The 111,974-nt window shown below is 57.4% G+C and carries 118 protein-coding genes, 2 tRNA genes and 2 pseudogenes (2 of these 122 only partly in view); 49 read left to right on the top strand and 73 right to left on the bottom strand.

The window, feature by feature from the left end; all coding sequences use genetic code 11:
* Positions 1-328, bottom strand: partial view of a tetratricopeptide repeat protein gene (locus tag AVO44_RS17020; protein ID WP_169794868.1) — the 5' end (the start) only. The gene continues 986 nt to the left of window position 1, outside the view; the window shows 328 of its 1,314 coding nt (coding positions 1-328); its start codon is at positions 326-328; its stop codon lies beyond the left edge, outside the window.
* Positions 329-448: 120 nt separating this feature from the next.
* Here AVO44_RS17020 and AVO44_RS17015 point away from each other — a divergent pair, with 120 nt between their 5' ends.
* From AVO44_RS17015 to AVO44_RS16995, 5 genes are all read left to right on the top strand, one after another.
* The gene (locus AVO44_RS17015; RefSeq protein ID WP_157770016.1) at positions 449-682 is read left to right on the top strand and encodes a hypothetical protein; all 234 of its coding nucleotides are present in this window, start codon (positions 449-451) and stop codon (positions 680-682) included.
* Positions 683-692: 10 nt separating this feature from the next.
* A complete protein-coding gene (gene gntH / locus AVO44_RS17010) occupies positions 693-2,165 on the top strand; it encodes a guanitoxin biosynthesis MBL fold metallo-hydrolase GntH (RefSeq protein WP_068339487.1) in 1,473 nt (490 codons plus the stop codon).
* Between the two features lie 4 nt (positions 2,166-2,169).
* Positions 2,170-3,150, top strand: coding sequence for a CobW family GTP-binding protein (locus tag AVO44_RS17005; protein WP_068339483.1), 981 nt, complete (start codon positions 2,170-2,172; stop codon positions 3,148-3,150).
* A gap of 128 nt (positions 3,151-3,278) precedes the next feature.
* On the top strand, positions 3,279-4,952 hold the full coding sequence (locus tag AVO44_RS17000) for a sulfatase-like hydrolase/transferase (protein ID WP_082677531.1): 1,674 nt from the start codon (positions 3,279-3,281) through the stop codon (positions 4,950-4,952).
* A gap of 47 nt (positions 4,953-4,999) precedes the next feature.
* On the top strand, positions 5,000-6,238 hold the full coding sequence (locus tag AVO44_RS16995) for a DUF3179 domain-containing (seleno)protein (RefSeq protein WP_068339481.1): 1,239 nt from the start codon (positions 5,000-5,002) through the stop codon (positions 6,236-6,238).
* A 381-nt stretch (positions 6,239-6,619) separates the two neighbouring features.
* Here AVO44_RS16995 and AVO44_RS16990 read toward each other — a convergent pair.
* From AVO44_RS16990 to AVO44_RS16955, 8 genes and pseudogenes are all read right to left on the bottom strand, one after another.
* Positions 6,620-6,784 (bottom strand): annotated as a pseudogene (locus AVO44_RS16990) (IS5/IS1182 family transposase); the annotation flags it as partial.
* Between the two features lie 192 nt (positions 6,785-6,976).
* A complete protein-coding gene (locus AVO44_RS16985; RefSeq protein WP_068339475.1) occupies positions 6,977-7,846 on the bottom strand; it encodes an NAD(P)-dependent oxidoreductase in 870 nt (289 codons plus the stop codon).
* Positions 7,847-7,865: 19 nt separating this feature from the next.
* Positions 7,866-8,825, bottom strand: coding sequence for a 2-hydroxyacid dehydrogenase (locus tag AVO44_RS16980; RefSeq protein WP_068339473.1), 960 nt, complete (start codon positions 8,823-8,825; stop codon positions 7,866-7,868).
* 2 nt (positions 8,826-8,827) lie between these two features.
* A complete protein-coding gene (locus tag AVO44_RS16975; protein ID WP_068339470.1) occupies positions 8,828-9,025 on the bottom strand; it encodes an amino acid permease in 198 nt (65 codons plus the stop codon).
* A 15-nt stretch (positions 9,026-9,040) separates the two neighbouring features.
* Positions 9,041-10,381 (bottom strand): amidase, encoded by a 1,341-nt coding sequence (locus AVO44_RS16970; protein ID WP_068339467.1) that lies wholly within the window; start codon positions 10,379-10,381, stop codon positions 9,041-9,043.
* Positions 10,378-11,742 (bottom strand): TRAP transporter large permease, encoded by a 1,365-nt coding sequence (locus AVO44_RS16965; protein WP_068339464.1) that lies wholly within the window; start codon positions 11,740-11,742, stop codon positions 10,378-10,380. The genes AVO44_RS16970 and AVO44_RS16965 overlap by 4 nt, the downstream gene beginning before the upstream one ends.
* A gap of 21 nt (positions 11,743-11,763) precedes the next feature.
* Entirely contained in the window at positions 11,764-12,363 is a 600-nt protein-coding gene (locus AVO44_RS16960) for a TRAP transporter small permease subunit (protein ID WP_068339460.1), read from the bottom strand.
* A 109-nt stretch (positions 12,364-12,472) separates the two neighbouring features.
* Entirely contained in the window at positions 12,473-13,567 is a 1,095-nt protein-coding gene (locus AVO44_RS16955) for a TRAP transporter substrate-binding protein (protein ID WP_068339457.1), read from the bottom strand.
* A 767-nt stretch (positions 13,568-14,334) separates the two neighbouring features.
* Between AVO44_RS16955 and AVO44_RS20770 the strand changes: the two genes are divergently transcribed.
* Positions 14,335-14,823: an urea carboxylase-associated family protein gene (locus AVO44_RS20770; protein ID WP_233422013.1), complete on the top strand. Its 489-nt coding sequence runs from the start codon at positions 14,335-14,337 to the stop codon at positions 14,821-14,823.
* Here the strand turns inward: AVO44_RS20770 and AVO44_RS16945 are convergent.
* Both AVO44_RS16945 and AVO44_RS16940 read right to left on the bottom strand, forming a co-directional pair.
* On the bottom strand, positions 14,739-15,407 hold the full coding sequence (locus tag AVO44_RS16945; RefSeq protein WP_068339452.1) for an FMN-dependent NADH-azoreductase: 669 nt from the start codon (positions 15,405-15,407) through the stop codon (positions 14,739-14,741). The genes AVO44_RS20770 and AVO44_RS16945 overlap by 85 nt on opposite strands.
* Before the next feature lie 272 nt (positions 15,408-15,679).
* Positions 15,680-16,807 (bottom strand): pyridoxal phosphate-dependent aminotransferase, encoded by a 1,128-nt coding sequence (locus tag AVO44_RS16940; protein ID WP_068339561.1) that lies wholly within the window; start codon positions 16,805-16,807, stop codon positions 15,680-15,682.
* A 41-nt stretch (positions 16,808-16,848) separates the two neighbouring features.
* On the opposite strand from AVO44_RS16940, the gene AVO44_RS16935 reads away from it, so the two are divergent.
* Positions 16,849-17,604, top strand: a complete 756-nt coding sequence (locus tag AVO44_RS16935) for an N-acyl homoserine lactonase family protein (RefSeq protein WP_068339449.1) — start codon at positions 16,849-16,851, stop codon at positions 17,602-17,604.
* 52 nt (positions 17,605-17,656) lie between these two features.
* On the opposite strand, the gene AVO44_RS16930 is transcribed toward AVO44_RS16935, so the two are convergent.
* Positions 17,657-18,385: an SDR family NAD(P)-dependent oxidoreductase gene (locus AVO44_RS16930; RefSeq protein WP_068339435.1), complete on the bottom strand. Its 729-nt coding sequence runs from the start codon at positions 18,383-18,385 to the stop codon at positions 17,657-17,659.
* 186 nt (positions 18,386-18,571) lie between these two features.
* Between AVO44_RS16930 and AVO44_RS16925 the strand changes: the two genes are divergently transcribed.
* Entirely contained in the window at positions 18,572-18,850 is a 279-nt protein-coding gene (locus AVO44_RS16925) for a hypothetical protein (RefSeq protein WP_068339431.1), read from the top strand.
* Between the two features lie 302 nt (positions 18,851-19,152).
* Here the strand turns inward: AVO44_RS16925 and AVO44_RS16920 are convergent, their stop codons facing one another.
* The gene (locus AVO44_RS16920) at positions 19,153-19,566 is read right to left on the bottom strand and encodes a c-type cytochrome (RefSeq protein WP_068339429.1); all 414 of its coding nucleotides are present in this window, start codon (positions 19,564-19,566) and stop codon (positions 19,153-19,155) included.
* Between the two features lie 283 nt (positions 19,567-19,849).
* The gene (locus AVO44_RS16915; protein WP_233422012.1) at positions 19,850-21,565 is read right to left on the bottom strand and encodes an adenylate/guanylate cyclase domain-containing protein; all 1,716 of its coding nucleotides are present in this window, start codon (positions 21,563-21,565) and stop codon (positions 19,850-19,852) included.
* Between the two features lie 212 nt (positions 21,566-21,777).
* Here AVO44_RS16915 and AVO44_RS16910 point away from each other — a divergent pair, with 212 nt between their 5' ends.
* Together AVO44_RS16910 and AVO44_RS16905 are read left to right on the top strand one after the other, a co-directional pair.
* Complete coding sequence (locus AVO44_RS16910) at positions 21,778-22,944, top strand: cation:proton antiporter (RefSeq protein WP_068339423.1); 1,167 nt, start codon at positions 21,778-21,780, stop codon at positions 22,942-22,944.
* Positions 22,945-23,123: 179 nt separating this feature from the next.
* A complete protein-coding gene (locus AVO44_RS16905; RefSeq protein WP_068339420.1) occupies positions 23,124-24,749 on the top strand; it encodes a Na/Pi cotransporter family protein in 1,626 nt (541 codons plus the stop codon).
* Between the two features lie 441 nt (positions 24,750-25,190).
* Here AVO44_RS16905 and AVO44_RS16900 read toward each other — a convergent pair whose 3' ends face one another.
* From AVO44_RS16900 to gph, 12 genes are all read right to left on the bottom strand, one after another.
* Entirely contained in the window at positions 25,191-25,742 is a 552-nt protein-coding gene (locus AVO44_RS16900; protein ID WP_068339417.1) for a thioredoxin family protein, read from the bottom strand.
* A gap of 74 nt (positions 25,743-25,816) precedes the next feature.
* Positions 25,817-26,383, bottom strand: a complete 567-nt coding sequence (locus AVO44_RS16895) for a carboxymuconolactone decarboxylase family protein (protein ID WP_068339414.1) — start codon at positions 26,381-26,383, stop codon at positions 25,817-25,819.
* Positions 26,384-26,516: 133 nt separating this feature from the next.
* Positions 26,517-27,101, bottom strand: coding sequence for a TetR/AcrR family transcriptional regulator (locus tag AVO44_RS16890; protein WP_068339412.1), 585 nt, complete (start codon positions 27,099-27,101; stop codon positions 26,517-26,519).
* 169 nt (positions 27,102-27,270) lie between these two features.
* Complete coding sequence (gene ureG, locus AVO44_RS16885) at positions 27,271-27,915, bottom strand: urease accessory protein UreG (RefSeq protein WP_068339409.1); 645 nt, start codon at positions 27,913-27,915, stop codon at positions 27,271-27,273.
* Positions 27,912-28,565: an urease accessory protein UreF gene (locus AVO44_RS16880; RefSeq protein ID WP_205626553.1), complete on the bottom strand. Its 654-nt coding sequence runs from the start codon at positions 28,563-28,565 to the stop codon at positions 27,912-27,914. Before AVO44_RS16880 ends, ureG begins: the two co-directional genes overlap by 4 nt.
* Positions 28,549-29,001, bottom strand: coding sequence for an urease accessory protein UreE (ureE, locus tag AVO44_RS16875; RefSeq protein WP_068339405.1), 453 nt, complete (start codon positions 28,999-29,001; stop codon positions 28,549-28,551). The genes AVO44_RS16880 and ureE overlap by 17 nt, the downstream gene beginning before the upstream one ends.
* A 17-nt stretch (positions 29,002-29,018) precedes the next feature.
* Positions 29,019-30,728 (bottom strand): urease subunit alpha, encoded by a 1,710-nt coding sequence (ureC, locus tag AVO44_RS16870; protein WP_068339402.1) that lies wholly within the window; start codon positions 30,726-30,728, stop codon positions 29,019-29,021.
* Positions 30,728-31,033, bottom strand: a complete 306-nt coding sequence (locus AVO44_RS16865) for an urease subunit beta (protein WP_068339399.1) — start codon at positions 31,031-31,033, stop codon at positions 30,728-30,730. Before AVO44_RS16865 ends, ureC begins: the two co-directional genes overlap by 1 nt.
* Entirely contained in the window at positions 31,030-31,191 is a 162-nt protein-coding gene (locus tag AVO44_RS21130; RefSeq protein ID WP_157770015.1) for a peptidase M23, read from the bottom strand. The genes AVO44_RS16865 and AVO44_RS21130 overlap by 4 nt, the downstream gene beginning before the upstream one ends.
* A 14-nt stretch (positions 31,192-31,205) precedes the next feature.
* Entirely contained in the window at positions 31,206-31,508 is a 303-nt protein-coding gene (locus AVO44_RS16860) for an urease subunit gamma (protein ID WP_068339396.1), read from the bottom strand.
* A gap of 1 nt (position 31,509) precedes the next feature.
* Positions 31,510-32,181 (bottom strand): urease accessory protein UreD, encoded by a 672-nt coding sequence (locus tag AVO44_RS16855; RefSeq protein WP_233422010.1) that lies wholly within the window; start codon positions 32,179-32,181, stop codon positions 31,510-31,512.
* A 680-nt stretch (positions 32,182-32,861) separates the two neighbouring features.
* Entirely contained in the window at positions 32,862-33,527 is a 666-nt protein-coding gene (gph, locus tag AVO44_RS16850; protein WP_068339392.1) for a phosphoglycolate phosphatase, read from the bottom strand.
* Positions 33,528-33,746: 219 nt separating this feature from the next.
* Here gph and hemP point away from each other — a divergent pair, with 219 nt between their 5' ends.
* On the top strand, positions 33,747-33,914 hold the full coding sequence (gene hemP, locus AVO44_RS20765; RefSeq protein WP_082677529.1) for a hemin uptake protein HemP: 168 nt from the start codon (positions 33,747-33,749) through the stop codon (positions 33,912-33,914).
* Positions 33,915-33,945: 31 nt separating this feature from the next.
* On the opposite strand, the gene AVO44_RS16845 is transcribed toward hemP, so the two are convergent.
* From AVO44_RS16845 to AVO44_RS16820, 7 genes and pseudogenes are all read right to left on the bottom strand, one after another.
* Positions 33,946-37,011 carry an aminotransferase class III-fold pyridoxal phosphate-dependent enzyme gene (locus AVO44_RS16845; protein WP_068339389.1) on the bottom strand — a complete coding sequence of 1,022 codons (3,066 nt, stop codon included), beginning with the start codon at positions 37,009-37,011 and terminating at the stop codon, positions 33,946-33,948.
* 72 nt (positions 37,012-37,083) lie between these two features.
* Positions 37,084-37,968: pseudogene (locus AVO44_RS16840) on the bottom strand (NAD(P)-dependent oxidoreductase); the annotation flags it as partial.
* 85 nt (positions 37,969-38,053) lie between these two features.
* Complete coding sequence (gene cueR, locus AVO44_RS16835; protein WP_068339383.1) at positions 38,054-38,443, bottom strand: Cu(I)-responsive transcriptional regulator; 390 nt, start codon at positions 38,441-38,443, stop codon at positions 38,054-38,056.
* Entirely contained in the window at positions 38,440-40,917 is a 2,478-nt protein-coding gene (locus AVO44_RS16830; RefSeq protein ID WP_068339380.1) for a heavy metal translocating P-type ATPase, read from the bottom strand. The genes cueR and AVO44_RS16830 overlap by 4 nt, the downstream gene beginning before the upstream one ends.
* A gap of 98 nt (positions 40,918-41,015) precedes the next feature.
* Positions 41,016-41,177: a hypothetical protein gene (locus tag AVO44_RS21125; protein WP_157770014.1), complete on the bottom strand. Its 162-nt coding sequence runs from the start codon at positions 41,175-41,177 to the stop codon at positions 41,016-41,018.
* Between the two features lie 50 nt (positions 41,178-41,227).
* Positions 41,228-41,848 (bottom strand): pyridoxamine 5'-phosphate oxidase family protein, encoded by a 621-nt coding sequence (locus AVO44_RS16825; protein WP_068339377.1) that lies wholly within the window; start codon positions 41,846-41,848, stop codon positions 41,228-41,230.
* Between the two features lie 11 nt (positions 41,849-41,859).
* On the bottom strand, positions 41,860-42,270 hold the full coding sequence (locus AVO44_RS16820) for a DUF1348 family protein (RefSeq protein ID WP_082677528.1): 411 nt from the start codon (positions 42,268-42,270) through the stop codon (positions 41,860-41,862).
* Positions 42,271-42,527: 257 nt separating this feature from the next.
* On the opposite strand from AVO44_RS16820, the gene AVO44_RS16815 reads away from it, so the two are divergent.
* Complete coding sequence (locus AVO44_RS16815) at positions 42,528-43,091, top strand: TetR/AcrR family transcriptional regulator (RefSeq protein ID WP_068339371.1); 564 nt, start codon at positions 42,528-42,530, stop codon at positions 43,089-43,091.
* Between the two features lie 109 nt (positions 43,092-43,200).
* Complete coding sequence (locus AVO44_RS16810) at positions 43,201-44,358, top strand: acyl-CoA dehydrogenase family protein (RefSeq protein ID WP_068339368.1); 1,158 nt, start codon at positions 43,201-43,203, stop codon at positions 44,356-44,358.
* 160 nt (positions 44,359-44,518) lie between these two features.
* Here the strand turns inward: AVO44_RS16810 and AVO44_RS16805 are convergent, their stop codons facing one another.
* Positions 44,519-45,418 (bottom strand): LysR substrate-binding domain-containing protein, encoded by a 900-nt coding sequence (locus tag AVO44_RS16805; RefSeq protein WP_068339365.1) that lies wholly within the window; start codon positions 45,416-45,418, stop codon positions 44,519-44,521.
* 161 nt (positions 45,419-45,579) lie between these two features.
* Here AVO44_RS16805 and AVO44_RS16800 point away from each other — a divergent pair, with 161 nt between their 5' ends.
* The 3 genes from AVO44_RS16800 to AVO44_RS16790 are packed head-to-tail and all read left to right on the top strand — an operon-like array spanning position 45,580 to position 50,114.
* On the top strand, positions 45,580-47,772 hold the full coding sequence (locus AVO44_RS16800; RefSeq protein WP_068339363.1) for a dehydrogenase E1 component subunit alpha/beta: 2,193 nt from the start codon (positions 45,580-45,582) through the stop codon (positions 47,770-47,772).
* Positions 47,769-48,803, top strand: coding sequence for an ACP S-malonyltransferase (locus AVO44_RS16795; protein ID WP_068339361.1), 1,035 nt, complete (start codon positions 47,769-47,771; stop codon positions 48,801-48,803). The genes AVO44_RS16800 and AVO44_RS16795 overlap by 4 nt, the downstream gene beginning before the upstream one ends.
* Before the next feature lie 39 nt (positions 48,804-48,842).
* Positions 48,843-50,114 carry an NAD(P)/FAD-dependent oxidoreductase gene (locus AVO44_RS16790; RefSeq protein ID WP_068339359.1) on the top strand — a complete coding sequence of 424 codons (1,272 nt, stop codon included), beginning with the start codon at positions 48,843-48,845 and terminating at the stop codon, positions 50,112-50,114.
* Positions 50,115-50,126: 12 nt separating this feature from the next.
* Here AVO44_RS16790 and AVO44_RS16785 read toward each other — a convergent pair whose 3' ends face one another.
* Entirely contained in the window at positions 50,127-51,029 is a 903-nt protein-coding gene (locus AVO44_RS16785) for a LysR family transcriptional regulator (RefSeq protein ID WP_068339356.1), read from the bottom strand.
* 76 nt (positions 51,030-51,105) lie between these two features.
* On the opposite strand from AVO44_RS16785, the gene AVO44_RS16780 reads away from it, so the two are divergent.
* From AVO44_RS16780 to AVO44_RS16760, 5 genes are all read left to right on the top strand, one after another.
* Entirely contained in the window at positions 51,106-54,321 is a 3,216-nt protein-coding gene (locus AVO44_RS16780; RefSeq protein WP_068339353.1) for a reductive dehalogenase, read from the top strand.
* A 126-nt stretch (positions 54,322-54,447) separates the two neighbouring features.
* Positions 54,448-55,314, top strand: coding sequence for an FAD binding domain-containing protein (locus AVO44_RS16775; protein ID WP_068339350.1), 867 nt, complete (start codon positions 54,448-54,450; stop codon positions 55,312-55,314).
* Positions 55,311-55,790 carry a (2Fe-2S)-binding protein gene (locus AVO44_RS16770; RefSeq protein ID WP_068339347.1) on the top strand — a complete coding sequence of 160 codons (480 nt, stop codon included), beginning with the start codon at positions 55,311-55,313 and terminating at the stop codon, positions 55,788-55,790. The genes AVO44_RS16775 and AVO44_RS16770 overlap by 4 nt, the downstream gene beginning before the upstream one ends.
* A complete protein-coding gene (locus AVO44_RS16765) occupies positions 55,790-58,048 on the top strand; it encodes a xanthine dehydrogenase family protein molybdopterin-binding subunit (RefSeq protein WP_068339344.1) in 2,259 nt (752 codons plus the stop codon). Before AVO44_RS16770 ends, AVO44_RS16765 begins: the two co-directional genes overlap by 1 nt.
* Positions 58,041-58,286 carry a MoaD/ThiS family protein gene (locus AVO44_RS16760; RefSeq protein WP_068339341.1) on the top strand — a complete coding sequence of 82 codons (246 nt, stop codon included), beginning with the start codon at positions 58,041-58,043 and terminating at the stop codon, positions 58,284-58,286. The genes AVO44_RS16765 and AVO44_RS16760 overlap by 8 nt, the downstream gene beginning before the upstream one ends.
* Here the strand turns inward: AVO44_RS16760 and AVO44_RS16755 are convergent.
* Positions 58,283-58,990: a lysophospholipid acyltransferase family protein gene (locus AVO44_RS16755; RefSeq protein ID WP_068339337.1), complete on the bottom strand. Its 708-nt coding sequence runs from the start codon at positions 58,988-58,990 to the stop codon at positions 58,283-58,285. The two genes, AVO44_RS16760 and AVO44_RS16755, sit on opposite strands and share 4 nt — an antisense overlap.
* 142 nt (positions 58,991-59,132) lie before the next feature.
* Here AVO44_RS16755 and AVO44_RS16750 point away from each other — a divergent pair.
* Positions 59,133-59,208: transfer RNA gene (locus AVO44_RS16750), tRNA-Trp, on the top strand.
* A gap of 203 nt (positions 59,209-59,411) precedes the next feature.
* Complete coding sequence (gene lptF / locus AVO44_RS16745; RefSeq protein WP_068339330.1) at positions 59,412-60,551, top strand: LPS export ABC transporter permease LptF; 1,140 nt, start codon at positions 59,412-59,414, stop codon at positions 60,549-60,551.
* Here the strand turns inward: lptF and AVO44_RS16740 are convergent.
* Positions 60,548-61,375: a LysR family transcriptional regulator gene (locus AVO44_RS16740; RefSeq protein ID WP_068339326.1), complete on the bottom strand. Its 828-nt coding sequence runs from the start codon at positions 61,373-61,375 to the stop codon at positions 60,548-60,550. The two genes, lptF and AVO44_RS16740, sit on opposite strands and share 4 nt — an antisense overlap.
* Positions 61,376-61,476: 101 nt before the next feature.
* Here AVO44_RS16740 and AVO44_RS16735 point away from each other — a divergent pair, with 101 nt between their 5' ends.
* On the top strand, positions 61,477-62,067 hold the full coding sequence (locus AVO44_RS16735) for an HD domain-containing protein (RefSeq protein WP_068339321.1): 591 nt from the start codon (positions 61,477-61,479) through the stop codon (positions 62,065-62,067).
* On the opposite strand, the gene speB is transcribed toward AVO44_RS16735, so the two are convergent.
* From speB to AVO44_RS16700, 8 genes are all read right to left on the bottom strand, one after another.
* Entirely contained in the window at positions 62,064-62,906 is an 843-nt protein-coding gene (gene speB, locus AVO44_RS16730; RefSeq protein WP_068339318.1) for an agmatinase, read from the bottom strand. The genes AVO44_RS16735 and speB overlap by 4 nt on opposite strands.
* Positions 62,903-64,072 carry a carboxynorspermidine decarboxylase gene (nspC, locus tag AVO44_RS16725; RefSeq protein WP_068339311.1) on the bottom strand — a complete coding sequence of 390 codons (1,170 nt, stop codon included), beginning with the start codon at positions 64,070-64,072 and terminating at the stop codon, positions 62,903-62,905. Before nspC ends, speB begins: the two co-directional genes overlap by 4 nt.
* A 108-nt stretch (positions 64,073-64,180) precedes the next feature.
* Entirely contained in the window at positions 64,181-65,392 is a 1,212-nt protein-coding gene (locus AVO44_RS16720) for a saccharopine dehydrogenase family protein (RefSeq protein ID WP_068339308.1), read from the bottom strand.
* 24 nt (positions 65,393-65,416) lie between these two features.
* Positions 65,417-67,306 carry a biosynthetic arginine decarboxylase gene (speA, locus tag AVO44_RS16715; protein ID WP_068339304.1) on the bottom strand — a complete coding sequence of 630 codons (1,890 nt, stop codon included), beginning with the start codon at positions 67,304-67,306 and terminating at the stop codon, positions 65,417-65,419.
* A gap of 120 nt (positions 67,307-67,426) precedes the next feature.
* Complete coding sequence (locus AVO44_RS16710; RefSeq protein ID WP_205626552.1) at positions 67,427-68,968, bottom strand: di-heme oxidoreductase family protein; 1,542 nt, start codon at positions 68,966-68,968, stop codon at positions 67,427-67,429.
* Positions 68,928-69,413: a bacterioferritin gene (gene bfr, locus AVO44_RS16705; RefSeq protein ID WP_068339295.1), complete on the bottom strand. Its 486-nt coding sequence runs from the start codon at positions 69,411-69,413 to the stop codon at positions 68,928-68,930. The genes AVO44_RS16710 and bfr overlap by 41 nt, the downstream gene beginning before the upstream one ends.
* Positions 69,361-69,654, bottom strand: a complete 294-nt coding sequence (locus AVO44_RS20760; RefSeq protein WP_082677527.1) for a (2Fe-2S)-binding protein — start codon at positions 69,652-69,654, stop codon at positions 69,361-69,363. The genes bfr and AVO44_RS20760 overlap by 53 nt, the downstream gene beginning before the upstream one ends.
* Before the next feature lie 136 nt (positions 69,655-69,790).
* The gene (locus tag AVO44_RS16700; RefSeq protein ID WP_068339291.1) at positions 69,791-71,062 is read right to left on the bottom strand and encodes an imelysin family protein; all 1,272 of its coding nucleotides are present in this window, start codon (positions 71,060-71,062) and stop codon (positions 69,791-69,793) included.
* Positions 71,063-71,312: 250 nt separating this feature from the next.
* On the opposite strand from AVO44_RS16700, the gene AVO44_RS16695 reads away from it, so the two are divergent.
* Entirely contained in the window at positions 71,313-71,843 is a 531-nt protein-coding gene (locus AVO44_RS16695; protein ID WP_082677526.1) for a ZrgA family zinc uptake protein, read from the top strand.
* A 72-nt stretch (positions 71,844-71,915) separates the two neighbouring features.
* Here AVO44_RS16695 and AVO44_RS16690 read toward each other — a convergent pair.
* Together AVO44_RS16690 and AVO44_RS16685 are read right to left on the bottom strand one after the other, a co-directional pair.
* Positions 71,916-71,991 (bottom strand) — tRNA-Ala (locus AVO44_RS16690).
* Positions 71,992-72,132: 141 nt separating this feature from the next.
* The gene (locus AVO44_RS16685; RefSeq protein WP_068339284.1) at positions 72,133-72,459 is read right to left on the bottom strand and encodes a TIGR02300 family protein; all 327 of its coding nucleotides are present in this window, start codon (positions 72,457-72,459) and stop codon (positions 72,133-72,135) included.
* A 100-nt stretch (positions 72,460-72,559) separates the two neighbouring features.
* Here AVO44_RS16685 and AVO44_RS16680 point away from each other — a divergent pair, with 100 nt between their 5' ends.
* From AVO44_RS16680 to AVO44_RS16670, 3 genes are all read left to right on the top strand, one after another.
* On the top strand, positions 72,560-73,255 hold the full coding sequence (locus tag AVO44_RS16680) for a M48 family metallopeptidase (protein WP_068339281.1): 696 nt from the start codon (positions 72,560-72,562) through the stop codon (positions 73,253-73,255).
* Positions 73,256-73,285: 30 nt separating this feature from the next.
* Positions 73,286-73,933: a GntR family transcriptional regulator gene (locus tag AVO44_RS16675; protein ID WP_068339278.1), complete on the top strand. Its 648-nt coding sequence runs from the start codon at positions 73,286-73,288 to the stop codon at positions 73,931-73,933.
* Positions 73,934-74,044: 111 nt separating this feature from the next.
* Positions 74,045-75,172: a lytic murein transglycosylase gene (locus AVO44_RS16670; protein WP_068339274.1), complete on the top strand. Its 1,128-nt coding sequence runs from the start codon at positions 74,045-74,047 to the stop codon at positions 75,170-75,172.
* 4 nt (positions 75,173-75,176) lie between these two features.
* On the opposite strand, the gene AVO44_RS16665 is transcribed toward AVO44_RS16670, so the two are convergent.
* Both AVO44_RS16665 and AVO44_RS16660 read right to left on the bottom strand, forming a co-directional pair.
* Positions 75,177-76,139 (bottom strand): acetyl-CoA carboxylase carboxyltransferase subunit alpha, encoded by a 963-nt coding sequence (locus AVO44_RS16665; RefSeq protein WP_068339271.1) that lies wholly within the window; start codon positions 76,137-76,139, stop codon positions 75,177-75,179.
* A gap of 168 nt (positions 76,140-76,307) precedes the next feature.
* On the bottom strand, positions 76,308-76,904 hold the full coding sequence (locus AVO44_RS16660; protein ID WP_068339268.1) for a LysE family translocator: 597 nt from the start codon (positions 76,902-76,904) through the stop codon (positions 76,308-76,310).
* A gap of 73 nt (positions 76,905-76,977) precedes the next feature.
* On the opposite strand from AVO44_RS16660, the gene AVO44_RS16655 reads away from it, so the two are divergent.
* Positions 76,978-77,430: an Lrp/AsnC family transcriptional regulator gene (locus AVO44_RS16655; protein ID WP_068339552.1), complete on the top strand. Its 453-nt coding sequence runs from the start codon at positions 76,978-76,980 to the stop codon at positions 77,428-77,430.
* A gap of 117 nt (positions 77,431-77,547) precedes the next feature.
* A complete protein-coding gene (locus tag AVO44_RS16650) occupies positions 77,548-78,123 on the top strand; it encodes a PA14 domain-containing protein (protein ID WP_068339265.1) in 576 nt (191 codons plus the stop codon).
* A gap of 29 nt (positions 78,124-78,152) precedes the next feature.
* Here AVO44_RS16650 and AVO44_RS16645 read toward each other — a convergent pair whose 3' ends face one another.
* Positions 78,153-79,115, bottom strand: a complete 963-nt coding sequence (locus tag AVO44_RS16645) for an L-malyl-CoA/beta-methylmalyl-CoA lyase (RefSeq protein ID WP_068339262.1) — start codon at positions 79,113-79,115, stop codon at positions 78,153-78,155.
* Positions 79,116-79,411: 296 nt separating this feature from the next.
* Between AVO44_RS16645 and dgcN the strand changes: the two genes are divergently transcribed.
* From dgcN to AVO44_RS16630, 3 genes are all read left to right on the top strand, one after another.
* On the top strand, positions 79,412-80,413 hold the full coding sequence (gene dgcN, locus AVO44_RS16640) for an N-acetyltransferase DgcN (protein WP_068339550.1): 1,002 nt from the start codon (positions 79,412-79,414) through the stop codon (positions 80,411-80,413).
* 63 nt (positions 80,414-80,476) lie between these two features.
* Entirely contained in the window at positions 80,477-81,442 is a 966-nt protein-coding gene (gene dgcA / locus AVO44_RS16635; protein WP_068339259.1) for an N-acetyl-D-Glu racemase DgcA, read from the top strand.
* A gap of 10 nt (positions 81,443-81,452) precedes the next feature.
* Positions 81,453-82,313, top strand: a complete 861-nt coding sequence (locus tag AVO44_RS16630) for a D-amino-acid transaminase (protein ID WP_068339256.1) — start codon at positions 81,453-81,455, stop codon at positions 82,311-82,313.
* A 44-nt stretch (positions 82,314-82,357) separates the two neighbouring features.
* Here the strand turns inward: AVO44_RS16630 and AVO44_RS16625 are convergent, their stop codons facing one another.
* The 3 genes from AVO44_RS16625 to AVO44_RS16615 all read right to left on the bottom strand — a co-directional run bounded on the left by AVO44_RS16625 (position 82,358) and on the right by AVO44_RS16615 (position 83,803).
* Entirely contained in the window at positions 82,358-82,672 is a 315-nt protein-coding gene (locus tag AVO44_RS16625) for a DUF1244 domain-containing protein (protein WP_068339253.1), read from the bottom strand.
* A 77-nt stretch (positions 82,673-82,749) separates the two neighbouring features.
* Positions 82,750-82,989, bottom strand: a complete 240-nt coding sequence (locus tag AVO44_RS16620) for a DUF6868 family protein (protein WP_068339250.1) — start codon at positions 82,987-82,989, stop codon at positions 82,750-82,752.
* 76 nt (positions 82,990-83,065) lie between these two features.
* Positions 83,066-83,803, bottom strand: coding sequence for an N-formylglutamate amidohydrolase (locus tag AVO44_RS16615; protein WP_068339247.1), 738 nt, complete (start codon positions 83,801-83,803; stop codon positions 83,066-83,068).
* A gap of 133 nt (positions 83,804-83,936) precedes the next feature.
* Between AVO44_RS16615 and pyk the strand changes: the two genes are divergently transcribed.
* The 6 genes from pyk to AVO44_RS16585 all read left to right on the top strand — a co-directional run bounded on the left by pyk (position 83,937) and on the right by AVO44_RS16585 (position 89,311).
* A complete protein-coding gene (gene pyk, locus AVO44_RS16610; protein ID WP_068339244.1) occupies positions 83,937-85,382 on the top strand; it encodes a pyruvate kinase in 1,446 nt (481 codons plus the stop codon).
* 234 nt (positions 85,383-85,616) lie between these two features.
* Positions 85,617-86,054 carry a universal stress protein gene (locus AVO44_RS16605; protein ID WP_068339240.1) on the top strand — a complete coding sequence of 146 codons (438 nt, stop codon included), beginning with the start codon at positions 85,617-85,619 and terminating at the stop codon, positions 86,052-86,054.
* A gap of 14 nt (positions 86,055-86,068) precedes the next feature.
* Entirely contained in the window at positions 86,069-87,619 is a 1,551-nt protein-coding gene (locus AVO44_RS16600; protein ID WP_068339238.1) for an alanine/glycine:cation symporter family protein, read from the top strand.
* 182 nt (positions 87,620-87,801) lie between these two features.
* Positions 87,802-88,002, top strand: coding sequence for a 50S ribosomal protein L35 (rpmI, locus tag AVO44_RS16595; RefSeq protein WP_010443552.1), 201 nt, complete (start codon positions 87,802-87,804; stop codon positions 88,000-88,002).
* A gap of 14 nt (positions 88,003-88,016) precedes the next feature.
* Positions 88,017-88,382: a 50S ribosomal protein L20 gene (gene rplT / locus AVO44_RS16590; RefSeq protein ID WP_039523695.1), complete on the top strand. Its 366-nt coding sequence runs from the start codon at positions 88,017-88,019 to the stop codon at positions 88,380-88,382.
* Between the two features lie 245 nt (positions 88,383-88,627).
* A complete protein-coding gene (locus AVO44_RS16585) occupies positions 88,628-89,311 on the top strand; it encodes a methyltransferase domain-containing protein (protein ID WP_233422009.1) in 684 nt (227 codons plus the stop codon).
* Positions 89,312-89,409: 98 nt separating this feature from the next.
* On the opposite strand, the gene AVO44_RS16580 is transcribed toward AVO44_RS16585, so the two are convergent.
* Positions 89,410-90,801: an aminotransferase family protein gene (locus AVO44_RS16580; RefSeq protein WP_068339234.1), complete on the bottom strand. Its 1,392-nt coding sequence runs from the start codon at positions 90,799-90,801 to the stop codon at positions 89,410-89,412.
* A 222-nt stretch (positions 90,802-91,023) separates the two neighbouring features.
* Here AVO44_RS16580 and AVO44_RS16575 point away from each other — a divergent pair, with 222 nt between their 5' ends.
* Entirely contained in the window at positions 91,024-92,652 is a 1,629-nt protein-coding gene (locus AVO44_RS16575; protein ID WP_068339543.1) for an acyl-CoA synthetase, read from the top strand.
* On the opposite strand, the gene AVO44_RS16570 is transcribed toward AVO44_RS16575, so the two are convergent.
* The 3 genes from AVO44_RS16570 to AVO44_RS16560 all read right to left on the bottom strand — a co-directional run bounded on the left by AVO44_RS16570 (position 92,649) and on the right by AVO44_RS16560 (position 94,941).
* Positions 92,649-92,990, bottom strand: coding sequence for a DOPA 4,5-dioxygenase family protein (locus tag AVO44_RS16570; RefSeq protein WP_068339230.1), 342 nt, complete (start codon positions 92,988-92,990; stop codon positions 92,649-92,651). The two genes, AVO44_RS16575 and AVO44_RS16570, sit on opposite strands and share 4 nt — an antisense overlap.
* Before the next feature lie 137 nt (positions 92,991-93,127).
* Complete coding sequence (locus AVO44_RS16565; protein ID WP_068339226.1) at positions 93,128-93,325, bottom strand: DUF2783 domain-containing protein; 198 nt, start codon at positions 93,323-93,325, stop codon at positions 93,128-93,130.
* 5 nt (positions 93,326-93,330) lie between these two features.
* Complete coding sequence (locus tag AVO44_RS16560; RefSeq protein WP_068339223.1) at positions 93,331-94,941, bottom strand: FAD-dependent oxidoreductase; 1,611 nt, start codon at positions 94,939-94,941, stop codon at positions 93,331-93,333.
* Positions 94,942-95,250: 309 nt separating this feature from the next.
* Between AVO44_RS16560 and AVO44_RS16555 the strand changes: the two genes are divergently transcribed.
* A complete protein-coding gene (locus AVO44_RS16555) occupies positions 95,251-96,486 on the top strand; it encodes an adenylate/guanylate cyclase domain-containing protein (RefSeq protein ID WP_068339220.1) in 1,236 nt (411 codons plus the stop codon).
* Positions 96,487-96,578: 92 nt separating this feature from the next.
* Here the strand turns inward: AVO44_RS16555 and AVO44_RS16550 are convergent, their stop codons facing one another.
* From AVO44_RS16550 to rplS, 4 genes are all read right to left on the bottom strand, one after another.
* Positions 96,579-97,388 (bottom strand): division plane positioning ATPase MipZ, encoded by an 810-nt coding sequence (locus tag AVO44_RS16550; RefSeq protein ID WP_068339216.1) that lies wholly within the window; start codon positions 97,386-97,388, stop codon positions 96,579-96,581.
* Positions 97,389-97,691: 303 nt separating this feature from the next.
* On the bottom strand, positions 97,692-97,919 hold the full coding sequence (locus tag AVO44_RS16545; protein ID WP_068339540.1) for a hypothetical protein: 228 nt from the start codon (positions 97,917-97,919) through the stop codon (positions 97,692-97,694).
* Positions 97,920-98,098: 179 nt separating this feature from the next.
* Positions 98,099-98,320, bottom strand: coding sequence for a 50S ribosomal protein L31 (gene rpmE, locus AVO44_RS16540; protein WP_068339212.1), 222 nt, complete (start codon positions 98,318-98,320; stop codon positions 98,099-98,101).
* 11 nt (positions 98,321-98,331) lie between these two features.
* The gene (rplS, locus tag AVO44_RS16535; RefSeq protein WP_068339209.1) at positions 98,332-98,715 is read right to left on the bottom strand and encodes a 50S ribosomal protein L19; all 384 of its coding nucleotides are present in this window, start codon (positions 98,713-98,715) and stop codon (positions 98,332-98,334) included.
* 381 nt (positions 98,716-99,096) lie between these two features.
* On the opposite strand from rplS, the gene AVO44_RS16530 reads away from it, so the two are divergent.
* Complete coding sequence (locus AVO44_RS16530; RefSeq protein WP_068339206.1) at positions 99,097-99,897, top strand: glycoside hydrolase family 25 protein; 801 nt, start codon at positions 99,097-99,099, stop codon at positions 99,895-99,897.
* On the opposite strand, the gene trmD is transcribed toward AVO44_RS16530, so the two are convergent.
* The 9 genes from trmD to ffh all read right to left on the bottom strand — a co-directional run bounded on the left by trmD (position 99,894) and on the right by ffh (position 105,608).
* Positions 99,894-100,691 (bottom strand): tRNA (guanosine(37)-N1)-methyltransferase TrmD, encoded by a 798-nt coding sequence (trmD, locus tag AVO44_RS16525; RefSeq protein WP_068339202.1) that lies wholly within the window; start codon positions 100,689-100,691, stop codon positions 99,894-99,896. The genes AVO44_RS16530 and trmD overlap by 4 nt on opposite strands.
* Complete coding sequence (locus AVO44_RS16520; RefSeq protein WP_068339200.1) at positions 100,688-101,503, bottom strand: hypothetical protein; 816 nt, start codon at positions 101,501-101,503, stop codon at positions 100,688-100,690. Before AVO44_RS16520 ends, trmD begins: the two co-directional genes overlap by 4 nt.
* A complete protein-coding gene (gene rimM / locus AVO44_RS16515; protein ID WP_068339196.1) occupies positions 101,503-102,006 on the bottom strand; it encodes a ribosome maturation factor RimM in 504 nt (167 codons plus the stop codon). The genes AVO44_RS16520 and rimM overlap by 1 nt, the downstream gene beginning before the upstream one ends.
* Positions 101,999-102,148, bottom strand: coding sequence for a hypothetical protein (locus AVO44_RS21350; protein ID WP_169794867.1), 150 nt, complete (start codon positions 102,146-102,148; stop codon positions 101,999-102,001). Before AVO44_RS21350 ends, rimM begins: the two co-directional genes overlap by 8 nt.
* Before the next feature lie 2 nt (positions 102,149-102,150).
* Positions 102,151-102,786, bottom strand: a complete 636-nt coding sequence (gene bluB, locus AVO44_RS16510) for a 5,6-dimethylbenzimidazole synthase (protein WP_082677524.1) — start codon at positions 102,784-102,786, stop codon at positions 102,151-102,153.
* Between the two features lie 12 nt (positions 102,787-102,798).
* Positions 102,799-103,188: a 30S ribosomal protein S16 gene (gene rpsP / locus AVO44_RS16505; RefSeq protein WP_068339193.1), complete on the bottom strand. Its 390-nt coding sequence runs from the start codon at positions 103,186-103,188 to the stop codon at positions 102,799-102,801.
* A 69-nt stretch (positions 103,189-103,257) separates the two neighbouring features.
* A complete protein-coding gene (locus tag AVO44_RS16500) occupies positions 103,258-103,554 on the bottom strand; it encodes a chorismate mutase (RefSeq protein ID WP_068339190.1) in 297 nt (98 codons plus the stop codon).
* Positions 103,551-104,105 carry a GNAT family N-acetyltransferase gene (locus tag AVO44_RS16495; protein WP_068339187.1) on the bottom strand — a complete coding sequence of 185 codons (555 nt, stop codon included), beginning with the start codon at positions 104,103-104,105 and terminating at the stop codon, positions 103,551-103,553. The genes AVO44_RS16500 and AVO44_RS16495 overlap by 4 nt, the downstream gene beginning before the upstream one ends.
* Complete coding sequence (ffh, locus tag AVO44_RS16490; protein WP_068339185.1) at positions 104,106-105,608, bottom strand: signal recognition particle protein; 1,503 nt, start codon at positions 105,606-105,608, stop codon at positions 104,106-104,108.
* A 305-nt stretch (positions 105,609-105,913) separates the two neighbouring features.
* Between ffh and AVO44_RS16485 the strand changes: the two genes are divergently transcribed.
* Positions 105,914-106,444, top strand: coding sequence for a prolyl-tRNA synthetase associated domain-containing protein (locus AVO44_RS16485; protein ID WP_068339534.1), 531 nt, complete (start codon positions 105,914-105,916; stop codon positions 106,442-106,444).
* On the opposite strand, the gene AVO44_RS16480 is transcribed toward AVO44_RS16485, so the two are convergent.
* Both AVO44_RS16480 and AVO44_RS16475 read right to left on the bottom strand, forming a co-directional pair.
* A complete protein-coding gene (locus tag AVO44_RS16480) occupies positions 106,445-107,185 on the bottom strand; it encodes an aspartate/glutamate racemase family protein (protein WP_068339183.1) in 741 nt (246 codons plus the stop codon).
* Between the two features lie 73 nt (positions 107,186-107,258).
* On the bottom strand, positions 107,259-107,840 hold the full coding sequence (locus AVO44_RS16475; protein WP_068339180.1) for an FMN-dependent NADH-azoreductase: 582 nt from the start codon (positions 107,838-107,840) through the stop codon (positions 107,259-107,261).
* A gap of 119 nt (positions 107,841-107,959) precedes the next feature.
* Between AVO44_RS16475 and AVO44_RS16470 the strand changes: the two genes are divergently transcribed.
* The 3 genes from AVO44_RS16470 to AVO44_RS16460 all read left to right on the top strand — a co-directional run bounded on the left by AVO44_RS16470 (position 107,960) and on the right by AVO44_RS16460 (position 110,235).
* Positions 107,960-108,838, top strand: a complete 879-nt coding sequence (locus AVO44_RS16470; RefSeq protein WP_068339177.1) for a LysR family transcriptional regulator — start codon at positions 107,960-107,962, stop codon at positions 108,836-108,838.
* Entirely contained in the window at positions 108,835-109,749 is a 915-nt protein-coding gene (locus AVO44_RS16465; protein ID WP_068339531.1) for a DMT family transporter, read from the top strand. The genes AVO44_RS16470 and AVO44_RS16465 overlap by 4 nt, the downstream gene beginning before the upstream one ends.
* Positions 109,750-109,821: 72 nt before the next feature.
* Positions 109,822-110,235, top strand: a complete 414-nt coding sequence (locus AVO44_RS16460) for a universal stress protein (RefSeq protein ID WP_068339174.1) — start codon at positions 109,822-109,824, stop codon at positions 110,233-110,235.
* Positions 110,236-110,241: 6 nt separating this feature from the next.
* On the opposite strand, the gene AVO44_RS16455 is transcribed toward AVO44_RS16460, so the two are convergent.
* Positions 110,242-110,577 (bottom strand): ArsR/SmtB family transcription factor, encoded by a 336-nt coding sequence (locus tag AVO44_RS16455; RefSeq protein WP_068339528.1) that lies wholly within the window; start codon positions 110,575-110,577, stop codon positions 110,242-110,244.
* Between the two features lie 231 nt (positions 110,578-110,808).
* Between AVO44_RS16455 and AVO44_RS16450 the strand changes: the two genes are divergently transcribed.
* The 3 genes from AVO44_RS16450 to AVO44_RS16440 all read left to right on the top strand — a co-directional run.
* Positions 110,809-111,141 carry an AtpZ/AtpI family protein gene (locus AVO44_RS16450; RefSeq protein WP_068339170.1) on the top strand — a complete coding sequence of 111 codons (333 nt, stop codon included), beginning with the start codon at positions 110,809-110,811 and terminating at the stop codon, positions 111,139-111,141.
* A gap of 2 nt (positions 111,142-111,143) precedes the next feature.
* On the top strand, positions 111,144-111,902 hold the full coding sequence (locus AVO44_RS16445) for a F0F1 ATP synthase subunit A (protein ID WP_068339167.1): 759 nt from the start codon (positions 111,144-111,146) through the stop codon (positions 111,900-111,902).
* A 69-nt stretch (positions 111,903-111,971) separates the two neighbouring features.
* Positions 111,972-111,974 carry the start of a F0F1 ATP synthase subunit C gene (locus tag AVO44_RS16440; RefSeq protein WP_005981269.1) on the top strand. The gene runs 222 nt beyond the window's last position, so 3 of the gene's 225 nt are visible here — the first part of the coding sequence; it begins with the start codon at positions 111,972-111,974; its stop codon lies beyond the right edge, outside the window.

Genomic DNA, 111,974 nt, shown 5'->3' with positions numbered 1-111,974 from the left:
GCTTGTATCCGCCGGGATCGACGAAAATCCGAACACCTTTGCCGTCCCAGTGTTCTTCGTAAAACTCACGCAACAGGCGGCGAAGTCGCCTGGCTTCTACACGAACCAGATTCCGTCCACCGCTGCCATCAATGCTGCGCCCGTACACTTCGACCGCGATGGCCTTGCCGCGGATCTGGGCACCGCGACCGGCGAGAGTTTCCTCGACGATATAGGTAAGAAACTGCTGGAGGCGGGGCGAAGTTCGGAACTCGACGCTGGAAACCACGCCCCGCAGTGCCTGTCGGACCAGTTCCGGTGATGGCTGCTCAACATCTTGATCTATCAATAAATCATTGGCTTGGTTCACAGCAAACTCACCCCCAACTCACGGTGACTCACTTGGCTGCCCCGGTCAACAGCACGCATCGTTATCTGCGAATAGATAGTGGGAACCGGGCTTTATCCAGTGGCGAACGACCTGAAAGACGAGCTACCCGAGCTTTTGAATGCGCTTTCCAGCCAGATTGAACCGCATGCGTTTCTAAGCGAGGCCATCGAGGACCTCGGCAAAGTCTGTGCAAAGTTGAAAGACACGTCAATCACCGCATCCGAGCGCGAAGAATGGGCCCACATCAAATCTGAACTCTTGAATGAGCTTCGTCGGCTGGCGAAGCGCAAACTCCGAAACACATCTGATTGAGGGTATCGCAATGACGGACAATGACCAGAACAAAGACCGTGAGAACGGCCAAAACCAGCAATCGGTTGACATCGAAAACCCTTCTCGGCGGCAGGTTATACACGGGCTGGCGGCAGGCGCCGTGGCAACAGGCGCAGTCACCTACGGTTCCGGCGCAGCACAGGCGCACGAGGGGGACGGCCCTTTGGGTGAAAGCCTGAAGAACCCCTATGGCGGCAGACCTGCTGGCGGCATCACTCTGCCGGAATACTTCCGGCCGACGAAATACATTACCGGGTCTAACGCAAACTACTTCCCGCTTTCCGAGGAGCTTGGACCCGACGAAATGCGCATATCATTCTGCGGGTCCACACCGTTTCCTCCGCGTGAGGATCAGGCGGGCACCTGCGTGATGGTCGAGCTGGGCAATCGAAAACGGTTCTTCTTCGATTTCGGGTCAGGGTGCGTGCGCAACATCATCGGGATGCAGGTTCCGGCTCAATTGATCAACGATATCTTCATCACGCATCTGCATGTCGATCATTACGCCGACATCCCTTACATCTACCCGTTCAGGGCTTGGTCGGGTGGATATACTCCGCTGCGGATTCACGGCCCGTCCGGTCGGACACCCGAGCTTGGAACGGCGGGTATGGTGGAGGGCATGAAGCAAATGCTGAAATGGCATTTGGAAGCCTTCGATGTGTTCCCAATCGGGGATGGTTACGAGATCGAAGTCAATGAATTCGATTTCCGTCAGGAAGGCGGCATCGTTTACGACGAAGATGGCGTGACTATTCGGTCTTGGCCTCGTAGCCACGCCAAGGACGGAGCTGTGGGGTATCGGCTGGATTGGAATGGCCTGAGCTTTGTTTGGACCGGCGATGGCCGTCCCGATGAGCTAAGCCTTGAATACGGAAAAGGTGTCGATGTGTTTGTCACCGAAATGTCCGGCCAGGATATCGGTCAGCTGATGACCTACAAATACGGTCTGCCGCAGGAGCTGTTCAACTATACAATCGATACGCACCATACGTCACACTATGCGGTTGGCAAGATGATGGCCGAAGCACGCCCGCGGCTTGCAATGGTGACCCATTACACGCAGGACGAAGACATTGATGCCGAGATGTTGGCGGGTATCCGGGCTCACTATGATGGGTTGTTCGCCTGGGGTTTGGACGTCGCTGTCGTCAACGTCACAAAAGACGCAATCTGGTATCGAAAGGCAACGTTGCCCGGGAAATCGGGATCCGTCGCCCCGTTCCGCGAATTGGGCAAGATGGAAGCCGAAGGCAAGATCACGTTACCTGATGAAATCAAGCCGCCTGCACCGCGGTCATCGCGTGCCGAACAACAGGACCAAAAATACCGGGACATGGAGATTGACCCCAAGGAATACTACCCGACCGATGTATTCCGAGCCCCCAGTCCCGAGTGGCCCAGCGATTTCGTGATTAAAACCGACGATGTCATTCCGAACCGCAAAAAGAAAACGGAGTGACAATATGATCGAGTTTGGTTCGACCTCCGCTATCCCCGTCACGATCCTGACCGGCTTTCTCGGAGCCGGTAAAACAACCCTTCTAAACCGCATCCTGACCGGCAATCATGGTCTGCGGGTTGCCGTGCTGGTCAACGATTTCGGCTCGATCAATGTGGATGCTGATCTTGTGGTTGGCTTGGAAGACGATGTGATGAGCCTGGCGAATGGGTGTGTGTGCTGTTCGATCCGGGATGACCTGATCGAAACGGTTGAAGCGGTTCTCGCCCGGCCGGAAAAACCGGAATACATCGTCCTTGAAGCCAGCGGCGTGTCGGACCCGTCCTCGATCGCGATGACTTTCACGGATCAGAAGTTTCGGGACATGATCCGCCTGGACAGCCTCATGTGCCTTGTCGACGCGGAACAGCTGTTTGCCGCGCCGGAACAGATGGAATTGAAGCTAAGGCAAATCGCGTTTTCTGACATGGTCATCCTGAACAAAGTAGACCTCGTAAACCGGGATACGGTTCAGAGAGTGCACGACTGGCTCGGCTCGCGCTTCCGCCGATATCGCCTGGTCGAAGCCGTCAATGCAGATGTCCCGCTGGACATATTGCTGTCAGTCGGACGGTTTGCCGCCGAACAACTCCAAACAGAATTGCCGGATCATCATGAACATGGGCCCGACTGCGGGTGCCGCCACGCTGATCATTCAGACGGTTTTTCGACGACCATGATGAAGGCTGAGCAACCTATCAGCCTGTTGTCGCTCAGAAGCGCAATCCGAAAGCTTCCAGGAGACGTCTATCGCCTCAAAGGCTTTGTTTTCAGCGAGGAGGACCCGGATCATCGTATTCTTGTGCAGGTCGTCGGAAAACGCATGGACATCTCGCGGGACGGGGCCTGGGGTGATCGAAAACCCGAGACGCGGCTTGTAGCGATCGGTGCGCCCGGTGCGCTTTCGGAACACGTGCTCACCGACGCCCTGTTCGAAACGGCCTAGCGATCACGCCGGTGGTTTGCCCTCAAACGGGGCGACCGGCCCTCATGCCACCGCCTCTGAATTTGATTTAGAGGCCGAAATAATTAGACTTGTCGCAATCGCAACCATCCTGCAGCGGGGAAACCTTTATGTTCACGAGACTCTTTTGTTTGGCACCCGCCATTTCGATCCTGTTGTCTTCCCCGCTTTATGCGCAGGACACGCCGATCATCCACGACGCACAGTATTACATACTGGAAGCACAAAACGGCGAGCAGTGGGTCGAAGATGATGCTGCTGTGGATGCGTTGCTTGCCGAGTTTCGTGAGGGGAATGCTGGCAACCCCCCCAATATCGTGTCCATCCTGATCGACGACCTGGGTTTTGGGGATATGGGTATTCCCGAACTGAATGCCGTGCGCGGGATTGAAACCCCCAACATCAATGCGTTCTCGGACGAAGCCATGCGCATGGTTCGAATGTATACCGAACCGTCCTGCACGCCGACGCGCGTAGCCCAGATGACGGGGCGCCTGCCCGTTCGCATGGGTATGGGGGACACCACGGTCGACATTGCAGGCTTTGGTCTTCCCGGAGCCGAGGTCACCCTCGCAGAGGTTTTGAAACAGGCCGGCTATGCCACCAGCCATGTGGGCAAATGGCATATGGGCGATATCGCAGAAAGCTGGGCGATGAACCAAGGTTTCGATTATGCGCAGCATGCCGTGCATCAGCAGGGGCAACTCACCATCTTCAACGATGATGCAATCCGCGAGCAGGTCTCGGTCGGCATACAGGATTTTGAGGAAGACTATATCGTGGACAATTGGTTCCGCCCCGACCCTGCCGCCATGGCCACCGTCATCGAAGGAGAGGCCGGCGGTCCAATTCGCGAAATTCGTATGCAGCCCGGCGAGCGCTGGGACGCCGAAAAATACGATGAGATGAACGAACAGTTCCAGCTTAAGGCGCTGTCCGAGCTGCAACGGCTGGCCGGCGGCGACGCACCCTTCTTTCTGCAGTACTGGCCGATGATCCCGTTGGACAACACGCGCGCCGGGCGCGATGGCCCCGAGAGCGTGAACGGCGGCCTCTACGCCGACAAGCTGCAACTGCTGGACGAATATCTTGGTGTGCTTTTTGACGAGATGGAAACGCTGAGCGTCGCCGAAAACACCATAGTGGTCCTTATGGGCGACAACGGGCACTTCACGAAATATTCCCCGCAGTCGGGTTTCACCCCGATGATTTTCCGCGGCGGCAAGGGCGATACGACAGAAGGCGGCGTACGTGTGGATGCCTTCATTCGCTGGCCCGGAATGATCGAGGCAGACTCGATCGTGAACAACATCATCCATGTATCGGATTTGTATACGACCCTTTCGCGCATGGCTGGCGCCGACGCGTTCATTCCAAGGGACAGGCTGGTGGATGGGGTGGACCAATCCGCATCAATCTTGTTCGCCGATGAATCGAAAACGCGTCGTGATCACGTAATCATCTATTCAGTGGCGTCTCCGAAGGCGATCGTGAAGGACCAACTGAAACTGAACCTTCCGGGTGCTGGAGAAAGTGCAATTCTGGCAGATTTCTTTGACATATATAGGGATACGCATGAAAAGTATCCGGTTTCGACCGAAGTTGGCGCATGGGGTGGCCAGGAGTTCCAACGCATCCTTGGCCGGCATCTTGCCCGAAAAGAGCTTTATCCTGACACCGAGCCAGCGCGTGGCGTGCCGTATGAAGGCGTCGAAAACCTGCGCCCGGAAACCGTTGCCGCTGTCAAAGCCTTTTTGACCAAACGAGCTGCAATCGAACGCTAGCTGCGTCCTGACCTCACCACAGCTCCCCGCATTCGAGAGGCACCTCCATGCTTGCTACCCTGATCTTCTATACCGGCCTCGTTATCTCTTTGGGAGTCGGCTTCGTCTACTTTCGAGACCTCGGCGACGTTTCTCAGATGCTCTTGAAGGTAAAGCGCGAAAATATGATCCGCTTTATTCGCAACGAATTTCGGCTGATTGGGATTGGCCTGGCGGCTTTTGCAATTGCCACAATCGCCCACTTTGCGTTTGGAGGCGGCGTGCGTGCGATATGGTGGTTGGGCGTTGTCTTGGCGTTGGTTCTATATGGCTTTCCCTATGTCTGGGTCCATTTGGGGTTGAGAAACCAGCTGAACACCGCGCAGTATTACAGCATTGCTGAAGCGGAGCAGTATGTCGGCCCCAATGCACCCGTGATCGTAATGGTAAACGGCGATCATGCCCGTGCGCATCCTGACGCTCAGATCATGCGGCCCCATTTGGCTGGCGACGCCAAGGGGCTTGGGGGCGAAGACGTGGTCATGACCTATTGCGCAATGGCCAATCTTGGTCAGGGATACGCACCCTCAATCGAAGGAAGACGGTTGAATCTTGAAGTTCTTGCTCAGCATGGCAACAACCTGATCCTGCGCGACAACGACACAGGGGAACCTATTCAACACATTTATGGGTTCCGCGAAGCAGACCGGGACACCGCGTCGGACGGACCCGCCTGTCCATTGCGCCCAGAAGCCCAGATGAAGCCATGGCCAACCTTCCGTATGACATTCCGTGGCTTCAAGAAAGCCTATCCGAACGGTGAGGTCTTTCTGAACAAACCGTCGAAGAACCCGGTTCTGAGACTGCTCGACATGGCGCTGGAGATGATTTTTGGATGGGGTATCGCCAGGCAGCATCAAGAGGCTGATCCTGTCATGGACAACATGGAGCGCCCGCCTGACACACGCTTGCCCAACAAGGCACTCGTTTGGGGCGTGACCATCGGGTCAGATGCCGCCTGTTGGACCGATGATTTCGTGGTTGACCAAAACTGGTTGCTGAACACGCGCGTTGGCGGGCGCGACCTTGTTGTGCAAATTGATCCACACTTTGAAAGCCTCGGTGTCTGGTACAACGACAGTGGTAAACCAGTTGAGCGCTGTGATTTCCGGGGAAATAGCGATCAAGGACAACTCACCCGGGTTGAAACTTTGCGGGCAGGCCTGTTTTGGCATGTCTGGGCGGAGTTTTTTCCTCACACCGATGTAAACCGTATTGGCAGCGTCAAACCGAAGCGTGCCGCATAGTGACGTTTGTTTGATGCCGAATGGAGTGAACTACCAAGCGGAAAGATGGCCGAATGGACTTGCCCCTTTTGCAAGGCGTGAGTGGCGGAAGTAATCTGGTCGACATCCATATCACTGTACTGCAAAGCGCAACGACCGCTTCGCGCCTTTCCTTCAGAGTCGCTTTAAGCGTCCCGCCTAAATTGAGCCCGTGAAGCGAACGGAAGAAAGGTTTGCATCGGACTGTGAGCCTATGCCGCCACGAGTAGTAGAGGGCGTCGGCAGTGAAACATGGTGTGAATTATTTCCATCGCTAGCGGGGGACAACTCAGTTCACAGTCTGGTAGTGGCTTTGTTGGACAAATCGGTTGAAGGGCAGACCTCCCCTTTCCCCGGAGGGACTTATCCTACGGGCTCTGTGACTGGCATGCCAAGAACTGTGGGGCGATTGAGCACCGCGATCCGAACCTGAAACTCAGCGACTTGCCGGTCGTAGTCGCATGCCATGAGACCCTGGCTAAGCTGTTTTACGCAGTTCATGTTTGTCTCTGCGCGGCTTCTTCGGTGACGCATGTGCCGATATCGAGCCGCCAGATTCTCTAGCAGTGCGGCGCGGCGCGCAAGCAAACGCGGTCCCGCTTACCATCATCAAGAAACACGTCTGATGTCACTGCACCGATACCGGAGCTTGCTCCTGTAATCAAAATGGATTTCATACCGCTTCCTCAAGTGGCCGATTGCAGACCCGCGATATGCGTTTCAGAATTGTTGCAAACGTTTGAAAAGGCTGGAGGTGTCCCAGCGTCCGCCGCCCATCTTCTGAACGTCCTTGTAGAATTGATCCACAAGCGCGGTAACGGGAAGACTCGCCCCGTTTTCATTCGCAGTGTTCAGGCAGATTCCGAGGTCTTTGCGCATCCAGTCGACAGCGAACCCATGTTCAAAGTGGTCGTCGAGCATCGTCTCGTACCGGTTGCTCATCTGCCAGCTGCCCGCGGCGCCCTGGCTAATGACCTCGACCACCGCGCGCCCGTCGAGCCCCGCTTTGCTGGAAAAATGCAGCGCTTCCGAGAGGCCCTGGACGAGACCGGCAATCGCGATCTGGTTCGCCATCTTCGTCAATTGCCCCGCGCCGCTTTCGCCGAGACGACGGCACAGCTTGGCATAGCTTGCCATCACGGGTTCGGCACGCGCGTAGTCCGGTTCGTCCCCGCCGCACATGATCGACAGTTGCCCGTTTTCCGCACCGGCCTGTCCGCCCGACACAGGCGCATCGACGAAAGCGACACCTTTCGATTTCGCCTCTGCGTAAAGCTCTGAGGTGACTTTTGCTGATACGGTCGTGTGGTCCACGAACAACGCGCCGCTTGACATGGTTGAAAATGCGCCCGTGTCGCCAAGACAAACGGCACGCAGATCGTCGTCATTGCCAACGCAGGCCATGACCATTCCCGCACCGTCTGCGGCTTCGGCTGGCGTTTTAGCCGCACGTCCGCCATGTTCCGACACCCATTTTTCCGCCTTGGCCATCGTACGGTTGAAAACGGTCACATCGTGTCCGGCGGACTTGAGATGGCCGGCCATCGGATAACCCATCACGCCGAGGCCGAGGAATGCTACTTTTGTCATTGGTATTGTCCTTTAAAAGTCAGAGGAGGTCGCGCGGCGTTTGTCCGGCGAAAAAGGCATCGAGGTTGTCGAGCGCCCGAAATCCCATCGCATCCCGTGTGCGGGTCGTGGCGCTGCCAATATGCGGCAGCATGAAGATGTTTTCGTGGTCCGCAAAGGCAGGGTTGCCACCCGGTTCGACCTGAAAGCAATCGAGGCCCGCAGCACTTATCTGCCCTTTTGCGAGCGCGTCGAGCAAGGCGGTCTCATCCACCAGCGCGCCACGTGCGGCATTCACGAGGACGGCCCCCTTTGGCAAGAGGTCGAACCGCTCCCGATTCATCAGGTTGGTTGTTTGGGGCGTGGCAGGGCAATGTAGTGAAAGGAAATCCGCGACTTTGAGAAGGGACTCGATACTGTCGTGGTAGGTTGCGCCAAAGGCCTGATCAGGCGGCAATTCGGAACGGTTGAAGTAATGGATCTCCATGTCGAACCCTTTGGCCTTGGCGGCAAAAGCCCGGCCCACGCGCCCCATGCCGACGATGCCCAGCCTGGACCCGGTGACTTGCTTGCCGACCATGAAGGAAGGTGACCAGAAATCCCAGGCTCCGGTCCGCACGATCCTGTCACCGGCAACCGCATGGCGCGCAGCGCCAAGCATCAGCAGCATCGCAAGCTCTGCCGTTGCGTCGGACAGCACGTCCGGCGTGTTGGTCACAGCAATACCGCGCGCACCCAGCGCGGGCAGGTCACAGTGATCCACGCCGACGGAGTGGTTCGCGACGATCTTGAGCCGCGGTGCAAAGCGCCGCACCACATCCGCGCTGAAATGCTCTGAATGACAGGGAATGATCGCATCGTATTCCGCGCTGGCAGCAATAAGATCCTCCGCCGTGCCGGGCGTATCTTCATAGTTTACATCGGTGTCATAGTCCCGCATCGCCCGTTCAATCGTGGCATCGGATAGACGGCGGGTGATCCAAAGGCGGGGTTTGGGCATCGTCAGTCCCTCTTTCGAATGCACTCATCCCAGTAATCATAGATCGCCAGTGCGCAAACCACGATCACGATCACCATGAATGGGAAGCCGCCCCAGAACCCTGCAAAACCGGTAGAAATGCTGTGCGAGAGCTCGCCCACGAAGATCACAAGCAGGGCTGTGCCGATAAAGCCGACGATGAGTTTCGTGATGTAAGACATGGGGTATCCCTTCGGTTACGCGGCCTTCGCCGCGATATGGTTCTGGCACCAGCGCGCTGTTCGCAACAGTCGATCATCCTTCTGTGCGGGGCCGATCAATTGCACGCCGATGGGCAATCCTGTTTCACCCACCAAAAGCGGCAGCGTAACACACGGTAACCCTACGAGCGTCCACAGAGTGCAAAAGATTGGATCGCCCGTGTTTGAGCCGAATGACACTGCTTCTCCGGCAGCAGAGGGCGCGAGGATGGCGTCATAATCCTGAAAGAACTCTGCAAAGAAGCTTTCGGCTGACGCTTTCACGGCCAGCGCGTCCTGATACTCGGCCTCTCCGATCTTGCGCGCCCTTTCGATGATCGGTTTCAGCGTATTGCTGATCTGGTCCCAATGCGCGTCGAACACCTCGGCCTGATGGCGGGCGATTTCATATTCATGGATGCGGGCCTGAACCGCCACCAGCTCGCCCAGCTGATCGGCCGGGTCCATCCGGGTCACGCGGGATCCGAGAACTTCGATCACGCTTTCAAGACCTTCCGCAGCAGCTTCTGAAAGACGGTCATTGAACGGCAGGTTGAACCAGGCGAGTTCCGGATCGACCGGCACCTCCTGACGCGCGCCTTCAACAGTCGAGGGCCGTGCATGCGGGTAACTCTCAGGGTCGCGTTGATCATAGCCGCTGATGGCGTCTGCCAGCAGGGCGACATCTTCCAGCGTGCGAGCAAATGTGCCGATCTGGTCGAGCGATTTGGACGTCAGAAGAACACCTGTGCGAGGGATCGTGCCGCGCGTTGGTTTGAAGCCGAATGTCCCGCAGAAAGAGGCCGGACGGATCACCGACCCGTTTGTCTGTGTTCCGATTGCAAGCGGCACATGACCGGCAGCAACCGCAGCGGCCGAGCCACTGGAGGACCCACCGGGCGTTCGATCCGCGTTGTGCGGGTTTCGCGTCTCGTTGGCATGCACGAAGGCGAGCTCGGTCGTAACCGTCTTGCCCATTATAACCGCACCGGCTTCGCGCAACATCTCCACAATGCGCGCGTCCTCTGCGGTCTGGCGGCCCTCGAAGATTGGCGTTCCGCGCTGAGTGGGCATGTCCCGCGTGTCGATTATGTCTTTCAGGCCCACAGGCAATCCATGCAGCGGACCTGTCGGTAGACCTGCTTGACGCCTTCGATCAAGCGCCGCCGCTTGCTCCAACGCGTATTCCGGGTTGAGGTAGGCCCAGGCTTTGATGGCGCCGTCCGTCTCGGCGATTCTGTCGAGACAGGACTGCACCAGTTGAACAGACTTCAACTGACCCGAAGCGATGAAGCCCGCCGCCTGCACCGCGCTGAGATCATGAGGCTTGATCTTCATGGGATGTAGGGTCCGAAAAGATAATCAGGGAACCACAGCGCGATGCCCGGGAACTGATACATCAGCACCATCGTCAGAATGACAATCCCAAGGTACGGCATGATGCCGCGAAAGATCTGCATCAGCTCGATCTGTTTCTTCAACACTCCTTTCAGGTAATACGCCGACATCGCCATTGGCGGCGTGAGGAATGAGGTTTGCAGGTTAAGCGCCACGAGCATCGCGAAAAAGTAAGGGTTCACTCCGAAAACATCGAGTAGGGGCAAGAAGATGGGCACGAAGATGATAAGGATTTCGGACCATTCCAAGGGCCAGCCCAGCAGAAAGATAATAAGCTGCGCCAGTATGAGGAATTGCCACGGCTCGAGAGCCATACCTCCAACCCAGTCGGCGATGATGTCATGGCCGCCGAGATAAGAGAAGACGGATGCGAAGGTCCATGATCCGACGAAGAGCCAGCAGACCATGGCCGTTGCCTTGGCGGTTAGGAAAACGCTTTCCTTCAGCTTTTTCCACGTCATGGATCGGTAAAGCACCGCAAGCACCATGCCCCCAAGCGCACCCATGGCAGCAGCCTCAGCGGGTGTCGCAAGACCGCCAAGGATGGAGCCAAGGACCAGCATGATAAGCACCGTAAGCGGCACGAAACTCACAAGCAGGTTCCAGTAAATCTCTCGCGGCGGCGGCACGTCTTCCATCTTGGGCCGCGGCGCGAGCGCAGGGTTCAGGTAGACTCGCACGATCACGTAAACGATGTAGAGCCCCGCCAGTAACAGGCCCGGGAAAACCGCAGCTGCGTAGAGCCGCAAAGGAGAGAGATCAGCGATCGCGGAATAGACGATCAACATGATGGATGGCGGGATCAGGATGCCCAGCGTGCCTCCCGCACAGATAACGCCGGACGCAAAGCTCTTGTTGTAGTTTGCATTTGCCATCGCGGGAAATGCGAGAAGACCCATCAGGGTTACGACCGCCCCAACAATGCCCGATGCAGTCGAGAAAACCGCACAGGTGATCAGCGCGGCGATCGCAAGGCTACCGGGCAGATTACGAGCAGCCTGGTAGAGCGAGAAAAACAGCTTGTCGACGATGTTTGCTCTCTCGACGACATAGCCCATGAACAAAAAAAGCGGGATGGCTACCAGTGTCGGGTTCTCCATCACTGAATAGGTGTTCTGGTTCAGCAGATAGAAGATGTTGTTGTTGAATATATCACTGACGCCATCGATCGGGCCGCGGAAATATGCGTAATAGCCAAACGCGACGCCCATGGCGAGCAACGTGAAAGCAATCGGGAAGCCCAGCAGCACAAGCACAATAAACAGGCCCAGCATCAGAAGGGCGACTTCGGGGTTCGTCATCTCTTGATCTTTCCTAGTGCGTCAGCGGGGCTGATTTTCGTCGCTGTGAATGGCGGCGATCTCATTGAGATCGGCCTCCGACAGCAGATCTTCGGTTTCTTTGACATCGGCCAATCGCTCCGGCCAAATGCCGGTACGCATCGTCATAACGCAACGCACCAGTTCAGCGGCACCCTGGATGAGCAGCAAGGCCCCAGCCACTGGGATCAACGATTTGAAGAAGTAGATCTGAATGCTGGCAGGGCTGTTGAAGCTAACTTCCTTGTAGCGCCAGCTGTCTGCGGCGATCTCGTACCCAAACCAGACCAGCGCAAGCACACCCGGGAAGAAAAACAGGAAATACAGCAGAAAATCCATCCCTGCCTGAACCTTGACGGGCAGCAAGCGATAGACAACATCTGCCCTCACATGCGTGTCCTGCGCCAAGGCGTATGCTCCGCACATCAAAAACAGCGCACCGTACATCTGGATCATCATGTCAAACGCCCACACCGTTGGGGCGTTGAGCACATAACGCACGAATACCTCGTAGGATACCGACAGCGTCAATATCAGAATGCACCAACCGAAGGCCCGTCCAACCCAAAGGCTCAGACCTTCTATAGCGTGTACGAATTTCATCTTGTTTTTTTCCCTCGTCGCCCCAGCCTCTCTCGCCAGAGGTGCATCTGATTTCAAAGGGAGGTTGAGCGCCAAGATGGCGCTCAGTCCCCTTTTCATTCAGCCGCGATCAACCAAAGTAGTGGTTATATGCCAGTTTGTAATCTGGCTGATTCAGGTTGAGGTAGTTCATCACATCTTTGGCGTAAGCCTTCTGTGACTCCATCACCTTGGCAAAGAATGGATCTTCTTCTGCGATCCGCGCCGTAACCACATCCCAAGCTTCGAGTTGAGCCGCCATTACCGAATCCGGCGTCCGATAGACATTCACTCCGTCTGCTTCTTGCAGTTTCACAAGGTCGTCAGAGTAACGCTTGGTGTTGCCCCAGTAGAAGCCGGAGTTTTCGGCCATGGAAGCGTTTTTGATAATCGCTTTGTGTTCATCGCTCAGGGCATTGAAACGGTCTTTGTTGATCGTGACTTCAAAGAACTCCTGGCTCTGGTGGAACGACGCGAGGTGGTAGTGTTTCGAAACGTCTTGCATTCCGAAGTCGCGGTCCGATGTTGGATTGTTGAATTCCGCCGCATCAATAAGGCCGGACTTCATCGCCGGTTGAATTTCACCGCCGGGCAGCTGAACGACCGACATCCCCATCTCGAGCAGAACATCTGCAGCCAAACCAACCGTGCGGTATTTCAGACCTTGCATCTGCGACGCATCGGTAATGTGTTCCTTGAACCAGCCCATCGGCTGCGCTGGCATCGGCGAGTTGAAGAAGGACACAACGTTGAGCTGCAGGTTCTCCATTAACTCGTCGAAGAGTTCCTGACCACCGCCGGCATAGACCCACCCAAGTACTTCCTGGCTCGACCAGCCAAAGCACGGACCCGTACCAAAGAGTGATGCTGCTTTTGACTTGCCGTACCAATACGCCGGAACGTAGTGAGCTGCATCGAGAACGCCGCGATGCACAGCGTCCTGCATCTGGCTGGTTTTGACAACTGCGTCGACCGACAACACTTCGATCGTGAGCGAACCGCCGGACATTTCGTTGACCCGAGCAGCAAAGGACTGCGCATTTTCCAGAAAGATACCGCCGCCCCACGCAGCTTGCATCTTCAATGTTTCACCACTGTCTTGCGCTATCGCGGGTGTCGCCAGTGCTGCCGCGCCTGCAACAGCAGAGCCGCGCAGGAAATTCCTGCGGTTATAGTGTTCGGTCATGTTTCCTCCCTAAAAGTACTTGGATTATCCCTCGACTGCTTGATCTTGTACGAGCGGGTGTATTTTAAGGAGTACAGCCTACACTGCTGCGTCAGACATAGTTCTGTCGCATGCTGAATAGCGTTTCTCCCATCGATATCTTAGAATATGTCAATCTTAAGACAAGTGTTTTGGTTTGCAAACTTGTCTTCGCAGCGCGAATCTTTTGCGCAGCAGGAAAAAAGCTCTGAATTCAGATTACTTGCTCATCAATATGCCCGAAACCTGAGGAAGCAATACATGGAGTGATGTGTCGGTCCGACGCGACGCTGCCGCGATGGACAGTTTCGCAAGAAATTCGGTCGTAAGCTTCTAAAAACTCCCTGCTCCGTGAACGAACGGCCATTGTTGTTTTTTCATCGCAGACAGAGTTTTGATCAATTAGGTCGCTGCATTTGCGGACATTTTAGTCGGACTGCTTCCGGTTTCGGCTCGAGGCGGACATTTGAGTGATTTTGTCAGGTGCCAGCTTAGTCTCCTGTAGCTGACAAGGACTTAGGCCCCGGACCTCGGTAGCAGGGCGGTCTCGGTCGAGCTGTTTTGCGCAGCATGATTTATCCGCGATGGCGGTGTCGCTGTATCAATTCGTGCCCGCCCTGCTTCCTGTCGCGACCGTCGATTGGGGTCCTTCGGGTCCATGCTTCGGTTCGTGTTCAGCGCCTTGCCTGCCAACATGATGCTGGTTCGATATAGTTCCGATCTGCCCATCTCATTGGCGTGCTTGATTGGTGTCAGCGACGGTCCAGACCACGCCATCATCGAACCCACGTCCCCGCGGGACCTCGAAGGCCTGCGATCAGGCAGGCAACGGGTGGATCAACAGGCGCCGCCCGATCCTGACTTTGGTCGAGGATACCTCACCCGGTGTTCACGACACGTTTGTCGCGTCTTGCGATATTTACCGGTATGCCCAACTTGGGCATCAGGGATATCACGACAATTGCACCGACAATCTGCGCATGGCGCTGGCGGCAATCGGTTTGCGCCCTTCACCGGTACTGTGCCCGCGGAACCTCTGGATGAACTCGCCGGTCGTCGAAGGAGGAGCGATGGAGTGGCGGCCAGCAGTCTCGACCATGGGGGCGCGGATTTCGATCCACGCCCCCAGGTTTTACCGTTTTAAACGTTTGTTTCAGGCTGCCTGCGCCGCCGCACCGGCCAGTTTCGCGGCCAGTTCGCGGGTGCGGGTCTCAGCCGATTCAACCGACGCATCGTGACGCGCGTCCTTGAACTCCTGATATTCGATGGCGATCGTATCGATATCCGCCTGCGCTACACCGAAGTAATGCGCACAGGCCGCCAGCGCCGGATCAAGCGCGTTGAGGTGAGCCCGCACACCACCCGGCTCAAATCCGAATTCACCGCGCGACGATAGCACCACCAGCTGTTTTCCCGACAGGATCGGCTCGATCGGCGTATCGCCGCGCGCCAGATCAAAGGAAAAGGTCCGACCGATCCGCGCGATGTGGTCGATCCAGCCTTTCAGGGCGGTCGGCATACCGTAGTTGTACATCGGCGCCCCCAGAACGACGATATCCGCCGCGATCACTTCGTCGACCAGCTCGTCGGACAGGGCCAGACGCTCGTCCATCCACGGCTCACGCTCTTCGGGCGGGGTAAAGGCGGCATGGATGAATTTATGGTCAATTGCGGGAATAGGGTTCAACCCCACATCGCGGGTAATCACTTTTGTTTCCGGAGCTTCAGCCAGAAAGCTTTGGGTGAACAGGCTGGTCAAATGGCGGGTCAGGGAACGGTCTTCAAGCTGGGCGCTTGCGTCAATTCGCAACAGAGTGGGCATGGGAAATCTCCTGAGTTTCTGCACTGCAGGTTTTTGCCTATCAAGCGGCCAATCCCATGGCGAAGGCGAATTTCTCACGGCATGGATGAATGAGATTCATCTGGGTTCCTGACCGATCGGAAATCCTGCACAGCAGCGGACCTTCCCAGAACTTTAACCCGCTGTTTGATAGCGTGCGGTCGGGGCTGGGGGGCAATATATCTCCCGCACCAAACGGAGTTCAGGTTGCGTACTTCTGCTTTGTTTTCCCAGCTTCATTACAAAGCCTGAGTTTAACAACTCTGCCAGTTCGCCAAAAGTTCGCCCATACGTTCCAACCCGAGATCCAGGTTGGCTGCGGTGCCTCCTCCGACGCCCAGTCGGATGTGGTTGGGCATGCCGTAAGAGGAGCCCGGCAAAAGGAACGTGCGGTAGGGATCGGCCAGCAAACGTTTGGCAAACGCGTTGCCATCAATCCCGTCGAGCCGTGCCAGGCCAATCAACCCGGCCTGCGGTTTAACCCATTCCAGACGCGGTTGACTCAAGACAAATTCATCAAGTCGCTCAAGCGTTCTTAGCCCCGCTGCCCGCGCCGTTTGTATAGCCTGATCATACCTGTCGGGCCTCAGCGCGATTTCAGCAATCACTTCGCCAAGTATATTCATAATCTCGCTGGAGTTTTCCCGCAGAATGATTGCATCCCAGATCAAATCCGGGTCACGGCAAATCATCCAACCAGTACGCAACCCTTGCAGACCAAGCGCTTTGGAAACGCTTCCTGTTGTGATGCCGCGCGGATACATCCCGGCAATCGAAGGCGCACGCGCACCTTCCCATTCCAAACCTGCGTACACCTCGTCCACAACCAGCCACGCACCAACGCGATCCGCGATTTGGACCAGTCTTTCAAGTTCGCCGCGGGTCATCAGGCGTCCGGTCGGATTGTTTGGGTTGGTGAGAAAGATAAGACGCGTTCGTTGGGTCACTGCGGCCTCAATAGCATCTAGCGGCAAGGACCAGCCCGAGGCCTCATCCCGACCCACCACTTTGAGAGTTGCGCCGACTGCTTCAGCCAGCACACCCGCTTGTGGCCAGCCCGGACGTTCAGTTACCACTTCGTCACCTGGCTGGACCACTTGCATGAATGCAAGGTAATTGGCCTCAGCCGCGCCTGCCGTGATAAGAACATCATCTGGTCGACATATGCCGGCAAGACCAGCCCTATCCAATACATGGTTCCTAAGGGCAGGTAAGCCGCGAAAGCTTTTCTGGTTCCAATCCAGCGGCAGCGCTGGGTCCAGCGCATCCAAAAACTCGCCCAGACGCGGAGACTCGGACAAAGAAAACCCGACGAAGGCTTCGGGGTCCGCTTCTGTTGTATCCAGCAGGTACTGAAAAAGCGTGTGTATCTTGACTTTCATGCCGCGCTCGAAATCCTTGTGACCAAACAAGGAGAGAGTGTGTGAAAGCAAAGGGATTTGTCAAAGGGCGTCCACGCGATCTGGCCGTGCTGAACTATGGGCTGTTCAAGGTCAATTCCAATGGTCGCATCATCGGGATTTGCGGGTTTTTGATCCGCACCGATGCCGGAGAGGCGATTCTGGTCGACACGGGTTTCCCCGAAAAATACGCAACCGACACCGAAGCTGCAGTTCAGGAAGATCGTCTGTTTGAGTTTGGTGAGGTCTTGCACTGCGGCCCCGAAAATCTACCACAATCACAATTGGCAAAGCTGGGGCTGGATTCGTCGGACATCACACTGCAGGTTTGTACGCATACCCATATCGACCATATCGGTGCATTGGGCGCTTTTCCTGCCTCACCCATATTGATCTCGGCCACGGAGCGCGCTTTGCCGCGCCCGTTATACTGGGGTGACGTACAACCGCTGGAATGGCCAGATCAGGAGTACCTAGAAGTTGAGGGTGATGTAGAGATCGGACCGGGACTTACCGTTCTGGCGGCACCTGGCCACGCGCCAGGCCAGATCGCAGTGATGGTCGATCTTCCGTCTGGCACCTTTTTGCTAACCAGTGATGCGATCTCTCGACCGGAAGAAATCGACGAGAAATTTGCCGGATCCTGGGACGAAGAGGCCGCAATTGCCAGCGCGGACCGGCTTATGCGGCTGGCATCCAAGCGAAATGCCTTTGTGATCTACGGGCATTGTCCAAAGCAGTGGCCCGAATTGAAAAAAGCACCAGAGGTCTATAGCTGAACCCATAGAATTAGGCGCTGCTGTCTCAGTAAGCGTGCTTAGTGCAAACGGATTATCTGACGTCGCGCCCCTGATTCAGGATAATAACGTTGCCGCTGGAAACATCGCCTGCTGGCGAGATAAGAAAGCTGACCCAAGATGCGATTTGTTCAGGCCGCATCGCTTTGCCATGTGGCATGGCATCGATGGCTGACTGCAAAACATCTTCGGTAAGGACGCCAAAAAGCGGTGTCTCGGTCATGGCCGGAGCCAGAGAATTCACGCAGATCTTGTCGCGTGCATAGCGCCGGGCAAGGTCTTTGGTCAGCGTGTCCAATGCCGCTTTGGACGCGCGGTAGTGTGGCGGGTCAAAAACATCAAAATTATAGGCTCCGTTCGACGAAATATTGACGATTTTCTTGATGCCGTCACGGTCCAGCATCAATTGAACCGCCTGCTGGCAGCAATGGAACGCAGAGGTAAAATTGATCGCCATCTGTCTGTCTAATTCCTCGGCCGGAATGTGCGGGAAATCTGACATGAGGCAGGTTCCTGCATTGTTTACCAAAGCATCCAAACCGCCATGCTCTGTTTTGATTTCAGCAAACGTGCGGGAAATGGCCTCAGGATCAGTCAGGTCAACAGAGATAGGCGTGAAATTTCCACCCAGTTCAGCTGCCAGTTCGCCCAACCCTTCTGCGTCAAGGTCCAGTCCGATCACGTGCATTCCATCTGCATGTAGATGGCGGCTAATAGCCTGCCCCATCCCTCCGGCAGCCCCGGTCACAACTGCTGTTTTCATGGTGATGTCTCCGAACTTGGCGTCGTTAAAAGGTGCTTTGCCATAAAGTGTAACCCTAGCTAACCGCTTTTGGCGGAGAGGCCAAAACTAATCTCGCATGAAAAGCGGGCTGGCCGGCGCTTGAGCGAAATCAAGGAACTATGCCGTTTTGATGGTTAGTGTTCACGGGTGAGGAGGCTGAGAACCATGATTTCGGTAGAAGATATCGAAGACATGTCCGCGCTCACGCGGGCAGAGATTGATGCGCTCGCTGAGCACGAGCATTTAACAACATATGACGCTGCGCTGATGGGGAATTACCTGATGCAGGTTCACCACGGGCCACAAAAAGTACACGAAATGATCTGCGACGATATTCGCGCCGCTTTGCATGCGGATGATGCTCAACATGCGCAGGCTTTGTTTGCTGTTTTGCGGGGGTTCCTGGCTGAGCACCCTCAGGCTGCGCGTGGCGTGAGTGAATAGAGAATCCTGTTGGGGTCAGGTAAGCCCGCCGTGAAAACCGGGTTGGCGGACTGTGTCGCGGTTTCGCTAAGCCGGTTTCGTGTGCGGGGGCTTGGGGTATTCGGTCGGTGAGGCCCGGAGCAGATACTGCACGGCATCCAAAGCAGGCGCGGAAAAACACTTATCGCGTAAATTAAACCTGGCGGCTTGCTGCAGTACCGACACTGGCGTTTAACACCTTGCCAATACACTGGTTGCCAAGGGCTGTATCCACGCACTTGATATTCAGCATCCTTGGAGTTTTATCTTGATAGCTGGCCGCGTCATGGAACATAGGACGTAGGCTCGGGATCCTGTATTTTTTCAAGATATTTGACGATTTCAATGAGCTTGGTGGGCACCAATACCATTTGACCATTTCCGGTATCGAATTCGCTCATCTCATTATCCAAAAAGTTCTCGAACACCGGCATATCCTCACGGGGTAGGGTATTCCGAGAGTACCCATCCAGTATCGCCATGATCTCAAGCATAGGCCATACGCCGTCGCGACGCTCTGCTATCGTCGTCAGGTCTGCTGGCGGTGTCCCCAGCTGCGCTGCGAGGGGACCGTCACCTTTTCCGTCTATGCCGTGGCACGGGACGCAGTTTGACGAATACAGCGATTGGCCAACACTTTGTGCTGCAAGGGAAGAACCAAGAAAAATAAGTGGGAGCAAGGCCAGATAAAGCTTCATTTGCGACAATGTTCCTTTGCTTCATGATTTAAAGTAATCGCTCTGACGGGGTTGATGCTTTGATCCCGGTCAAAAATGACCGGCTGTGCAAAAGCTAAGCAAGAAATGGTCTAACGGACAAGCAAACGAAGGTACCGTGACCGCCACAACGTTCGAACCTTCGCAGCCAAAGCCGGCTCTGTCCACAGGGCAGGCTGGTGTCATTCACTGTAAGCAGCGCCAATCGAACATTACGAAGGTCAGCTCTCTATGCAAATGACCATGTCTTAGATTAGCGTTTTACCTATTCGGGCAAGCCGGCTAAACGCAATGATGCGCAGTCTTTCTCCAATTGTTCGTTGTTAGAGAAAAGTTGGGTTTTGGCCCACTCTGAGATGGAAAACTTCGGACGGTATTTCATCACGTAGCGTGCTTCGTCTCGCGCGGCCTCAATATTTTCCATTTCCACGTGGACGATCACGAGGTCGAGGTGCCCGAAGCCTTCTACCCTTTGGCCATATTCTGTGAATGCGGCTTTGGCCTCCTCATAACGACCATCAAGCCGAAGGGCCAATCCCAGAACGCCAGCATACCAGCCCGGATAATGAGGGTTCAGCGTAATAGCTTGCTGTGCAACTTTTATGGCTTTGTCCGCTTGACCGTTAAAAGCCAGTGTAAGGGACAATCGTGCAGCTACATCTGCATGGTTTGGATTTAACGCCAATGCTTCATTGAACTTCTCGATCGCCGGTATCAGCCTGCCGTCGATTGCATCCGCAAAACCCGCAATTGCATGCGCCTCGGGGTTGTAGCTGTCTATTTCCAAAGCCCGCCGCGCGCAGTCACGTGCCTCGGCCAACGTGGCGCTTCGGTCCGCGGCAAAGCCATGCCGGGCTTCGACGGTACATATGAACCCCAAAGTGCAATAAGGGGCAGAGTATCCCGGATCAAGCGCAATGGCCTGTTGTGCAAACCGGCGCGCATCAGCCTGTGCTTCCTTCGTTATCCTGCGCGAAGCTTCTACGGCTTGAAGTTGAGCCGCCCAGGCATTCAGGTTTTTGGTCCCCGAACCCCGGAACCGAGCCATCTCGCCCGCCAATAGCTCTACTTGGAGCTCGGTTGCTATTCTGAGGGCAATTTCATCCTGCACCTCAAAGACATCTTCCATGAGGCGATCATAGCGGTCCGCCCAAATGTGCATTCCGGATTTTGCATCGATCAGCTGTGCGGTGATGCGAACGCGGCTGCCGCTTTGTCGGACACTTCCCTCAAGAACAAGATCAACACCCTGTTCCAGACCAACCTGCTTCACATCTACTGAGCGCCCTTTGTAAACGAAAGTAGAGTTGCGCGCGACGACCAGTAGGTTTGGTAGCTTTGACAGGGTGGTAATGATTTCTTCTGTAATACCATCCGCAAAGAATTCCTGATCGGGGTCAGAGGAAAGATTATCGAAGGGCAGAACGCCGATCAGCAGAGACTTTGCATGGCCAGCCGGTGTCACGCGCGGTGGGGCGGAACCGGGGGGCGACCATTGAAAAACTTCGACCGGCGACGGGGCGTTCTTGAACTGCCGTTTGCCTGCGCGATGGAATTGCTCGGCGAGGCGTTCGTCAAGACTTCGATGGACGACATCGGAAATTAACACGGCTTCTTCGTTGGATGCTTCTTGCAGCCGAGCAGCGATGTTGATGCCATCGCCGAAAATGTCATCTTCGTCGAACACGATATCTCCAAGATGCACGCCAACTCGCAGTTTAAGCGAGGATTGAGTTGACACTTGGCTTTGAAGATCCAATGCACATCGCACTGCGTCAGAGACCGAATTGAACTCGACTATCCACCCATCACCCATTTTCTTTACGATATTGCCGCGATGATCACTGACCAATGGATCAAATATCTCGCGGCGCAGGACACGGAGTTCACTGAGAGTCCGGTTCTCATCCGCCTTTATCTGGCCCGAGTAGTTTACTACATCGGCCGAGAGTACTGCCGAAAGTCTGCGGTCTCCGTTCATGTCCCTTCGTAGCGCAAAATGCATTACGTGGAAAAGACATCTTGTGTTTGGTGGCCTCGCGCATATCCAGGTCAGCTGCTTTGTTCGGGTGGCATAGGTTCAACCACGCCGAGCAAGGATTCAGCCCGACCGGAAAGATCAGGCGCAGCGTCGGTCGGCCATTATGATCCTGATCAAAGTCTCAGCACGTTCGGCATGCTCAAGTGTCGGATATGGAATTTGCTGGTTTTCTCGTAACCTTGGGGGTGCTTTTCCTGGCCGGACTTGCAGCCGACCAGTTGGGGCGTGCTACGCGGCTGCCTCGGGTAACTTTGCTCTTGTTGCTTGGGGTTTCGATTGGGGACGCGGGCCTAAATGTCATTCCAGACGACGTTGCGCAGTGGTTCGATGAGGTTTCGATCGTTGCCCTCACCATGGTGGCGTTTCTTTTAGGGGGCTCGTTGACCCGCAAGAACCTCACACGTCATGGGCTTGCGATTTTCACGGTCTCCCTCGCGATTGTGTTTGCCACCCTTGTCATTGTGACAACCGGATTGTCACTTCTCGGATTGGCTTCAGGCCTTGCATTGCTGCTCGCCTCCATCGCAACGGCGACGGCTCCTGCTGCAATGGCGGATGTCATCCATCAATCCGGTGTCAAGAATGACTTTACGGACACACTCAAAGGGATCGTCGCCATTGATGATGCGTGGGGTTTGATAGTGTTCAGTGTGGCACTTGTCCTGGTTGATCAAGCGAACGGTTGGAGTAGCGTTCTGTCCGGCGCAGCATGGGATCTGGGTGGCGCAATTGTGTTGGGTTGCGTGTTGGGTGCTCCTTCCGCTTACTTGACTGGTCGGCTTAAACCCGGTGAGCCGCTACAGGCAGAGGCAATCGGGATCGTGTTTCTTGCGGCCGGTTTTGCATTGTGGCTGGAAGTGTCTCTTCTAGTTACAGCAATGACCACGGGGGCCGTCATTGGCAATTTCGCGCGGCATCACGACCGGGCTTTCCACGAGATAGAACACATACAGTGGCCATTCATGATCATTTTCTTCCTTTTGGCTGGTGCTTTGTTGGAGGTGGACGCGCTGAAGCTATTGGGATGGGCAGGCGTCGCATTTATCCTTCTTAGAATCTTTTCCAGGCTTATCGGAGGGGTCATTGGCGCTCGATTGGGCGGTGTGCCTCATCAGGAAGTGCCCTGGTATGGTCCCGCGCTACTCCCGCAGGCAGGCGTTGCCATAGGTATGGCACTTGTTGCTGGCGAGCGTTTTCCGGAATGGGCCTCGACCATTATGGCGTTTACAATAGCCAGCACTGTCGTATTCGAGATCATCGGACCACCGGTAACCTTGGCGGCCATTCTAAAAGTTTCAAAACAATCGCCAAAACAGTGAGGCCTCAACAGTCATGATCGGGGCGTTACAGTGACGTATCCGGACCGGCTGACGACCATGGGCTTAGTGCTGTCAGCGGATCACAAGCAGTGGCCTTTCGGGTCGCGATCAATCTTTGCATCCACCAAAATTGGACCCAAGCGATTTTTTGGAATGCGAATTAGCGGTAGGTTTGCGTTATGTTATGGAGTTTTCTTTCTGCGCTCGGTGGCGTCGGCATTTTTTTGTTCGGGATGTTTCTCCTCACTGAGGGACTGAAGGGACTTGCCGGCAAATCAATGCGCTCCTTCCTGGCAAGGTTTACGCGAACGCCTTTGAGTGGAGCAGCAACGGGCGCCCTGACAACCGCGGTCATTCAATCCTCTAGCGCGACAACGGTTGCCGCGGTCGGCTTTGTGGCATCTGGCCTTCTTACCTTTCCTCAAGCCTTGGGCATCATTTTCGGCGCAAATATCGGAACAACAATCACGGGTTGGATGGTTGCGCTGCTTGGGTTCAAACTGGATTTGGGTGAAGTCGTGTTGCCGTTCATTTTCTTTGGCGCGCTGCTGCGCCTGTCCCGGCGACAGAACGTGGCGCTCACCGGCCAGGCGCTGGCAGGGTTCAGCCTGATTTTTGTCGGCATTGATCTGATGAAAGATGGGATGGCCGCGTTTGAAGGCGTTGTGACCCCCTCAGTCTTTCCGCCAGATACGATGCTGGGGCGACTGCAACTGGTCGCAATTGGGTTTGCAATCACCGTTGTCACCCAATCCTCGAGTGCCGGGGTGGCTGCCGCGCTTGCGGCGTTGGGTGCCGGAGCCATCAGTTTTCCCCAAGCGGCAGCACTCGTCATTGGAATGGATGTCGGCACGACCTTGACTGCCCTGCTAGCCTCGGTCGGTGGTGGCACGATGGCACGGCGAACGGGTCTTGCTCATGTGATCTACAACTTCATGACGGGCGTTCTGGCATTTTTTATACTTGGCCCATTTGCGACCTGGGTCACAGCGTGGACCGTCGACGGCAATGGTCAGATCGCACTTGTTGCGTTTCACACCTTTTTTAACGCGCTCGGAGTTCTGCTTGTACTTCCCGTGGCGCGGCCGTTTGCCCGACTTATCGAGTGGTTGGTTCCTGAGCGTGGCACGACTTTGTCCAACGAACTTGATCCGTCCTTGTTTGCCGAACCCACTCTTGCGGTCGAGGCGGCCACGCACACGCTTTTCAAGCTCAACACAGCGGTCTGTGACCACTTGAATCAGTCAATGGGAATGTTGACTCACTGGCCTTCACGACCACCGGATCACGAAGAATTGGAAGAGGCGCTTCTGGATCTTCAATCCTACCTGGACAAAATGCCACCGTTGGCAGGAAACCAAGAGCTCGGCCCCATCGTCGCGTCGGTACTTCACGCATTGGACCACCTCTTTCGCCTTTTGTACCGATGTGGGCAATTTGATCGCACGTCCGCTCTTGGTGCTTCACACAGATTGCGTCGGTGCCGCAGCATCCTGGCAGGCGCCACCTCCAAGCAAGCGCGCCCAAACAGCCCAGATGATTTTCCCGGTTTGCAGGATCTTTTCAATCGGCTCAGAACCTTGTTCCGTGAGCAGCGTAAGGTACTGAGAGTCCACCTGTTCGAAGCTGCCATTAACGGCAAGATTTCAGATGAAGATGCGATCACACAAGTGGATGCCATGCGGTGGTTGCATCGCGTTGCTTATCACCTCTGGCGCATACGGGTTCATTTGAATGCGATCGAGGCCGGTACAACTTCGCTGTCGATGCACAAAGAAGCCCGGATTGAAATTGAAGACGATTAGCCGAAGTCAATCTGCCTGCTGGGTTACAAGATAGTTTTTTAATGCGCCTACACACGTTGGTCGCGAATTCTAGTAGGTGCTGGGCTCATGGTAGTCGCTTTCCGTATCCAAAAGCCACTCACTCCAGAACCTAACAATACCTTGGTGAGGATTAAGTGTTGGCCACCACAAAGTGTATATCTTGGCTATCTGCCAAAACTTGCGTGCAAGAGATCGGTCTCATTCTGTTACAGTAAGGACCAATCTCGAGGCTTCTGAAACTGCCGTCGGTATCCGGGGATGCCTACCTGAATTTTGACGACTTCCCGATTGAGGCACCAATCCCCTACGCTTGGGTTCGTATAGCAGCGGGTGCCGCAGTCTGGTGCATACCAACCGCCAACGCGATGTTGTAGCCCTGTTCTATGCGGGAAAATTTTGGTGCCGATTGGGAACCGTTGATCACATCTTTCGCCATTTGATTGAACATCCCATGGATGGCATTTGTTTTTCCGGTCCGTGACCGCTTTGTGATATCTGGCGCATGGCTTCCACAAGTTCCCGAGTGCGGTTCGAGGTGGTGTCAAGCCGGGTGTTGTCCAGGCGACCGCGGTATTGCAGTTCACCTTTAGCGTTCAATCCGAAGAAATCTGGCGTGCAAACCGCACCCCAAGACTTGCCAACGGACTGGTCTTCATCGATCAGATACGGAAAACGCCAGCCTGACCGGGCCGTGAATGACCGCATGTATGCGGGTCCGTCCGTTGGTACGGCATGGTAGTCATTGGACATTACACCAAGAACGCCAATGCCTTCGTCAAGCAAAGTGCTGGTGTCTTCCGCTAAACGGTCCGCGATGGCCTGAACGTATGGGCAATGGTTGCACAGAAAAGCAACCAGCAGGCCGTTTTCTCCTAAATTTTGGGACATGGTGAATGCATGGCCATCCGGATCGCGCAAGGTGAAGTCAGGCGCCTTCCATCCAAAATCGCAAATGGGGGTGTCGAGCAGCATTGTTGGCTTCCTAAGAATTGAAAAAGGTGGCCCCGCGCTTCGCCGCGAGGCCAATTGGAAAACAGTGATCGCGTTTAAGCGGCCGCGATTTCGACTTTCTGCCAGGCAAATGGCTTGAAAGGCGCATCAACAGGTGTCTCAGCAAGATGGTTAGTATAGTTTGACAGAACCTTCTGCGCCAGACCAACGAGGATGTCCAAAATAGCTCTTGGTTCGAAGCCGGCAGCAAGAAAGGCTTCCACGTCCTCTTTGGGGGCATTTCCACGCCCGCGCACCAGGGTCAGAGTGAACTGGCGCAAGGCTTCCAACCGGGAATCCTCAAGGGGGCGCTCGTCACGAAGTGCTGAAATAATGGCGTCATCGACACCTTGCATCTTTGCGATCGCGGTGTGTGCCGGAACACAGTAGTGACAGGCATGTTCAACATTGATCGTCAGCCAAACGACATTGCGTTCAACCACGGAAAGCGCTGTGCGCTCAAACAGTTCGTGCAGTTTGAAATAGCTCTCCAGCAGTTCTGGTGACGACGACATCACCTGATAGAGACCGGGCAGCATGCCATAGTCTTTAACGGCTTGCTGTAGCATCGGTTTTGCCGCGTCTGGGGCGGTTTCAATCGAGTGGTGGGTGAAAGTTGACATTCGTTTTCTCCAATCCGGTAGGTGGTGGCGGGTGCCAGAAAATCAATCGAGGCCGGAACCCGAAAGATTATGAACAAGCAAACATAAATTGCCCGAGTGATGTTGACCTCGACTGGTGGCAGTCAAGGCATGACTAAGTGATAAGTGACAGAAGCGCCTCGTGCGCGGTTTGTGATATCTTTGGATTCTTGCGCGCAACGGCTTGGATCATTGCGCCGTTACCAACCGAAATGACAAGCCGGGCGAGTGCGTCTGGCGGCGTCTCCGATGTCAGCTCTCCTTTGCTTTTAGCCCGACGGAAAGCTTGCGTGAGAGCGTGCAAAAGCATGGTGTCCCCGCGTTGCAACTCTGACGTCATATGCGCATCTGCGCCGACCTCAGCCGTTGAGCGTACCAAGAGGCATCCGCGGCCGTTGCCCGATGACGCGTCCTCTTCCCAAGCCTTTAGAAGTGCGCGCAGGTTGTCTTTGAACGGCGCATCTGTTGCAAGCAACTCAGTGGCTTTGGTGACCCGTTGGTCGATATACAATGATAGGGCGCGGCGGAACAGATCTTGCTTTTCTCCAAAAGCATAGGTCAAGCTCTGCCGTCTCAGGCCCGTTGCTTTTTCAAGGTCAAGATAAGTTGTCCCGCTATAGCCGCCTGCCCAAAAGGCATTCATAGCCGCGGTCAGAGCGGTCTTTTCGTCAAATGATCTGGGTCGGCCGATGCGTGTCATGGCGATTATATGTACACCCGTACATAAATATACAAGCCCGTGAAATTGAGAAAATGCAAGCAGTAAGAATTTATGACAGGACTTGCCGTATCAGGGATGCAGCAATAACCCCGAAACAAACCATCTTTGCTCGGGCCGTTGCGTATTTCAGCGTGTCACCCAGAGGTAACTAGGCAGCGCCCGAGGTCGCCCTTTGCGCGATATCCAGCCCCCCGATCCGTGCCAGAATTTCCACGATTTCATCAATGCCTTTTCTGTGCCGCAGGGATGAGAAAACAAAAGGCCGACCATTGCGCATGCGCGTCGCATCGCGGTCCATCACCTCAAGCGAGGCACCGACATGCGGGGCAAGATCGGTTTTGTTAATGATCAATATGTCGGATTTCGTGATCGCCGGGCCGCCCTTGCGGGGGATTTCCTCACCTGCTGCCACGTCGATCACATAAAGCGTCACATCTGCCAGTTCCGGGCTGAACGTGGCGGACAGGTTGTCGCCGCCGCTTTCTATCAATACCACCTCAACATCGGGATGGCGGGCCTGCATCTCGGCCACGGCTGCCAGGTTGATCGACGCATCCTCGCGGATGGCCGTATGTGGGCAGCCACCAGTTTCCACGCCGATAATCCGGTCCTGCGGCAGAACCTGCATCCGCATCAGCGCTTCGGCATCTTCTTGCGTGTAAATGTCATTGGTGATCACGCCGACCGAGACTTTGTCTCGTAACGCCTCGGACAACGCAGCGGTCAGTGTTGTCTTGCCAGCGCCCACAGGTCCACCGATGCCCACGCGCAGAGGGCCGTTCATACTGCTCATGTTCGGAATATCCTTGAATATTGGGTTTCGTGTTTCATCGACGCGATATCAGATAGGAACGCAGTTGAACTCAGTTCGTTCAGACCGGTTTCAATCGCTTCGTTTGCTATCCGCTGGCACATGGGGGTCAGGTCACGGATCAACCGCTGCGCATCCGTTTGCCCCAAAGGCACCAACCGGGTTGCGCATGCGACAAGGTTGGCCAGAAAGGCCTGAAGAAACATTTGCGCCGTCAGGCCAAGGGGAAGTTTTTGTGCCGCAGCGGCATGGCCGATGGCGACCGGGTAGGTCAGCTTACTAAGGTCCAGCGCCCACACATCCGAGGTGACGGTACAGAAAGCGTCGCCCAGCAAAACAGTCTCTGACAACCGTTCTGACGAGGCGCAGAAGGCGCGCGCCGTTCGGTCGATCTCACCCAGCTTCTCTGGTGTTTCTGCCCGGTAGGCGGCTGCAAGGAACACACAATCGCTGTGGCCTGATCCGTGTTGGATCACGTCTGTGATCCAACTGCCGACCTCTGCGACGGTACCGACAGCGCCGCATTCGATCTCCCATTCCAGCCCGTGTGAATAGGCAAATCCGCCCACCGGATAGGCAGGGGACAGCCATTGTGTCAGGGTCAGGATATCCGCGTTAGTGGGAATGGCCATGCGTCCTGCCATGGCCATACGCGCCGCCTTCAGGGGTAAAAGGTTCAACGGTTTCCCGAATGTTTGCACCCAGCTTTTCAAGCATATCGCGGATGACGTGATCGTGCTGGATCAGCAGGCGGTTGCCTTCGATCTGACAGGGCGTGTGACGGTTGCCGATATGCCAGGCAAGCCGCAAAAGATTATCTCCGGTCACCTCCAGCAGGTCTTCGGGTGCGGCGACGATCTCGATCTCGCGCCCGTCTTCCAGAACCAGAACGCCGCCATGGTCCAACGACTTTGTTTGCGCCAGATCGACCAGGAAGGACTCGCCGTCATCTGTGGCCAGCATCTTGCGGCGTAGAAAACGCCCGTCATAGTCCAGTGAGACCTGAGCATGGGCCTGAGAGTGGTGGTGATCATGATAGATGCGGGCGGTTTTGATCGCGGTGGTCATCTGGGCCTCCTTAAATCTCAGAACATGAAATAGCGTTGCGCCATCGGCAGCACTTCGGCGGGCTGGCAAGTCAACAATTCGCCATCGGCGCGCACTTCGTAGGTTTCGGGGTCGACGTCGATTTGGGGCGTCGCATCGTTCAGCATCAGGTCGCGCTTGCCGATAGTGCGCGTGTTGTGCACGGCGACGGTTTGTTTCGCCAATCCCAGTGTATCACCAATCCCATATGCCTGCGCTGCGGCAGAGACAAAAGTGATCGCTGACTGCTCGACCGAGCGGCCATAGGCGCCAAACATCGGACGGCTGTAAACTGGCTGCGGCGTGGGGATTGACGCATTCGGATCGCCCATCTGAGCACAGGCGATGGTGCCACCCAGCAGAACCATTTCGGGCTTTACGCCGAAAAAGGCCGGGCTCCATAGCACCAAATCGGCACGTTTGCCTTCTTCAACACTGCCGATCTGATGGCTCAACCCGTGGGCAATTGCCGGGTTGATCGTGTATTTGGCGATGTATCGACGAACCCGTAAGTTGTCGTTGTCGCCGGCTTCCTCGGCCAACCGCCCGCGCTGCTTCTTCATCTTGTCTGCGGTTTGCCAGGTGCGGATCAGAACCTCTCCGACTCGACCCATGGCCTGGCTGTCGGAGGCAATGATACTGAACGCACCCATGTCGTGCAGGATGTCCTCGGCTGCGATGGTCTCACGCCGAATGCGGCTTTCGGCAAAGGCCACGTCCTCGGGGATGGATTTGTCGAGGTGATGGCAGACCATCAGCATGTCCAGATGCTCCTCGACCGTGTTTACGGTGAAGGGACGCGTCGGGTTGGTGGATGAAGGCAGAACGTGGGTCTCACCGCAAATCTTGATGATGTCCGGCGCGTGGCCCCCGCCTGCGCCTTCGGTGTGGAAGGCGTGAATCGTGCGGCCTTTCATGGCGGCCACGGTGTTTTCGACAAAGCCGGATTCGTTCAGCGTATCTGTGTGAATCATCACCTGCACGTCCATCGCGTCAGCGACCGAGAGGCAGCAGTCGATGGCGGCGGGGGTGGTCCCCCAATCCTCGTGCAGCTTGAGGGCGCAGGCTCCGGCCTTGACCTGTTCTTCCAGCGCAGCGGGCAGCGAGGCGTTGCCTTTGCCCGCAAAGGCCAGATTCATCGGAAAGGCATCGGCCGCCTGTAGCATACGTCCGATATGCCAGGGGCCGGGGGTGCAGGTGGTGGCCAGCGTTCCATGTGCCGGGCCGGTGCCACCACCCAGCATGGTGGTCAGGCCGGAATGCAGCGCATCTTCGATCTGTTGCGGGCAGATGAAGTGGATATGGCTGTCGAAGCCGCCCGCAGTCAGGATACGTCCTTCGCCAGCTATGGCCTCGGTACCGGGGCCGATGATAATGTCGACGCTTGGCTGCGTGTCGGGGTTCCCGGCCTTGCCGATCTTGGCAATGCGCCCGTCTTTCAGGCCCACATCGGCCTTATAGATGCCGGTATGATCCACGATCAGGGCATTGGTGATGACAGTATCCACGGCACCTTCAGCACGGGTCACCTGTGATTGCCCCATGCCGTCGCGGATCACCTTGCCGCCGCCAAACTTGACCTCTTCACCATAGGTGGTCAGGTCGCGCTCGACCTCGATAATCAAATCGGTATCGGCTAGTCGCAGCTTGTCGCCGGTGGTGGGGCCGAACATTGCGGCATAGTCAGAGCGTTTGATTTTTGCTGGCATCAGAGCGGCCCCATGACCTTTTGGTTGAACCCATAGATTTTGCGTGCCCCGCCAATCGGGATCAGCGAAACTTCGCGGGCTTGGCCGGGTTCAAAGCGCACGGCGGTGCCAGGCGCGATGTCCAGACGCAGACCGTAGGCCGCAGTGCGGTCGAACTCCAACGCCGGATTGGCCTCGGCAAAGTGATAATGTGACCCCACCTGCACCGGTCGGTCACCCGTGTTGGCAACCATCAAGGTGACCCTGACAGCATCCGCGTTCAGGGTAATTTCACCCTTGGCTGGGAAAAGCTCTCCTGGGATCATTTTGGCAGCTTCAAAACGAAGGCCGCTGCAATCAAGGCGATCACCGCAAGGCCAATGCCCAATGTGCCGTAGTCAGGCCCATGCGCATGTATATGCGTATCGGTATGAGCCGTCGCAGGGCCAGCCAGGATCAGGGCAGGGAACAACATGCGGGTCATTTCGGGATTCCTTTTCAGCGAATGGGGTTGTGGACGGTCACCAGTTTGGTGCCGTCGGGAAAGGTGGCCTCGACCTGGACCTCGTGAATCATCTCGGGGACGCCTTGCATGCATTGCGCGCGGGTAATTACCTCGGCCCCGGCTTGCATCATGTCAGCGACCGAACGCCCGTCACGCGCGCCTTCGACCACGGCGTCGGTGATCAGCGCGATCGCTTCCGGGTGGTTCAGTTTGACGCCACGGGCCAGCCGCTTGCGGGCTACCTCAGCGGCCATCGCGACCATCAGTTTGTCTTTTTCACGGGGGGTCAGGTTCATTTTAAATCATCCAGCATCGAGGCAGAGAAGAGTTGTTAAGGTGGTGCAAAACCGGCATCAGCGCCTGGCGCAGGGCAAAGCTGTTGTCTGCCAGCATCCGGACCACAAGCAGGTCGTCTCGGATCAACGTTGCGCCAGCGTTATCAGGCAACATCTGCCGAACCGGGCGCAAATGTCCCGCAGCCGTGGACGAGGCGAATACGACCAGCGCCATGGCACCGGCACCATCAGCAATGTTCGGTTTGGACAGGTGCGTGGTAAGGTCGCCCGCGAAACGGGTGGCGTCCAGGAAAACAGGAAAGCCGTTGCGCCGAATCTCGATCCGGTCGTGTAGGCGGATATCGGCCAGCGTCTCGCCCATAGCCGCGCGCCCAAAGACAAGCGGTTCAACCATCAGTGCAGATGCGGTTTGTGCAAGGTCAATGATCAGGCGTCGCTCCAGCGCGCTGCCGTTGAACAAGATGGTTTCCTGCGGCAACCAGTTCAGCCGAGCACCGGAGTCGACGCGCAGTTGATTGATGACGTGCCCAGATGGGCCTGGATGTGCCTTGTAGACCCGCTCGCAGGCTTGGGTCGTCAAGGTCAGGGTTGTACCCTCAGCGGCAATACCACTGAACCGAAACGCGTCCCCGCCAGTGATCCCGCCTGCGGTGTTCAGTAGAACCGCGTCCAACCCGTTTTCGGCGCTGCGCGGAAAGAGGCATTTGAATGAACCTGACTGGCGAAATCCATCCAGTACCGTCCTTCCACCCCTGATCTTCGTGCTTAAGCGTACGGTGCCATGTGCACGAGGGGGCGCGTCGCCCTGTTTGGGCAATATCGAGGCGAGGTGGGTGATGGCGGACCTGCGGCGTATGTGATGTGCCTTTTGTTTCAACGGTGCCGCGTTGGAACTCTATTCTTCAACGTGCTGACAGATGGGATTTCCTGCTGTTATGATCAAATTTTAAGCAAATGCGCCTAGATTGCGCGAAATTTAAGCGAGACAGGCCGGGTAAGCGAATTCCTGTGCCTGGTCTTTTCGCCAGGGCCACGTCCGATCCGTGCAGTGATCGTGCCACCTGGTGAATTTGACGGTAATTGTTGGCTTGGCAGGAAATATTGGGCGCATTTTTGGCCGATCCAGCTCATCGAGGCAATAAAAACTTCTTTGATTTCAAGCTTGTCTGCCGAGCTACGGGAAACCCCCTATATCGCGTCCCGACAGGAGCCATTAACTGTAATTTATCGAACGGGTCATATCGGACGATATCACTTTTCCCCTATGAGGGGTTGGCTACTTACCCCCTCGGCCAGCCCCTCAGTTACCGGCCGAGACCCGTTTCGATATCCCCTCGAAAATTCCTGTGCGTTTTACTTTGTCGAGGCGAGGATTTGCGTGACAAGCGCTGGCAGTTTCAATGAGTCGCTATAGCTTGCGGTATGCGGAATCTCGGAGATCGGAGATTTGCGATACCCCTCTGTAAACAACAGGAACGGCACCTGTGCGCGCTGGGCGGTTTCGGCATCCACTTCGCTGTCGCCGACAAATATCCTCGGGCCGGTAGAGGTGACCGCAGCAAAGCTGGCCTCAAGATGCGCGGGGTCCGGTTTTCGAGTGCGCAGGCTGTCCCCACCTATGACAGTATCGAAATGCGGGGCCAGCCCCAGCGCGTCGAGCACGTGGCGCGCCGGGCCTTCGGGTTTGTTGGTGCAGATTCCCATAACACAACCCATGTCGCGCAGTTGACCAAGGGCTTCCAGCACCCCGGGATATGTGACGGTTTTATCGCTTGAGGCGGCGTTGTAATGCGCCAGGGTTCGTTGGGTAAGATCGCCGTGATTTTCCATCGGCAACCCGCAATGGTGAATTACGCGTTCCACAAGGTTGGGCAGGCCCTTGCCTACAAACTGCTTGATACGGTCCTGCGGCAGGGATTCGACACCAATATCCTGCAACATACTGTTCGCGGCTGCCGCAATGTCCGGCAGGCTGTCGACAAGTGTACCGTCCAGATCGAACATGATTGTTGCAGTCATCAGAGTCCTCGTGAAATTTTGCTCGGGCCAAGACGTATCCTGATTGATATCCCGGCACAATCGCACTGGGCGTGGGAATTATCAGAAGCAGGCCTTGACTAACCTGACTAATTTAATCAGATTAGCGGCAAAGACCGCAGCCAACCCATCAGGGTCAGCCAGAAACAGTAACGCGAACAGACCAAGGCATTTCGCCTGAGAATCTCTGGAGTTGTCCTGATGAATGTACAGAACCCGAATCCCGGCCAACATTATGCAGTATCAATGCTGCCTGCCCACAAAGCAGAAGATCTGACCAAAGGCGGCAAGCTGGCCCATATTGAACTGGGCGACCAGCTGTACACCCTGCGCATCACCCGCGCCGGTAAGTTGATCCTGACAAAGTAAGCGCACGTTCCTCGCGGGGTGGGTTTGTTCTTCAGCAACATCCACAACCTGAATGGTGATGGTCATGATCGCAGGCCGGGGCGGGCGCGTAGTCACCAACCTCGCTGAGAACGTCACGCAAGGCCCAAAGGATCATATCCACATCTTCGCTCTCGATGGTCAGGGGCGGTCGAATTTTCAGAATGTTGTCTTTCGGCCCTTCGCTGCCGATCAGAATGCGGTGATCGCGCATCCGGTTTTTGACGTATTTGCAAATCTCGGAGCCCTCTGATCCATCGGGGTTGATCAATTCGACCCCTAGAAACAGACCCATCCCGCGAACGTCGCCGACACATCCGAAATCGGCCTCAATCTGGCGCAACCCGTCCATCAGGCGCGCACCCATAATGCATGCGTTGTCCTGCAAGCCTTCGTCATCCACGATGTCCAAGACCTCTTTGCCGATCCGGCAGGACAGGGTCGAACCGCCGAAGGTCGAGAAGAACTCGATCCCGTTGTCAAAACTCCGCGCGATTTCTTTTGTTGTAACCAGCACGCCCATCGGATGCCCGTTGCCAATGGGTTTGCCCAAAACAACGATATCCGGCAGCGCGCCCTGGCGTTCGAAGCCAAAATAGTATTCGCCCAATCGCCCAAGTCCTGTCTGCACTTCGTCAGCAACGCAAACACCCCCAGCGGCACGGATTTTTTCGTAGACAGCGGGTAAGTAACCTGTCGGAGGAATGATCTGTCCGCCGACCGAAGGAAAAGTTTCTGCAATAAACCCTGCAACCCCGTGCCCCTTGGCCTGCAATGCGGCAATCGCCGGATCCACAAGGTTCGCAAACTTTTCGGCGCGGTCCGGATCGTTGCGTTTGAACGACCCGCGATAGTCGTCGGCGACCTCAACCAGTTCGACCCAGTCGGCCTGACCGATCCCGCCCGGCTTGTTGAATTTGTAAGCCGAAATCGCAACGGCTGCGTTGGTGTTCCCGTGATAGCCGTGATCCGGCGTGACGATGCCTTTTGCCCCGGTATGGGCGCGGGCCAGGCGCAAGGCCAGCTCGTTCGCCTCAGTGCCGGAGTTGACAAAGAAACAGACCTCTAAGTGATCGGGCAGTTTGGAAAGCACCTTGTCGGCAAAGGCCGTTTGCGCGGGGTGCAGATACCGGGTGTTCGAGTTCATCCGCTTTAGCTGATCCGCCGCCACCGCCTGAATGCGCGGATGCGCGTGGCCCACATGAGGGACGTTGTTATACGCGTCCAGATAAGGCCGCCCCCATTCGTCGAACAGGTGATGCTTCCAGCCGCGTACCAGCATGACCGGTTCGTCATAGGTCAGGCTGAGGTTGCCGCCGAAATGGTTCCGCCGCCCTTGCAGGATCGCCTGTTTGTCGGTCGGTTGATAGAACACCTTATCGTCCGGCAGGTTCAGCAACGCCGCCGGGTTCGGGCAAACCGCGTGCCACAGGTCCAGTTCATCCGGATCAGCAACACCCGGCCAATCTGCCTGCATTCCATCCGTGCTCAGCGCCAGTTGAAAATGTACGTGCGGTGCCCAGCCGCCGTTTTGACTGGCATCCCCAAGCTGGGCGAAGGCCGCACCCTGCGCCACCGGATCACCGTGTTTCAGCCTGCCGCAGACCTCTGGGTCAAGATGGCCGTAGAGCGTATAGAACGGATCACCTTCCGGCGTCTCATGATGCAGGATCACGACGCCGCCATAATCCAGATGCGCATCGCGGTTCTCAACCGCTTCGACACGACCGCTCATCGGAGCGTGCAGAACGGTTCCTGCAGGCGCAAACACGTCCACTGCCAGATGAACAGTCCGCCGGTCCGAGGCCTTCCACGGCCCCTTGCGAAAGCCGGGTTCGGTGTAGATCAGCCGCGGTTCATTGTAATAGCCCAGCCACAGACCGTCGCCGAATTCCTCGCCCACGTGTGCGGCTTCGTCCAGCGGCATGTGGAACGGGTTTTGCGGCCAGGTTGAGTTTTCGACAGAGAGGGAACCCATAGGCACATCGCTCAGATCCTGTCCGAGCATCTGGGCAAATTGGCCACGATGCTCGGACAGATAGGCATGGATACGCTGCGCGCCGTCCGTGACCGGCAGATGACAGGCCGTGCGCAGCCGCGCCGCCATGAGGTCGCCATTCACACCCGTATTCTCAAGGAAGCGCCAAGCTGCGGCCTGACTGACAGTCACATATGGGTCGTCCGGGTTCTTTGCTGCCATCAGGGTCGAATTCACGACGGACACCGCCAGCCGCATCCGCAGCAGCGGCCATATCAGGTCGACCTCACCAGGTCGCAGCCGATTGGCGGCATGGTATCCGCGCACCAAAGCGGCAAGTGCTCGTTCCGGTTTGGGGTGATCCAGTACGATGTAGGCCCCCGCAATAGCAAGTTCGCAGACACGCGGTGCGGCGCACATGTCACCAAGATCAATCAGGCCCGAGACGCTTTGGCGCTGACCCAGTTCACCGTCAACCAGGATGTTGTAATCATTGGCATCATTGTGGATGGCCTGTTTGGGCAATCCCGCCAACGCATCAGAAATCGCATTGAACCTGTCGCAAATGTCTGACAACACAGCCTGGCGTGCAGGATTGTTGATCGCATCAAGATGATCAGAAATCCAACCCGCTTGCGTCAGGTCCCATTTGAAATCGGCGCGATGCAACCCGTCATGCGCGAACCGCTCAAGTGCCTTGTCGGTTGCACCCAGAACGCGGCCAAGCTTCAGGATCAACGACTCGGGTTTTGGCGCCGCGGTGGCATAGCACCGCCCCGGCAGGCATTCGAGCAGCCAGACCAACCGCGTCTGTCCCTCGGTATCGGCGATCTCTGGCAGCAATGATCCGTTAAGGTCCGGGTAAACCTGGGGAAACGGCAGACCCGGCGCCTCTGTGGCGATATGGGTCAAGGCCTTGATTTGCAGGTCGACGACCTCTGCCGGGCATCCCGGGCGCATGACCTTCAGCACATAGTCCTGACCGTTGGTGGCCCGAACCAAATAGTTGAGGTCATATTCGCCATCCAGCCGCGTCAATTTGGCGTCCAGCCCCCAATGGGCGCGCAGAGCATCCGCCCAGAATGCAGTCATGTCGCTCATACGCTTTGCTGTCCTCTTTTGGCCCTGAACCTTACCTTGAGCACTACAGGGGCCTTGCCGCCCCGAGTGCCATTACCTCACAGCGCGCAGCCGTTTGATCAACGAGGACGTATCCCACCGTCCACCGCCCAGCTTCTGCACGTCTTTGTAGAATTGATCGACCAGCGCCGTCAGCGGCAGAGACGCGCCGTTCTCGTTTGCCTCATCCAGGCAAATTCCAAGATCCTTGCGCATCCAGTCCACTGCAAAGCCATGGTCGAAATGGTCGTCCAGCATCGTCTCGTGCCGATTAACCATTTGCCAGCTTCCAGCGGCCCCCTGGCTGATGACCTCAATCACCGCGCGGCCGTCCAACCCGGCCTTTTCGGCAAAGTGCAACGCTTCGCTGAGACCTTGAACCACGCCCGCGATGGCGATCTGATTACACATCTTGGTCAGCTGCCCGGCACCGCTTTCGCCAATCCGCCGGCAGATTTTCGAATAAACCGCCATCACCGGCTCTACCGCCTCATAGGTCGCCTGATCACCACCGCACATGATCGACAGAACCCCATTCTCGGCCCCGGCCTGACCGCCGGATATCGGGGCGTCCACAAACGCCAGCCCCTGTGCCTTGGCTTGAGCATAGAGATCCCGCGTAACCTGCGCAGAAACCGTGGTGTGATCGACAAAAATCGCGCCTTCTGCCATGGCGTCAAAAGCCCCTGCCTCGCCCGTGCACACAGCGCGCAGATCGTCATCATTGCCGACACAGGCAAAAACGATCTCAGCACCCTGGGCGGCCTCGGCTGGCGTTTTGCCCATGGAGCCGCCGTGTTCCGCGACCCAGGCTTCGGCCTTCGCGGTCGTGCGGTTGTACACGGTTACGTCGTGACCGGCGGCCTGAAGGTGCCCGGCCATGGGATAACCCATGACACCCAGACCCAAAAACGCGACTTTTGCCATTTGTTGATCCTCTTTGCTATCCGAAGCCCATCTTGTTCAGCAGGCTAGATTTTCTGCCCGAGACAAATCAAAGCCACGCGCAAAGAGCAACCCCGCGTTATGGCTTGCCGCCCAAATCCTGCAGGATAGGACAATCGGGGCGGTCATCGCCAGCACAGGCGTCGATCAGGTGCCCCAACGTGTCGCGCATGGCGTTCAGGTCGGAAATCTTTGCTTCGATCTGTGCCAGATGCGCGCGGGCAACCTTTTTGACATCCGCGCTGGCCCGGGTTTCATCCTCGTAGAGTGCAAGCAGGGTGCGGCAATCTTCGATCGTGAACCCAAGTGCGCGGGCGCGGCCCAGGAAATTCAGTTTGTGCACATCCTGTTCGCGAAATCGACGATAGCCGTTTTCGTCGCGCAGGGGTTTGATCAGACCGATATCCTCGTAATACCGGATGGTCTTGGCGGGCAGGCCGGTTTGGGTTGCAACGTCTCCAATATTCATGTCGTCACCGCTTGCGAGGCTTGGCCCTGTTTTGCCACGGGTAAGGTGGCCCGGACACGACGTAGACGCAACGCATTGGACACCACGAAAACGCTGGACAACGCCATCGCCCCGGCGGCTAACGCGGGTGACAAAAGCTGTCCGCTGAGCGGGTACAGCACCCCAGCGGCCACAGGGATCAGCAATATGTTGTAGCCAAAGGCCCAACCGAGGTTTTGGCGGATGTTGCGCATCGTGCGGCGGCTGATTTCAACCGCATTGGCTGCGCCGCGAAGATCGCCGGACATCAGAACGACATCCGCTGTTTCAATCGCAACATCAGTGCCGGTGCCGATGGCCACACCGACATCTGCCGCTGCCAGCGCCGGGGCGTCGTTGATCCCGTCGCCGACAAAAGCCAGTGCACCAAACCTGTCGCGCAACGCAGTGATTGCGGCCAACTTGCCATCTGGCAGAACCTCGGCCGTGACATCGTCGATACCAAGCTTGTCTGCCAACGCCTGTGCAGTACGTGCGTTGTCGCCTGTTATCATCGCCAGCTTCAGACCCATCGCGTGCAGCCGTTCCAGCGCGTCCCGTGTACCGGGTTTTATCGGGTCCGATACCGTCAGCAGCGCCGCCGCCTTACCGTCAATGGCAACAAACAGGGGGGTCGCCCCTTCGCTGGCCCTAAGATCGGCCTCCGCCGTCAATGCGGCCAGATCAATGCCGTTCTGAGCCATAAGGCGGGGCGAGCCGATCAGCAGGTCACGCCCTGCGACCTTGGCCCGGACGCCCAGCCCGGTCAGGGACTCAAATTCCGACACTGTCGGCAAATCCGCTGGTCCTGCGCGAGTGATTGCCGTGGCAATGGGGTGCTCTGACCGGGCTTCGACCGCGGCAGCCAATCGCAGGACGTCCTCGCGGTCAAATCCGTTGACAGGGGACACATGCTCCAGCTCGGGCCGCCCCAGTGTCAAGGTTCCGGTCTTGTCCAGCGCGATCACTCTGGCCTGTTGCAACTGTTGCAACGCGTCGCCCTTGCGGAACAGGACCCCAAGCTCTGCCGCGCGTCCGGTTCCCACCATGATCGAGGTTGGTGTTGCAAGCCCCATCGCGCAGGGGCAGGCAATGATCAGAACGGAAACTCCGGTTACAAGCGCCATTGGCAGCGCCGGTGCGGGGCCAAAGACCAGCCAAACCACAAGCGTCAACAGCGATATGGCGATTACGATTGGCACGAACCACGCGGTTATTCGGTCGACCAGCCCCTGGATCGGCAGCTTGGCCCCCTGCGCCTGTTCCACCATGCGGATCACCTGGGCCAACACTGTATCAGCCCCGACCCGCGTGGCGCGGACCCGCAATGCGCCGGTCCCGTTTACAGTGCCGCCGACGACCTGATCCGAGCGCTCTTTTCCGACGGGAATAGGTTCACCCGTTATCATGCTTTCATCAACATAAGAGGAGCCTTCCAGCACGTCGCCATCCACGGGCACCCGTTCACCGGGACGGATTTGCAGGGTATCACCGATCGAGATGTCAGCGATTGGACGATCAACAAACGCGCCTTCCACCTCGACCCGCGCAGTCTTGGGCTGAAGCCCCACCAGCTTGCGGATCGCGGCCCCGGTCCGGCCTTTCGCCCGGGCCTCCATCGCGCGGCCCAAAAGGATGAGGACGACGATGACCGAGGCGGCCTCGAAATATACGTTGGCGCTGCCTTCCGGCAAGATCTGCGGCGCAAAGGTTGCGGTGACCGAGAACAGGTAAGCCGCCCCGGTCCCCAGCGCCACCAACGCGTTCATATCCGGTGATCTGTGCAGCAGGGACGGGATGCCTTTTTCGTAGAACACACGCCCCGGCCCCAGCAATAACGCCGATGTCAGCGCAAATTGGATCAAATGGCTGTTTTGAGTGCCAATGGTCAAGTGTATCCAGTGATGGAATGCCGGAATCATGTGGCCGCCCATCTCAAGTACGAACACAGGCAAGGCCAGCGCGGCGGCAATTATCGTAGACCGGTTCAGCGCGCGGGCTTCTTCGGATTTGGCGTTATCAGTCTGGATATCGGTACCTTCTGCCACGCGCGCCGAATACCCTGCATCCTTACAACGTTGCGCGAGGGCTTGCGGTTCTGTTGCCCCTTCAACAAAGGTAATCTGGGCGCTTTCCGTAGCCAGGTTGACACGGGCGTCAATCACGGCCGGGTCGGCCTTTAGGCTGCGTTCGATCCTCGACACGCACGAGGCGCAACTCATATCGTCGACTTTCAGGGTCGTTTGCCGCGTTGCCGCAGGATAGCCCGCGCCCGACAGCGCATCAATCAAGGCGCTGACCTGACCGTCATGGGTGACCTGAGCGGTTTCCGTCGCGAAATTGACCGATGCGCCGGACACACCGGGCACAGTCTGCAATGCGGACTCCACCCGCCCCACGCAAGAGGCGCAGCCCATACCGGAGATTTTTAATTGCGTTGTTTGCGGCGCGGCCATCCGACTCATCCTATTGTCACGTTCACCCTCCACATGGGGGTTCCAGTCACGGGAAGGTCAAGGGGCCGCGTCAGTTTTCTGTCAAATGTGGTTGCGGATTATTTCTGTGTCAGTTGGTCGAGCAACAGTGAGTCATACAGAATGGGCGGCGATGTGCGCACCGCTTCGGGTGAGGCAAAGAACGCAACCATCAGGGCAGCCACCGTCAGCAACGATCCAATCAGAAAGAGGCTGGCGACATTTATCGCAGAACGCAGCATGATGAGGCTCCTTTTGTCTGTTGTGGCCGTTTCCCGAAGGCGTGACGGGGTCAGGACCGTTGTGCCAGTTGTTGCTTTAGTTTTTCGTTCTCGGCCTGAAGTTGCTGCAGTTGCTGTCCAAGCGCATTCAGGTGAGGGCGCAGTTCGTCTTCGGTAAACCGAGGCGTGATGTGGCGCGGGCAGTTCCAATCCAAGGCTTCGACCCGAATAATGGCAGCGCGTTCGGCGGGGGTTTCAGCCCCCTCGGGATAGAGGCTGGTCGCCGCAGCTTCGCCTTCAGTGAATTCCACGCGTCCAAGAATCTTGAGGCGCTGCTGGTTGGCATAATCCATCAGGATCAGGGCAATGCGGTCATTGCCGTCCAGATTCCCGCGCGAGATATATTGTTTGTTTCCCGAAAGATCAGCGTACCCGATTGTCTGCGGACCCAGAACTTTGAGAAACCCGACCGGCCCGCCGCGATACTGGACATAGGGCCAACCCGTCTCAGAAACGGTAGACTGGTAAAACCCGTCGCGCGCTTCGATAAATGCCTTTTCTGCCGCACCGATCTGGTGACCCTGTTGCGGGCCACCCTCGATGAACTTTGCGTAGGTTCTGGCCGAGCCCATCCTTTCCTGATGCGCCCGGACGGCGGGAGTGAAGGTGAGTTCCGAGAAAGCGCGCGGCATGTAGTTTCCTTTTAGTGACCCAGCGCATGAAAGCTGGGGCGGTCTTCGGGTCTGGGATTTTGCGTCCAGTGGTGGGGGCGGCCCTTCGCAGCAAGTTCGCACTCTTCACTGCCGCAATGCCTTAACCGCTGTTCGTTCTTACCGGGCAACTCGTAAAGAATACGTGCCGCGATGCGGTTACCGGAATTGTCCCACAGTTCCTTGATCAACCGGTCGTCTTGTTCCGTGTTCCAAACGCGGGGCAAAAGGGCTTGGGCGGCCTTGTGCACGCTTAGGAATTCGGTCCGGTTTCCCAGTTCACTGTCGTCCGTAACATCCGGTGTCACCACATCCGCATCGCGGCCGTTCCACGCGGTTGCTGCCATGCGAACCCTTTGCATGGCACCGTCCCACGTGGAGGGGGGGAGAGGGGGGCGAGTCATCCTGTGGTCTTTTATGTGAGTGCGGCGGCAATCATGGCGACGGTCAGCAGAAAGGGGACGTATTGAGGGGAGAAAAGGCTGGCATGTCGTCTCATCTGATCGCTCCAAGGTTAACAGATCGGTACATCCTGGTATTAATATGTACAGATCGGTAAACCTTTGCAAGTCTTATTTGGATGTATTTCCGTGTTCCCTTGAAGGTTGTCTAAACGGCCCTAGCGTATTATGTACTGATCTGTACACTCAGGAGCCCGTAAATGCGCCCAAACAAACGCGATGAACTGGTTAGGAAGGCTTTGAAGGTTTTTTATCGGTACGGCTTTCACGCCACTGGCATGGATAAACTTGTGGTTGAAACGGGTGTGTCCAAAACCTCGATGTACAAACACTTCCGAACCAAAGAGGACCTGATTCTCGCGGTTCTGAAATTGCGTGATGAAGAGTTTTGCGAAAACCTTTTCCGCCGTATGAACGAGCTTGCGGACACGCCTGCCGGTCAATTGCTTGCCAGTTTTGACGCGTTGAACGAGTGGTTCCACGAGAAAGAATATCGCGGATGTATGTTCATCAAGGCCGGAGCAGAGTTTCAGGATGTGGCTCATCCGATCCACAAGCAATCGGCTGAGCATAAGAAAATTATTCTGAATTATTTGACTGACCTGGCGCGCAAGACCGGGGCGCGCGACCCGGACGACCTGGCCTGCCAGATTTTTCTGTTGCAGGAAGGCGCAATTGTGACGGCGGTTTTTCTGAAGTCCTATGAACCGGCGCAGCATGCCAAGGCCGCTGCAGAGGTTTTGCTGAACGCCGCCCTGGCCTGAACCGGCTAATATCTCTGAAAGAACGTTGCGTTTCCGGGCGTTGGTTGGATTGGATTGCGCCGCCTTCAACGCTAATTTGACCGCAACAAGATTTTGGGGAGAAAGCCGTATGACGCTGTTTACCGCGACCGCAAGTTGGGTGACCGACGAACACCGAATGTTCACCGAAATGGCAGACCGCTTCATGGAAGATGAACTGGTTCCCAATATCGACCGCTGGATCGAAAACGGAGCGGTGGACCGCGACATGTGGCGCAAGGCCGGTGATATGGGCCTGATGGCCGGTGCGATTCCCGAAGCCTATGGCGGTGTAGGGGGCGGAATCGGTTTTGATGCTGTCACGATGTACGCGCAGTCTTCGCACGGCGACTCTGGCTGGGGATACGCGATCCAGTCTATTGTCGTCCATTACATCAATGCCTACGGCAGCGAGGATCAAAAGGCGAAATGGCTGTCGAAACTCGCATCAGGTGAGATGGTCGGCGCACTGGCCATGACTGAGCCCGGAACCGGCTCGGATGTACAGGCCATTCGTACGACTGCTGACAAGGATGGCAACTCCTACCGTTTAAACGGGTCCAAGATTTTCATTACCAATGGACAATCTGCGGATTTGATCCTTGTGGCGTGTAAGACCGACAAGACGCTGGGTTCCAAGGGTGTTTCGCTGATCGCCGTCGAAACCGAAGGTGCCGAGGGTTTCCGCAGGGGGCGTAACCTGAAGAAACTTGGCATGAAAGCCAATGACACCGCCGAGCTTTTCTTTGAGGACGTGAAGGTTCCGATGACCCATCTGCTGGGCGCGGAGGAGGGTCAGGGCTTTTATCAGATGATGAGCCAATTGCCCTGGGAACGTCTGACTATCGGCATCGGCGCGCTGGGTGCGATTGATTTTGCAATTGCCGAGACGGTGAAATACACGCAAGAGCGCAAGGCCTTCGGGCAGCGGGTGATGGATTTCCAGAACACCCGGTTCAAACTGGCAGAATGCAAAACCAAGGCAGAGGTCCTGCGCAGCTTTGTCAATGATTGCATCGCGCGGCTTGAGGCCGGAGTGCTTGATGCAGCGACGGCGTCGATGGTGAAATACTGGGGGTCGGAGGTGCAGAATGAGATCATGCATGAGTGCCTTCAGCTCTTTGGTGGCTATGGCTACATGATGGAATACCCGATTGCTCGCCTTTATGCGGATGCGCGCGTTCAGATGATCTACGGCGGTACGAACGAAATCATGAAAGAGCTTATCGCCCGGTCCTTGGATACTTGATTGAGCCGGGTGGTGCTCCCGCCCGTCGTCACTGTTTCTTGCGAAACATCTCCTCCCGTTGGGCCGGGCAGACGCGGGCAAAGCACGCGCCTGTCTGGCCCACCTGCTGTCCGCAGGACGCAAGGCCGAAGGCCGCGCAGTGTTTTAGGCGATCTTTGATTTACGAGACCACGGCCTTATCAATCTGACCTTGCAGCCAGGTGCGGAACGAGCGGAGAGGTTCGGATTCGGCGCGGGATTGTGGCCAGACAAGATAGAAATTCCCAAGACTGACGCCCGGACCATGCCATGCGGGAACGAGCCGTCCTGCTGCAAGATCGGCCTCGATCAGGTAGCTGGGCAGCAGCGCTACGCCCAGCCCGTGGATGGTGGCTTGCCCCATGGTCGAGAATTGATCGAACAACATGCCATGTATTCCGCTCACCATGCGCCCCTGCGCGGCAAACCATCTTTCCCAGGCGTCCGGGCGTGTCTCAAGGTGCAGCAGAGGGGCGGTGGTCAGCCAGTCGATGTCATCCGCGTCATCGGGCAACAGTTCGGGTGAGCAAACCGGCAGCACATCTTCGCGCATTATCGGAAGGTAGTTTACCCCGGCCCAGTCCCGTTGACCAAAGTGAATTGCTGCGTCGAAACGCTCAGATTCGAAATCGAAAGGCCGAAGCCTTGTATTCAGGTTCACGGTGACTTCGGGGTGGCGGCGGGCGAAATCCTGAAGACGCGGGGCCAGCCAGTGCATGCCAAATGCGGGCAGGATCGACAGATTCAAGGACCCGCCGGTCGGGTTGGCCTTGAGTTTCAGTGACGCCTGCGCCAGCTGGTTCAGAGCAGTCCGGGCGACTTGTACATATTCTTTCGCTGCCGGGGTCAGATGCAGACGCATCTGGCTGCGCTGGATCAGATCCACACCCAACTGTTCCTCCATCGACTTGAGTTGCCGGCTGATCGCGCTTTGTGTCAGCGATAGCTCTTCGGCGGCGGCTGAGGCGCTGCCAAGGCGGTCGACCGCCTCGAGGGCGAGCAAAGAAGGGATCGAAGGCAGAAACCGACGGGGGGCAATCATATGATGAATCCTCATACCTTTCGAATGGAATATCACTGGCAATTGCCGGGTGCCAGCCCGATACAAACACAGGTTTTTCTTTTGGCTGGCCGGTTGAGAATGCAGGCGGTATCCAAGATAGAATTGCCGTACTCATGCCGTAGTAGACCGGGGGACAGGCCATGGATCGCGCTCAGATCGTTCACGAAAACTTCCTGACCCGTGTCGCAAAACGCGATTTCCCGGACGGAGTTGCCCCAAGGCCGGGTCTGACCAACCCGGATGCAGTATCACTTTATCGATCTCAGGTCCTCAGCCGGGCATTGGATCGCACCAGCCGCGCAATGCAAAAAGCGGGGCAGGGGTTTTACACGATCGGCTCATCCGGGCATGAGGGGATGGCCGCGGTCGCGCATGCGCTGCGCCCCACGGACATAGCATTTCTTCACTACCGGGACGCTGCGTTCCAGATCGCCCGGGCCGAACAGGTGCCCGGCCAGCAGATTGCCTGGGACATGCTGCTGAGTTTCGCATGCTCGAAAGAAGACCCGACCTCGGGCGGACGGCACAAGGTGCTGGGGTCCAAAGCGTTGATGATCCCACCGCAGACCTCAACAATCGCCAGTCATCTGCCCAAGGCGGTTGGCGCGGCCTATAGTCTGGGTGCGGCCCGGAGGCATGACCCCGAGCATCGGGAGTTGCCAGAGGATGGGATTGCGATCTGTTCTTTTGGGGACGCATCAGCCAACCATTCGACGGCCCAAGGGGCGATCAACACCGCCGGTTGGACCAGTGTGCAGTCGACACCGTTGCCCCTGCTGTTCGTGTGTGAAGATAACGGGATCGGTATCTCGGTCAAAACCCCGAAAGGCTGGATACAGGCATCGATGGAGCATCGACCGGGGATAAAGTACTTTCAGGCCAACGGGCTGGACATCTATGAAACCTATGCCGTTGCGCGTGAGGCGTCCGAATATGTGCGGACGCGCCGAAAGCCCGCGTTCCTGCACCTGAAAACCGTACGGCTTTACGGCCATGCTGGCGCGGATGTTCCGACCACCTATCTTTCCAAGGCGGAGGTCGAGGCCGATGAGAACAATGATCCTCTGCTGCACTCGGTCCGCCTTCTGGATCAAGCAGGCGCGCTGTCGCCCGAGCAGGCGCTGAAAATTTACGAGGACACCTGTGCGCGCACCGATCGTGTTGCGGCGCAGGCAGCAAAACGCCCGCATCTGGCCAATGCCGCCGAGGTGATGGCCAGCCTGATCCCACCAAAACGCGTCTGTAAACCGACCAACGGCCCAAGTCCTGAGGCGCGCGCAAAGGCATTTGGCGGAGACATGCGCGCGATGGACGACCCACAACCCATGAGCCGCCTCATCAACTGGGCTCTGACCGATCTGATGCTGGAACACCCAGAGATTGTCTGCATGGGCGAAGACGTTGGTCGCAAGGGCGGCGTTTACGGCGTAACCCAGAAACTGCAACAGCGGTTTGGCCCGGACCGGGTGATCGACACACTGCTGGATGAGCAGTCCATTCTGGGTCTGGCGATTGGTATGGGTCACAACGGGTTCATCCCGATCCCCGAAATCCAATTCCTTGCCTATCTGCACAATGCCGAAGATCAGATCCGGGGCGAGGCCGCGACCTTGCCGTTTTTTTCGAACGGGCAGTTCACCAACCCGATGGTGCTGCGGATTGCCGGGCTGGGCTATCAGAAGGGGTTCGGTGGGCATTTCCACAACGACAACTCTCTGGCCGTGCTGCGCGACATTCCCGGTGTGGTCATCGCCTGCCCATCGACCGGTGCGGACGCCGCCCGGATGCTGCGTGAATGCGTGCGGCTGGCACGTGAGGAGCAGCGGGTTGTGGTGTTTCTGGAGCCCATCGCCCTTTATCCGATGCGCGACCTGCATGAGGCGCAGGATGGTGGATGGATGACGACCTACCCCTCGGCGGATCGACGTATAGAGTTGGGAGAGGTAGGCGTGCACGCAGACGGAAACGATCTGGCCATCGTGACCTATGGCAATGGGCATTACTTGTCCAAGCAGGCGCTGCCTGAACTGGAAGCGGCCGGTATAAAAGCCCGCATTATCGACCTGCGCTGGCTTGCGCCGTTACCGGTTGATGCTCTGCGCGCGGCCATAAAGCCCTGCGCGCATGTCCTGATCGTCGATGAATGCCGTCGAACCGGCAGTCAGTCCGAGGCGCTGATGACCTTCTTTACGGAAGAAAACCCATCCACCCCAATCGCGCGTGTCGTGGCCGAGGATAGTTTTATCGCAACCGGCCCGGCCTATGCCGCCCCGTTACCCTCCAAGGACGGCATCGTTGCTGCCGCGCTTAAGCTAACCGGAGGCCGCGTATGACCCGAACCGCCGTTGTCATCTGTCCCGGTCGGGGCACTTACAACAAGCCCGAACTTGGCTATCTGCACCGCCATCACGCGCAGCGGATGGACCTGTTTCACAGCTTCGACGCCATTCGCGCCGAGGCAGGGCAAGAAACCGTGACTGCGCTTGATGGTGCGGATCGTTATACGGTGAGCAAGTATTCTCGCGGGGATGTGGCCTCACCCCTGATCTATGCGGCATCGCTGGCGGATGCGCAGGCGCTGGGCGATGATATCGAGGTGGTCGCTGTCACGGGCAATTCGATGGGCTGGTACATTGCTCTGGCGGCGGGTGGCGCGTTGTCGCCGCAAGACGGGTTTCGTGTTGTGAATACAATGGGAACGCTGATGCAAGAGCAGTTGATCGGCGGGCAATTGGTTTATCCGTTCGTTGGCGACACCTGGCAGGCGGATGCCACCCGAAAGGCCGAACTTCTGGCACATGTGGCGGATATAGACGCAACCGACGGGTGTGATCTGGCCTTATCCATTGATTTGGGCGGGATGCTGGTGCTTGCCGGGAATGAGGCGGGGCTGAAGGCCTTTGAGGCCGCGCACCCCACGGTGCAGGATCGCTTTCCGATGCGGCTTGCCAACCACGCGGCATTCCACACCTCATTGCAGACACCGGTTGCAGAAAAAGGCCGATCGCGGCTGAGCCCCGATATGTTTGGTCAGCCTGACCTTCCGCTGATCGACGGGCGCGGCAAAATCTGGTGGCCGGGCGCGACGGATAAGCGGGCGCTTTGGGATTATACGCTTGGCCATCAAGTGACTGAAGCATATGACTTTACGCGCGCCGTTCAGACGGCCGCGCGCGAGTTTGCACCAGACCTGTTCATCGTCACCGGCCCCGGCGCGACTTTGGGCGGGGCGGTGGCGCAGTCTCTGGTTCTGGGTGATTGGCGCGGGATGTCCGACAAACCGGCTTTTCAGGCGCTGCAAGAGGCAGAGCCCTTCCTGATATCAATGGGTCGCGCGGATCAAAGGGCACTTGTCACCGGCTGATCCAGCCCTGATGATCCGTGCCAATTCAAGGAGTTCAGCGTGCCTGACCACGACCAATCCCTGTGGTTGAAAACCTGCCGAGAGCATGTGGAAAGCCACCCCCTGACCGATGATCTGACGGTTGATCTGGCCGTGATCGGCGGCGGCTACACTGGGTGTTCCGCGGCATTGACGGCGGCGCGCTCCGGGGCTTCAGTGTGCTTGCTTGAGGCGCAGGATATCGGCCATGGCGGGTCAGGTCGAAACGTTGGATTGGTGAATGCCGGGCTTTGGTTGCCGCCTGCTGATATTCGAGCGCGTCTGGGTGATGAAGCCGGGGATCGCCTGATCGCCCTTTTGGCAGCGGCTCCGGCAGAGGTTTTTGACCTGATCGAACAAAACGGCATCGACTGCGCGCCCGTGCGCAACGGGACACTGAACCTTGCACATTCTGCTTCAGGGCTGCGTGACTTGCAGAAGCGCCAGGGACAACTCAGTGCGACCGGCGCACCGGTTGAACTGCTGTCGACGCCACAAGCGGCGCAACGTACCGGTAGCGCGGCATTCTACGGAGCGTTGTTCGATCCACGCGCCGGTACGATCCAACCGCTTGGCTACGTCCGTGGTCTGGCCCGTGCCGCTGCTGGGGCAGGGGCGCAAATTATTTCGCACTGCCAGGTTGAAACCATGCAATTCGACCGAGGGATTTGGACGCTAAAAACGCAGCAGGGTAAAGTCCGCGCCAAATCCGTGATCCAGGCTACCAACGCGTATCATCAGGGTCTTACGACCTCATCCCCGGACTACGTGCCAATTTACTATTTCCAATTTGCAACCTCTCCTCTGCCGGAAGAATTGCGCGCGGGTATCTTGCCGGGGGGTGAGGGGTGTTGGGACACCGGGCTGATCATGACCTCTTTCCGTCTGGATGCCGAAGGACGCTTGGTGATCGGAGCCATGGGTGATCTGGGGCATGCAGGCCGTTCCGTGCATACGGCATGGATCAGGCGCAAACTTGCCGTGCTCTATCCGCAGCTTGCAGCGCAGCCGCTGACTGAGGGCTGGCACGGGAGGATTGCCATGACCTTGGACCACATCCCCAAGATCACGCAAATCGGTCCCAGTGCTTTGTCTGTGCACGGCTATTCCGGTCGCGGAATTGCGCCCGGCACCGCGTTTGGCCGATTGATGGCCGAGAGCCTGTTGCAAAACGACCTGTCCAAGCTGCCCGTGCCTGTGGCATCAGAATATCGCGAAAACTGGACCGGCCTGCGCCGTGCCTATTTCGAGGCGGGTGCCACATTGATGCATTTTGTCAAAACGCGCTTCTGACTAGCCGCGCGCTCACTCTTGAAGCGTGCCCGCGATAGCCTCGATCCGATTGCGCAACCAGCGATGGGCCGGATCATTGGCTGAGCGCTGATGCCACACCATGTAGATCGCAACGGGCTCACATTCGAACGGCAGTGGGGCACACTCCAGCGCCGCCAGCGGCCCGCGTTTCATAAGCGCCGTGTCGGTTGAGATCAGGTCGCTGCCTTTCACAAATGACGGGATGGCGTTGAAATGTGGAAGAATGACGGTAGGTGGCCTGATCTGGCTTTGATCCACACCGCGCATTACTGCGCGGGAACTGCGCCCGTCGGCAAAGCGCACCTCGACATGATCTGCCTGACAATAGGCGCGCCAACTGTCAGGCGGGCTGCGCTGATCGGCGTCGTAATAGATCATGAGTGGACTGATCAGAACGCGTTTCTGAAAGATATCCGGCCCGTCTGGCGGCAGCGGGGTCAACATCAACTGGCACCGGTCATTGCGCAGCAGGTCCGCATGGGGAACACCCGACGGAATAAAACTCAACCGCAGGCGCACGCCTTCGCGCCGAGTCGTTTGCAACAGCGATGGAAAAATTAGCTCGCGCGGCATGTCGTTGGCTGCGATCTGGATGTTAATTTCTTCTGCCAGCGGGTCGAACGGGCGGTCATCGGTCAGGCCCCGCATCCCGTCCAACACAATCTGTACCGGCTCTTTCAGCGACAAGGCGCGCTCGGTTGGCATCAACCCGTGACCCGAACGTACAAACAGGGGATCACCCAGCACCCGCCGCAACTTGGCCAGCGTGTGGCTGATCGCCGATTGCGTCACGCCAAGCCGATCGGCGGCTTTTGAAACAGAGCTTTCCTGAAGAATGATCAGGAATGTGCGCAGGACCTTGCCGTCCAGGTCAGTGAAATCAATTTTGCTCATACCGTCTATGACTATTCATGAGTGGATTTACTGTTCATGGCGCATTAGGTGACATTCAGCAAGCAGGAGGCACGCGATGGGGGTCCGCTTTTTCTCGGACAAGAACCGGCCGGTCCATATGGGCCAGTATCCGTTAGAGCGGTTGGCGCGACAGGCCCATATGCCAGACCTGTCTCATGCGCGCGTTATGCCAGAGCTTAGTTTTCACCGACCGGATCAGCCGCATAGTATCGTCAACGCGATGGGTGAGTTTCAGGCGATGCTGGACACGATCCGCGATGGGTTTGTGAACCCGGTCGTCTCGGAGATTCCGCAAGACCCGTCCGAACGCTCCAATCACCTCAAGGCGTTTGGCTACTTCAACGACGCGTCCATGATGGGGTGTGGTCCCGTTCCGCCCGAGGCGTTGTTGTCGGAACCGCGCCGCAACCCTGATATCGACCGTTTGGCGCACGCCTTGAAAACGCGGCAGACCAAGACGCTGGCCTCGGGGATTGATCTGATCATGGCCGACCTGAAGGAAAGCATGGAGGCCGCGCCTAGGCCGATGGACGCACATAAGCATGCCATCGTCTTCCTGTACGAACACAACCGCGACCCGGACCCGGACGAGCCCGGAGCCGAATGGATCATGGACGCGCAGGATCACCGTGCCTGTTTGCTGGCCGCTGAAAACGCGGTGGTGATCGCAAATTATATCCGCTTGCTGGGCTTTGACGCGCGGGCGCACACGGTGATGTCGTCCGAGGTTGATCTGGGCCGGCTGGCTGTGGCGGCGGGTCTCACCTCGGTCGAGGGTGACGACATCGTCGCCCCGTGGCTAGGCAAACGGTTCGGACTGGCCGCCGTGTCGACCGAGATGGACATCGCGCATGATCAACCTTTGCAGCCCATGGCGCAACAGCCGTGGTTTCGCACGCAGGGGCCAGCGTGGTGGGTGGGGGCAGGCTTTGCCAAGAACGCGCTGAATCGCGACCCCTATGCCAAGCGGCGCTATGTGGATGGGGCGCATCCGTTCGAAAAGCTCAAGCGTGTTGACAGGCCAACAACCTATATCGACGAAGAAAATGTTGCGCGCGTCCCCAAGCGCGCGGATATGTTCGCCCGCGCGCAGTTCGGTGACATGGGCAAGCCGTTACAGAACGCCGCCAAGGGCGGGTATTACGTACGCAAAGCCGCCCCCAGTTTTGCACAGCGCCGCGCGCTGGGCGCATTTGTTCTGCTGCAGGACGGAGAGAGTGCGGACACCACGCGCCCGTCGTCTGACGCCGAACGCAACGCAGCGAATATCAAGGCAGCAACCTATTTCTTGGGCGTCGACGCCGTGGGTCTCAGCCGATGTCCGCAATGGGCGTGGTATTCCCACGATGCCGCGGGGGAAGAGATCATTCCACCTCATGATCAGGCCATCAGCATGATCATCGACCAGGGGTATGAAACGATGGAAGGCGCCAGCGGTGACGACTGGATCAGCGTCGCCCAATCCATGCGCGCCTATCTGCGGTTCTCGCTTCTGGGCGGGGTGATCGCGCAGCAGATCCGCAACCTTGGGTACAAGGCCAAAGCTCATACCGTGATGGACGGAGAGGTGTTGCAACCGCCCCTGCTGCTGCTGTCTGGGTTGGGTGAGGTCAGCCGGATCGGAGAGGTCATTCTGAACCCCTATCTTGGCCCACGCCTGAAATCCGGTGCGGTCACGACCGATATGCCAGTGGCGCACGACAAACCGATCGACTTTGGTTTGCAGAGCTTTTGCGAAAGTTGCAACAAATGCGCGCGGGAATGTCCTTCGGGCGCGATCACTGCCGGGCCGAAACTTATGTTCAACGGCTATGAAATCTGGAAGTCCGATAGCCAGAAATGCGCGACGTACCGTGTGACCACACCGGGTGGGGCGATGTGCGGCCGGTGCATGAAGACATGCCCCTGGAACCTTGAGGGCATCTTCAAGGAACGTCCCTTCCGCTGGGCGGCCATGAACATTCCGCAGGCTGCACCTGCTTTGGCGCGGCTGGACGATGCCGTTGGGAATGGTGGTCTGAACGACACAAAGAAATGGTGGTGGGATATCGAGCTTCAGCCAGACGGGTCATACCGCCCGACAACCCACCCGCTAAACCGGCGTGATCTGCAAAAGGATCTGGATCTGAAATATGAGGACCAGACACTGGCTGTGTATCCCGCCTATCTGGCACCGCACCCGTGGCCCTATCCATTTGCCATGGACCGAGAGGCCGGGATTGCCGCGTATCAGGCGATGGTGACAGCCGAGGAGTACAAAGCCCGTAAGGCAGCCGGAGATTTGTCGGTCATCCACCGCTATACCATCGCCGGGGACGCGCCAGTCATGAGGGTTGCCGTTTCCAAGGTCGACAAGATGACAGCGGATGTGACCAAATACGAATTCTCCACCCTTGATGGCACACCGTTGCCCGCATGGACCGCTGGAGCACATCTGGACGTGCTGGTCGCCCCGGAATTCCTGCGGCAGTATTCCATGTCCGGCGATCCGTCTGATCCGTCCGTTTATCAAATCGGCGTCTTGCGCGAGGATGAAGGGCGCGGAGGTTCAGCCCTGCTGCACCGGATTTTCACCGAAGGGCGCAAGGTCTTCATCTCGAAACCCATCAACCATTTCGAGTTGGATGAGACGGCCACCAAGACCTTCCTGATGGGCGGTGGAATCGGTATCACCCCTATGATCGCCTTCGCCCACCGTTTGCACAGTTTGGGAAAAGAGTTTGAGCTGCACTATTCCGCCAGCACCCGCGCCGGCGCTGGCTATCTGGACGATCTGGCCGCGATGCCCTGGGCAGATCGCGTGCACTTCCACGTCTCGGACGAGGGGACACGGGCCGATCTGGATCAAATCCTGTCGGGCTACCGGGCGGGTTGGCACGTCTATACCTGCGGCCCGGACCGTTACATGGACGGTGTGATGCAGGCCGCAGACCGGCAGGGCTTCCCCGAGGATGCGCGACATCTGGAGTATTTCTCGGTTCCGGAACAGCCGGACTATGAAAACCATCCGTTTATTCTGAAACTGGCGAAATCGGGCCGGGAATTGAAGGTGCCTGCCGACAAAGATGCGGCACAGGTCCTGAACGATGCAGGTATTCACGTGGATGTAAAATGCGCAGACGGTATTTGCGGTGTGTGCAAATGCGGTGTGTTATCCGGTGAAATCGAACACCGCGATTTTGTACTGTCCAACAAACAACGCGAAAGCGCAGTTATCCTGTGTCAGAGCCGAGCAGCACAGCCGGATGGCGTGATAGAGCTTGACCTTTGACGCAAGGTTTGGAAACGACATTCTGTAACGCAAGATTTGGTCGTTCCTGCCATGGACGCCGGTAGCTTGCTGTTCTAACGTCCCTCTGGACCCAGTGAACCCTGATTAACAGGTGCGAGGAAATTCATGAACTATCACAGCCCAGCCAGCTTTGCCGAGGCGTCGGCTCTGGCCGCGAACGCGACGGGCATCACACGGTTTCTGGCGGGCGGCACAGATGTTCTTGTGCAGCTGCGCTCGGACGTTGTGACGCCTGATACGCTGATCGACATCAAGAAAATCGACGGTGTACACGACATCACCCGTAACGCCGATGGCAGTTGGACGCTGGGTGTTGCCGCCACCGGTGCCGAGATGACCGAGCATGCCGATCTTGGCCGTGACTGGCCCGGTCTGGTCGAAGCGATGGACCTGATTGGATCAACGCAGGTGCAGGGGCGCGCAACGCTGACCGGCAACCTGTGCAATGGCTCACCGGCGGCGGATTCGGTGCCGGCAATGATTGCGGCGGGCGTGACTGTCACGGTGACTGGGCCGAGTGGAGACCGCGAGGTGGCTGTAGAAGACGTTCCAACCGGCCCCGGTAAAACGTCGCTGGCAAAGGGTGAGGTAATCTCGGCGATCAATATCCCCGCGCGAGGTGAGAATGGCGGCGACGCCTATCTACGCTTCATCCCGAGAACCGAGATGGACATCGCCGTCGTTGGTGTTGCTGTGAACCTGCGTCTAGACGGGGACATAATCACCGAAGCCCGCGTGTCGTTGGGGGCGGTCGCGCCGACCGTTCTGCTGGTCGAAGACTGCGCCAAGGCCATCATTGGCAGCGCATTGGATGACGCCGCGCTGGATGCGTTGGCCGCTGCGGCCTCTGCCGCCTGCAATCCAATAGACGACAAGCGCGGCACGATCGCATTTCGCACCGAGGTCGCTGGCGTTCTGGCCAAGCGCGCCGCGAAAATCGCCTATGCCCGCGCCAAGGGAGAACAAGCATGAGCAAGCTCCACGTATCCACCACCGTCAACGGAGACACGGTCGAATTCCTGTGTGATCCGCGCGAAACCCTGTTGGACTGCCTGCGCGACAAGCTGAACCTGACCGGCGCAAAAGAAGGGTGCGGCACCGGCGATTGTGGTGCCTGCTCGGTTACTGTTGATGGTCGTCTGGTCTGTTCCTGCCTGGTGCTGGGTGTCGAAGCGGACGGTAAGAGTATCGAAACCGTCGAGGGCATAGCGGACGGCGACATCCTGCATCCGCTGCAGAAGAAGTTCATCGAACATGCCGCGCTTCAATGCGGTATCTGCACGCCGGGCATTCTGGTGGCGGCCAAATCGCTGTTGGAAAAGAATCCCAACCCGACCGAGGAAGAAACCCGGTATTGGCTGGCGGGAAACCTTTGCCGCTGTACCGGTTATGACAAGATCATTCGCGCCGTGATGGAAACGGCGGAAGAACTGCGGGAGGCTTCGTAATGGCGCTCGACGATCGCAAATCCGAATTCACATTCGTTGGCACCCGTCCCGACCGTCCTGACGGGCTGGACAAGGTCACAGGTCGCGCCAAGTTCGGGGCGGATATGTCCGCGCCCGGTATGTTGCACGGTGCGATCCTGCGGTCGCCTCATGCGCATGCGCGGATAGTAAAGATCGACACATCGAAGGCCGAGGCGCATAAGGACGTCAAAGCCGTCGTCACCCGCGCAGATTTCGCTGACGTGCCTTTCAAACCCGGTTTGGAAGGTGAATTCTGGAACGTTCTGGAAAACGTCATGGCGGGCGAAAAGGCTTTGTATGACGGGCATGCGGTGGCGGCTGTGGCGGCATCCTCTGCGCTGGCGGCACGTGATGCGCTAAAGCTGATTGAGGTTGAATATGAGGTCCTGCCGCACGTCACGGATGTTGACAAGGCGATGGCCCCCGATGCGCCGGTGATCCGCGAAGGTGCGGCAGATTACTCTGTCCCCGAAGGAATGCACCCAAACGTCGTTCGCTATCACGAAAGCGGCCACGGTGATGTTGAGGCGGGCTTTGCCGAGGCTGACCTGATCATCGAAGACAGCTTTGTCACTGAGGCGACCCACCAAGGCTACATCGAACCACACGCCTGTCTCGGCATGCTGGGCAATGATGGCAAGGGGGAGCTGTGGTGCACCACTCAGGGCCACTGGATTGCGCAAAAAACCTGCGCTGCATTGCTGGGAATCGAGACGTCGCAACTGCGTGTGACGGCCTCGGAAATTGGCGGTGGCTTCGGCGGTAAGACAACCGTGTTTATCGAGCCTGTCGCGCTGGCGCTCAGCCGCAAGGCCAACCGTCCGGTCAAGATCGTCATGACCCGGTCCGAAGTCTTCCGGGCAACCGGCCCGACCGCGTCTGCCTCGATGGATGTCAAAATCGGCATGAAGAAGGACGGTACGATTTCGGCGGCTCAGGGCGTGTTTCGCCTTCAGGGTGGGGCGTTCCCGGGTGCGCCGGGTGACATGACCGCGATGTGTGCATTTGCGCCTTACAACCTGACCAACGTCAAGCAGATTGGCTATGACGTCATGTCGAACCGGCCAAAACAGGCCGCTTACCGCGCGCCGGGTGCGCCCATGGGGGCGTTTGCGGTGGAATCCGTGATTGATGAGTTGTGCAAGAAGCTGGGCCTTGACCCCGTTGACGTCCGCCTGAAAAACGCGGCTCATGAGGGTACAAAGGCCAGCTATGGCCCGCGTTATGAGCGGATCGGTCTGGTTGAAACGCTTGAGGCCGCGAAGGCGCATCCCCATTACACGGCACCGCTGAAACCGGGGCAGGGGCGCGGAATCTCGTGCGGGTTCTGGTTCAACCATGGTGGTGAGACGTCTGTTTCACTGGCACTGTCCGAGGATGGCTCGGCGCAGTTGATGGTCGGCACGCCTGATATTGGCGGTTCGCGCGCCTCTATGGCGTTGATGGCGGCTGAAGTGTTGGGCATTCCCTACGAAAACATCCGCGTGACCATCGCCGACACCGCGACGCTGGGCTATAACGACGTCTCACACGGCTCGCGCGTGACATACGCGTCGGGTCTGGCGACGATCAAGGCCGCGAAACACGCGGTCGAGAAACTGTGCGAACGCGCGGCAGCCAAGTGGGATATTCCGGTTGAAGCGGTGAAGTGGGAAAATGGCTGCGCGGTGCCTTCTGGGCCAAACGCGGGCGATTTCGATCCGATGCCACTGGCGGATATTACGGCCGATATGGGCCGCACCGGGGGTCCGATCTCGGGCCATTTTGAGGCCACCCCGGAAGGTGCGGGCGTGTCCTTTGGCACCCATATCGTCGATGCTGAGGTTGATCCGGAAACCGGCAAAACCTCGATCACGCGCTACACTGTGATTCAGGATGCAGGCAAGGCGATTCACCCGACCTATGTCGAGGGTCAGTTTCAAGGCGGTGCCGCGCAGGGCATCGGCTGGGCGCTGAATGAAGAATACATCTATGGCGAAGACGGTCGACTGCAGAACTCGATATTCCTTGACTATCGCATCCCGGTCGCAAGTGACTTGCCGATGATCGACACGGTTATCGTCGAAGTGCCAAACCCCGGCCATCCGTTTGGTGTGCGGGGCGTGGGCGAGACGGGCATCGTGCCACCCTTGGCCGCCATTGCCAACGCGGTATCCAACGCGGCGGGCGTTCGGATGAAGCAACTGCCGATGTCGCCGCCACGCATTCTGGCCGCGCTCAAGGACAATAATGGTTGAAGTCCACCTCTGGTCCGGTCTCCGGTCTTTGACCGGGGGCCAGCAGGTGGTGGAGGTTGAGGCCAAAACCACCGGTGAGTTGCTTCGCGAGCTGGTAAGGGCGCATCCGCAACTGCAAGGGCCGATTGATGCGGGCGTCTCAATAGCGATCGACGGCCGCGTTATTGCCAGCGGGCTGACGGAAACCATCCCCGAAGGCAGCGAAGTCTATCTTATGCAGCGGCTGCGAGGCGGCTAAGCCTTTGGCGACCACGGCTCGCGGCCGACCATACGGTCGGCTTCGGCGGTGATGTCGTTCATATGCTGCTCAAGGCTGAGGCGCAGCTCTTCGATCTGCTCGTCTGACGCTTTGCGCGGTACGGTTTCCGTCCATTCCCGGCACAGAAAAACACCTTTGTTCCGCCACGGGCGCGGCAACAGCAAACGGTCCCATGTCCCGGCTTCTTTGGCATGCTGCGCAGAAAACGTGATCCCGAAAATGCGTTTGCCCGAGGTGCGCGCCCAAACCAGAGGCACCGTGGACAGTACCCGTTCAGGTCCGCGTGGTCCGTCTGCGGCGATCCCGATGGAAATCCCCTCTTTCATCTTGCCCAGAACTTCGCGCGACACAGCAACATTGCTTTTGTGTTTGCTGGCCATGGCGATCGTGTCCATGCCGAACAGTTTCTGCACCCGCCCCACCATACTGCCCGCCCGCGCGGATGAGGTGATCGAGCAGATGCGCCCTTTATCCAGCGGAAAGAAATAGGGCGACTGCGCCAGTCGCTGATGCCACAGCACCACGATGACAGGTTCACCCTGTTCAACAAGCTGGTCCAGGTCTTCATAGCCGATACGCTGCCAACTGGTGTTGCGATTGACCAGCCGGATATAGCCCGCAATCCGGCGCGCGGCCCAGTTCAGAACGGCTTCGCTGTCGGCGATCTTTTTGCGGATGCTCACAGATTGGTCCCTCGTGCTGACCGAACCGTGTCTTATAGAACTCAACGCGCGGCGCAACTTGTTTGTCACATGCAGAAGTCGGGCAGAATCTGAAAAAGCCTCTTGAGTCCGCCGCGCGGCTGGCATATCTGAGGCGCATCTTAGGGGTATAGCTCAGTTGGTAGAGCGACGGTCTCCAAAACCGTAGGTCGCGGGTTCGAACCCTGCTGCCCCTGCCATTTCAACCAATCACAAAAAATCGGTGCCAGCCTGTCAACTCTCAGGGCTATGCTTTTTGGCGGTGTGCGAGTAACTTCCTTGCCGCGCAAAATCATTCCATAGAGAAAACCGGAATGGTGCCAGCCTATAGGTCGATCTCGGTTTCCTACAGCGGCGGAATGGCATATGGTTCCGTGTATTGCGAACACGCGTAAGAGGACCCATGTCGCGCTTCGACGGATATTTCCTGCGGCAATTGCTGATTCTGTTTGGCTTTTTCACACTGGTTCTGGTCGGCGTGTTCTGGATTACCCGATCCGTCAGCCTGTTTGACCGTGTCATCAGTGGCGGACAGTCCGCCATGGTATTCCTTGAGTTTTCGGCGCTGACCCTGCCGACGCTGATTCGGACCGTAATGCCGATGGCGGTTTTCGCCGCGGCTGTTTATGCCACCAACCGCCTCAGCCGCGAAAGCGAGATGACGGTGATGCTGGCCACCGGCTCCAGCCCCTGGCGTTTGGCGCGTGCGGTGTTTCTGTTCGGCCTTGTGGCGGGTCTGATGATGGCGGTCATCAGCGTCTTTCTGCGCCCGGCATCGGTTGAGCAGCTTGAACAGCGTCAGGCAGAAGTCGCCGGGGACGTGACCGCGCAACTACTCAACGAAGGGGAATTCCTGCACCCTACCTTCGGCGTGACGGTCTATATCGGTGGCATAGATCTGGATGGTACACTGTCCGAGGTTTTTGTCTCGGATCGGCGGGACGCGCTGAACCCAGTCAGCTATTCCTCGAAAACGGCCTATCTGGTGAATAATGAAACCGGTATTCACCTGGTGATGCTGGACGGAATCGCACTGCGGCTGGATCGGCAAGACCGAACCTTGTCTTCGACCCTGTTCGAAGACGCGTCTTATGACATCTCCGCGCTTGCCAACACGAATACAATGTCCGAGCGTAGCCTTGAGGCGATCCCAACTATCGAACTCCTGCGGGATCGTGATGCGATTAGCACGGCCGAGGGCTTTACCACGGGCGAATTGGTCGATGAATTGCATCAGCGGTTCTCATGGGTTGCCATTTGCGTCGCCGTGGCGCTTGTCGGTTATGCAACCCTGATGTTGGGAAGCTTTTCACGCTTTGGCCTCTGGCCGCAGGTTCTTGTGGCCTTCACCATTCTCGTTTTGCTTGAAGGCGTTCGGGGCTTTGTTTCCCCGGTCGTGATTGATGAACCTCAGCTATGGATGCTTTTGTACCTGCCAGCGGCTATGGGCATTGGCATCTCGTGCCTGTTTTTGTTGGTGGCCGGGCGGCCCTTGATGCGAAGGCGCCACCGGGACACGCAAGGCACGGTTGCGCAGGTTTAGGATCCTGAACGCAGGTCGGTCAGACAGGTCAGGATATCGTTGCTGGTGGAACTGCCCCGTCGCGTCACGAGGTAGAGCGGCAGCATGAGGTCGACGCTGCCTGCCACGGGGATCAGATCGTTGGAACGCAAGTGGTCTCTGATCACGTATTCGGGGAAATAACCGGTGCCACCCCGCCGCAGAACATAGCGCAAAGCCATCAGGCAGTTCCCCAAGAACACGGTTTGGCCGGCTGCCTGCCGCGCGGCAGAGCGCACGTGGTCCTGATAGACCTCGCCCAGTTCCAGATTGACGAAAACGGGATCGTCCGCAGCCGGGGTTTTCACAAGCAACAGACGCTCAGGGTTCAGTTCATGTGATTCAATGCGCGAGTCATTTGGTTGTTCGTGAGTGAGAGCGGCATCAAGAACATGGGTGGCAACCGCGTCGATCATATTCAGGTCGTGATCAAAGTTCAGCGTCAGCAGAAGTTGGCCAAGCTTTTGTTCAAACTGCACGGCAAGATCGACCAGCAATGGGTCCCAGATACTCAGTTGTGCGCCAAGGCGTAAAGCCACTCGGTTCTGTGTCTGCGCGGGCAGATCGCGTGCTGCAAAAGACCACAGCGACACCATTTGCTCTGCATAGGGCCGGAACTGCCTGCCGAATTCGGTCAGGTTGGTACCGCCTGCGCCGCGGGTGAACAGGGGCTTGCCGGTTTCTTCTTCGATTTGCCGAATACGCGCGCTGACCGCTGTCTGAGTTACGTTCATTTTGCGCGCGGCGGCGTGGAAACCGCCCGTATCAGCAACGCACAGAAAGGTTTCAATTGCTTTGAGTTGCATGCTGAAAGTATTTTTTCATCGTTCTGATAAAATCAATTCATTTTTTTGAGTATTCGATCTGCATTATGCTGTCGCCAGCAGACTAGCCAAAGGACCACGCCATGCTGGACAAAAGCCACAAACCCACCTGGACCAGTTTTGAAGAGGCAACGAGGGCCGATTGGGACGCCGTGATGGAGTATGAAGAGGCTTATAATGCCGCTTTGCCCGATCGGATTCTGGACGCGATCCGGTCTTTGGATGAGGACTGGACGCCCTATCCGGTGAACCGCTATCAACACAGTTTGCAAGCCGCCACGCGAGCCTATGAGGATGGTGCGGATGAAGAACTGGTTGTCGCAGCCCTGATCCACGACACTGGCGACATCCTTTCACCCTACAATCACGGCGAACTGTCGGCGGCGATGATGAAGCCGTATGTCAGCGAGAAAACCTATTGGATTCTAAAGCACCACTGCGTGTTTCAGGGTTACTACTACAACCATCATCTGGGCGGTGATCGCAACGCCCGCGACAAGTATCGCGACAGTCCCTATTGGGAGGATTGCCGCTATTTCTGCCATGAATACGATCAGAAAGCCTTTGACCCGAACTATCCAACCAAACCGCTGGACTTCTTCGAACCCATGTTGCGTCGCGTCCTGAACAAGGGCGAGGGGCATATGGAGTTGAACGAAACGGCCGAAGATTAACAGGCGGCCATCAGGCGATACACGATTTGCGCCGCGGTAAAGTCCCAGGCGGCATTGCCGTCGGGGGCCAACTCGACCACGTCAAAGCCCACACATGTGCGGCCTTTCAGAGCGTGTTCGACCAATCGCAGCGCCTGATAGTACCCCAATCCGCCCGGTACAGGGGTTCCAGTGGCAGGCATCAGTGACGGGTCCAAACCGTCTACATCGAAACTGACGTAAACCAGCTTGGGAAAGTCCTCGGGCAGGTCGATGGCATGGATGCCGCCTGTGACCAGTTCTTCGGCATCCACATGGAAAACATGGTTTTTCAGGCGGCTCTGTGCCTCTTCGGCGGAAAACGCGCGGACGCCGAACTGGGCCAGGCGGATGCCTTCCTCGGCCAGTAGATGCATCACCGATGCGTGCGAGTGTTTTTCGCCCTGATAAGCGTTGCGTAGGTCGGCATGGGCGTCGATCTGGACAATACCAATCGGTTGAGTCAGGGCACGCGCAACGCCCATCACCGCACCGTAGCTAAGCGAATGCTCTCCACCCAGTGTCACCGGGACTTTGCCCGCACGAACGGCAGCCTCGGTCCGCTGGGCGAGGCGGGCCATCACGTCGGGCATGGTGCCGGTGCAATCCAGCGGTTTTTCGGTGAATATCCCCTCGACGCAGGGTTCAGCATGGCCGGTGATGCGTTCAAGTTCATTGCTGGCCTCGATGATCGCGCCTGGGCCTTTGGCGGTGCCAGACCCGTAAGAGACGGTCCGCTCCAGCGGCACAGGGATTACCCGGAACCGGGCGTCTTCTGTACGCTCAGATGCGGTCAGTTCACTATCGAGGAAAATGCTCATGAGAGTCTGACCTTGAAGTCGTCATAGCCGAATTGTTTGACGATTTTCAGTTCGTCCGTTTCGCTGTTCCACAGCGCGATGGTTGGCAAGGGAACACCGTTGAATGTGTTGGTTTTGACCATCGAATAATGCGCCTGATCTAGAAAGGCAAAGCGCTGTCCGATTTCCAGCGGTTTGTCCCATGTGTAATCCCCGATCACGTCGCCCGCCAGACAGGATGGACCACCCAACCGATAAGTGTGGCCCGCGTGGGCCTCATCCATCAGGGCGGGGCGATAAGGGGCTTCGATCACGTCGGGCATGTGGCAGGTTGCCGAAATGTCGGTGATCGCAAGGTTCATGCCGTTGGTCGGCAGGTCGAGGATTTCGCCGATTAGAATGCCTGCGTCCAACGCGATGGCCTCGCCGGGTTCCAAATAGACATCGACGCCGTATTTCTCTCGGATGGTCTGGATAAAGGCGACCAGCCCGTCGCGGTCATAGTCCTCTCGGGTGATGTGATGGCCGCCGCCGAAATTCAGCCATTTCAACTGTCCGATATAAGGCGCGATTTTGGGTTCAACGGCCGCCCACGTGCGCTGCAAGGGGTCAAACCCCTGTTCACAAAGCGTGTGCATGTGCAGACCGTCGACACCGCGCATCGCCTCGGCGGTCAATTGCCTGACCGGTGTGCCAAGCCGCGAGCATGGGGCGCAGGGATCGTATTTTGGAATCTCGCCCTCGGAATGTTCCGGATTGATACGCAGACCGACCTGAACGCCCGCCGCATGCGCCTTGGACTGAAAGCGAGCCTTCTGGGCCGGAGAATTGAAGATGATGTGGCCAGACAGCGAAAGGATTTCATCTATATCGGCGTCTTTGTACCCGGCGCAGAAGGTTGCGACTTCGCCACCGTATTCTTCGCGACCCAAACGAGCCTCATAGATGCCGCTGGCGCAGGTTCCGCCCAAGTACTGGCGCACCAAAGGGGCTAGCGAGAACATCGAAAACGCTTTGAGCGCGCTTAGGATATGCGCACCGGATCGGGTGCCGACATCTGCAAGGATGCGTAGGTTCCGCTCGACAGCTTTCTCATCAACCACAAAGCAAGGCGAGGGCACGCGGTTGAGGTCGAGATTGCGGAAGGCGCCGGCGTCTCCGGCCTGTGTGGTCATCATGTCGGACATGTCCGGCGTCTCCGATTGTGGAAAGGCCGGGGGGGCTCTGCCCCCCGAACCCCCCGGGATATTTTTGGCCAGATGAAACAGGGCGGCCGTGCAGACCGTCCTGGGCGATCAGAATTCGACCGGGCCGTCGAGCTCGTGGACCTGCCAGGGCAGGCCATGTTCGTTCAGCATATCCATGAAGTCATCGGGGTCGAGCTGTTCCATGTTCCACACACCTGGTTCGGTCCAGTTGCCTTTCAGCACCTGCGCCGCGCCGATCATAGCGGGGACGCCGGTGGTGTAGCTGACGGCCTGGCTGCCGACTTCGGCATAGCATTCCTCGTGGTCGCAAATGTTGTAGATGTAATAGGTCTTCTCGCCTGACCCGTCCTTGGCCTGACCCGTGGCGATATCGCCGATACAAGCCTTGCCCTTGGTTTCCGCGCCCAGATCGCCCGGATCAGGCAGCAGGGTTTTCAGGAACTGGATCGGAATGATCTCTTTCCCGTCATGCATCACCGGATCGATCCGGGTCATCCCGACATTCTGCAGCACTTTGGCGTGGGTGATATAGGCGTCCCCGAAGGTCATCCAGAACCGCGCGCGCTCGATCTCGGGGAAGTGGGTCGAGAGCGATTCCAGTTCCTCGTGATACATCAGGTACATGTTCTTCGGCCCGATGGCGGGGAAGTCGAACTCGACCTTGTGGGTCATGGCGGGGGAGTGTTTCCATTCGCCACCTTCCCAGTGGCGGACCTCGGCCAGAACTTCGCGCAGGTTTATTTCCGGGTTGAAGTTGGTGGCAAATTCCTGATCGTTCGAGCCGCCATTGGCGTCCAGCACGTCGATCTGCCGGATCGTATCCAGCTTGTGTTTTTTCAGCCATTTGGCGAAGACGGATGTCACGCCCGGATCAAAGCCCGACCCGAGGATGGCGGTCAGGCCGGCCTCTTTGAATTTGTCTTGATAAGCCCATTGCCAGTGGTATTCGAACTTGGCTTCATCCTCGGGCTCATAGTTCGCGGTGTCGAGATAGTGGATGCCGGCCTCAAGGCACGCGTCCATCAGCACCAGATCCTGATAGGGCAGGGCGAGGTTTACGAGGATTTCGGCGCCTGTTTCCTTGATCAGCTTGACCGTGTCGGCAACTTTGTAAGCATCTAGTTCGGCGGTCTTGATATCCACGCCCACGCGCTCTTTCACCGATTTGGCGATCGCGTCGCATTTTGCCTTGGTTCGGCTTGCCAGAGTGATTTCGGTAAAGATGTTCGAGTTCATTGCCATCTTGTGCACGGCGGCGTGCGATACACCGCCCGCGCCGACAACCAGTGTTTTACCCATGGGAAAAATCTCCTTTCGCCGTGGTTATTCGTAATAGGTGTACCCGTTGATCGAGTCGCGATACGCGCCCATCAGGGTTTTGCGATCCTTGGCCATCAGAGTACCGGTCGAGATCGCCTCGTCCACCATTTTGCGGAACGCGGCAACACAGTCCTGTGGGTCGAATTCGACATATGACAGGACCTGGCTGATCGTGTCGCCCTCTTGTTCATGCAGCAGGTCAAAGCCACCGTCAGGGCGCAGGTCGATGGTGACAACGTTGGTGTCACCGAATAGGTTGTGCAGATCACCCAGCGTTTCCTGATAGGCACCGACAAAGAAGACGCCCATGAAGTATTCATCGTCTTCGGGCAGGGAATGCACCGGCAGGCTGGGCGACACACCGTCGGCCAGGATAAACCGGTCGATCTTGCCATCGCTGTCGCAGGTAATATCGGACAGAACCGCACGGCGATCAGGTGTCTGGTTCAGGTTCTGAAGCGGCACGATGGGATGCAACTGGTCGATGGCCCAGACATCGGGCAGCGATTGGAACAGCGAGAAGTTGCAGTGGTAGATATCGGCCACTTGCTCAAGCTGCTCGTCCACATCGGTTTCCAGACCGTCAGTTGCAGCCAGCGCCTTGAGGCGGGCCATGAGTGACAGGTAGATGCGTTCGGCGCGGGCCATCTGGCGCAGGTCTACGTATCCTCGCCGGAACAGGGCGCGTAATTCGTTGCGATAGAAAGTGGCATCGTTCCAGCATTCCTGCAGCCGGTCGCTGCTGAGGTACCCATGAACAGCCGCCAGATCGGAAACAAGATGGTGATCTTCGGCCTCCACCCTAGGGCCGTTTGGTGCGTCATAAAGGGTGCTTTCCAGCACGTTGAAGACCAACATCGAAGATGTCGCCACCACTGCGCGCCCGCTTTCGGTGACAAGCGTGGGATGGTCCACTTCGGCCTCATCCATTGCATAGGCCACGGTTTCGACCACATTGGCGCAGTATTCCTCGACCGTGTAGTTGATTGAGTTCTCGGCCGCCTTTTTCTCGCCGGTGTAATCGACACCCATGCCGCCACCAAGGTCCAGATGCGTCAGCGGCACGCCCTCGCGCGTCATTTCGGTGTAGTAGCGACACGCCTCACCCACGGCGCGGCGCACATCGTTGACGTCCTGCACCTGAGACCCAAGATGTGAGTGCTGCAATTTCAGGCAATGCAGCAGACCTGCTGCTTGCAGCTTATCGATCGTGGCGACAAGCTGGTCTGTGTTCATGCCAAAGGCCGAACGGTCGCCCGAGCTTTCTTCCCACTTACCGCTGATCTGGTTGGTCAGCTTCACCCGTACCCCGATCAGGGGTTCGATGCCCAGCTCATTATAGACCTCGATCACCGTATCGGCCTCTTTCGGGCTTTCCAGTACGATGACCGTGTTGAAACCGATCTTGCGGCTGAGGATTGCCAGTTGGATGAACTCGGCATCCTTTACACCGTTGCACACGATCAAGGCCTCGGGGGCCAGGCGATGGGCCAGCGCAACCACGAGTTCGGGTTTGGAACCAGCTTCCAGACCGTAATTGTACTTTTTCCCGAATTCGACGATGCGGTCGACGACCTGGGCTTGCTGGTTCACCTTGATCGGGAAGACGCCGCGATAGTTGCCTTTGTAGCCGACGCGCGCGATGGCGTCGCTGAAGCTTTCGTTCAGGTGTGCGATCTCGTGTTGTAGATAGGATGACACACGCAAAACCATTGGTGCCTTGATGCCGCGCTGGTCCAGATCACGCAGGATACCGGGCAGGCTGATCGCCGCCGCTTCGGGTGCCATGGGATTGCGCAGACCGATTTCCCCATGTTCGGTTACCTCAATGAGGCCTTTGCCCCATTTATCAACCCCGTAGATGGAATGCGGTGCGTCGGGCGTCTGTTTCAAGCAAGTCAGTCCTTAAAGTGAGGGTGCCAATTCAGCGCCCGCCAATACGGCAGCAGTTTGATTCTTCCAAGTGTAATCTATGTGACAGGGTTTGCCGAATTTACGCTGGGCGGGCATAGGTCAAAGGCTTTCCAGAAAACGGATCAGGGCGTTGCGGTCAGGTTTGGGCATGGCAACCACCTTGTCGCGGGCTGCCTGTGCTTCGCCACCGTGCCACAAAATGGCCTCCAGCAGCGTTTGCGCGCGGCCGTCATGCAGAAACTGGGTATGACCTGAGACCTGCTTGGTTAGCCCAATGCCCCACAGCGGTGGTGTGCGCCACTCGCGGCCCGTCGCGCGGCCCTCAGGGCGGTTGTCGGCCAATCCTTCGCCCATGTCATGCAGCAACAGATCGGAATAGGGCCAAATCAGCTGAAAGCTGTGTTCGGACCGGTCCGGCATACGATGGGTGACAAAGGCGGGCGTATGACAGGATGCGCAGCCTGAGTCGTGAAAAACCTGCTTTCCGTGCAGCACCTGTGGGTCGTTCACATCACGTCGCGCCGGGACACCCAGATTTCGGCTGTAGAAGGCGACAAGGTCCATCCCCTCATGGCCGATCTCAAACACGCGGTCATCACCATCGCCATGCACCGCGTCAACACACTCAATCTGCGCTGCGGTACAATCGCCATGGGCTGCAGGATAGAGCGGGTTGGAGATTCCGATATCGCCAGCGAAAGCCGAGGCAGATTGATCCATGATCGTGGGCATTCCAGCCTTGTGCCCGAACCGCCCGACCATCGGCGCGCCATATTCGATCGCCCACACGATATTCGGGCGACCAGAAATCCCGTCACCATCCTCGTCCTCGGGGTCGGCATTGGCCAGCAGATCTTCAACCGGGATGGCCTCAAGCAACCCAAGGCCGATCATCTGAGGCGCCACGCGCGGGCTGAGCATCGTCTCGGGGTGAAGCGGGCCGTAGCCCAGGTCAGCCGCAGTGTAGGTCGGCTTGCGCAGGGTGACGACCTCACCATCTGAAAGGGTAACGGGCACGTCTTCGTACACTATGTCCAAACGGTATTCGGCCGGGTGGCCGGGCAGGGCAAAATCCTGCATTTGACCGCCATAGGTCGGCTCGGGTTGTGTGGCGATGTAATCTTCGATCTCGGCGTAGTCTGCGCCACCGGGGATCGACACGCGCAGGAACATCGAGATCGCGTTGTCATTCGGGCCGTTGGGCGTATGCCCGCGCCCGTCCTTTATATGGCAGCGCTGGCATGATCGCGCATTGTAAAGCGGCCCCAGACCATCCGACGCGAGTGTCGACGCCGGAGAAGATACCCAGATTTTCTTGAACAATCCGTTGCCGACCTTGAAGTCCAGCTCTTGCTCAAAACTCAGGTTGGCTGAGGGCTGAGAGAACGCATCCGCATCGGTCCGGGCGCGGACGGTGGCGGCCCCGGCAGACAGTTCCTCGTAGGGTTGCGGTGTGCTGAAATCACTGGGCGCAGCGACGACGCCGGCGATACGCGCGCGTTCATCCTTGGTGCGGGGTTCGAAATTCAGGTGGAGATCTTGCAGCTCTGCTGCGGGGGATTGTGTGGCCGCAAAAGCGGCCACCGACAGGGCAACGAGACTACTCGCCCTCGTCCATTTTCGATGCGTTGAGTTGCGCATAATTGGCTTCGCCGATCCTTTCGTACAGGTCAAGCTGCGTTTCGAGGAAGTCAATATGGCCCTCTTCATCGCTGATCAGGTCCTCGAACAGGGACATTGATACATAGTCACCAGCCTCACGGCAGTATTCGCGTGCCTCGACATACAGGGTTCGCGCGTCATGTTCGGCGGCAAGATCACATTCAAGCGTTTCCTTAGGGGTCTGACCGATCCTCAGAGGGTCAAGTTTCTGCAGGTTGGGATGGCCTTCCAGAAAGATGATGCGTTCAATCAGCTTGTCTGCGTGCCCCATTTCTTCGATGGATTCTTCGCGGCTTTTCTGGGCCATATGGCCTAGGCCCCAGTCCTCCTGCAAGCGATAGTGCAACCAATACTGGCTGACGGCTGTCAACTCATGCCGCAGAGACTTGTTGAGATAGTCTATGACCTTGGGATCGCCCTTCATCTGCACTCTCCTGTGATGCCTCGGTGCGCAACGCACGAAGCTGGATGGGTACTTCCAGATTATCGTTCGATCTCATCGTGTCCAGAAAAAGCGGCATGCATCCGCCGCAATCCGCTGATTTTCCAAGGGCATGGTAGATCTTGCCGGGCGTGATGATCGCCTCCGAGTCCGAGGTCCGCATCCAGTCGATTGCGGCCCGGATATCGTGATCAGTTATGTTTGTGCAGTGGCATACGATCATGGCGAATCTGTGCTCAGAATATTTCCTACTTAATTAGTCAGTTTTATAATCCGGGTCCAGTCGAAATTGCAGTGACCGGCAGGCCGGACGCATGATTTTGCTTATGCATCCGGCCTTAGTTGCGCCTACGTGGTTCTTACTGGAATACCGCGTCCGGGTTATCCAGACTGTCGGATCCTTCGAAGTCGATCTGATCCAGTTCCAAAGTGGTCACGATCCGTTCGATGCTTCTGGTCTGGTCAATCAGACCGTTGACACCGCTCATGATCAACTGCTCGCCACCTGCGTTGCCGCGCTCAAGCATCTGGTCATAGGCAAAACCGGCCTCGGCGGTTGACTTGATCCGCCCCAAAGCTTGCATCGTGTTGGCCAGCTTGGTCTTCATCTCGGCGTCCAGTGCCGGGTCAGATGCGATCACCAGGTCAGACAACGAGGCACCGGACACCGGGGTGCCATCGATGCGTGTGTAACTTCCCAGATAAACGTTCTGAATGCCCAAGCCGTCGTAATAGTGGCTGTTATGGGTGTTGTCCGAGAAGCAATCATGTTCTTCCTCGGGATCGTTCAGCATCAGGCCAAGGCGCATGCGCTCGCCAGCTTGTTCACCATAAGACAGTGATCCCATGCCGGTCACGATGGCCGAGACGCCCGCAATTTCATCAGCGGTCAACGCTGCGCGTGCTTCGCCACCTTCGGCCCATTGCGCGGTCATCCACTCCAGATCGCTTACAAGCAGGTCGGTTGCCGCACTCAGGTACTGAGCGCGGCGATCGCAGTTGCCGCCGGTGCAGTCGTCACTCTGAACATAGTCGGTGTAAGGACGGTTGCCTGCGCCCGGACCGTGGCCGTTCAGGTCTTGTCCCCACAGCAGGAATTCAATCGCGTGATAGCCCGTGGCAACGTTCGCCTCGATCCCGTCGGCCTCGTGCAATGTCTCGCCCAGCAGTTCCGGGGTGATCTGACCGGCGTCGATGGTTTCACCTGAAAGCTCGAACGAGGGGTTGGCGATCACGTTCAGCGCCGCGAATTCGTTTTCATCGGTCGGACCGCCGTACGAGGCGTCGACATAGTCGATTAGCCCCTCATCCAGTGGCCATGCGTTCACCTTGCCTTCCCAATCATCCACGATCGCATTGCCGAAACGGTAAACCTCGGTCTGCTGATACGGAACGCGAGCGGCAATCCAGGCTGCACGGGCTGCATTCAGCGTGGCATCCGACGGCTCAGCGATCAGGGCGTTCACGGCTTCTTGCAGCGCTTTGGCCGCGATCAGGCTGTCATCGTATTTCGCTTCGGCGATGTTGGCGTAGGTGTTCAGAACATCAGCCTTCGACGGCGCATCCGCTGCACCGGCTGCAGAGGCTATGCCGAGGGTCAGAATGCTGGTGGCGGTAAAAAATCGGGCCATTTGGGTGACACTTTCCTGTCAGAAACAAATTCACAGGCGTCGTCGGCGACGCGTTCGGCGCAATAACTGAGTGAATTAGTCAGTTATGTCAATCCAAGTTTTCTTTTCAGAGCGACCGGCCCAACCGCTTAGCTCATTTTTTGGCTCTTCGGCCCGAATTGAGATAGGATTGCGCACAAGGACCAAGATTCTGCGTGACCTTAAACTTCGTAGTATAAACACGTGATTCCTTGTTGGGCGGTGTCCGATTATGAGAAGTCCTGCTGTCTATCTGACCCTGATGTCTGGGGTCGTTTTGTTGTATCCTGATGAGGCTTTTACGCAGGAAACCGGCACAGGCCGCATGGAAATCGTGTTTTCGGATACGGCTTTTTCGGTGTCACTAAACCTGCCATCCGCAGAAATTCTCGGGCCTGAACACCCATCAGAAAATAGTGCAGCCCAGACGTCGATTGCAGTGGCGATTTCCGATCTGTCCGAGCCGCTGAAACTGTTTGTGGTTGCTGATGAAGCGGTATGTTTCACTGCGGTGGCCAATGTCACGCTGTCAGCCGTCGGACTGGGGCAGGCCACGGATACCGCGCAGAATTTAAAGGGAAACCAAAACCATTTTCAGGCTGAATACCAGATACGATGCCAGAACATCCAAGCGGTCGAGACCATGCGTTTTGAATTCTTTGATCGCTTCCCGAATGTTGAAAAACTGCTTGTTTATGTCAATCGATCCGGTCACCGCGGTACTCAGGAAATATCGCGAACTGCGCCTGACTTGTCGCTCTGATGTGCGCGCAACTACATGTGGCCGTATATCGAAGTCTTACGTCAACTACGCCGATAGTATCATGAAAGGTTTTGGTGGAGCCTAGGGGAGTCGAACCCCTGACCTCTTGCATGCCATGCAAGCGCTCTCCCAACTGAGCTAAGGCCCCATTCAGGTACTGCCGAAGCAGTGGACGGACGTTTATGAGACGGCGGCTACGAGTGCAAGTCCAAAAATGGAAATCCGCAAAACTTTCCGCGTTGCGTCCGTGGGTGGGTATGAGGCGGCAAGGCGCCGCCTCTGACCGTTTTTAGTTCTCGTCTTCCGACGACATGTCGGTGATATCGTCCAGCGAGACGTTGTCACTATCGTCGTCATCATCGTCCAGCAGATCGTCGTCCAGATCGACGTCAACATTGTCGTCATCATCCAGAACCAGATCGTCGTCCGATGATTCTTTGCGCGCTTTGGCCGATGCGGCGTCTTCCGCGTCAGCGGCGATCATCCGGCTTTTGCCGGTCTCAAGCTCAACGATCTCGCCGGTGTAGGGGCTGATGATCGGGTCCTTGTTCAGGTCGTAAAACCGCTTGCCAGTGGTCGGGCAAACGCGCTTTACGCCCCATTCTTCCTTGGGCATGTCAAATCCCCTTGATATCAGGTGAGTCGTAATAATGATTCAGGTCACGTGCCACATGCAGCGGGCACTGTCAAAGCCTTTGAGCAGGAGAAACAGGCATATGGGAGATCACGCATTGCCGGGAACGCCTCCGGTGCCGCTGACGCTGCGTAAATCGGCGCGAGCGCGGCGGATCAGCCTTCGGATTTCCCAATTGGACGGGCGGGTTACGCTGACCTATCCGCAAGGCGTTCCTGAGGCAGAAGCGTTGAGTTTTGCGCGCACGAAAGAAGAGTGGATACGCCGACATTTGGACGACCGACCCGACCCGGCTGTGGTTCAGTTCGGTCAAACCATCCCCATTGAGGGACAGGAACGACGAATCGTTCCCGCACAGGGACGACGTGTCCAACTGCAAGGCGACGAGATTGCGGTTCCGAAAGGCGCGGAAGCGCGGCGTCTGGCACGTTTTCTTAAGGAATTGGCGCGGGATCGTCTGACCGGGGCCTGCGATGACTATGCGGCAATGCTGGGCCGGTCCTACTCTGGCCTGACCATCCGCGATACGCGATCGCGCTGGGGGTCTTGCAGCTCGGCCGGGGGGCTGATGTTTTCATGGCGACTGATCCTCGCCCCGTCCGAGATCCTGCACTACGTGGCGGCGCACGAGGTCGCACACCTGATTGAGATGAATCATTCACCCGCATTCTGGGCGCAGGTCGAGCGGATTTTCGGCGACTACAGCGACCAGCGGCGATGGTTGCGCGACAACGGGACGAAGCTGCATCAATACAGATTCGACGCGGTCATGAGTTGACCCTGCCGTTATTTGTGATCACATAAGCGAATGTTGACCACGCGCACTTCTGAATCCCAGACCGCCACGCATGACCGCGTGTATCGCACCCTGCGCGCGCGTATCATGCATGGTGAGATTGCGCCGGGACAGGCGTTGACACTGCGTGGGATCGGCAAGGAATTCGGCGTGTCGATGACCCCGGCGCGTGAGACTGTGCGTCGGTTGGCCGCCGAAGGGGCTCTGTTCCTGTCCTCTTCGGGCCGTGTTTCGACGCCGGAGTTGACCAATGACCGGATCGAAGAACTTGCCGCCCTGCGCGCGCTGCTTGAGGTCGAACTGGCCAGCCGTGCCCTGCCACGGGCGCATATGGCTTTGATCGATCGCCTGCAAAGCATCAACGTAACCGTGGCTGAGATGGTCACCAAACGGGATGCCGTCGGCTATATCCGCAGCAATCTGGAGTTTCACCGCACGCTTTATCTGCGGGCGCAAGCCCCGGCGATGTTAGCAATTGCGGAAACTGTCTGGCTGCAACTTGGCCCCACGATGCGCGCGCTTTACGGCCGGTTGCGGCGCACCGAGCCGCCGCATAACCATAAGCTTATCATTGCCGCCCTTCAGGCCGGGGATGAGCCCGGATTGCGTCTGGCGGTTCGTTCGGACGTGACACAGGGCCTGCGCTTGCTGGTCAGCTAGGCGGCTTGTTGCCGAAGCTCTGAGATTGCGTCTGTTTGGCGTCGTGGTTCTGGTTTGAAGGCCGGGTCTGCGCTACGCTGGACCAAATCATAACAAGAGCAGATTTAAACCATGATCAATCGACGGATTTTTTCTTTGGGACTTGGGTCGACCCTGTTGGCCGCGTGTTCCACCGGAAGCTCAACCAATACACCAGCTTCGCGGATGCAGGCTGTTCCCAACGCCGGATGGGACGCTTGGGTGGCTGGGTTCAAGGGCCGGGCCGCGGCGCAGGGGATCTCGCAAACAACGATCAACACCGCCTTTCGGGGCGCTGGTTATTTGCCCGATGTGATCGAGCGGGACCGCAATCAGGTCGAATTCAAACGATCGCTTGAGGATTACCTGGCCATCGCGGCCTCGGATGAGCGGATCGAGACTGGCAAGAAAATGCTGGTGCGGCACGCCGGAACCCTGTCGCAGATCGAGGCGAAATACGGCGTCGATAAAGAGGTGATCGTGGCCGTTTGGGGTTTGGAAAGTCGGTATGGCGCGCGGCGCGGGGATGTACCTGTGGTGTCGGCGGTTTCGACGCTGGCTTATGATGGGCGGCGCGGTGCGTTTTTCGAAAAGCAGTTGGTGGCTGCCTTGAAGATCATTCAGGACGGAGACACCACCCCCGCGAACATGACCGGCAGTTGGGCCGGGGCGATGGGGCACACGCAGTTCATTCCGACGTCGTATCTGGCTTATGCCGTGGATTTCACCGGTGACGGGCGGCGCGACATCTGGTCTGAGGACCCGACAGATTCGCTGGCCTCGACCGCCGCCTATCTGTCCCGCGCGGGTTGGGTGCGCGGACAGCCTTGGGGGGGCGAGGTTGGTACAGTTTCGGGCACGCCTGCCGCAGTGTTGCAACCACAGAAGCCCGGGCCACGCATTGCAGTGTTCCGTAATTTCCAGGTGATAAAGCGCTACAACAATTCGGACAGCTACGCGATAGGCGTCGGACATCTGTCTGACCGCATCGCCGGTGGCCCGCCGTTTCAAGTCTCGTTCGGACCGGATGCGACGGGTCTGACGCTAGAAGATCGTAAGGACCTTCAGCGCCGCCTGACTTCGGCTGGCTATGACACGCAGGGTGCAGACGGGGTGATTGGTAACAACACCAAATCGGCCATCAGCGCCTATCAACGTGCCTCCGGTCTTCCGGTGACTGGCGAACCTTCGGTCGCGTTGTTGCGCAGTTTGGGCGGCTGACGGGTTACGCCGCCAGCCCTTTTGAGCCGATATCCAGAAACTTTTGTCGGCGGTCCTTGATCAGGGCTGCCGCGTCTTTACCGTCCAACTCTTTCAGCATCCGGGTAACTGCGTCTCGGACAGAGTCCATGGTGGCGAGGCGATCACGATGGGCGCCGCCCTTTGGTTCCTTGATGATAAGGTCACAAACACCCAGCTTGTGCAGGTCTTGCGCTGTCAGGCGCAGTGCCTCGGCGGCCTCGCGCATTTTCTCTGCATCCTTCCACAGGATCGATGCGCAGCCTTCGGGCGAAATCACAGAGTAGACCGAGTGTTCCAGCATCGCGACACGGTTCGCCGTGGCAAAGGCCACAGCCCCGCCTGAACCGCCTTCGCCGATGATGACTGACACCAAGGGCACACCGATCTTCAGGCACATCTCGGTCGAGCGTGCGATGGCCTCTGACTGGCCGCGTTCCTCGGCCCCTTTGCCGGGGTAGGCACCTGCCGTGTCGATCAGGGTGATCACGGGCAGGCCAAAACGCCCGGCCATCTCCATAAGGCGCACGGCTTTTCGATAGCCTTCGGGCCGGGCCATACCGAAATTGCGCTCGATGCGCGATTTGGTGTCTGACCCTTTCTCGTGTCCGATGACCATGACAGGTTGGTCATTGAACCGGGCCAAACCGCCGATCACAGCCAGATCGTCGGCAAAATTCCGGTCGCCCGCAAGGGGGGTGAACTCGGTAAACAGCGCTTCGACGTAATCCTTGCAGTGAGGGCGTTCCGGGTGGCGCGCCACTTGGCATTTCCGCCACGGAGTCAGATCGCCGTAAAGCTCGTCCAGCAGCTTGGCAGCTTTGGCATCCAGGGCCGCAGCCTCTTCGGACACATCCATTTCTTCGTTGGCACGGGCCAACGCGCGCAACTCCTCGGCCTTGCCTTCGATCTCGGCCAGGGGTTTCTCGAAATCCAGATACTGGGTCATGACGCCTCTTAACGCGGAATTACCCTGCTATATGACCTGACGTCGCCCGGGATGCAACTCGGCAAGATTTGTGCGCGTGGAATATACGACCACGATTGCGCAAAGAGAAGGATGAGATGCCAGCGGCAAACAGCTATCGGACCGAATTCTGCCCACCCTTGGCGTAATTCAGTTCGGCAATACAACGGGGTAGAGCGAGGCGACAAGCAAGGCGGCCATTGTCCAGTTGAAAGCCACCAACCGGCGCGGGTTTGTCAAGACCCGCGCCATCTGTTGCCCAAGCACAGTCCATGTGCTGACCGACGGCAGGTTCACCGCGCCAAAAACCAAGGCCACAACAAGAATAGCCTGCAGCGTGTGATCCGGCGTATAGGCTGTGGTGGCCGTCAGCGCCATCGCCCATGCCTTGGGGTTCACCCACTGAAACGCAGCAGCTTGCAGAAAGGTCATGGGGTTGCCTGTTGTATTCGCGCCCCTTACGGGGGCCGCATGCGCAATCTTCCATGCCAGATACAGCAGGTAGACGACCGATACGACCTTCAGCACTGTGTAACTTACCGGATACCGGTCGAACATTTGCGCCAATCCAGTGCCGACCAGCAATACCATAAAGCTGAACCCCAGCCCGATACCCAGCATATGCGGGATGGTCCGACGGAATCCGAAATTGGCACCTGACGCCATCAGCATCAGATTGTTCGGCCCCGGTGTTATCGAAGAGACAAAAGCAAAGGCGATTAGGGCCAGTAGGATATCATAGGTCATGGTGCGGATACTTACCGCTGTTTGGCCAAATGAAATTGCGTTTTAGTGCATGATTGCGATAATCTTGCAATTAATGACGAAGATTGATCCGATAAACAAACGAATATTGCGTGAGCTTACGCGTGATGGGCGTATCAGCAACCTTGAACTTGCGGATCGCGTGGGCCTGTCGCCGTCAGCCTGTTTGCGCCGGGTGCAGGAGCTTGAGCGTACAGGCGTTATCTCGGGGTATCGCGCGGTGCTGAACCCGGCCGCGCTGGGCGTGGGGTTTGTGGCTTACATCGGCGTCGGTCTGGGGGAGCATACCAAGGCTGCGCAGGAGGGGTTCGAACGCGCGTTGCAGCGTGCGCCGGAAGTCGTCGAATGCCACAATATAACCGGAACGATTGAATATCTGTTGCGCGTGGAGTGTGCCGATCTTCCCGCTTATAAAACGTTCCATACTGACGTGCTGGGTACGCTGCCGCATGTGACTTCGATCACATCTTACGTGGTGATGGGATCGCCCAAGGATATGCGGGCCTGAAGGTTGGAAATGTCGCCTTTAACCGACTTGCGGGTGAAATCCTCAGGTCTTACTGTCATCTCAACGGGCTCGCGAAAAAGGACAAACCCCACCGACGCCACACACAGGGAGGTGACCATGACATTTGTTAGGACCGCAGTGATTGCCGCAGCCATTTCGTTATTGGCCGGGGCAGTTTTTTCCGCGCCGCTTAAACTGCAGCCTGCCAATCCGCAGCCTAACCCAAAGGCCGGGTTGGATGTGAAGTACATTGGCAAGGGAACGCAGCGAAAAATCCGCGATCTAAGCCAGGCAAAAAGCCTTCTGTCTGACGCTAAGCCGGGGCAACCGCTTATTGGGTTGGACTACAGGGACACCAACAAGGGTGAGCCGGTCCTGACCTTCACTGACCCCTACAATGTCGCGGCCGAGATTACCGGTTACATGAAGTTCGACTCCCCCGGAGTCTATGAAATTGAAACCTGGTCGAATGACGGGATCGAGGCGTGGGTTGGTGGCCAGCAGATTGGCCTTGTCCGGGGCATTCAGGGATGCGAAGCCAACCAAAGAACCGAGGTCGAGGTGCCGCAGGCCGGATGGTACCCTTTGAAAATATACTATTTTCAAAAGCTTGGAACATCCTGCCTGATGATGAAGTCGGGCAAGAAAGGTGAACGGTTCACCTGGACACCAAACAACGTCTTCGGGCGTTAGCAGCAAGGCGCCCCGCAGGGCGCCTTTTTTTATCCATTTGCAGCAATCAGTTCGGCCTGTGCGACGATCACCTCGGCTTGTTTGATCGACGCGATATCGACTAGACGACCTTTGTAGACGGTGGCACCTTCACCATTGGCCTTGGCCTGTTCCATTGCAGCGAGAATTTCGCGCGCTTCGGATACGGCCTCGTCCGATGGAGTGAAAACCTGATTGGCCAAGGCGATCTGTTTGGGGTGGATCGCCCACTTGCCGACCATGCCCAACGTGGCTGAACGCTTGGCCTGGGCGATGTAGCCTTCATCATCCGAAAAATCGCCGAACGGCCCGTCGACTGGCAGTACGCCATGGGTCCGGCAAGCGGCGACGATGGCGGCTTGCGCCCAGTGCCACGGATCGGACCAGTGTTTCTCACCTTCGCGCAGCATGTAGTAGTTCTCTTGCGTTCCGCCGATCCCGGTGGTCTGCATCCCCATCGAAGCCGCAAAATCAGCCGCCCCCAGGCTCATTGCTTGCATGCGGGGGGACGAGGCCGCGATTTCCTCGACATGGGCGATACCGGCGGCGGATTCGATGATGACCTCGAAGCTGATAGGCTTGGTCCGACCTTTGGCGCGTTCGATCGCGGTGACCAGCGCGTCAACCGCGTAAACATCCGCCGCGCAGCCGACCTTGGGTATCATGATCTGATCCAGACGGTCACCAGCCTGTTCCAGCAGGTCCACCACATCCCGGTACCAATAGGGCGTGTCGAGGCCGTTGATCCGCACCGACATGTATTTTGTGCCCCAATCGACGCTGTTCAGTGCCTCGATCACGTTGGCGCGGGCGATGTCCTTGTCCGAAGGGGCGACCGAGTCCTCTAGGTCCAGGTTGATCACATCCGCAGCCGATGCTGCCATTTTCGGAAACAGCTTGGTGTTGGATCCCGGCCCGAACAACTGACAACGGTTGGGGCGCGCAGGTGCGGCGGGTTGAAGGCGAAAACTCATCTGGACCTCTTCCGAGAAATGAAATTACAATTTTTTCACTCATTGAGGTATTAAATTGCGCGACCATGCGCAAGCGCCTATATGCAGGTGCGGCAATGCAATTGCAGCATTTTCGGCAAAGTGAGTGTTTGGCTGGTGATTAAAGATTAATCGCTCTGAAAACTTGAGAGAAAATTTCAAAAGATTCAAATCTGACGCAAGATTTTCCCGCATGACCCGATGATGCCAGAGGAAAACGCGAAACACTCGTCGGGTATGTCCCATAGGTTGCGATGGAAACAAAGGAGCAAACCGCGATGATCGAGACACCGTACCTGCTGTTTTTAGGCGATGCGCCCGACCAATTGGCGGCCAAAGTGGCAATTGGCATCAAAGACTGGCGTCCCGAAAATGCCGTGGGTCAATACCGGATGGACGGCTGCAAGGCTGATCTGGGTCTGACGGACATGTCGTTGACCGAAGCGAAAGAGGCCGGGGCAAAGACCCTGGTCATAGGTGTGGCCAATCGTGGCGGGGTCATCAGCCAGGAATGGAAAAAGGTTCTGGTGATGGCGCTGGAGGAGGGCTTCGATCTGGCCTCGGGCTTGCACAACCTGCTGCGCGATGAGCCCGATCTGGTTGCCGTGGCCGAGGCGACCGGTCGCAAGCTGCATGATGTACGCGTGCCCGAAGTGGACTATCCGATTGCAAACGGCATCAAGCGCAAGGGCAAGCGTTGCCTTGGCGTTGGCACCGATTGCTCGGTCGGCAAGATGTACACGGCGATGGCGATGGATGCCGAGATGCGCAAGCGCGGAATGAAATCCACGTTTCGTGCCACTGGTCAGACCGGTATCCTGATCACCGGCGACGGTGTTCCGCTGGATGCTGTGATCGCGGATTTTATGGCTGGCTCGATCGAGTGGCTGACACCAGACAATGACGACGACCACTGGGACCTGATCGAAGGGCAGGGTTCATTGTTCCACGTGTCGTTTTCGGGCGTGACCATGGCGCTAATTCATGGCGGTCAGCCGGATGCGCTGATCCTGTGTCATGAGCCGACGCGAGAGCACATGCGCGGCCTGCCGACCTATCAACTGCCGTCGCTGGAGACGCTGCGCGACACCGCACTGGCGCTGGCGAAAGTCGCCAACCCGGACTGTCAGGTCGTCGGCATCTCGGTTAACACTCAGCACATGAGCGACGAGGACGCGACCGCCTATCTGGCCAAGCTGGAAGCCGACATGGGTCTGCCTGCGACCGATCCATTCCGCTTCGGTGCGGGCAAACTGGTCGACGCACTGGCTGCGATGTGATGAAAAAGCCCGGCTAGACGTGTGTCTGGCGGTCCTTTTAGGGAATGATGAAGGAGCGGTTGTGTGAAGATTGATGTCACGCGTGATGTGTTCCGGTTGGCGCAGGTCTTTACGATCTCGCGCGGGTCGCGGACCGAAGCGAAGGTGCTGACCGTGCGTGTCTCAGATGGTGCGCATCAGGGGTGGGGTGAATGTGTTCCCTATGCGCGCTACGATGAAACGCTCGGGTCTGTCGAGGCCGAGATCGTAGGTTTGCCCGAAGAATTCACCCGCCAATCGCTGATGGATCTTCTGCCCGCCGGTGCCGCCAGGAACGCCGTGGATTGTGCGTTGTGGGACCTGGAATGCAAACGAGCGGGTAAGCGGGCGTGGGAACTGGCTGGCCTGCCAATGCCGGGCCCGGAGATTACTGCTTATACCCTGTCGCTGGACACGCCCGAGGCGATGCGGGCTCAGGCCGCAGCAAATGCGGATCGTCCCGTGCTAAAGATCAAGCTGGGCACACCGGACGACATGCCACGGCTCGAAGCTGTCCGGACAGGTGCCCCCGGCGCCAAGATCATTATCGACGCCAATGAAGGTTGGTCGGCAGAAGTTTACGCCGATCTTGCGCCCCATCTTGTGCGGCTGGGTGTCGAACTGGTTGAGCAACCTTTGCCCGCAGGCGAAGATGACGCGTTGATCGGGATGGATCGCCCTGTGCCTGTCTGCGCCGACGAATCCTGCCACGACCGGGCAAGCTTGCCCGCTTTGAAGGGCAAATATGATGTGGTCAATATCAAGCTCGACAAGACTGGCGGCTTGACCGAGGCGCTGGCTCTGCGCAGTCAGGCGTTGGCTGAGGGCTATAAAGTGATGGTCGGATGCATGGTTGGTAGTTCTCTGGCCATGGCCCCTGCGACATTGTTGGCGCAGGGTGCGATGGTAACGGACCTTGACGGCCCGCTTCTGTTGGCCGAAGACCGCGACACCCCGCTGATTTTTGATGACGCCGGAGTGCATCCGCCAAGTGCGGCGCTCTGGGGTTGAGGAGACATACATGACCCGCACCGTTTACGTGAATGGCGAATACCTGCCCGAGACCGAGGCAAAAGTTTCGATCTTCGACCGCGGTTTCCTGATGGCCGATGCCGTTTACGAGGTCACCAGCGTTCTGGATGGCAAACTGATCGATTTCGACGGGCATGCGGTGCGCCTGAAGCGTTCGTTGAATGAGCTTCAGATGGCCGAACCCTGCAGCATGGATGAACTGCTCGAGATTCACCGCAAGCTGGTGGAACTGAACGGTATCGAAGAGGGGCTTGTCTATTTGCAGGTCACCCGCGGCAGCGATGGCGACCGGGATTTTGTGTTCCCGCCTGCGGACACCAAGCCAACGATGGTTCTGTTTACTCAGAACAAACCGGGTCTGGCCGACAGCGAGGCGTCAAGAACGGGTGCCAAGATCATCTCGATCGAGGATATCCGCTGGGGCCGCCGGGATATCAAGACAACGCAGTTGCTGTACCCCTCGCTTGGCAAGATGATGGCCAAGGCCGCCGGGTGTGACGACGCGTGGATGATCGAAGACGGTTATGTCACCGAAGGCACCAGCAACAATGCGTATTTCGTCAAGAACGGAAAGATCGTGACCCGTCCGCTGTCGAACGACATCCTGCACGGCATTACGCGTAAGGCTGTGCTGCGCATGGCAGCCGAGGCGCAGATGGAAATCGAAGAACGCCTGTTCACCATCGACGAAGCCAAAGAGGCCGACGAGGCCTTTACCACGTCTGCCAGCGCCTTTGTCATGCCTGTAATTGAAATTGACGGTGTCATGCTGGGTGACGGCACGCCCGGCCCGATTGCCAAACGGCTGCGCGAAATCTATTTGGACGAAAGCCGAAAGGCGGCGATCTAAAGAACAGGCCCGCCGGATCAGCGGGCCTTTTTTCTTTTAGCGCTTCAGTCGGTTTTCCCGACATTCTCTTCAAATGCAACCTTAAAAGCGGCTTGCTTTTCCGGGCTGGCATCCGTTTGGTAATTGGCTTTCCAGTCATCCATGGTCATGCCATAGAAAATTTCGCGCGCTTCTTCTTTGCCCATCTCGATGCCTTTTTCATTGGCTGCTTCCTGATACCAGCGCGACAGGCAGTTGCGGCAGAACCCAGTCAGATTCATCATGTCGATATTCTGCACGTCTGTACGATCTTCCATCAGGTGCTTTTGCAACCGGCGGAAGGCGGCGGCCTGAAGTTCGATTTCGGTTTGCTTGTCCATGGGCTGACTCCGGGTGATTTTGCTAGGGTCTGCACCTGACCTAGCGGTCCGAAGGCGATGTTTCAATAAACAGCATGTCAGGCAAGCCTCAAGGCCAGCCAAGGCACGATGCAGAAAATGAGGGTCAGGATCTTATAGGTGGCAAGGTATCGGAAATACGTTCGTCTTACATCTGAACGCTCCATCTGGAACATCCTGCCGTGAACATCTGCGATCCAGTCCCGCATCAGTAAAATCATTACTGTGCTAAACAGCAGAACAGCGATGTTGAGCACGGCCATCCAACCAAAGAAAGAGGTCAGTAATTCTTGTGTCATCGTTGCCTCCTTTCTTTTGATATCTGGGGAGCCCAGACCTGAATCTCAACGGTTTTGGCCTTGGCGGCACCTCGGTTCAAAGGCCGCTATCCGCCAAGGCGTCTTGCAGGATGACAGCAAGCCGCTCAGCCCAAGCGCGTTGTTGCGTGTGGTCAGCGATCAGATCATTTCGCAGTTCGATCAAGGCGTTTGGCCGCCCGTGGGCGGTGCAGTGCCGATCAATCGCATCCCCGGGCAGAACGCCTGTATAGGGTTCGTTGACACCTACGCACAGGTCGGGTTCAGCCTTTAGTCGGTTGACCAAAGGGCGCGAGAACCGCTCGTCCCGGGTGTGCAAAACCCCAACATGCCAAGGCCGTGGGTCGCGGCCGCGCAATTGGCGGGTGAATGAATGCATTGAGACGATCACCGCGTGCGGCAGGCCTGCCATACGCTCCAATTCCGCGTGGTAGGGGCGGTAATACATGTTCAGACGCCGTTCACGCTCAACCGCATCGGCATGGCGATTGCCGGGGATGATCGAGCCGTCATAGAGCTTCATCAAAAGGGTCGGGTCGTCCTCACCCCGGTTCGGATCAATCACAAGGCGCGAAAAATTGGCTGCGATCACAGGCGCATTCAAAATCTCGCCCAGATGCTTTGACACTTCATACGCACCCACGTCATAGGCAATGTGGCGCTCCATATCCTCGCGTGGCAGGCCAAGGTCTCCGCCATTGACTTCGGGTGGCACCGTGTTGGTAGCGTGGTCGCAGGTGATGAGCCAACGCGAAGGGCGATCAGCCCCATGGATAAAAAACGGAGAATACGTCATAAGCCTGTCATCTTGTTTGCCGCAGGTTTAGGGCAGTTGCTTCGGAAAGGGAATTGCGCAATAAGCGGCATGAAGAAATGTTTGCGGTAACAATTTTGCAAAATCAAGAAAACACCCAAGGAGTGCACCGCCAATGCGACGCCTGAGAAATGTAAAAATCGTGGCGACGCTGGGACCGGCGTCCAATGACTATGACACCATTCGCGCCCTGCACGAGGCAGGTGCCGATGTGTTTCGCCTGAACATGAGCCACGGTAGCCACGATGAGATTCGTGAACGTCATCGGATCATTCGGCAGGTGGAAAAGGACCTCGACAGCCCAATTGCGATTCTGGCGGACCTTCAGGGGCCGAAACTGCGTGTGGGTGTTTTTGCAAATGACGCGGAAGAATTGGAAGAGGGCGCTGTTTTCCGACTGGACCTTGATCCGGCGCCGGGTGACGCGGGCCGAGTGTGTCTGCCGCACCCCGAGATTTTTGAGGCGCTGGAGCCGGGCGCGCGTCTGTTGGTCAATGACGGGAAAATACGCCTGATCGTTCAGGACTGCGGCCATGATTTCGCCAGCTGCACGGTTGAGGTCGGCGGAACGATTTCGAACCGCAAAGGCGTGAATGTTCCTGATGTCGTACTGCCCTTAGCGGCGCTTTCGTCCAAGGACCGCGACGACCTTGAGTTTGTCTGCCAACTGGGTGTTGACTGGCTGGCGCTTAGCTTTGTTCAGCGCGCCAAGGACGTTTTCGAGGCCCGCGCGCTGGCTGATGGCCGCGCCTCGATCTTGTCCAAGATCGAAAAGCCAGCAGCGGTCGAGGCGTTTGACGACATCCTCGACGCATCGGACGGGATCATGGTTGCGCGGGGCGATCTGGGGGTTGAGCTGCCGGTCTCTGCCGTGCCTCCGATCCAGAAACGACTGGTCCGCAAGTGCAGAAGTGCCGCCAAGCCCGTCATCGTGGCCACTCAGATGCTGGAAAGCATGATCGAAAGCCCGATGCCCACACGGGCCGAGGTTTCGGACGTGGCGACCGCCATTTACGAGGGCACAGACGCCATCATGCTCAGCGCCGAGTCTGCAGCCGGTGCCTATCCGATTGAGGCCGTGCAAACCATGAACAAGGTCGCGATCGAGGTCGAGGCTGACCCGACCTACACGCAGATCATCGCAGCGTCGCGGACGGCACAGGGGACAACGATCGCAGACGGCATTGTGGCAGCGGCGCGTGAGATCGCGGAAAAGACTGACATCAAGGCGATTTGCTGCTTTACCCAAAGCGGCACCACGGCGCTGTTGACTGCGCGGGAAAGGCCCGGTGTGCCGATCATTGCGATGACGCCTGCCACCGGAACCGCGCGGCGTCTGTGTTTAAGCTGGGGGTGCCATTGCGTAATGACGCCCGAGCTTGAGCGTTTCAAGGGTGCCGTAGTAAACGCTGCCCGCGCAGCCCGTGCCGGCGGGTTCGCGGCCGAGACCGACCAGATCGTGGTCACTGCCGGTGTGCCGTTCAACGTACCCGGAACGACTAATATTCTACGCATTGCGCCATGCGATGAGCGCCTGATCTATAACACTGATCCGGGTTGATCCGGGTCAGTTTGCTGTCTTGAACCTTGGCTGAGCTTAAAATTTAGGCATAATAAAAACAATAATATCAACAAATTATGATGTTAGTGGGTGAATTCTTCAGATTTACCTCTATTTTTTGGTGTTTTTCCCCGATACTGGCCCCGTAGGGGCAGTCTACTCAACAAGTTCCAGGTTCCGGCTGCCCCGCCGGAGTGCGGGCTCCGGTATAATCTACAAAAACGGAGGAACGTCATGACAACCAAGATTGTCATTGGACTGGACGGGACAGAAACCGGGGAACGCGCAATCGCATTTGCCAAGGATTTGGCAGCGCGCATCAGCTCGTGTGAGTTGCTTGTGGTTTATGTGATTGAATGGTCCCCATTCACTTTCCAGACACCCGAAGAAAACGCGCAGCGACACAAGCGGCGCGAGGAAGAGATCGAACTGGCCACAACACGTATCGTTACCCCTGCGGTGGACGCATTGAACGCCGCCGGTTTCACGGCTCATGGCATTGTACGTCATGGCGACGTCGCCGAGACGCTGAATGCAATCACGGTGGAAAATGGCGGCAACCAGATCGTCGTTGGGCGCGCTTCTGCAGACGGTTTCAAGAAACGTCTGTTTGGCAGTTCAACCCAGAATCTGGTGATGCACGCAGATGTACCCGTCACAGTCGTGAATTAAGGGGAGGGACAAGAATGACTATGTTTCGCAATCTGAGCCTTGCTGCCATCGCGTCCATGTTCGCCAGCCCCGTGCTCGCGCAAGACGCGACGGGTCTGGACGATAGGATCAATCAGGCCTTCGCCGATTTCACCGGCCCCTTTGTCAGCTTTATCTTCGCCCCGTTTCCGGGCACCGGCTTTCCATGGATCGTTGGGTGGCTGGTCGTCGCGGCAACCGTGTTTTCGCTGTATTTCGCTTTTGTACAGTTCCGCTTTTTCGGTCACGCCATCAGCCTTGTAAAAGGCGATTATTCCGATCCAAATGACGCCGGAGAGGTTAGCCATTTCCAAGCCCTTGCCACGGCGCTGTCGGGCACTGTTGGCCTTGGCAATATTGCTGGTGTGGCAGTGGCTGTCGGCATCGGTGGACCGGGTGCCACCTTTTGGATGATCGTCGCGGGCCTGCTGGGCATGGCGTCGAAATTCACCGAATGCACGTTGGGCGTGAAATACCGCAACGAATACGAAGACGGCACCGTTTCGGGCGGTCCGATGTATTACATGTCCAAAGGCTTTAATGAGTTGGGCTTGCCAGGCGGCAAGATTCTGGCCGTCCTGTTCTCGATCTTCTGTATCCTCGGCGCGCTGGGCGGCGGCAATATGTTCCAGGCCAATCAGGCGCACCAGCAGATTGCGGGCATTGTTGGAGATTTTCCCGGCTGGATCACGGGTCTGATCTTTGCCGGTATCGTCTTTGCAGTGATCGTCGGCGGGCTGAAGTCCATCGCGCGTGTGACTGAGAAAGTCGTGCCGTTCATGGGCATCATGTATGTGCTGGCCGCGTTGGTGATCATCATCATGCACGCCGATCAGATCGGTTGGGCATTCGGTCAAATCTTCGCAGGTGCCTTCACAGGTTTGGGAGTTGCTGGCGGCATGGTCGGCGCACTGATCCAGGGCTTCCGTCGTGCGGCGTTTTCGAACGAGGCGGGCGTTGGCTCAGCAGCTATTGCACACTCTGCCGTTCGGACCAAAGAGCCGATCACCGAAGGGTTCGTATCCTTGCTTGAACCGTTCATTGACACGGTGGTGATCTGTACCATGACCGCACTGGTGATCATCATTACGCAACAGCTGATCGTTGATCCGGAAACCGGCAATTACATGCTGAACGAAGCAGGCAACGCGATTGCCACCGTCGATGGTAACTCGGGTGTTAGTCTGACCTCGGCCGCTTTTGCCAGCGCCTTTGGCTGGTTCCCCTATGTGCTGGCGGTCGCGGTCGTTCTGTTTGCATTTTCGACCATGATCAGTTGGTCCTACTATGGGCTGAAGGCCTGGACCTACCTGTTTGGCGAAGGTCACACTACCGAACTGGTGTTCAAGGTCATCTTCTGCGTCTTCGTGGTTATTGGTGCGGCGGCCAACCTTGGCCCGGTCATCGACTTCTCGGATGCGGCGATCTTTGCGATGGCGGTTGTGAACGTCTTTGCGCTTTACTTCCTGATGAAAGTGGTGCGGCAAGAGCTGGCCAGCTATGCAGGGCGGCTGAAAAGCGGCGAGATCCGCAAATTCAGCCACTAGAATAATCTACCGGGGCAGCTGCGGTTGCCCCGGCGCCCAACCGCTGTACGAAAAGCGCAGATTCCGGTCGAAACCCCCTTGCCAGTATGAACGAACTTGCGTAAACGGCGCATCTGATCGCGTGACCGGCCGAGATGGCATGCCGAGTCGCGTTTTGTACCGAACCCTGAAAGGAGACGGAAATGCCTAAGATGAAGACAAAGTCGAGCGCCAAGAAGCGCTTTAAGGTGACTGCAACCGGTAAGGTCCTTGCTGGCCAAGCCGGCAAACGGCACGGCATGATCAAGCGGACCAAGAAATTCATCCGCGACGCCCGTGGCAACACCACACTGTCCGCCCCCGACGCAAAGATCGTCAAGGGCTACATGCCCTACGACCGCTAAGAGGAGATTAAGAGATGTCCCGCGTTAAAGGTGGAACCGTAACTCACGCCCGTCACAAGAAGATCATCAAAGCCGCAAAAGGCTATTATGGTCGCCGTAAGAGCAACTTCAAAGTTGCAACACAGGCCGTCGACAAGGCCAACCAATACGCAACTCGTGACCGCAAGAACCGCAAGCGCAATTTCCGCGCACTGTGGATCCAGCGGATCAACGCAGCTGTGCGTAGCCATGACGAGGCTCTGACATATTCCCGCTTTATCAACGGCCTGAACCTGGCCGGCATCGAAGTGGACCGCAAAGTTCTGGCCGACCTGGCCGTGCACGAACCGGAAGCGTTCGGCGCGATCGTCGCCAAAGCACAGGCCGCCCTGGCTGCCTGATCCTCTTTCAGAGAGACAGTGAAAGAAGGGCCGTCCCGATTGGGGCGGCCTTTTTTTGGCAAACTCGAAAATTGTGGTTTGGAACCCAAAGCAGACATACATGCTGAAAAATGCTAAGTACGAAACTGGTCAATTGGTACTTTGTTGTTGGCATGCTCGAATTTGATACTGAGACAACTCGTTTATTAGATACTGTATATGAAGGTGCCGACGTCACGCGGAGGCGCCAAGGATCATTCGACGCCTTGAGACCAGCACCCGGAGAGGTCATTGCGGACATAGGATGTGGAAACGGCCTTTTGACGGCTGAGCTTGCCCGTGCGGTAGGTTCAACTGGTCGCATATTGGGCATTGATCCCAGTGAACCCATGCGGCGTTCGGCCAAAAGCCGTTGTCGCGCGTATGACTGGGTCGAAATAATCAACGGTGAGGCCGGGCAACTTCCTGTGGACGACGCTGCGTTTGATAAGGCTGTATCAGTACAGGTTTATGAATATTTGGCGGATATTCCCGGCGCTGTGGTAGAGGCTTATCGTAGCCTAAAGCAAGGCGGTCGGCTTGTCATAGGCGACATCCATTTCGGTAGCCTCGTGTGGTTCAGCGAGGACCCCGCGAGGATGGAGCGAATGATAAGAGCTTGGGACGATCATTTTGTAGAAAGAGCAGTGCCTGCAGTCTTGCCCCCAATTCTACGTGAGGCCGGGTTCACCGTAGAAAGCGTAACGCCAATCACAATTTGCGATACCCAGCTCCGGCCAGATGGGCTAGCCAATATGATGATAATTTTGATGAAAAAGTTCGCCGAAACCAATGGGCTTGTTCCGGATCTGGAAGCCAAGGAGTGGGAAGAAGAGCAGAGGTTGTTGGCAAAGAAAGGGAACTTTTTCTTTTCGCTAACGCATTTCGTTATCACCGGTCGCAAGTTATAGCAGTCGACCTGGCTTGGCCTCTTCATCGAAAGGGATACCCACAAAAACTGAAACCGGTGCAGTGGGCACCGGTTTCTTAGATCAAATCGACGATTGGTCTACCCAAACACACGACCCAGCGCGCCATCGACTGCGTCGGTGATCTGGTCGATATCATCCGCGGTTGCGATCAGCGCGGGTGAGAAGCAGAGCGTGTTGTTTTTACCGGGAACCGATCGGTTGGTTGCTCCGATGATCACACCCTGCGACATGCAGTCGGCAACAACAGCCTGCGCCATCTTTTCGTCCACCGGTTCTTTTGTCGCACGATCCACCACCAGCTCAGCCCCGAGGAACAGACCCTTGCCGCGCACGTCACCGATGACCTTGTGTTTCTCCATCAGCGCCTGCAGGTTGCCGACCATTCGGTTGCCCATATCGGTACAGTTTTGCAGCAGGTTCTCATCCTGAATAATGCGCATATTCTCGATCGCCGCAGCCGGGCCGGCGGTGCAACCGCCGAAGGTCGAGATGTCGCGGAAATAGTTCAGCGGATCGGACGCATCATCCTTGAACATGTCAAAGACTTCTTCGGTCGTCACCATGCAGGCAATCGCCGCATAGCCTGAGGCAACGCCTTTTGCCATGGTCACGAAGTCCGGCTTGACGCCATACTGCTGATAGCCGAACCAGGTGCCGGTGCGGCCCACGCCACAGACGACCTCGTCTATATGCAGCAGGATATCGTATTTCTTGCAGATCTCCTGCACGCGCTGCCAGTAGCCCTCGGGCGCTTCGATCACACCGCCGCCTGCTGTGACCGGCTCAAGGCACAGGGCACCGACAGTGTCAGGACCTTCGCGCAGGATGACCTGTTCGATCTGATCTGCGGCCCATTCGCCAAAGTTTTCTTCGGGCGCACCGTCCAGCTCGTGCTTGCGGTACTCCATGCAATGGGGCACGCGCACAAAGTCTGGCGCGAACGGTCCGTATTGTGCGTTGCGTTCATCCTGACCGCCTGCCGACATGGCGGCCAAGGTCGACCCATGATAATCGCGGTCACGGTACATAATCTTGGTCTTTTTACCGCCATACCGCTTGTGTGCGATCTGACGAACCATCTTGAACGCCTTCTCGTTGGCCTCGGACCCCGAGTTCGTATAGTAGACGCGGCTCATCCCCGGCATTTTTTCGATCAGCATCTCGGCAAAGATAGATCCCGGTATCGAGCCCGCGGAATTGGCGAAATAGCACAGCTTCATCAACTGGTCATAGACCGCCTTGCAGATCGATTCGCGGCCATAGCCCACGTTCACAGTCCAGACCCCGCCAGATACGGCGTCCAGATGCTCTTTGCCCTTCTGGTCCCAGACACGCATGCCCTTGCCTTCGACAATGATGCGGGGATCATTGGTTTCAAAGGGTTTATGCTGGATCAGGTGGTGCCAGACGTGGGCGCGGTCGGCTTCGACCACGCGGGAAAGATCGTTTTCGTTGAACGTGCCGTCCATGACATGTCCTTTCAGTTAAATGCGGTGCGCGGGATGCGGGTTCAAGCCCGAACCGGCAGGTGTTTTCGATGGCACAGATCACCGCGAATGGCCTGCCGGAGATAGGGCCAGATTGCATCATCCCGTATGACCAGTCCATCCCTGCGCCGTATTAATACGGATTTGTCAGCCGCGCATCTTTATGATCAAGTCGCGCACAGCAAAAGTTGGGAGGATCGGCGGATGGGAGCCACGCATATTTACGAGCGTCATCTGGATAAATGCCGCGCAAACTATACGCCTTTGACACCGCTGAGCTTTATTGAGCGAACGGCGCAGGTGTATCCGGATTACCCTTCGGTCGTATACGGGGATCGCCGCTATAGCTGGGGGGAAACCTATACCCGGTGTCGGCGACTAGCCGGTGCATTGGCGGCGCGGGGTATCGGGCGAGGTGATACGGTGTCGATCATCGCCGCAAACATCCCTGAACTGTATGAGGCCCATTTTGGCATCCCAATGGCCGGGGCGGTTCTGAACGCGATCAACACGCGGTTGGATGCGCCGATTATCGCCTTTATCCTGAATCACGCGGAATCCAAGGTTTTGATGGTCGATCCCGAATTTTCGGGCGTTGTGAAAGAGGCATTGAAAGAGGTTGATCACGACCTTTTGGTGATCGACATCGAAGATTCCAGCTTTGAGGGGGGCGAAAAGCTGGGCAGCCTGACCTATGATGCGCTGCTGGCAGAGGGCGATCCGGATTTCGCATGGTCTTTGCCCCAAGATGAATGGGACGCGATCACGCTGAACTACACCTCGGGCACTACGGGCAACCCGAAGGGCGTGGTCTATCACCATCGTGGCGCGGCGCTGAACGCTCAGTCCGATCTGTTGGACTGGGACATGCCCAAACACGCCGTATATCTGTGGACACTGCCGATGTTCCACTGCAACGGCTGGTGTTTTCCCTGGGCAATGGCGGCCAATGCGGGTGTTTCGGTCTGTTTGCGCGCGGTGCGGGCCGAGCCGATTTATGCAGCGTTCCGCGATGAAAAGGTAACTCATTTCTGTGGCGCGCCGATTGTGCTCAACATGCTGGCCCATGCACCGGACCACCTGAAAGACTTCGACCATCAGATTAAGGTGATGACAGCCGGTGCCCCGCCGCCAGCTGCCGTTATCGAAGCGATGGAGGCGATGGGGGTCGAAGTGACCCATGTCTATGGCCTGACCGAGACCTATGGCCCCTCTGTGGTTTGCGCCTGGAAGGACGAGTGGAACACTAAGGACGCGAAAGAGCGTGCCGCGCTGAAAGTCCGGCAGGGGGTTCCTTATTCCGCCCTGTCCGGTCTGATGGTGGCAGACCCGGAGACGATGGAGCCCGTGCCTGCGGATGGCGAAACCATGGGTGAGATTTTCATGCAGGGCAACGTCGTCATGAAGGGATACCTGAAAAACCCTGACGCGACGGACAAGGCATTCAAGGGCGGGTGGTTTGCGTCCGGCGACCTGGGGGTGATGTATCCTGATGGCTATATCGCGCTTAAGGACCGGTCCAAGGACATCATCATTTCGGGTGGCGAAAATATCTCATCCGTGGAGGTTGAAGACGTCCTGTACAAACATCCTGCGGTGATGGAGGCTGCGGTCGTGGCGCGCCCAGACGACAAGTGGGGTGAAACCCCATGTGCCTTTGTTGAGCTCAAGCCAGAAGCAACCGTAACCGAATCCGAATTGATTGCCTTTTGCAGGGACAACATGGCCCATTTCAAAGCCCCGAAAACGGTTGTGTTCGGGGCATTACCCAAAACATCGACAGGCAAGATTCAGAAATTCGTTCTGCGAGATAAGGCTCGGGCGCTGACTTAGGCGCCCATCTTGTCAAATATTGACAGGTTCAGTTCCAGCATCTCACCCATCCAAACGGCCCGGTCCCGGTGATCTTCAAGATGTTCGCCGGTCTCAGGATGGGTGAAAATCGTCAGCCCACGCCGGTTTAGCATCAGCCAGGGCAGGACCTGATCCAAGGCATCGGGCGCAAAGGCCAATTGACAGCTCCAGCGCGGATGCGGACCGACATTGCGTTCGTGCACGCGGCCCATCTCAACAGGGAAAAGGCGCGCGGCCTCTGAGCAAACCTGTCGCGCAAGATCAACTGTGTCTGCGTCAAAATAGACATGGGCGTGATAGCCAGTGATCTCGGGCATGGCGACCTCATCAATCCGTTGTGAATGACCTGTGCCTATACTACAGCGAGTCCACGCAAGATACTCCTGCGATTTCCGGTACTGGACCTTCCAATTAGAAAACCGCGGGGTTCGCGAGTTTTATCAAGGCAGACGCGCTATGCGTCGCGAAGCGTTGCCAGTTTTATCGCCTGATCCAGAACGTCTGCGTCGCCGATATGGTTGGCAAGCACAAACACAAGGCGCGCGTTCAACGCGTCGCTGTCTGATTTCTCCAACCCGTCATGGGCTGCCAGCAGGCGGGCATAAAACCCATCGGCATCGTCGAGATTTGGGATGAGGGTCAGTTCAGCCATATCACCTACTCCTTACCGGTGGCCCGACGAATGGCCTGCCGAAATGCGTTTTCTTCATATGTATCGCGACGCGCGGCGACATGCTGATCAGGCCGTATCAGATAGACCGCGCTGGTAGCGTCGCCCAGATACCGCCGCTTGAGATCCAGTGTCACGTCATCTTTGACCGAAAGGGCAAGCCGCGTGGCTTCGACACCGTCTTCCTCGATCCGGTCAGGCGCGTCGGCGTCAATCGTCAGCAAGGTGAACTTGCCCGCCAGTTTCGGCAAAAGGAATTCGTCACCCAAAGGCGCATCAGGGCAGGCTGAACCGGGTCGTGTGAATTCTGGCCCGTTCAGTGCATCCGCTGAATTCAGGGACGACCGGTGGTAGGTACACGGTGTGCTCAACCGTCCGGAATTGACCAGAGGCCTAGCGAACTGATGCCGCGCACTAAGGTCAAGAACCGCGTCGCGAAGCAGCCGGGACATTTCGGATTTCGGAGTGATGAAACTCGTGGACTGGCTGGATTTCGTGATGTTCTCATCCGCTGCCTGCGCCCGTTCCAAGCTGTAGCTGTCCAGCAACAGTTCGGGCGCTTTGCCTTCGATAACCAGCTTCAGTTTCCAACACAGGTTGTCTGCGTCCTGCATGCCGGAGTTTGCCCCCAACGCCCCGAACGGGCTGACCTGATGGGCGCTGTCGCCTGCAAACAGCACACGCCCTTGGCGGAACCGCTCCATCCTGCGGCACTGGAAGGTGTAGATCGACACCCACTCCAACTCAAAATCTACGTCGTCGCCCAGCATTGCCTTGAGGCGAGGAATGACATTCTCGGGCCGTTTTTCGCGTTCTCTGTCAATATCCCAGCCCAATTGAAGATCAATCCGCCAGACATTGTCGGGTTGTTTTTGCATCAACGCCGACTGACCGCGATTGAAGGGCGGGTCGAACCAGAACAGACGCTCGGAGGGGAAATCGGCTTCCATCACCACATCCGCGATCAGGAAGTTGTCTTCGAAGACTTGCCCTTCGAAATCCAGCCCAAGCATCCGTCGCGTGGGCGAACTTGCCCCATCGCAGGCAATCAGCCATTCAGCCTCGATGTTATACGGGCCTTCGGGTGTTACGACCTCAAGCGTGACATGGCTGTCATGCGTTCCTATGGCTTCGACCTTGTTGCGTCCACGAATTTCGATCGGCGCGCCGTTGGCCTGCAACTCTCGCACGCGCTCAACAAGAGCCATTTCAAAATAGTATTGTTGCAGGTTTATGAAAGCCGGATGTGCATATCCGGTATCCGGTTGCAGATCGAACTCATAAATCTGACGGTTGTGGAAATAGATCTTGCCCTTGTCCCATTGCACACCCTTGTCCACCATTGGCCGTACCGCGCCCAGACGATCGGCGATATCCAGCGTGCGTTGCGAGAAACAAATGGCGCGGCTGCCGAAACTGACCTTGTCATTGTCATCCAGCACCACGACCTCGACCCCTTGTTGGGCAAGGTCAATCGCCGTGGCCAACCCGATCGGACCCGCACCGATCACGATTACCTTGTGGCGCACAGTGTTAACCGAGTCCTGATCTGGGCTGCGTTCATAAGCATAAGCCGGGACTTCGAAAATCTTGTTCATCGGCTCCCCCCCGATTTTCCGGCGCTGGTAGTGCGCAAAATCTTGGCAGCCTCTCGCCAGAGGTTTTGCCTATAATTTCATCGAAAAAGCGGCCAGAAAACGATCTGGATCAAATGCGGTGGAATTTCTCTATTCTTAAAAGATGTCTCAGATTCCAAGATGCGGCTAAGTCGCTTATGTAGAAAGAGTGCGGATGCTCCATATTCGATGAAGGCGCGCTTGCGGTAACTGGCGCGCACGGGGTGAGCGCTGGTAATTCCTGCACACTGCCCCCAGATGACACCCAGAGCGGACACTGGAAAAGAAAAAATGACAAGCCCTAATGCCAGAACGGTAAAATCAATTGATCTAAGTGACTGGCTGGTGGAACGCGGTCTGGAAGGTGCCTCGAAAGAAGAGCTTCTGGACGGGTATTGCAACAAATTGTTGGACTTGGGTGTGCCACTGATGCGTTTTCATGCAGCGCAATCCGCATTGCATCCGGTTTATGGGGGTACAGGGTTTAGCTGGTATCAGGGGCAGGGCGGTAGAACCGAGTCTTTTGAGTATTCTGACGAGCCTATAGAACAGTGGCGGCAAAGCCCGCTTTACGCAATCCTCAACGAGGATATCGAGGTCATCCGTGAACGTCTGATCGATCAAAACGAGGCCAGCCGCTTTCCGCTGCTGAACGACCTGCGTCAGATCGGGGCTACTGATTATTACGCGACCGGGGTCAATTTTGACGCCCCGACGCACAGTGAACCCAAAGCCGCAAAAAAGGCTGTGGACGGCGTGTTGATGTCGTGGACGTCTAACGCGCCCGACGGGTTCGCGGATACGGATCTGGACCTTATCAATGCAGCACTGCCGCATCTGGGGCTGGCGCTGAAATCCGCTGCCAGTGCGCGGGTGTCAAAGGACTTGATGCGGGTCTATCTGGGTCGGGACGCGGGGCGGCGGGTATTGTCGGGGGAAATCCGGCGTGGCTCGCTGCAACAAATTGATGCCGTGATGTGGAACTTTGATCTGGAAGGTTTCACCAGCCTGTCCGAAGAGCTTCCGGGAAACGAAATCATCGACATGCTGAACGACTACCTGGCTGTGGCTGTCAGTGTCGTTCATGACAATGGCGGCAATATCCTGAAATTCATGGGTGACGGGCTGATGGCGATGTTCGATGTCGGTGACATTGATGAGGACGCCCGCGCCGCGCTGAAGTCGGTGCCGGTTTTGCAGCAGCGGATGGAGGCGCTGAACGCCCAGCGTGAGGCCGCGGGTTTGCCGGTGGCCAGCTTTACCCTTGCCTTGCATGCGGGGGAAATTCTGTACGGCAATATCGGGTCGGAAACCCGGTTGGACTTCACAGTCATCGGCCCGGCAGTAAACCAGACCGCGCGGATTGCAGGCATGCACCGGTCGCTCGGGCAGCGCATCCTGATCTCGGATGACGTGGCACGCGCGGCCCAACCGTGCGCTCAGGAGTTGGTATCTGTCGGGCGTTACATGCTTCGGGGTGTGCAGGAACCGAAAGAGCTGTTTACGGTCTATAACGGCCGACAATAACAGGTGGTATTCCTGACAGTTCCCAGGCTGTGCCTTCAACCTGATCTGGGGGCCCCTCAGCCCGGGCAGGGGGTTGTCGGATCAATAAGATCCTAGAAATCTATCTCCACGCCCGGCAGGTTCAATTCTTTCATCATGTCGCGCAACTCTTGCCGGGCAGCGATGTTCGAGATGTTCAACTGCTTAACGCCGATATCCTTGAGATCCAGCAGGGTCAGGCCCCGAGGGAACAGTTCGCGGAAGATAACCCGTTCGGAAAAGCCCGAGGCCACGCGGAAACCGATGCGCTGCGACAGCATCTCGATCGCGCGCTGCATCTTTTCCTTGTTGACCATACGCTGTGTGCCGACACGGTTGCGCACCACCACCCAATCAATCGGTTTCAGCCCCGCCTGCGCACGCAACTGACGTGCGTTCCAAACCATTTCTGAATAAACCGAGGGCCCAAGTATTTTTTCGCCCTTTGAGTCGATCCGCGCCAGCAGGTCAAAATCAATAAAGCTGTCGTTAAGCGGTGTGATCAGCGTGTCCGCCAGCGAATGAGCCACCTGGCTGAGACGGGTATGGGACCCGGGGCAGTCGATCAGGATAAAGTCGCTGTCGCTTTCCAGTTCGGACACGGCGGCGGACAGGCGATGGTCATAGATATTCTCGCCCGGTTTCAGCTTGGCCGCATCAATTTCGGGTAGGTCGTGGTGGCGGGGGCTCGGCAGGTTCAGGCCCGAGTTTTTCAGGAAATTGGCGCGGTTCTCAAAATACCGACCAAGGCTGCGCTGCCGTAGATCGAGATCCAGCGTGCTGACCTTGTGCCCCAATCGCGCCAACGCGGTGGCCACGTGCATGGAGACGGTCGATTTGCCTGCGCCGCCCTTCTCGTTCCCCACTACGATGATATGTGCCATGCCTGTATTCCCATGTCCCGCCGTGTTTATCCACACGTTGTTGTGAGCTACTATATGTTGTGGAAGCCGGGAAGGGAAGGACCTCAAGCAGTGAACTGAGGCTGTTAGTTGCAAAACCAAGGACCGGAACCGGGTTTGGCTGCATGTATGACACACAGGCAGAGTTGTTTAATGCTGGCCGCAGGCGGGTGTAGCTGGGGCACCAGTTGGACCTTTTAGCAGCGGTCGCTCAGAAAATTGCCTCACTCGTGATGCTGATACGTCCTCACTTGGAGGTACGCCAGTGCCTCGGACCGTTTGGGCTTATCCCCCAAGGTAGACTCCGTCTTTAGGGCGGTAGAACACCTTCTGGTCGTGCAACTTGCCCAGAAGTTCGTGAACCTGGCGAAGCCTATCTTCGCGTTCAGTCCTGTTTTCTTCGGTTTCCTCCAACACCCCAAGCGACAAAGATGCTGCCGTATCTCGCAATGCGGTTTCGATCAGATCCATATCTGCGACGGAAAGCTCGAACATATCATTGTACCTAGGCATCTTCAGGATCTCCGTGAGGCTGAGGGGATGTTCCAGGCCAGTGTAGCATCCGACGCACCATGGTGTCGCGATAGGATTGGACCACAGTATCCGCGCCAGCATTCAATGTCTGAGCGGGAGCGGTGCATAAAAAAAGGCCGCCCACAAGGACGGCCTTTGGCATTTGAACCAGGTCAGGTTTAGAAGCCCAGACCCTCGTATTTTTTCTTGAACTTGGACACGCGGCCGCCAGCGTCCATCAGGCGGGACGAGCCACCAGTCCACGCGGGGTGCGAAGAGGGGTCGATTTCAAGTGACAGCGTGTCACCTTCGCTGCCCCAGGTCGATTTCATCTGAACCACGGTGCCATCGGTCATTTTGACGTCGATGAAGTGGTAGTCGGGATGGATGTCTTTTTTCATCTTTCCGCTCCTTACGCCTCGGCGCCAGCCTTGGGCTTGTAGTTGGTAACCTCTGCGATACGCGCGGATTTACCACGGCGGGTGCGCAGGTAGTACAGTTTGGCGCGGCGAACTTTACCGCGGCGGACAACGGTGATGCTGTCGATGTTGGTCGAATGCAGCGGGAACACGCGCTCCACGCCTTCGCCAAACGAAATCTTGCGGACAGTGAACGAACCGGCAATGCCATTGCCGCCTTTGCGCGCGATGCAGACACCTTCGTAGTTCTGCACACGGGTGCGCGATCCTTCGGTCACTTTAAAGCCGACACGGATGGTGTCACCGGCTTTGAAATCGGGGATGTCTTTCCCCAGGGCGGCAATCTGTTCCGCCTCAAGCTGTGCGATCAGGTCCATCGCAGTTACTCCTATATGCTCGTGGTTTGTCCACGAAGTTAAGCACGGCCTGAGAGCTCTTGGTCTTCTACCGGGTCCTGCGAACAGCCCGCCAGAGGTCAGATCGAATGTTCCTTTGGTTCGGTTCGCCCTGACACGCCATGGCTGAAGAAAACCGGGCGCTGCGCCACGATGCAAACCAAAACACCGGAGTCGCGTCTCGCGGCACCGGATTGCGCTCATTTACGGGCTTTGCGATCAGTGATCAAGACAAAAAAGCCACGTTTTTCAGGTTTGGGCGGTGGGATTGCGCCGATTGGACTCTGGCCCGTTGCCTTATTGGTCTGATCAGGCATTCTGAAAAGCAATTATCAGAGCAGACATTTAAAACAGGAACAGATCATGCGTTTAGCATTGATACTGACAGCTATCGCGTTTGCGGTGCTGTCCTGCGGTCGCGGCACCCCTCCGCCACAACAGGTCGAGGCCAAAGCGTTTTTGCGCACCACGTCCCCTGCAGTCATATACCCGGCCTTCGGTGACGCTGATCCGCACGACTGGGATGGGCGGCACCCCGGCTATTATCCGGTACACGGGTTGGACGTGTCGCGATGGCAGGGGCCAATCGACTGGCGCAAGGCCAAAGCCTCGGGTGTCAGTTTCGTGTTTATCAAAGCGACCGAGGGCGGCGACGTCGCCGATCCCATGTTCGATGACCATCGGCGTGGCGCACAGGCCGCTGGGGTGCCTTGGGGTGCATACCACTATTACTATTTCTGCCGCCCTGCGCATGAACAGGCGCGGTGGTTCATAAAGAACGTTCCCAAGGGCGCAGATCTGCCCCACGTGCTTGATATGGAATGGACGCCGCACTCCAAGACCTGCCGGCTACGCCCTGACGGGGCAAAGGTCCGCGCCGAAGCAAAGCGGTTCCTCGATATTCTCGAGCGTCATTACGGGCGTCGTCCGATTGTCTATACGACCGTGGATTTCCACGCCGACACAGACATTGATCGGCTGCGCGGGACCGAATTCTGGCTGCGCTCTGTCGCGGGGCATCCGCGCAAAGTCTACCCCAAGGCATCCTGGCGGTTCTGGCAATATACCGGCACCGGGCTGGTGCCGGGCGTGCAGGGCAGGGTGGATATCAATACGTTTAACGGACAGCCCGAGACTTGGGCGCGCTGGAAAGCGGGGGGCTAGCCCCGCGTTTTGCGATAGCTTTCCCAAAGATCAGGCCGTCTTTCGCGGGTGATCTGTTCCGACATCTCGTGCCGCCACTCGGCGATGCGGCCATGATGACCGGACATCAGGATATCAGGGATCGCGCGGCCCTTCCATTCGGCGGGGCGGGTGTATTGTGGATGCTCAAGCAGGCCCGAGGAAAAGCTTTCTTCTTCAGCCGAGGCCTGATTGCCCAGTACACCGGGTATCAGCCGCACCGTCGCGTCAATCAGTGCCTGGGCCGCGATCTCGCCACCGGTCATGACGAAATCTCCTAACGAGACCTCCTGAACGCCGTAATGTTCCAGCACCCGTTCATCGACGCCTTCGAACCGGCCACACAGAAGGGTCATGCCATCACAGCGCGCGAGGTTTTGCATCATGCGCTGGTCCATCCGGCGACCACGCGGGCTGAGATAGATCAGCGGCCAGTTCCCCTGCACACCGGCCATCGTGTGTTCGATCGCTTCGCCCAAGACATCCGGACGCAGCACCATGCCCGCGCCACCGCCCGCAGGGGTGTCGTCTACGTTGCGGTGCTTTCCGACGCCGAACTGACGCAGATCGACGGTTTCTAGTTGCCACAGCCCCTCTTGCAGCGCCTTGCCTGTCAGGCTTTCGCCAAGGACCCCAGGAAAGGCTGACGGGAACAGGGTGATGACCTTCGCTTTCCAAACGCCGTGCAGGTCTGGTGTGGGGGTCAAGAGCTCACGCGGTTTCAGGGTCGGGCGGATCGCCTTGCGACCGTGGGATTTGCTGGGCTTTTCTGTCATGTCGTGCCGATCAGCGCCTTTTTTGCGCGTTCAATTGTCGCCGTCTTTTGCGCGATCAGGGCGGCCTCGTCCAGACGCGAACGGTTCAGATCCAGCAGTTCTTGAAGAACGTCTTCGGGCAGGCGGGTATTGACCTTGGACGGCGGCACCAAAAGTCTGGCTTTGTCGCGCGGCAGATTCAAGAATTCGGCAAACGGCGTGCCAGTGCCAAAGCGCTGCAATTGCAAGTCTTCAAGCCAGCCTGTTGTTACGGTAACGGTGGGCAACCTGTCGCGGATCTGATCCACCGTGTGTTGCAGAGAGGGCAGATGATCCATGCGCAACCTGAACGTCTCATAATCCAGCACTTGACGCATGCGTTGCAGATCATGCGCCCAAAGACTGCGCAACCAACTGCCGTGCTGGCGCAAAGACAGGTAGATCGTGATCTGAACCTCTTGCCCGGCAAAGCGGTGACGGACCGCATCAACCAGACAAGCGGCAAGCTCTGGGGTGGCGGCATAGCCCTGTTCGATATTGCGGCTGGGACGTAGGCCCGCGAAGTTTTCCTCGCTGACGATCAACCCGCGCCGGGTGGCGAAATCCAGCGTGTCGAAAAACGCGCGCAGCCGCGCGCCGAACTCGGACAGGGTGCCAACTGTACCATAGATGGAATGGCTGATCGCCGCTTGCGACAGGTCGGACTTGCGGGTGCGATAGGGCAGTGCCAGCGAAAAATGCGGCCAGATGAGTTCCCTATTGTCGTAGAGGAACGATTGCGCCGCAGTGGTGCCGGTTTTGTGCAGCCCCAAATGCAGCAAAACCCGACGCATCAGATCAGCCCTTCTGGCGGGTCGGCGATGATGCGGCCTGTGTCCAGATCGACCGTTGGTACAGCGTCTCGTGTGAAGGGCAACAACACCGTGGCTTTCATACCCGGCCCATGCAGCTCCAGCAGATCCGCCGCGCCATGGTTCTGCACCGATTTAACCCTGCCCAACAGGGTGCCGCCAGTGTCATAAACCTCAAGCCCGATCAGGTCGGTGTGATAGAATTCGTCATCCGGCAGCGATGGCAATTGCGCGCGACGTGCGAACAAGCGCAACCCTTTGAGGGCGTCAGCCTCTTCTTTGGTTTCAACACCGCCCATCCGAGCGGCAAAGCCGTTCTTGATCGGGCGGGTCAGAACCAGAGGATAGCGTTCGGCCCCGCTTTCATCCGTCAGGGGCGAATAGGCTTCGATATCCTCCGGGATCGCGCAATAGCTTTTAAGACGTACTTCGCCGCGCACACCGTAAGAGCCCGCAATGCTGCCAACGCAAATCAGATCACTCATTTGGCTTGTCCACCGTCACACATAGCCCATCTTGCCAATCACCGCGCACCTCGCATGCTTCACGCTGGTTCGAGCGTTCAAAGAATACGCCCACAATAAATGCGATCATCAGCAGTATGGGAAGTCGAATAAGGCCGAACATCCTTAACGCACCTCAATCGGCAGCGCGTCTTCCCGGTCTTCCCAGCCGACACGTTCCAGTTCCGGCGTGTCGGAAAAGTCTTCGGGCCAGCCGATGCAGAAGTTGCCAATAAGGCGCCAGCTAACGGGTATGCGCAGGTCACGCGCCAGCTGGTCGGGGTTCAGAATGGACACCCAACCCAGCCCCAGCCCTTGTGCCCAAGCGGCGAGCCAGAACAGAGTTACGGCACAAACGACTGAGTAATGCCGCATCTCGGGCATGGTTCCGGCACCCAGGCGCTGCCCCTTGTCAGTGGCATCGTCGCAGAAGACTGCCAGCTGCACCGGCGCTTCTTGCATGCCGGACAGCTTCAATTGGCCGTAAATTTTTGCTTTTTCGCCTGAATACCCATCCAAAGCCTGCGCGTTTGCGGTTTGGAAATATTCAAGCGCCGCAGTACGAGCCTTTGGGCTGTCGACGCGAATAACGCGCCACGGCTCGCTGAGGCCTACGGACGGGGCCAGCCGAAACGTGTCGAGGCAGCGCATCAGCACGGCCTCGTCCACGGGATCGGTGCGGAACCGGCGCACGTCGCGCCGGAGCCGCATCAACAGATTGAACTGCGTACGGAAATCGTCGGTAAAAGCCTGACCCTGCACGCGTCCGCCTGCTTACTCTTCAGCTGCGGCTTCTTCAGCAGGTGCAGCCGCCGCTTCGGCAGCTTCAGCAGCCTTTGCAGCTTTCTCTTCTGCACGTTCCTGCGCTTTCTTGCCTGGGGTGCCTTTCTGCGGGTTGTTACGCTCGGCCTTGTCGCGGGTGCCGGCGGCTTCCAGCATACGTGCGATACGGTCGGTCGGCTGTGCGCCCTGATCCAGCCAGTACTGAATGCGCTCCATGTCCATTTTCACGCGCTCTTCGCTGTCTTTCGGCAGCAGCGGATTGTAAACGCCAAGTTTCTCGATGAAACGGCCATCGCGAGGCATGCGGCTGTCCGCCGCTACGATGCGATAGAAAGGACGTTTTTTCGAGCCGCCGCGGGCGAGACGAATTTTCATTGCCATGGTGGTATCTCCTTTGAATGGCGTGACCGGTCGCGGACCGGGTATTCTTGGTATTCGTGGAAACGCGGGTTATTCCTGATGTTTCCGGTGGTGTCGGATGACTTCCTGAATGATGAAATTCAGGAAAGCCTTGGCGAAATCAGGGTCCAGATCGGCCTGTTTCGCCAGGTCTTCTAACCGAGCGATCTGCGCAGCCTCACGCGTGGGATCGGACGGGGGAAGGTCGTGTTCGGCCTTGAGCTTGCCTACAGCCTGCGTGTGCTTGAACCGCTCGCCCAGCGTATAGACAAGGATCGCGTCCAGCCGGTCAATGCTGTCGCGGTGGTCTTTCAACAGCGTGGCAGCCTGTGTCACGGGGTTGGTCATGTGTAGGCCTCCATGCCGCCATTCACCAGATCGCCGGGTGCCGTGTGACGCCAGATCTCGGTAGTGCCGAATTTCGGGTGTTCGTAGTTGTAATCGAAAGCGGCACCCAAGCGTTTGGCAACCGCCTTGCTGGCGTGGTTGTCCGGGTCGATCAGCGAAATTGCCGTTTCCCATCCGAGAATGTCATAAGCATAAGCGCGCGCGGCTTGCGCAGCCTCGGTCGCATAGCCTTTACCAGTGGCGTGATTCATCAGTGTCCAGCCGATTTCGGGTTCGGGCCAGCCCTCTGGGTACCACAGACCGACATGGCCTACATAGGTGCCGGTTTCCTTTTCCTCGACGCCCCAGAACCCATAGCCGCGCAAAGCCCAGTGGCCCAGCAGCGTGGCAATTGCCCGCCAAGTCTCATCCCGGCGCAGAGGTCCGCCGACAAAGCGCGATGCCTCGCTGGCAAAGAACTCTGCCTCGGTGTCCAGATCAGCCTCGGACGGCGCGCGAAGGATCAGGCGCTCGGTCTCAAGCCGGGGGATATGAGGGGTGAGGGCGTTCATTTACTTCTTCTTGCCAAACCCGCTGAGGCCCGGAGGCAGGGCCATGCCGCCACCCAGACCCGGCAAACCGCCACGTCCACCCATCGCCTTGGCCGCCTGTTCCAATGCCTTTGGGTCCATACCCGCGGCCATGTCTTCGGGCGACGGGCTGCCCTTGCCGAACATGCCTTTCATGGCCTGTTTCAGCATCTTGCCTTTGCCCATCTTGCCCATCTTCTTCATCATGTCCGACATTTGCCGGTGCATCTTGAGCAGCTTGTTAAGGTCGCTGACTTCCATGCCCGAACCGGCCGCGATCCGTTTTTTCCGGCTTGCTTGCAGTAGTTGCGGGTTGGCGCGTTCTTTCTTGGTCATGGACTGAATCATGGCAATCTGTTGGCGCAGGATTTTGTCATCCAGACCAGCCTGATCCATCTGCTTGGCCATCTTGCCCATGCCCGGCATCATGCCCATCATGCCCTGCATGCCGCCCATCTGGATCATCTGCTCCAGCTGCATTTTCAGGTCGTTCATATTGAACTGACCCTTGACCATGCGCTTCATCATACGCTCGGTCTGTTCCATCTCCATCGTTTCCTGGGCTTTTTCGACCAGAGCAACGATGTCGCCCATGCCCAGAATACGACCCGCGATCCGGTCCGGCTCGAAGGTTTCGAGCGCATCCATCTTTTCGCCCAGACCGACAAAGCGGATCGGCTTGCCGGTGACCGCGCGCATCGACAGAGCCGCGCCGCCGCGCCCGTCACCGTCCATTCGGGTCAGAACCACGCCTGAGATGCCAACTTTGGCGTCGAACTCCTCGGCGACTTCAACGGCGACCTGACCCGTCAGGCCATCGACGACCAGCAGGGTTTCGCGCGGATCAACCGCGTTGCGGACCTGCTCAACCTCGTCCATCAGCACTTCGTCAATGTGCAGACGGCCCGCAGTGTCGAGCATATAGACGTCATAGCCGCCCAGCGTCGCCTGCTGCTTGGCGCGCTTGGCGATATCAACCGGTTTCTGGCCGGGAACGATCGGCAGAGTATCGACGCCAACCTGCGTGCCCAGAACGGCCAGCTGATCCATAGCCGCCGGGCGGTATACGTCCAGCGAGGCCATCAGGACCTTCTTGCCCTCTTTTTCTTTCAGGCGTTTGGCCAGCTTACCGGTTGTGGTCGTCTTACCCGAACCTTGCAGACCGACCATTAGGATCGGTGCAGGCGGGTTGTCGATCTTCAGCTTGCCGGGGTCGTCTTCGCCACGCAGCACGTCAACCAGCGCATCATGCACGATCTTGACGACCTGTTGGCCGGGTGTGATTGACTTGGTGACAGCCTGACCAGTGGCTTGATCCTGAACTTTCTTGACAAATTCGCGCGCAACCGGCAGCGAGACGTCGGCCTCAAGCAACGCTACGCGGACTTCGCGCAGGGCGGTCTTTACGTCTTCCTCGGACAGCGCGCCCTGTTTGGTCAGCCGGTCAAAGACGCCAGAGAGGCGTTCGGATAGATTTTCAAACATGCCTTCGGCCTCCTTAGCCGGTTATCTCGTGGCACTTCCTAGGTAGGAAATACCGGTTAAATACACAATTGCCCCCTCCCACAGAATTAGACGTGGGATAAAGCCAAATGGAATTGCCCCCACGGGCGAAACTCGCTGGTGGGGGGCGATCCCTGAACGACTCAAGGGACCGGAAGATCAGACGCTTCCGGATGTTTGAGGGGTCACTAGGCGGGATCGGCGTCAGAGTCAACCATGTGCGCTGCAGCCTGCTTGCATCGCGGCCGCGTATTCGTCATGACGACCGCAACGCGCAGGAGGTTCCCATGGACGCATCTTCGACTTTTCAGGATACATTGCCGCTCAGTTCGGATGCGCTGCTGGCGCAGTTGGATAGCTGGGGGCTGGCCTACCGTCTGCACACCCATGTTCCACTGCGCACGGTTGAAGAGTCAAAGGCGGTCGAAGATCAGTTTATGGTACCGGGCGAAAACGCCCTGCGCCTCAAGAACCTGTACTTGCGAGACAAGAAAAAGCGGAACTACCTCGTGACTTTGGAGCAGAGCCGCGAGATTGATCTCAAGGCGCTGGGTGCCAAGCTCGGGGTGGGCAATCTATCGTTTGGTTCGGCGGATCGGTTGATGCAGAACCTTGGCATTCGTCCCGGCGCGGTCAGCCCGCTTGCCATGATCAACGGGGTGCAAAACAACGTCAGCTTCTTCATGGACGGGGCGGCGCAGCAGGCAGATGTCATTTACATGCACCCTTTGGTCAATGACCGCACGGTGGCAATGGCGCGCACAGACCTGATGGCATTTTTCGAAAAGATCGGCTGCGACGTGCGCTGGCTGCATTGATCAACCCTCAAGCGCTTCTTTCAAGGCGGCTGCGACATGAGCCGCCGACGGATTGACGAAAAGATGCCCGTCAGCCTCGAAAACCGGGTCGTCCAGATGATCCGGAAACGCCAACGGCAATTCTGTGCAGGCCAACAGAATGGCGGTTCCCGGCTCTGCATGTCTGTTGCAATAGGCCAGCAGCCTGTCGCGCGCAGCCGCTGAGGCACCGCCATAGAAATCACTGTCGATCATGGCCTGCATTTCGGCGATCTCATCCGAGGGTAAGCGATTATTGGCTGTAATGCCCTCTTGGGCCAGTTGGTCGGCGTAGTCGGTCGCCTGCATGGTGACGGTTGTCCCCAATATCAGCGCTTTGGACGCGCCCGTTGTGGCAGTAACTCGGGCCGTGGCGTCGAAGATGCTGAGGATCGGCATCGAAACGCCCTGCCTGATCGCATGCAGCCTTGCATGAGGCGTGTTTGAGGCGATTATTCCGAAATCACATCCGGCACGTTCCAGTGTCAGCAATGCGTCGCGAAACACGGCGTCAAACCCGGCCCAGCTGCCCTCATCCCCGGCCACGCCACGCAAAGCACGGGTTTTGGCTTGTGTCACGGATTCGATGGTCATCGGCGGGACAGGCAGCGGAGACCCATGCCCGCGTTCAGCAAAGTACTGGCCTGCGCCCTGGGCGATTGCCCGATAGTAATCTACGGTCGAGGCCCAGCCCACGCCGCCCAGAATGCCAATTTTCTTCATGATAAACGCCCAGCCTGCGAATTCTGTTTCAGACGCAGACTGGACGTTTCCCGGCGCAAAAGCCAGAGGTGGTTCAGGCGGCCAGCTCGGTCACGGCCTTTTGGGCGTTGCTCAGCGCGGCCTCGGCGTCGATGGCCATCGAGTCGGCGGCGACAATGTCAACATCGGTGATACCGATGAAGCCCAGCATGTGACGGACGTAGCCGGTGGCAAAGTCGATCTCGGACCCGACCGCCGTACCGCCCGACGCAATTGCGAGAACCACGCGCTTGCCCTCTAGCAGACCTTTGGGGCCATTCTCGGTGTACGAAAATGTTACGCCTGCGCGGGCAACCAGATCGATCCAGGCTTTGAACGCTGCCGGCACCGAAAAATTATAGATGGGCAAGCCGATGACGATGGTGTCGGCGTCTTGAAGCTCATTCACCAGGCTGTCCGACAATGCCAACTGGTCGCGTTGCGCATCGCTGCGTTGATCCGCTGGCGTGAAGTTGGCGTTGATCCATTCTTCGGTCAACAGGGGCAGCGGCTTTGCCAGATCGCGGCGGATGATGCGGCCGCCACCCAGATGCTTGACGATACGGTCAGATAGGTCACGGCTTGCGGAACCTTCGCGGCGGGCAGAAGCGTCGATATGAAGGATTGTTTTGGTCATGTCTTCGATCCTTAGGTTTATGAAATTTATTCTGGGGTCATATATGAATATTGCGTGATCGAACAAAAGTCGGATATATCAACAGGTGTTGTTGGAAATTGCACAGTTGTGGTGATGATGTGGACAATTGGGATGAAGTGAGAACCGCGTACCAAGTCGCCCGCATGGGTACCGTCAGCGGCGCGGCCGAGGTTCTGGGCGTTCACCACGCTACCGTTATCCGCCATATCGACTCGATCGAGGCGCGGTTGGGCGTCAAGCTGTTCCAGCGGCATGCCCGTGGTTACACACCCACCGAAGCTGGTGAGGATCTGCTGCGCGTGGCGCAAGCAACCGAGGATCAGTTCAACCAACTTGTTGGACGGATGAAAGGGCGTGGCGACGATGTCGCCGGTGAGCTGGTCGTGACTTCGCTGTCTTCGCTGGCACCTTTGGTAGTACCGGTGCTGAGCGAGTTTCAGAAGCTGCACCCAAGTGTCATCGTGCGCTATCTGACAGGTGATCGGCTGTTCCGCCTGGAATATGGCGAGGCCCATGTGGCGATCCGCGCCGGGGCTGCACCGGATCAGCCGGACAACGTTGTTCAACCGTTCTGGACCCAGCAGATGGGGCTTTATGCCAGCGAAGACTATGTCGCGCGGCACGGTATTCCGTCGGGTATCGAAGATTTCGCGAACCATCACTTTGTTGGAAATGACGATGAAAACAATCGGGCCCCGTTTTCACTCTGGCTGCGTGAAAATGTACCGGAAGAAGCGATTACCTTCCGATGCTCGAACAACTTTACGATGCGGCAGGCGGTGTTGGCCGGGGCCGGGATCGGGTTCATGGAGCGATGGGAAGCAGCCCGCAATCCCGATTTGCAAGAGGTAATAGACAGTATGCCTGAATGGTCAGGTAAGCTGTGGCTTGTGACGCATGTCGACCTGCATCGGACCACAAAGGTGCAGGCGTTCCTGACATTCCTGAAAACCCGCGTGAAAGAGTGGGTGGTTTGACCCCTCAAGCTCAGGGCCATCTGGCGATGCTGGTCTTTTCGGCGCTGGTTGCCGGCAGCTTTTCGCTTGGGTCATTGATCGCCAACCAGATCGCGCCCGAGGCGATCACCGCAGCGCGGTTCCTGATCGCCTCAGTTATGATTGGGGTGGCTGCCGGGATGACCACCGGTCTGCCCCGCAGTGCGGCAAAGGCACCGTGGCGATACGTGGTGCTTGGCGGTCTGTTTGCCAGTTACTTCGTGCTGATGTTCCACGGATTGAAAACCGCGCCACCCGTCAGTGCGGCGGCTGTGTTTACTCTCACTCCGGTGATGTCCGCCATGGCGGGGTGGGTGCTGTTGCGGCAAATCACGACACCTAGGATGGCTTTGGCCTTGACCGTTGGCGCGGTTGGTGCGCTTTGGGTCATTTTCCGTGCAGATTGGCAGGCGTTTGTAGCGTTTGAGATCGGCGGCGGTGAGATCATCTATTTCTGGGGCTGTGTGGCCCATGCGATCTATACGCCAATGGTACGCAAACTGAACAGGGGTGAACCGGCTGTCGTATTTACGTTTGGAACGCTGGTCGCGGGGTGCGTGTTGCTGACCCTGTATGGCTGGTCCGATATACGGACGACCGACTGGGCCAATCTGCCGCTGATCGTCTGGGTCGGTCTTTTTTACGTCTCGATCTTTGCCACGGCAGTCAGTTTTGTATTGGTTCAGTTCGCGGCATTGCGCCTGCCTTCTGCAAAGGTGATGGCTTACACCTACCTGACGCCCAGTTGGGTGATCCTGTGGGAGGTCGGTCTGGGTCAGCAGTGGCCAACCTTGATTGTTTTCGTTGGGGCGCTTCTGACCGTTATCGCGCTTGTTCTGCTGTTGAAGTCCCACGATCAACCAACGCCCGCAGCAGAGCCGGTGCAGGACTAGACCCTACCGTTGAGACAGATCAAGGTCGCCTTTGGCAAAGTCCCCTAGGTCTGGATCAAGGAGGATTTCGCCATGTATGCCCATATCATGTTCCCGGTTGACCTGCATCTGCCGCCCGAAGTTCGCAAGGCAGCCGATGTCGCGGCTGAACTTGCAAAATGGCAGGGCGCCAAGATTACTCTTGTCACCGTGACCGGCACACAGCCCGGTGATCCTGCCCTTACGGACACCGCGATAAGCGAAGCGTTGAACGCGTTTGCGGACCAGCTCGCTGAAAAGAGTGGAGCCGAAGTTGATTTTCGCAATATCCACTCGGTCGATGTCGCAGTTGAGGTGGATGGTGACCTAAAGCGCACCGCCGAGGAAATCGGTGCTGACCTTATTGTTGTCGGAACCCACGCCCCGCGGATCACCGATTATATCTTTTCAAGCCACGCAGGGTATCTGGCCAATCATGCCAGCGTTTCGGTTTTCGTTGTGCGTTGATTGGGGCTAGGGGTCGTCAGAGGCGGGCAGCTCGATTTCAAGAAACCGTTCGAACGCGTCCAGATTGACCGGTTCGAACTGCCCGAACCCCTGCATCCAGACCGAGGCCGCGCGCAGGGCGTCAGGCTCAAGCTTGCACCATTTCACACGGCCTCGTTTTTCCTGAGAGATCAGCCCGGCCTTGGTCAGGATCACCAGATGTTTCGAGATTGCCGCCAGAGACATCTCGAACGGCTCGGCCACGTCTGTGACGGCCATGTCATCCTCAAGCAGCATCGCGAGGATGGCGCGGCGCGTAGGGTCGGCGAGGGCCGCAAACACGGTGTCGAGATCATTGGACATGCAACCGCTGAACCACAGCGCCCCGGTTTGGTCAACCATTTGGTTGAATATGCTGAATCCTGCCTTTCAGGTGATACCCCTGCGGGCGATCGAATTCACGATTGGGCAGCGGCGCCATAAAACTTATTAAAATCAGCTCGTTAACCTGCGGCATTTCCGACCTTTAAGGCCGTTGACTCTGTGCGTCTTGCCGCTTAGCACCTAGCCCAAGACTGTGCGAGGAAAACGCCCGTGACTGATGATGACCAAAAGCAGCGTATGGCGCAGCTTGAGGCCAAGATCGAAGCGGCGAAAAAGGCCAAAAAGCCCGAGACCCGCGCAGATGCTGACGTGTCCGGGGGCGAGCTTGCCTGGCGGATGGTCATCGAAATGGTATCCGGTCTGGGGATCGGATTTGGCATCGGATACGGGCTGGACAGCCTGCTCGGGACGATCCCGATCTTTCTGGTGCTGTTTACATTGCTGGGCCTTGTCGCCGGGGTAAAGGTTATGCTCCGCAGCGCCAAAGAGGTTCAAGAGAAACAAGCGGCGGCGACGGCTGCCGAAAAGGACGAGAGGGACTGAACGTGGCAACTGAGACCACCGCAGCAGAGGGCAGCAGCCTGGTTTTCCACCCGATGGATCAGTTCATCGTTAAGCCGTTGTTCGGTGACGGTGCGGTGGGCATGTTCACGATCACCAACGTGACGCTGTGGCTGTTCCTGGCGATTGTGGCAATCGTGCTGCTGTTGATCTGGCCGACTTCAAAGCGCGCGATTGTTCCGACCCGGATGCAGTCGGTGGCTGAACTGGCCTATGGCTTCATCTATAAAATGCTGGAAGACATCTGCGGCAAAGAGGGTGTCAAGTATTTCCCTTATGTCATGACCCTGTTCATGTTCATCGTCTGCGCGAACTTCCTGGGCATGATCCCCATGTCCTTCACCACCACATCGCATTTCGCTGTGACCATCCCGCTTGCACTGGCCGTGTTCCTGACCGTGACGGTTCTGGGCTTTGTCAAAAACGGCGCCGGGTTCCTCAGCCTGTTCTGGGTGTCGAGCGCGCCTCTGGCGTTGCGCCCTATCCTGGCGATCATCGAGCTGATTTCGTACTTTGTACGTCCTGTCAGCCACTCCATCCGTCTTGCCGGTAACGTCATGGCAGGCCACGCGGTTATCAAGGTGTTCGCAGGCTTTGCCGCGATTGCAGCGATCTCGCCCGTGTCCGTTCTGGCGATCACCGCAATGTATGGCCTTGAGGTCCTCGTGTCCTTCATCCAGGCCTACGTTTTCACCATTCTGACCTGTGTTTATCTGAAGGACGCTCTGCATCCGCATCACTGATCAGGGGCGACCCTGAGCACAGGAACGATAACCCAACATCGAAACTTCCAATTCGTAAGGAGAAACATCATG

The organism is Ruegeria profundi, from assembly GCF_001507545.1.
Taxonomy (GTDB): domain Bacteria; phylum Pseudomonadota; class Alphaproteobacteria; order Rhodobacterales; family Rhodobacteraceae; genus Ruegeria; species Ruegeria profundi.
This window is presented reverse-complemented; position numbering and strand designations above follow the sequence as displayed.

Bases quoted from the DNA above. Each gene is read 5' to 3' on its own strand.
- AVO44_RS21130 (WP_157770015.1), bottom strand. From the start codon at position 31,191: ATGACCCGCATGTTGTTCCCTGCCCTGATCCTGGCTGGCCCTGCGACG.
- AVO44_RS16520 (WP_068339200.1), bottom strand. From the start codon at position 101,503: ATGCGTCGGGTTTTGCTGCATTTGGGGCTGCACAAAACCGGCACCACT.
- AVO44_RS16620 (WP_068339250.1), bottom strand. From the start codon at position 82,989: ATGACACAAGAATTACTGACCTCTTTCTTTGGTTGGATGGCCGTGCTC.
- lptF (WP_068339330.1), top strand. From the start codon at position 59,412: ATGTCGCGCTTCGACGGATATTTCCTGCGGCAATTGCTGATTCTGTTT.
- AVO44_RS16655 (WP_068339552.1), top strand. From the start codon at position 76,978: ATGACGAAGATTGATCCGATAAACAAACGAATATTGCGTGAGCTTACG.
- rpmE (WP_068339212.1), bottom strand. From the start codon at position 98,320: ATGAAAAAAGACATCCATCCCGACTACCACTTCATCGACGTCAAAATG.
- AVO44_RS16770 (WP_068339347.1), top strand. From the start codon at position 55,311: ATGAGCAAGCTCCACGTATCCACCACCGTCAACGGAGACACGGTCGAA.
- AVO44_RS16685 (WP_068339284.1), bottom strand. From the start codon at position 72,459: ATGCCCAAGGAAGAATGGGGCGTAAAGCGCGTTTGCCCGACCACTGGC.
- nspC (WP_068339311.1), bottom strand. From the start codon at position 64,072: ATGTCCGACATGATGACCACACAGGCCGGAGACGCCGGCGCCTTCCGC.
- ffh (WP_068339185.1), bottom strand. From the start codon at position 105,608: ATGTTTGAAAATCTATCCGAACGCCTCTCTGGCGTCTTTGACCGGCTG.
- AVO44_RS16560 (WP_068339223.1), bottom strand. From the start codon at position 94,941: ATGAACAAGATTTTCGAAGTCCCGGCTTATGCTTATGAACGCAGCCCA.
- AVO44_RS16575 (WP_068339543.1), top strand. From the start codon at position 91,024: ATGGGAGCCACGCATATTTACGAGCGTCATCTGGATAAATGCCGCGCA.
- AVO44_RS16665 (WP_068339271.1), bottom strand. From the start codon at position 76,139: ATGACCCAGTATCTGGATTTCGAGAAACCCCTGGCCGAGATCGAAGGC.
- AVO44_RS16695 (WP_082677526.1), top strand. From the start codon at position 71,313: ATGAGAAGTCCTGCTGTCTATCTGACCCTGATGTCTGGGGTCGTTTTG.
- trmD (WP_068339202.1), bottom strand. From the start codon at position 100,691: ATGACAGAAAAGCCCAGCAAATCCCACGGTCGCAAGGCGATCCGCCCG.
- AVO44_RS16660 (WP_068339268.1), bottom strand. From the start codon at position 76,904: ATGACCTATGATATCCTACTGGCCCTAATCGCCTTTGCTTTTGTCTCT.
- AVO44_RS16900 (WP_068339417.1), bottom strand. From the start codon at position 25,742: ATGCTGCTCGACACCCCCATTTGCGATTTTGGATGGAAGGCGCCTGAC.
- bfr (WP_068339295.1), bottom strand. From the start codon at position 69,413: ATGAAGGGCGATCCCAAGGTCATAGACTATCTCAACAAGTCTCTGCGG.
- AVO44_RS16720 (WP_068339308.1), bottom strand. From the start codon at position 65,392: ATGGGTAAAACACTGGTTGTCGGCGCGGGCGGTGTATCGCACGCCGCC.
- AVO44_RS16530 (WP_068339206.1), top strand. From the start codon at position 99,097: ATGCGTTTAGCATTGATACTGACAGCTATCGCGTTTGCGGTGCTGTCC.
- gntH (WP_068339487.1), top strand. From the start codon at position 693: ATGACGGACAATGACCAGAACAAAGACCGTGAGAACGGCCAAAACCAG.
- AVO44_RS16580 (WP_068339234.1), bottom strand. From the start codon at position 90,801: ATGGACGGCACGTTCAACGAAAACGATCTTTCCCGCGTGGTCGAAGCC.
- AVO44_RS16940 (WP_068339561.1), bottom strand. From the start codon at position 16,807: ATGAAAGTCAAGATACACACGCTTTTTCAGTACCTGCTGGATACAACA.
- AVO44_RS16780 (WP_068339353.1), top strand. From the start codon at position 51,106: ATGGGGGTCCGCTTTTTCTCGGACAAGAACCGGCCGGTCCATATGGGC.
- AVO44_RS16675 (WP_068339278.1), top strand. From the start codon at position 73,286: ATGTTGACCACGCGCACTTCTGAATCCCAGACCGCCACGCATGACCGC.
- AVO44_RS16670 (WP_068339274.1), top strand. From the start codon at position 74,045: ATGATCAATCGACGGATTTTTTCTTTGGGACTTGGGTCGACCCTGTTG.
- AVO44_RS16800 (WP_068339363.1), top strand. From the start codon at position 45,580: ATGGATCGCGCTCAGATCGTTCACGAAAACTTCCTGACCCGTGTCGCA.
- AVO44_RS16480 (WP_068339183.1), bottom strand. From the start codon at position 107,185: ATGAAGAAAATTGGCATTCTGGGCGGCGTGGGCTGGGCCTCGACCGTA.
- rplT (WP_039523695.1), top strand. From the start codon at position 88,017: ATGTCCCGCGTTAAAGGTGGAACCGTAACTCACGCCCGTCACAAGAAG.
- AVO44_RS16985 (WP_068339475.1), bottom strand. From the start codon at position 7,846: ATGACAAAAGTAGCATTCCTCGGCCTCGGCGTGATGGGTTATCCGATG.
- cueR (WP_068339383.1), bottom strand. From the start codon at position 38,443: ATGAATATTGGAGACGTTGCAACCCAAACCGGCCTGCCCGCCAAGACC.
- AVO44_RS16955 (WP_068339457.1), bottom strand. From the start codon at position 13,567: ATGACCGAACACTATAACCGCAGGAATTTCCTGCGCGGCTCTGCTGTT.
- AVO44_RS16555 (WP_068339220.1), top strand. From the start codon at position 95,251: ATGACAAGCCCTAATGCCAGAACGGTAAAATCAATTGATCTAAGTGAC.
- AVO44_RS16545 (WP_068339540.1), bottom strand. From the start codon at position 97,919: ATGCCTAGGTACAATGATATGTTCGAGCTTTCCGTCGCAGATATGGAT.
- dgcN (WP_068339550.1), top strand. From the start codon at position 79,412: ATGATCGAGACACCGTACCTGCTGTTTTTAGGCGATGCGCCCGACCAA.
- AVO44_RS16735 (WP_068339321.1), top strand. From the start codon at position 61,477: ATGCTGGACAAAAGCCACAAACCCACCTGGACCAGTTTTGAAGAGGCA.
- ureG (WP_068339409.1), bottom strand. From the start codon at position 27,915: ATGAGCAGTATGAACGGCCCTCTGCGCGTGGGCATCGGTGGACCTGTG.
- AVO44_RS16920 (WP_068339429.1), bottom strand. From the start codon at position 19,566: ATGAAGCTTTATCTGGCCTTGCTCCCACTTATTTTTCTTGGTTCTTCC.
- AVO44_RS16760 (WP_068339341.1), top strand. From the start codon at position 58,041: ATGGTTGAAGTCCACCTCTGGTCCGGTCTCCGGTCTTTGACCGGGGGC.
- AVO44_RS16980 (WP_068339473.1), bottom strand. From the start codon at position 8,825: ATGCCCAAACCCCGCCTTTGGATCACCCGCCGTCTATCCGATGCCACG.
- AVO44_RS17005 (WP_068339483.1), top strand. From the start codon at position 2,170: ATGATCGAGTTTGGTTCGACCTCCGCTATCCCCGTCACGATCCTGACC.
- AVO44_RS16615 (WP_068339247.1), bottom strand. From the start codon at position 83,803: ATGACGTATTCTCCGTTTTTTATCCATGGGGCTGATCGCCCTTCGCGT.
- AVO44_RS17000 (WP_082677531.1), top strand. From the start codon at position 3,279: ATGTTCACGAGACTCTTTTGTTTGGCACCCGCCATTTCGATCCTGTTG.
- pyk (WP_068339244.1), top strand. From the start codon at position 83,937: ATGCGACGCCTGAGAAATGTAAAAATCGTGGCGACGCTGGGACCGGCG.
- AVO44_RS16495 (WP_068339187.1), bottom strand. From the start codon at position 104,105: ATGAACGCCCTCACCCCTCATATCCCCCGGCTTGAGACCGAGCGCCTG.
- ureE (WP_068339405.1), bottom strand. From the start codon at position 29,001: ATGACCACCGCGATCAAAACCGCCCGCATCTATCATGATCACCACCAC.
- AVO44_RS16565 (WP_068339226.1), bottom strand. From the start codon at position 93,325: ATGGCTGAACTGACCCTCATCCCAAATCTCGACGATGCCGATGGGTTT.
- AVO44_RS16460 (WP_068339174.1), top strand. From the start codon at position 109,822: ATGTATGCCCATATCATGTTCCCGGTTGACCTGCATCTGCCGCCCGAA.
- AVO44_RS16785 (WP_068339356.1), bottom strand. From the start codon at position 51,029: ATGAGCAAAATTGATTTCACTGACCTGGACGGCAAGGTCCTGCGCACA.
- AVO44_RS16970 (WP_068339467.1), bottom strand. From the start codon at position 10,381: ATGAAGATCAAGCCTCATGATCTCAGCGCGGTGCAGGCGGCGGGCTTC.
- rimM (WP_068339196.1), bottom strand. From the start codon at position 102,006: ATGAGTGATCTGATTTGCGTTGGCAGCATTGCGGGCTCTTACGGTGTG.
- AVO44_RS16910 (WP_068339423.1), top strand. From the start codon at position 21,778: ATGGAATTTGCTGGTTTTCTCGTAACCTTGGGGGTGCTTTTCCTGGCC.
- AVO44_RS16570 (WP_068339230.1), bottom strand. From the start codon at position 92,990: ATGCCCGAGATCACTGGCTATCACGCCCATGTCTATTTTGACGCAGAC.
- AVO44_RS16995 (WP_068339481.1), top strand. From the start codon at position 5,000: ATGCTTGCTACCCTGATCTTCTATACCGGCCTCGTTATCTCTTTGGGA.
- AVO44_RS16625 (WP_068339253.1), bottom strand. From the start codon at position 82,672: ATGGACAAGCAAACCGAAATCGAACTTCAGGCCGCCGCCTTCCGCCGG.
- AVO44_RS16825 (WP_068339377.1), bottom strand. From the start codon at position 41,848: ATGCCGCGCGCTTTCTCGGAACTCACCTTCACTCCCGCCGTCCGGGCG.
- AVO44_RS16605 (WP_068339240.1), top strand. From the start codon at position 85,617: ATGACAACCAAGATTGTCATTGGACTGGACGGGACAGAAACCGGGGAA.
- AVO44_RS16845 (WP_068339389.1), bottom strand. From the start codon at position 37,011: ATGAGCGACATGACTGCATTCTGGGCGGATGCTCTGCGCGCCCATTGG.
- AVO44_RS16710 (WP_205626552.1), bottom strand. From the start codon at position 68,968: ATGCGCAACTCAACGCATCGAAAATGGACGAGGGCGAGTAGTCTCGTT.
- AVO44_RS16860 (WP_068339396.1), bottom strand. From the start codon at position 31,508: ATGAACCTGACCCCCCGTGAAAAAGACAAACTGATGGTCGCGATGGCC.
- AVO44_RS20760 (WP_082677527.1), bottom strand. From the start codon at position 69,654: ATGATCGTATGCCACTGCACAAACATAACTGATCACGATATCCGGGCC.
- AVO44_RS16740 (WP_068339326.1), bottom strand. From the start codon at position 61,375: ATGCAACTCAAAGCAATTGAAACCTTTCTGTGCGTTGCTGATACGGGC.
- rpmI (WP_010443552.1), top strand. From the start codon at position 87,802: ATGCCTAAGATGAAGACAAAGTCGAGCGCCAAGAAGCGCTTTAAGGTG.
- AVO44_RS16680 (WP_068339281.1), top strand. From the start codon at position 72,560: ATGGGAGATCACGCATTGCCGGGAACGCCTCCGGTGCCGCTGACGCTG.
- AVO44_RS16930 (WP_068339435.1), bottom strand. From the start codon at position 18,385: ATGAAAACAGCAGTTGTGACCGGGGCTGCCGGAGGGATGGGGCAGGCT.
- AVO44_RS16475 (WP_068339180.1), bottom strand. From the start codon at position 107,840: ATGACCAAAACAATCCTTCATATCGACGCTTCTGCCCGCCGCGAAGGT.
- rpsP (WP_068339193.1), bottom strand. From the start codon at position 103,188: ATGGCAATGAAAATTCGTCTCGCCCGCGGCGGCTCGAAAAAACGTCCT.
- AVO44_RS16550 (WP_068339216.1), bottom strand. From the start codon at position 97,388: ATGGCACATATCATCGTAGTGGGGAACGAGAAGGGCGGCGCAGGCAAA.
- AVO44_RS16890 (WP_068339412.1), bottom strand. From the start codon at position 27,101: ATGACACGCATCGGCCGACCCAGATCATTTGACGAAAAGACCGCTCTG.
- hemP (WP_082677529.1), top strand. From the start codon at position 33,747: ATGAATGTACAGAACCCGAATCCCGGCCAACATTATGCAGTATCAATG.
- AVO44_RS16500 (WP_068339190.1), bottom strand. From the start codon at position 103,554: ATGACCAACCCCGTGACACAGGCTGCCACGCTGTTGAAAGACCACCGC.
- AVO44_RS16805 (WP_068339365.1), bottom strand. From the start codon at position 45,418: ATGATTGCCCCCCGTCGGTTTCTGCCTTCGATCCCTTCTTTGCTCGCC.
- AVO44_RS16975 (WP_068339470.1), bottom strand. From the start codon at position 9,025: ATGTCTTACATCACGAAACTCATCGTCGGCTTTATCGGCACAGCCCTG.
- ureC (WP_068339402.1), bottom strand. From the start codon at position 30,728: ATGCCAGCAAAAATCAAACGCTCTGACTATGCCGCAATGTTCGGCCCC.
- AVO44_RS16960 (WP_068339460.1), bottom strand. From the start codon at position 12,363: ATGAAATTCGTACACGCTATAGAAGGTCTGAGCCTTTGGGTTGGACGG.
- AVO44_RS16775 (WP_068339350.1), top strand. From the start codon at position 54,448: ATGAACTATCACAGCCCAGCCAGCTTTGCCGAGGCGTCGGCTCTGGCC.
- AVO44_RS16795 (WP_068339361.1), top strand. From the start codon at position 47,769: ATGACCCGAACCGCCGTTGTCATCTGTCCCGGTCGGGGCACTTACAAC.
- AVO44_RS16815 (WP_068339371.1), top strand. From the start codon at position 42,528: ATGCGCCCAAACAAACGCGATGAACTGGTTAGGAAGGCTTTGAAGGTT.
- AVO44_RS16945 (WP_068339452.1), bottom strand. From the start codon at position 15,407: ATGCCCACTCTGTTGCGAATTGACGCAAGCGCCCAGCTTGAAGACCGT.
- AVO44_RS16600 (WP_068339238.1), top strand. From the start codon at position 86,069: ATGACTATGTTTCGCAATCTGAGCCTTGCTGCCATCGCGTCCATGTTC.
- rplS (WP_068339209.1), bottom strand. From the start codon at position 98,715: ATGGACCTGATCGCACAGCTTGAGGCGGAACAGATTGCCGCCCTGGGG.
- AVO44_RS16965 (WP_068339464.1), bottom strand. From the start codon at position 11,742: ATGACGAACCCCGAAGTCGCCCTTCTGATGCTGGGCCTGTTTATTGTG.
- AVO44_RS16880 (WP_205626553.1), bottom strand. From the start codon at position 28,565: ATGGCCATTCCCACTAACGCGGATATCCTGACCCTGACACAATGGCTG.
- AVO44_RS16865 (WP_068339399.1), bottom strand. From the start codon at position 31,033: ATGATCCCAGGAGAGCTTTTCCCAGCCAAGGGTGAAATTACCCTGAAC.
- gph (WP_068339392.1), bottom strand. From the start codon at position 33,527: ATGACTGCAACAATCATGTTCGATCTGGACGGTACACTTGTCGACAGC.
- AVO44_RS16925 (WP_068339431.1), top strand. From the start codon at position 18,572: ATGATTTCGGTAGAAGATATCGAAGACATGTCCGCGCTCACGCGGGCA.
- AVO44_RS16810 (WP_068339368.1), top strand. From the start codon at position 43,201: ATGACGCTGTTTACCGCGACCGCAAGTTGGGTGACCGACGAACACCGA.
- speB (WP_068339318.1), bottom strand. From the start codon at position 62,906: ATGAGCATTTTCCTCGATAGTGAACTGACCGCATCTGAGCGTACAGAA.
- AVO44_RS16830 (WP_068339380.1), bottom strand. From the start codon at position 40,917: ATGGCCGCGCCGCAAACAACGCAATTAAAAATCTCCGGTATGGGCTGC.
- AVO44_RS16895 (WP_068339414.1), bottom strand. From the start codon at position 26,383: ATGTCAACTTTCACCCACCACTCGATTGAAACCGCCCCAGACGCGGCA.
- AVO44_RS16630 (WP_068339256.1), top strand. From the start codon at position 81,453: ATGACCCGCACCGTTTACGTGAATGGCGAATACCTGCCCGAGACCGAG.
- AVO44_RS21350 (WP_169794867.1), bottom strand. From the start codon at position 102,148: ATGTTCGGCCTTATTCGACTTCCCATACTGCTGATGATCGCATTTATT.
- AVO44_RS16905 (WP_068339420.1), top strand. From the start codon at position 23,124: ATGTTATGGAGTTTTCTTTCTGCGCTCGGTGGCGTCGGCATTTTTTTG.
- AVO44_RS16455 (WP_068339528.1), bottom strand. From the start codon at position 110,577: ATGTCCAATGATCTCGACACCGTGTTTGCGGCCCTCGCCGACCCTACG.
- AVO44_RS16765 (WP_068339344.1), top strand. From the start codon at position 55,790: ATGGCGCTCGACGATCGCAAATCCGAATTCACATTCGTTGGCACCCGT.
- AVO44_RS16820 (WP_082677528.1), bottom strand. From the start codon at position 42,270: ATGACTCGCCCCCCTCTCCCCCCCTCCACGTGGGACGGTGCCATGCAA.
- AVO44_RS16485 (WP_068339534.1), top strand. From the start codon at position 105,914: ATGGACGCATCTTCGACTTTTCAGGATACATTGCCGCTCAGTTCGGAT.
- AVO44_RS16700 (WP_068339291.1), bottom strand. From the start codon at position 71,062: ATGGCCCGATTTTTTACCGCCACCAGCATTCTGACCCTCGGCATAGCC.
- AVO44_RS16915 (WP_233422012.1), bottom strand. From the start codon at position 21,565: ATGAACGGAGACCGCAGACTTTCGGCAGTACTCTCGGCCGATGTAGTA.
- AVO44_RS21125 (WP_157770014.1), bottom strand. From the start codon at position 41,177: ATGCTGCGTTCTGCGATAAATGTCGCCAGCCTCTTTCTGATTGGATCG.
- AVO44_RS16645 (WP_068339262.1), bottom strand. From the start codon at position 79,115: ATGAGTTTTCGCCTTCAACCCGCCGCACCTGCGCGCCCCAACCGTTGT.
- AVO44_RS16650 (WP_068339265.1), top strand. From the start codon at position 77,548: ATGACATTTGTTAGGACCGCAGTGATTGCCGCAGCCATTTCGTTATTG.